Annotated in this window: 102 protein-coding genes, 1 pseudogene and 2 riboswitches (1 of these 105 cut by a window edge); of the genes and pseudogenes, 33 read left to right on the top strand and 70 right to left on the bottom strand. The window is 72.4% G+C overall.

Going from position 1 to position 113,907, the window contains the following annotated elements; genetic code table 11:
- Positions 1-592: 592 nt before the first annotated feature.
- From ACIBBD_RS00345 to rsmH, 16 genes are all read right to left on the bottom strand, one after another.
- A complete protein-coding gene (locus ACIBBD_RS00345; protein WP_399416997.1) occupies positions 593-1,744 on the bottom strand; it encodes a DivIVA domain-containing protein in 1,152 nt (383 codons plus the stop codon).
- A gap of 53 nt (positions 1,745-1,797) precedes the next feature.
- Positions 1,798-2,082, bottom strand: a complete 285-nt coding sequence (locus ACIBBD_RS00350) for a YggT family protein (protein WP_020129925.1) — start codon at positions 2,080-2,082, stop codon at positions 1,798-1,800.
- Positions 2,083-2,144: 62 nt separating this feature from the next.
- Complete coding sequence (locus tag ACIBBD_RS00355; protein ID WP_399416998.1) at positions 2,145-2,786, bottom strand: cell division protein SepF; 642 nt, start codon at positions 2,784-2,786, stop codon at positions 2,145-2,147.
- 128 nt (positions 2,787-2,914) lie between these two features.
- The gene (locus ACIBBD_RS00360) at positions 2,915-3,634 is read right to left on the bottom strand and encodes a YggS family pyridoxal phosphate-dependent enzyme (RefSeq protein WP_399416999.1); all 720 of its coding nucleotides are present in this window, start codon (positions 3,632-3,634) and stop codon (positions 2,915-2,917) included.
- 6 nt (positions 3,635-3,640) lie between these two features.
- Complete coding sequence (gene pgeF, locus ACIBBD_RS00365) at positions 3,641-4,369, bottom strand: peptidoglycan editing factor PgeF (RefSeq protein WP_399417000.1); 729 nt, start codon at positions 4,367-4,369, stop codon at positions 3,641-3,643.
- On the bottom strand, positions 4,366-5,562 hold the full coding sequence (gene ftsZ / locus ACIBBD_RS00370) for a cell division protein FtsZ (RefSeq protein ID WP_399417001.1): 1,197 nt from the start codon (positions 5,560-5,562) through the stop codon (positions 4,366-4,368). Before ftsZ ends, pgeF begins: the two co-directional genes overlap by 4 nt.
- A gap of 278 nt (positions 5,563-5,840) precedes the next feature.
- Positions 5,841-6,635: a cell division protein FtsQ/DivIB gene (locus ACIBBD_RS00375; protein ID WP_399417002.1), complete on the bottom strand. Its 795-nt coding sequence runs from the start codon at positions 6,633-6,635 to the stop codon at positions 5,841-5,843.
- A gap of 170 nt (positions 6,636-6,805) precedes the next feature.
- Positions 6,806-7,891 carry an undecaprenyldiphospho-muramoylpentapeptide beta-N-acetylglucosaminyltransferase gene (gene murG / locus ACIBBD_RS00380; RefSeq protein WP_399417003.1) on the bottom strand — a complete coding sequence of 362 codons (1,086 nt, stop codon included), beginning with the start codon at positions 7,889-7,891 and terminating at the stop codon, positions 6,806-6,808.
- Positions 7,892-7,897: 6 nt separating this feature from the next.
- Complete coding sequence (ftsW, locus tag ACIBBD_RS00385) at positions 7,898-9,259, bottom strand: putative lipid II flippase FtsW (RefSeq protein ID WP_399417004.1); 1,362 nt, start codon at positions 9,257-9,259, stop codon at positions 7,898-7,900.
- Between the two features lie 76 nt (positions 9,260-9,335).
- Positions 9,336-10,754 carry a UDP-N-acetylmuramoyl-L-alanine--D-glutamate ligase gene (gene murD / locus ACIBBD_RS00390; RefSeq protein WP_399417005.1) on the bottom strand — a complete coding sequence of 473 codons (1,419 nt, stop codon included), beginning with the start codon at positions 10,752-10,754 and terminating at the stop codon, positions 9,336-9,338.
- Positions 10,736-11,809, bottom strand: a complete 1,074-nt coding sequence (gene mraY / locus ACIBBD_RS00395) for a phospho-N-acetylmuramoyl-pentapeptide-transferase (protein ID WP_399417006.1) — start codon at positions 11,807-11,809, stop codon at positions 10,736-10,738. The genes murD and mraY overlap by 19 nt, the downstream gene beginning before the upstream one ends.
- Positions 11,806-13,221 carry a UDP-N-acetylmuramoyl-tripeptide--D-alanyl-D-alanine ligase gene (murF, locus tag ACIBBD_RS00400; RefSeq protein WP_399417007.1) on the bottom strand — a complete coding sequence of 472 codons (1,416 nt, stop codon included), beginning with the start codon at positions 13,219-13,221 and terminating at the stop codon, positions 11,806-11,808. Before murF ends, mraY begins: the two co-directional genes overlap by 4 nt.
- 4 nt (positions 13,222-13,225) lie before the next feature.
- On the bottom strand, positions 13,226-14,746 hold the full coding sequence (locus ACIBBD_RS00405) for a UDP-N-acetylmuramoyl-L-alanyl-D-glutamate--2,6-diaminopimelate ligase (RefSeq protein ID WP_399417561.1): 1,521 nt from the start codon (positions 14,744-14,746) through the stop codon (positions 13,226-13,228).
- A gap of 196 nt (positions 14,747-14,942) precedes the next feature.
- Complete coding sequence (locus tag ACIBBD_RS00410; RefSeq protein ID WP_399417008.1) at positions 14,943-16,904, bottom strand: penicillin-binding transpeptidase domain-containing protein; 1,962 nt, start codon at positions 16,902-16,904, stop codon at positions 14,943-14,945.
- A gap of 5 nt (positions 16,905-16,909) precedes the next feature.
- Positions 16,910-17,455 carry a septum formation initiator family protein gene (locus ACIBBD_RS00415; protein WP_399417009.1) on the bottom strand — a complete coding sequence of 182 codons (546 nt, stop codon included), beginning with the start codon at positions 17,453-17,455 and terminating at the stop codon, positions 16,910-16,912.
- A gap of 72 nt (positions 17,456-17,527) precedes the next feature.
- The gene (gene rsmH / locus ACIBBD_RS00420) at positions 17,528-18,484 is read right to left on the bottom strand and encodes a 16S rRNA (cytosine(1402)-N(4))-methyltransferase RsmH (protein WP_399417010.1); all 957 of its coding nucleotides are present in this window, start codon (positions 18,482-18,484) and stop codon (positions 17,528-17,530) included.
- A 384-nt stretch (positions 18,485-18,868) separates the two neighbouring features.
- On the opposite strand from rsmH, the gene ACIBBD_RS00425 reads away from it, so the two are divergent.
- From ACIBBD_RS00425 to ACIBBD_RS00440, 4 genes are all read left to right on the top strand, one after another.
- The gene (locus tag ACIBBD_RS00425) at positions 18,869-19,477 is read left to right on the top strand and encodes a beta-class carbonic anhydrase (RefSeq protein ID WP_399417011.1); all 609 of its coding nucleotides are present in this window, start codon (positions 18,869-18,871) and stop codon (positions 19,475-19,477) included.
- 181 nt (positions 19,478-19,658) lie between these two features.
- On the top strand, positions 19,659-20,696 hold the full coding sequence (locus ACIBBD_RS00430; protein ID WP_399417012.1) for an AAA family ATPase: 1,038 nt from the start codon (positions 19,659-19,661) through the stop codon (positions 20,694-20,696).
- Positions 20,696-22,069 carry a DUF58 domain-containing protein gene (locus ACIBBD_RS00435; RefSeq protein WP_399417013.1) on the top strand — a complete coding sequence of 458 codons (1,374 nt, stop codon included), beginning with the start codon at positions 20,696-20,698 and terminating at the stop codon, positions 22,067-22,069. The genes ACIBBD_RS00430 and ACIBBD_RS00435 overlap by 1 nt, the downstream gene beginning before the upstream one ends.
- Complete coding sequence (locus ACIBBD_RS00440; protein WP_399417014.1) at positions 22,066-24,570, top strand: DUF3488 and DUF4129 domain-containing transglutaminase family protein; 2,505 nt, start codon at positions 22,066-22,068, stop codon at positions 24,568-24,570. The genes ACIBBD_RS00435 and ACIBBD_RS00440 overlap by 4 nt, the downstream gene beginning before the upstream one ends.
- Before the next feature lie 243 nt (positions 24,571-24,813).
- On the opposite strand, the gene ACIBBD_RS00445 is transcribed toward ACIBBD_RS00440, so the two are convergent.
- The 3 genes from ACIBBD_RS00445 to ACIBBD_RS00455 form a co-directional block, all read right to left on the bottom strand.
- Positions 24,814-25,212 (bottom strand): DUF3040 domain-containing protein, encoded by a 399-nt coding sequence (locus ACIBBD_RS00445; RefSeq protein WP_365461182.1) that lies wholly within the window; start codon positions 25,210-25,212, stop codon positions 24,814-24,816.
- Between the two features lie 277 nt (positions 25,213-25,489).
- Positions 25,490-26,260 carry a methyltransferase gene (locus ACIBBD_RS00450; protein ID WP_399417015.1) on the bottom strand — a complete coding sequence of 257 codons (771 nt, stop codon included), beginning with the start codon at positions 26,258-26,260 and terminating at the stop codon, positions 25,490-25,492.
- 447 nt (positions 26,261-26,707) lie between these two features.
- The gene (locus ACIBBD_RS00455; RefSeq protein ID WP_399417016.1) at positions 26,708-27,274 is read right to left on the bottom strand and encodes an SAV_6107 family HEPN domain-containing protein; all 567 of its coding nucleotides are present in this window, start codon (positions 27,272-27,274) and stop codon (positions 26,708-26,710) included.
- Between the two features lie 173 nt (positions 27,275-27,447).
- On the opposite strand from ACIBBD_RS00455, the gene ACIBBD_RS00460 reads away from it, so the two are divergent.
- From ACIBBD_RS00460 to ACIBBD_RS00470, 3 genes are read left to right on the top strand one after another with little or no spacing between them, the layout of a single operon-like run.
- Entirely contained in the window at positions 27,448-28,281 is an 834-nt protein-coding gene (locus ACIBBD_RS00460; protein ID WP_399417017.1) for an ATP-binding cassette domain-containing protein, read from the top strand.
- On the top strand, positions 28,253-30,337 hold the full coding sequence (locus ACIBBD_RS00465) for a YhgE/Pip family protein (protein WP_399417018.1): 2,085 nt from the start codon (positions 28,253-28,255) through the stop codon (positions 30,335-30,337). The genes ACIBBD_RS00460 and ACIBBD_RS00465 overlap by 29 nt, the downstream gene beginning before the upstream one ends.
- A 50-nt stretch (positions 30,338-30,387) precedes the next feature.
- Positions 30,388-31,017, top strand: a complete 630-nt coding sequence (locus ACIBBD_RS00470) for a TetR/AcrR family transcriptional regulator (protein WP_399417019.1) — start codon at positions 30,388-30,390, stop codon at positions 31,015-31,017.
- A gap of 292 nt (positions 31,018-31,309) precedes the next feature.
- Here the strand turns inward: ACIBBD_RS00470 and ACIBBD_RS00475 are convergent, their stop codons facing one another.
- Positions 31,310-31,471 carry a hypothetical protein gene (locus ACIBBD_RS00475; RefSeq protein ID WP_399417020.1) on the bottom strand — a complete coding sequence of 54 codons (162 nt, stop codon included), beginning with the start codon at positions 31,469-31,471 and terminating at the stop codon, positions 31,310-31,312.
- Here ACIBBD_RS00475 and ACIBBD_RS00480 point away from each other — a divergent pair.
- Positions 31,470-32,954 (top strand): phytoene desaturase family protein, encoded by a 1,485-nt coding sequence (locus ACIBBD_RS00480; protein WP_399417021.1) that lies wholly within the window; start codon positions 31,470-31,472, stop codon positions 32,952-32,954. The two genes, ACIBBD_RS00475 and ACIBBD_RS00480, sit on opposite strands and share 2 nt — an antisense overlap.
- 81 nt (positions 32,955-33,035) lie before the next feature.
- Here ACIBBD_RS00480 and ACIBBD_RS00485 read toward each other — a convergent pair whose 3' ends face one another.
- From ACIBBD_RS00485 to ACIBBD_RS00510, 6 genes and pseudogenes are all read right to left on the bottom strand, one after another.
- Positions 33,036-34,019, bottom strand: a complete 984-nt coding sequence (locus ACIBBD_RS00485; protein ID WP_399417022.1) for a hypothetical protein — start codon at positions 34,017-34,019, stop codon at positions 33,036-33,038.
- A gap of 56 nt (positions 34,020-34,075) precedes the next feature.
- Complete coding sequence (gene metF, locus ACIBBD_RS00490; RefSeq protein WP_399417023.1) at positions 34,076-34,999, bottom strand: methylenetetrahydrofolate reductase [NAD(P)H]; 924 nt, start codon at positions 34,997-34,999, stop codon at positions 34,076-34,078.
- 277 nt (positions 35,000-35,276) lie between these two features.
- Positions 35,277-35,924, bottom strand: a complete 648-nt coding sequence (gene thiE / locus ACIBBD_RS00495; RefSeq protein WP_399417024.1) for a thiamine phosphate synthase — start codon at positions 35,922-35,924, stop codon at positions 35,277-35,279.
- A gap of 86 nt (positions 35,925-36,010) precedes the next feature.
- Positions 36,011-36,376: an Rv2175c family DNA-binding protein gene (locus ACIBBD_RS00500; RefSeq protein WP_399417025.1), complete on the bottom strand. Its 366-nt coding sequence runs from the start codon at positions 36,374-36,376 to the stop codon at positions 36,011-36,013.
- A gap of 131 nt (positions 36,377-36,507) precedes the next feature.
- Positions 36,508-37,749 carry an NAD(P)/FAD-dependent oxidoreductase gene (locus ACIBBD_RS00505; protein ID WP_399417026.1) on the bottom strand — a complete coding sequence of 414 codons (1,242 nt, stop codon included), beginning with the start codon at positions 37,747-37,749 and terminating at the stop codon, positions 36,508-36,510.
- A 116-nt stretch (positions 37,750-37,865) separates the two neighbouring features.
- Positions 37,866-38,258, bottom strand: a pseudogene (locus ACIBBD_RS00510) (hypothetical protein); the annotation flags it as partial.
- Positions 38,259-38,310: 52 nt separating this feature from the next.
- Positions 38,311-38,422: riboswitch (TPP riboswitch) on the top strand.
- Between ACIBBD_RS00510 and thiO the strand changes: the two are divergent.
- The 5 genes from thiO to ACIBBD_RS00535 all read left to right on the top strand — a co-directional run bounded on the left by thiO (position 38,420) and on the right by ACIBBD_RS00535 (position 43,808).
- On the top strand, positions 38,420-39,583 hold the full coding sequence (gene thiO, locus ACIBBD_RS00515; RefSeq protein WP_399417027.1) for a glycine oxidase ThiO: 1,164 nt from the start codon (positions 38,420-38,422) through the stop codon (positions 39,581-39,583). (Overlaps the previous riboswitch by 3 nt.)
- Positions 39,580-39,780: a sulfur carrier protein ThiS gene (gene thiS / locus ACIBBD_RS00520; RefSeq protein ID WP_399417028.1), complete on the top strand. Its 201-nt coding sequence runs from the start codon at positions 39,580-39,582 to the stop codon at positions 39,778-39,780. The genes thiO and thiS overlap by 4 nt, the downstream gene beginning before the upstream one ends.
- A 3-nt stretch (positions 39,781-39,783) precedes the next feature.
- On the top strand, positions 39,784-40,578 hold the full coding sequence (locus ACIBBD_RS00525) for a thiazole synthase (protein WP_399417029.1): 795 nt from the start codon (positions 39,784-39,786) through the stop codon (positions 40,576-40,578).
- Positions 40,579-40,957: 379 nt separating this feature from the next.
- Complete coding sequence (gene pknB / locus ACIBBD_RS00530) at positions 40,958-42,895, top strand: Stk1 family PASTA domain-containing Ser/Thr kinase (protein WP_399417030.1); 1,938 nt, start codon at positions 40,958-40,960, stop codon at positions 42,893-42,895.
- A gap of 34 nt (positions 42,896-42,929) precedes the next feature.
- A complete protein-coding gene (locus ACIBBD_RS00535; RefSeq protein WP_399417031.1) occupies positions 42,930-43,808 on the top strand; it encodes a deoxyribonuclease IV in 879 nt (292 codons plus the stop codon).
- Positions 43,809-43,833: 25 nt separating this feature from the next.
- On the opposite strand, the gene ACIBBD_RS00540 is transcribed toward ACIBBD_RS00535, so the two are convergent.
- Positions 43,834-44,466 carry a sulfite oxidase-like oxidoreductase gene (locus ACIBBD_RS00540; RefSeq protein ID WP_399417032.1) on the bottom strand — a complete coding sequence of 211 codons (633 nt, stop codon included), beginning with the start codon at positions 44,464-44,466 and terminating at the stop codon, positions 43,834-43,836.
- Positions 44,467-44,642: 176 nt separating this feature from the next.
- Here ACIBBD_RS00540 and bfr point away from each other — a divergent pair, with 176 nt between their 5' ends.
- Complete coding sequence (gene bfr, locus ACIBBD_RS00545; protein WP_399417033.1) at positions 44,643-45,122, top strand: bacterioferritin; 480 nt, start codon at positions 44,643-44,645, stop codon at positions 45,120-45,122.
- Between the two features lies 1 nt (position 45,123).
- Here the strand turns inward: bfr and ACIBBD_RS00550 are convergent, their stop codons facing one another.
- Together ACIBBD_RS00550 and ACIBBD_RS00555 are read right to left on the bottom strand one after the other, a co-directional pair.
- Positions 45,124-45,375, bottom strand: a complete 252-nt coding sequence (locus tag ACIBBD_RS00550) for a bacterioferritin-associated ferredoxin (RefSeq protein ID WP_399417034.1) — start codon at positions 45,373-45,375, stop codon at positions 45,124-45,126.
- 158 nt (positions 45,376-45,533) lie between these two features.
- Positions 45,534-46,886 (bottom strand): class II 3-deoxy-7-phosphoheptulonate synthase, encoded by a 1,353-nt coding sequence (locus ACIBBD_RS00555; RefSeq protein ID WP_399417035.1) that lies wholly within the window; start codon positions 46,884-46,886, stop codon positions 45,534-45,536.
- A gap of 108 nt (positions 46,887-46,994) precedes the next feature.
- Between ACIBBD_RS00555 and ACIBBD_RS00560 the strand changes: the two genes are divergently transcribed.
- Both ACIBBD_RS00560 and ACIBBD_RS00565 read left to right on the top strand, forming a co-directional pair.
- Positions 46,995-47,051, top strand: a complete 57-nt coding sequence (locus tag ACIBBD_RS00560) for a trp operon leader peptide (RefSeq protein WP_078912442.1) — start codon at positions 46,995-46,997, stop codon at positions 47,049-47,051.
- A 97-nt stretch (positions 47,052-47,148) separates the two neighbouring features.
- Positions 47,149-49,026: an anthranilate synthase family protein gene (locus tag ACIBBD_RS00565; protein WP_399417036.1), complete on the top strand. Its 1,878-nt coding sequence runs from the start codon at positions 47,149-47,151 to the stop codon at positions 49,024-49,026.
- Positions 49,027-49,085: 59 nt separating this feature from the next.
- Here the strand turns inward: ACIBBD_RS00565 and ACIBBD_RS00570 are convergent, their stop codons facing one another.
- From ACIBBD_RS00570 to ACIBBD_RS00600, 7 genes are read right to left on the bottom strand one after another with little or no spacing between them, the layout of a single operon-like run.
- Entirely contained in the window at positions 49,086-50,033 is a 948-nt protein-coding gene (locus ACIBBD_RS00570) for a hypothetical protein (protein WP_399417037.1), read from the bottom strand.
- A gap of 11 nt (positions 50,034-50,044) precedes the next feature.
- Positions 50,045-50,383 (bottom strand): hypothetical protein, encoded by a 339-nt coding sequence (locus tag ACIBBD_RS00575; RefSeq protein ID WP_399417039.1) that lies wholly within the window; start codon positions 50,381-50,383, stop codon positions 50,045-50,047.
- A gap of 29 nt (positions 50,384-50,412) precedes the next feature.
- Positions 50,413-54,099, bottom strand: a complete 3,687-nt coding sequence (locus tag ACIBBD_RS00580; RefSeq protein ID WP_399417040.1) for a CHAT domain-containing protein — start codon at positions 54,097-54,099, stop codon at positions 50,413-50,415.
- A 34-nt stretch (positions 54,100-54,133) separates the two neighbouring features.
- Positions 54,134-54,460: a 6-phosphofructokinase gene (locus tag ACIBBD_RS00585; RefSeq protein ID WP_399417041.1), complete on the bottom strand. Its 327-nt coding sequence runs from the start codon at positions 54,458-54,460 to the stop codon at positions 54,134-54,136.
- Positions 54,457-55,155, bottom strand: coding sequence for a response regulator (locus ACIBBD_RS00590; RefSeq protein WP_399417042.1), 699 nt, complete (start codon positions 55,153-55,155; stop codon positions 54,457-54,459). The genes ACIBBD_RS00585 and ACIBBD_RS00590 overlap by 4 nt, the downstream gene beginning before the upstream one ends.
- On the bottom strand, positions 55,152-56,387 hold the full coding sequence (macS, locus tag ACIBBD_RS00595; protein WP_399417043.1) for a MacS family sensor histidine kinase: 1,236 nt from the start codon (positions 56,385-56,387) through the stop codon (positions 55,152-55,154). Before macS ends, ACIBBD_RS00590 begins: the two co-directional genes overlap by 4 nt.
- A 54-nt stretch (positions 56,388-56,441) precedes the next feature.
- The gene (locus tag ACIBBD_RS00600) at positions 56,442-57,224 is read right to left on the bottom strand and encodes a lysophospholipid acyltransferase family protein (RefSeq protein ID WP_399417044.1); all 783 of its coding nucleotides are present in this window, start codon (positions 57,222-57,224) and stop codon (positions 56,442-56,444) included.
- 159 nt (positions 57,225-57,383) lie between these two features.
- Here ACIBBD_RS00600 and ACIBBD_RS00605 point away from each other — a divergent pair, with 159 nt between their 5' ends.
- Both ACIBBD_RS00605 and ACIBBD_RS00610 read left to right on the top strand, forming a co-directional pair.
- The gene (locus ACIBBD_RS00605; protein WP_399417045.1) at positions 57,384-58,163 is read left to right on the top strand and encodes an alpha/beta hydrolase; all 780 of its coding nucleotides are present in this window, start codon (positions 57,384-57,386) and stop codon (positions 58,161-58,163) included.
- Positions 58,156-58,824 (top strand): hypothetical protein, encoded by a 669-nt coding sequence (locus tag ACIBBD_RS00610; protein ID WP_399417046.1) that lies wholly within the window; start codon positions 58,156-58,158, stop codon positions 58,822-58,824. Before ACIBBD_RS00605 ends, ACIBBD_RS00610 begins: the two co-directional genes overlap by 8 nt.
- Here the strand turns inward: ACIBBD_RS00610 and ACIBBD_RS00615 are convergent.
- The 6 genes from ACIBBD_RS00615 to ACIBBD_RS00640 form a co-directional block, all read right to left on the bottom strand.
- Positions 58,821-59,564, bottom strand: a complete 744-nt coding sequence (locus ACIBBD_RS00615; protein WP_399417047.1) for an endonuclease/exonuclease/phosphatase family protein — start codon at positions 59,562-59,564, stop codon at positions 58,821-58,823. The genes ACIBBD_RS00610 and ACIBBD_RS00615 overlap by 4 nt on opposite strands.
- A 126-nt stretch (positions 59,565-59,690) precedes the next feature.
- Positions 59,691-60,644, bottom strand: a complete 954-nt coding sequence (locus tag ACIBBD_RS00620; RefSeq protein WP_399417048.1) for an ROK family glucokinase — start codon at positions 60,642-60,644, stop codon at positions 59,691-59,693.
- A 167-nt stretch (positions 60,645-60,811) separates the two neighbouring features.
- Positions 60,812-61,312, bottom strand: coding sequence for a DUF5304 domain-containing protein (locus ACIBBD_RS00625; protein ID WP_399417049.1), 501 nt, complete (start codon positions 61,310-61,312; stop codon positions 60,812-60,814).
- A gap of 57 nt (positions 61,313-61,369) precedes the next feature.
- A complete protein-coding gene (locus ACIBBD_RS00630; protein WP_399417050.1) occupies positions 61,370-62,533 on the bottom strand; it encodes an ArsA family ATPase in 1,164 nt (387 codons plus the stop codon).
- A gap of 225 nt (positions 62,534-62,758) precedes the next feature.
- Positions 62,759-63,199 carry an SRPBCC family protein gene (locus ACIBBD_RS00635; protein ID WP_399417051.1) on the bottom strand — a complete coding sequence of 147 codons (441 nt, stop codon included), beginning with the start codon at positions 63,197-63,199 and terminating at the stop codon, positions 62,759-62,761.
- 129 nt (positions 63,200-63,328) lie between these two features.
- Positions 63,329-64,084, bottom strand: a complete 756-nt coding sequence (locus ACIBBD_RS00640; RefSeq protein ID WP_399417562.1) for a metallophosphoesterase — start codon at positions 64,082-64,084, stop codon at positions 63,329-63,331.
- Positions 64,085-64,439: 355 nt separating this feature from the next.
- Here ACIBBD_RS00640 and ACIBBD_RS00645 point away from each other — a divergent pair, with 355 nt between their 5' ends.
- Positions 64,440-66,236 carry an AMP-dependent synthetase/ligase gene (locus ACIBBD_RS00645; protein ID WP_399417052.1) on the top strand — a complete coding sequence of 599 codons (1,797 nt, stop codon included), beginning with the start codon at positions 64,440-64,442 and terminating at the stop codon, positions 66,234-66,236.
- A gap of 28 nt (positions 66,237-66,264) precedes the next feature.
- Here ACIBBD_RS00645 and ACIBBD_RS00650 read toward each other — a convergent pair whose 3' ends face one another.
- Together ACIBBD_RS00650 and ACIBBD_RS00655 are read right to left on the bottom strand one after the other, a co-directional pair.
- Positions 66,265-67,851: a GMC oxidoreductase gene (locus tag ACIBBD_RS00650; RefSeq protein WP_399417053.1), complete on the bottom strand. Its 1,587-nt coding sequence runs from the start codon at positions 67,849-67,851 to the stop codon at positions 66,265-66,267.
- A gap of 252 nt (positions 67,852-68,103) precedes the next feature.
- A complete protein-coding gene (locus tag ACIBBD_RS00655) occupies positions 68,104-69,246 on the bottom strand; it encodes a glycosyltransferase family 4 protein (RefSeq protein ID WP_399417054.1) in 1,143 nt (380 codons plus the stop codon).
- Positions 69,247-69,378: 132 nt separating this feature from the next.
- Here ACIBBD_RS00655 and ACIBBD_RS00660 point away from each other — a divergent pair, with 132 nt between their 5' ends.
- A complete protein-coding gene (locus tag ACIBBD_RS00660) occupies positions 69,379-70,617 on the top strand; it encodes a glycosyltransferase 87 family protein (RefSeq protein WP_399417563.1) in 1,239 nt (412 codons plus the stop codon).
- Positions 70,618-70,686: 69 nt separating this feature from the next.
- Here ACIBBD_RS00660 and ACIBBD_RS00665 read toward each other — a convergent pair whose 3' ends face one another.
- Positions 70,687-72,000, bottom strand: a complete 1,314-nt coding sequence (locus ACIBBD_RS00665; RefSeq protein WP_399417055.1) for an MATE family efflux transporter — start codon at positions 71,998-72,000, stop codon at positions 70,687-70,689.
- A gap of 111 nt (positions 72,001-72,111) precedes the next feature.
- Here ACIBBD_RS00665 and ACIBBD_RS00670 point away from each other — a divergent pair, with 111 nt between their 5' ends.
- Positions 72,112-72,642 carry a PadR family transcriptional regulator gene (locus tag ACIBBD_RS00670; RefSeq protein ID WP_399417056.1) on the top strand — a complete coding sequence of 177 codons (531 nt, stop codon included), beginning with the start codon at positions 72,112-72,114 and terminating at the stop codon, positions 72,640-72,642.
- Positions 72,643-72,670: 28 nt separating this feature from the next.
- Here the strand turns inward: ACIBBD_RS00670 and ACIBBD_RS00675 are convergent, their stop codons facing one another.
- The 5 genes from ACIBBD_RS00675 to ACIBBD_RS00695 form a co-directional block, all read right to left on the bottom strand.
- Positions 72,671-73,882, bottom strand: coding sequence for a hypothetical protein (locus ACIBBD_RS00675; protein ID WP_399417057.1), 1,212 nt, complete (start codon positions 73,880-73,882; stop codon positions 72,671-72,673).
- Between the two features lie 64 nt (positions 73,883-73,946).
- A complete protein-coding gene (locus ACIBBD_RS00680; protein WP_399417058.1) occupies positions 73,947-74,963 on the bottom strand; it encodes an NlpC/P60 family protein in 1,017 nt (338 codons plus the stop codon).
- Positions 74,964-75,189: 226 nt separating this feature from the next.
- Complete coding sequence (locus tag ACIBBD_RS00685; RefSeq protein ID WP_399417059.1) at positions 75,190-76,224, bottom strand: NlpC/P60 family protein; 1,035 nt, start codon at positions 76,222-76,224, stop codon at positions 75,190-75,192.
- Between the two features lie 211 nt (positions 76,225-76,435).
- Positions 76,436-77,779 (bottom strand): NYN domain-containing protein, encoded by a 1,344-nt coding sequence (locus ACIBBD_RS00690; RefSeq protein WP_399417060.1) that lies wholly within the window; start codon positions 77,777-77,779, stop codon positions 76,436-76,438.
- A gap of 71 nt (positions 77,780-77,850) precedes the next feature.
- Positions 77,851-78,090 (bottom strand): hypothetical protein, encoded by a 240-nt coding sequence (locus ACIBBD_RS00695; RefSeq protein WP_399417061.1) that lies wholly within the window; start codon positions 78,088-78,090, stop codon positions 77,851-77,853.
- 172 nt (positions 78,091-78,262) lie between these two features.
- Here ACIBBD_RS00695 and ACIBBD_RS00700 point away from each other — a divergent pair, with 172 nt between their 5' ends.
- Positions 78,263-78,997: a rhomboid family intramembrane serine protease gene (locus ACIBBD_RS00700; RefSeq protein WP_399417062.1), complete on the top strand. Its 735-nt coding sequence runs from the start codon at positions 78,263-78,265 to the stop codon at positions 78,995-78,997.
- Complete coding sequence (locus ACIBBD_RS00705; RefSeq protein WP_391644476.1) at positions 78,994-79,275, top strand: Lrp/AsnC family transcriptional regulator; 282 nt, start codon at positions 78,994-78,996, stop codon at positions 79,273-79,275. The genes ACIBBD_RS00700 and ACIBBD_RS00705 overlap by 4 nt, the downstream gene beginning before the upstream one ends.
- A 32-nt stretch (positions 79,276-79,307) precedes the next feature.
- Here ACIBBD_RS00705 and ACIBBD_RS00710 read toward each other — a convergent pair whose 3' ends face one another.
- The 6 genes from ACIBBD_RS00710 to ACIBBD_RS00735 form a co-directional block, all read right to left on the bottom strand.
- Entirely contained in the window at positions 79,308-80,669 is a 1,362-nt protein-coding gene (locus tag ACIBBD_RS00710) for an aminotransferase class V-fold PLP-dependent enzyme (RefSeq protein WP_399417063.1), read from the bottom strand.
- 171 nt (positions 80,670-80,840) lie between these two features.
- Positions 80,841-80,957, bottom strand: a riboswitch (SAM riboswitch).
- A gap of 76 nt (positions 80,958-81,033) precedes the next feature.
- Positions 81,034-82,098 (bottom strand): anthranilate phosphoribosyltransferase, encoded by a 1,065-nt coding sequence (gene trpD, locus ACIBBD_RS00715; protein ID WP_399417064.1) that lies wholly within the window; start codon positions 82,096-82,098, stop codon positions 81,034-81,036.
- A 141-nt stretch (positions 82,099-82,239) separates the two neighbouring features.
- Positions 82,240-83,862 (bottom strand): cytochrome bc complex cytochrome b subunit, encoded by a 1,623-nt coding sequence (locus ACIBBD_RS00720; protein ID WP_399417065.1) that lies wholly within the window; start codon positions 83,860-83,862, stop codon positions 82,240-82,242.
- The gene (locus ACIBBD_RS00725; RefSeq protein ID WP_399417066.1) at positions 83,859-84,914 is read right to left on the bottom strand and encodes a Rieske 2Fe-2S domain-containing protein; all 1,056 of its coding nucleotides are present in this window, start codon (positions 84,912-84,914) and stop codon (positions 83,859-83,861) included. Before ACIBBD_RS00725 ends, ACIBBD_RS00720 begins: the two co-directional genes overlap by 4 nt.
- Positions 84,911-85,723, bottom strand: a complete 813-nt coding sequence (locus tag ACIBBD_RS00730; RefSeq protein ID WP_399417067.1) for a c-type cytochrome — start codon at positions 85,721-85,723, stop codon at positions 84,911-84,913. Before ACIBBD_RS00730 ends, ACIBBD_RS00725 begins: the two co-directional genes overlap by 4 nt.
- 63 nt (positions 85,724-85,786) lie before the next feature.
- The gene (locus tag ACIBBD_RS00735) at positions 85,787-86,407 is read right to left on the bottom strand and encodes a heme-copper oxidase subunit III (RefSeq protein WP_385072490.1); all 621 of its coding nucleotides are present in this window, start codon (positions 86,405-86,407) and stop codon (positions 85,787-85,789) included.
- A 169-nt stretch (positions 86,408-86,576) separates the two neighbouring features.
- Here ACIBBD_RS00735 and ACIBBD_RS00740 point away from each other — a divergent pair, with 169 nt between their 5' ends.
- Complete coding sequence (locus tag ACIBBD_RS00740; RefSeq protein WP_399417068.1) at positions 86,577-86,978, top strand: hypothetical protein; 402 nt, start codon at positions 86,577-86,579, stop codon at positions 86,976-86,978.
- Positions 86,979-86,985: 7 nt separating this feature from the next.
- On the opposite strand, the gene ACIBBD_RS00745 is transcribed toward ACIBBD_RS00740, so the two are convergent.
- The 4 genes from ACIBBD_RS00745 to coxB all read right to left on the bottom strand — a co-directional run bounded on the left by ACIBBD_RS00745 (position 86,986) and on the right by coxB (position 91,464).
- Positions 86,986-88,245, bottom strand: a complete 1,260-nt coding sequence (locus ACIBBD_RS00745) for an Ig-like domain-containing protein (RefSeq protein ID WP_399417069.1) — start codon at positions 88,243-88,245, stop codon at positions 86,986-86,988.
- A 131-nt stretch (positions 88,246-88,376) separates the two neighbouring features.
- Positions 88,377-88,775 (bottom strand): cytochrome c oxidase subunit 4, encoded by a 399-nt coding sequence (locus ACIBBD_RS00750; protein ID WP_399417070.1) that lies wholly within the window; start codon positions 88,773-88,775, stop codon positions 88,377-88,379.
- Positions 88,772-90,508: a cytochrome c oxidase subunit I gene (gene ctaD, locus ACIBBD_RS00755; protein WP_399417071.1), complete on the bottom strand. Its 1,737-nt coding sequence runs from the start codon at positions 90,506-90,508 to the stop codon at positions 88,772-88,774. The genes ACIBBD_RS00750 and ctaD overlap by 4 nt, the downstream gene beginning before the upstream one ends.
- On the bottom strand, positions 90,505-91,464 hold the full coding sequence (coxB, locus tag ACIBBD_RS00760; protein ID WP_399417072.1) for a cytochrome c oxidase subunit II: 960 nt from the start codon (positions 91,462-91,464) through the stop codon (positions 90,505-90,507). The genes ctaD and coxB overlap by 4 nt, the downstream gene beginning before the upstream one ends.
- A 309-nt stretch (positions 91,465-91,773) precedes the next feature.
- On the opposite strand from coxB, the gene ACIBBD_RS00765 reads away from it, so the two are divergent.
- Positions 91,774-93,159: a cysteine desulfurase/sulfurtransferase TusA family protein gene (locus ACIBBD_RS00765; RefSeq protein ID WP_399417073.1), complete on the top strand. Its 1,386-nt coding sequence runs from the start codon at positions 91,774-91,776 to the stop codon at positions 93,157-93,159.
- 111 nt (positions 93,160-93,270) lie between these two features.
- Here ACIBBD_RS00765 and ACIBBD_RS00770 read toward each other — a convergent pair whose 3' ends face one another.
- Positions 93,271-94,245 carry a carbohydrate kinase family protein gene (locus ACIBBD_RS00770; protein ID WP_399417074.1) on the bottom strand — a complete coding sequence of 325 codons (975 nt, stop codon included), beginning with the start codon at positions 94,243-94,245 and terminating at the stop codon, positions 93,271-93,273.
- 129 nt (positions 94,246-94,374) lie between these two features.
- Between ACIBBD_RS00770 and ACIBBD_RS00775 the strand changes: the two genes are divergently transcribed.
- A complete protein-coding gene (locus tag ACIBBD_RS00775; protein ID WP_399417075.1) occupies positions 94,375-94,584 on the top strand; it encodes a hypothetical protein in 210 nt (69 codons plus the stop codon).
- A gap of 188 nt (positions 94,585-94,772) precedes the next feature.
- Positions 94,773-96,551, top strand: coding sequence for a hypothetical protein (locus ACIBBD_RS00780; RefSeq protein ID WP_399417076.1), 1,779 nt, complete (start codon positions 94,773-94,775; stop codon positions 96,549-96,551).
- An 89-nt stretch (positions 96,552-96,640) separates the two neighbouring features.
- On the opposite strand, the gene erpA is transcribed toward ACIBBD_RS00780, so the two are convergent.
- Positions 96,641-96,997 (bottom strand): iron-sulfur cluster insertion protein ErpA, encoded by a 357-nt coding sequence (gene erpA, locus ACIBBD_RS00785; protein WP_130437147.1) that lies wholly within the window; start codon positions 96,995-96,997, stop codon positions 96,641-96,643.
- A gap of 278 nt (positions 96,998-97,275) precedes the next feature.
- On the opposite strand from erpA, the gene nadA reads away from it, so the two are divergent.
- On the top strand, positions 97,276-98,460 hold the full coding sequence (gene nadA / locus ACIBBD_RS00790; protein WP_399417077.1) for a quinolinate synthase NadA: 1,185 nt from the start codon (positions 97,276-97,278) through the stop codon (positions 98,458-98,460).
- Positions 98,461-98,482: 22 nt separating this feature from the next.
- On the opposite strand, the gene ACIBBD_RS00795 is transcribed toward nadA, so the two are convergent.
- The 6 genes from ACIBBD_RS00795 to ACIBBD_RS00820 all read right to left on the bottom strand — a co-directional run bounded on the left by ACIBBD_RS00795 (position 98,483) and on the right by ACIBBD_RS00820 (position 107,431).
- The gene (locus tag ACIBBD_RS00795; RefSeq protein WP_399417078.1) at positions 98,483-100,708 is read right to left on the bottom strand and encodes a serine/threonine-protein kinase; all 2,226 of its coding nucleotides are present in this window, start codon (positions 100,706-100,708) and stop codon (positions 98,483-98,485) included.
- 95 nt (positions 100,709-100,803) lie between these two features.
- Positions 100,804-103,905, bottom strand: coding sequence for an efflux RND transporter permease subunit (locus ACIBBD_RS00800; protein ID WP_399417079.1), 3,102 nt, complete (start codon positions 103,903-103,905; stop codon positions 100,804-100,806).
- Between the two features lie 275 nt (positions 103,906-104,180).
- Positions 104,181-104,861 carry a response regulator gene (locus ACIBBD_RS00805; protein WP_399417080.1) on the bottom strand — a complete coding sequence of 227 codons (681 nt, stop codon included), beginning with the start codon at positions 104,859-104,861 and terminating at the stop codon, positions 104,181-104,183.
- Positions 104,858-106,087, bottom strand: coding sequence for a sensor histidine kinase (locus ACIBBD_RS00810; protein WP_399417081.1), 1,230 nt, complete (start codon positions 106,085-106,087; stop codon positions 104,858-104,860). Before ACIBBD_RS00810 ends, ACIBBD_RS00805 begins: the two co-directional genes overlap by 4 nt.
- A gap of 254 nt (positions 106,088-106,341) precedes the next feature.
- Complete coding sequence (locus ACIBBD_RS00815) at positions 106,342-106,620, bottom strand: hypothetical protein (protein ID WP_399417082.1); 279 nt, start codon at positions 106,618-106,620, stop codon at positions 106,342-106,344.
- Positions 106,621-106,654: 34 nt separating this feature from the next.
- Complete coding sequence (locus tag ACIBBD_RS00820; protein ID WP_399417564.1) at positions 106,655-107,431, bottom strand: PspA/IM30 family protein; 777 nt, start codon at positions 107,429-107,431, stop codon at positions 106,655-106,657.
- A 292-nt stretch (positions 107,432-107,723) separates the two neighbouring features.
- Between ACIBBD_RS00820 and ACIBBD_RS00825 the strand changes: the two genes are divergently transcribed.
- The 3 genes from ACIBBD_RS00825 (at position 107,724) to ACIBBD_RS00835 (ending at position 110,337) form a co-directional block, all read left to right on the top strand.
- Complete coding sequence (locus tag ACIBBD_RS00825; protein ID WP_399417083.1) at positions 107,724-108,350, top strand: DUF3043 domain-containing protein; 627 nt, start codon at positions 107,724-107,726, stop codon at positions 108,348-108,350.
- An 83-nt stretch (positions 108,351-108,433) separates the two neighbouring features.
- Positions 108,434-109,135: a methyltransferase domain-containing protein gene (locus ACIBBD_RS00830; RefSeq protein WP_399417084.1), complete on the top strand. Its 702-nt coding sequence runs from the start codon at positions 108,434-108,436 to the stop codon at positions 109,133-109,135.
- 101 nt (positions 109,136-109,236) lie between these two features.
- A complete protein-coding gene (locus ACIBBD_RS00835; RefSeq protein ID WP_399417085.1) occupies positions 109,237-110,337 on the top strand; it encodes a S1C family serine protease in 1,101 nt (366 codons plus the stop codon).
- Between the two features lie 100 nt (positions 110,338-110,437).
- On the opposite strand, the gene ACIBBD_RS00840 is transcribed toward ACIBBD_RS00835, so the two are convergent.
- Complete coding sequence (locus ACIBBD_RS00840; RefSeq protein ID WP_391644526.1) at positions 110,438-110,650, bottom strand: hypothetical protein; 213 nt, start codon at positions 110,648-110,650, stop codon at positions 110,438-110,440.
- A 163-nt stretch (positions 110,651-110,813) separates the two neighbouring features.
- Between ACIBBD_RS00840 and ACIBBD_RS00845 the strand changes: the two genes are divergently transcribed.
- Positions 110,814-112,022 (top strand): bifunctional adenosylcobinamide kinase/adenosylcobinamide-phosphate guanylyltransferase, encoded by a 1,209-nt coding sequence (locus ACIBBD_RS00845; RefSeq protein ID WP_399417087.1) that lies wholly within the window; start codon positions 110,814-110,816, stop codon positions 112,020-112,022.
- Positions 112,023-112,079: 57 nt separating this feature from the next.
- Here the strand turns inward: ACIBBD_RS00845 and ACIBBD_RS00850 are convergent, their stop codons facing one another.
- Positions 112,080-113,036, bottom strand: coding sequence for a class I SAM-dependent methyltransferase (locus ACIBBD_RS00850; protein ID WP_399417088.1), 957 nt, complete (start codon positions 113,034-113,036; stop codon positions 112,080-112,082).
- A 161-nt stretch (positions 113,037-113,197) separates the two neighbouring features.
- Between ACIBBD_RS00850 and cobT the strand changes: the two genes are divergently transcribed.
- Positions 113,198-113,907, top strand: partial view of a nicotinate-nucleotide--dimethylbenzimidazole phosphoribosyltransferase gene (gene cobT, locus ACIBBD_RS00855; RefSeq protein WP_399417089.1) — the 5' portion only. 421 nt of this gene lie beyond the right edge of the window; the window shows 710 of its 1,131 coding nt (coding positions 1-710); the start codon lies at positions 113,198-113,200; the stop codon falls past the right edge of the window.

The following is a 113,907-nucleotide window of genomic DNA, read 5'->3' on the forward strand; positions in this document are numbered from 1 at the left end:
GCCTCGCCCCCTCCCTGCCCCGCCCTCCCGCCCCCCCCCCCCCCCCCCCCCCCCCCCCCCCCCCCCCCCCCCCCCCCCCCCCCCCCCCCCCCCCCCCCCCGCGTCGTTCGTCGCCCCGGATTCGGGCCGAGCCGATCCGTTCGCGGCGGAGGCCACGGGCGCGAGGGCCCCGGGCGCGAGGGCGGCGGGCGCGGGCCGGCCGGTCCGTTCGGCTGCGGGCCGCCGGTGGCCCGCCGCGCAGTTCCCCGCGCCCCTTCCTACGCCGGCCCACTCCCGTCGGCCCGTCGAACAACCCACCCCGCTGCCACCCGCTCACCGGCGCCACCTTCGGCCGCGGGCCGCCGGTGGACCGCCGCGCAACTCCCCGCGCCCCCTCTCACGCCGGCGCGCTCCCGTGTCGGTCAACCGACCCGCCACGCGGCCCCCGCCGTGCAGAACCCCCGCGTGCCTCCTCACGTCGTAACCCTCCCGTCGGCCGTCCCCGCCCGGGCGTGGGCGGGTGTCAACGCGTGTAAAAAGGGCGGGGCCCCGGATCGGAATCCGGGGCCCCGCCCTTTGAACGCTGCCGACGCCTAAGGCGTACTACTGGCCGTCAGTTGTCGTCCTCGTCGATGAGGAAGCCGCGCATCGGCGAGGGGGCCTGACCCATCGGCGACGGGCCCTGCGGCCGCACCGGAGCCATCGGCTGGGTCATCGCCGGGGACATCTGCTGCTGACCGCCGTAGGACGGAGCAGCCGGGCTCGGCGCGCCCATGCCCTGGTTGCCGCCGTAGGACGGGGCGCTCGCGCCGGCCGGGGCCATGGAGGGCGCCGGGGACGGCGGGAGGGAGGCCGTGGCCGGGGTGCGCGGCGGGGCGAGGGAGTCGTCGGCCTGGGTCTCCAGCTGGCGCAGCTGCGACTCCAGGTAGGACTTCAGGCGCGTGCGGTACTCGCGCTCGAAGCCGCGCAGGTCCTCGACCTTGCGCTCCAGCGTGGCGCGGGCGGACTCCAGGGAGCCCATCGCGACGCGGTGCTTCTCCTGCGCGTCCCGCTCCAGGGCGTCGGCCTTGGCACGGGCGTCACGCTCGAGACCCTCGGCGCGCGAACGCGCCTCACCGACGATCTTGTTGGCCTCGGAACGGGCCTCGGCGATCGCCTGGTCGGCGGTCTGCTGGGCCAGCGAGAGGACACGCGCGGCGCTGTCGCCACCGGGACCCTGACCGGGGCCGCCCATCGGACCGCCCATGGGGCCGCCCATCGGGCCACCCATCTGCTGCTGCATGGGGGGCTGACCATGCTGACCACCCATCGGACCCTGCCCCATGGGACCCTGCCCCATCGGACCGGGGCCCTGCGGACCCTGGCCGCCGGGGCCGGCAGGCAGCTGCGGGGCACCGCTCGGCAGCTGGGGCGGACCACCCATGGGGCCACCCATCTGCTGCTGCGGCGGGCCCGATATGCCGGCGGGCACCGGGGCGCCCGGGCCTCGCATGCCCTGCTGGGGCATGCCCTGCTGCTGCGGCGGCATACCCTGCTGCTGCTGGTCCTGGGGCTCCGGAGGCTTGCGCATGTTCTGCTGGTTCTGGGCAGCGGCACGCGTGGCCGCGGCCAGTTTGGCGCGCAGGTCCTCGTTCTCGCGGAGCAGTCGGGTCAGCTCGGCTTCGACCTCGTCGAGGAAGGCATCGACCTCGTCCTCGTCATAGCCTTCTCGGAGGCGGACGGTCGTGAACTGCTTGTTCCGCACGTCCTCGGGGGTCAACGGCATCTCTTCACCTCAACGTAGTCGTCGGCATTCGGCAAGACGGTAGTTCACATCGCTCACAGCCGGCTCACGATCGAGATCAGGATGTAGACGATGATCATCAGTACGAAGAAGGACAGGTCGAGCGCCACGCCCCCGAGACGCAGCGGCGGGATGACCCGCCGCAGAAGCTTGAGCGGTGGATCGGTGACAGTGTAGGTGGCCTCCAGAACGACCACCATCGCCTTGCCGGGCTGCCATGAGCGGGCGAACTGGAAGACGTAGTCCATGACCAACCGGAAGATGAGCACGATGAGGAAGACCATCAGCGCGATGTAGACGACATCAAGGACCACGCTCATGTTCGGTGCTTCCCTCTCCCCTGCTACGTGCTCTCTCTGTACTGCAGTTCCGGTCGTGCGTCTCAGCTCTGGTTGAAGAACCCGCCCTCTGCGATGCGGGCCTTGTCCTCCGCCGTGACATCGACGTTAGCAGGCGACAACAGGAACACCTTCTGCGTCACCCGCTCGATGCTGCCGTGAAGACCAAACACCAAACCGGCCGCAAAGTCGACAAGTCGCTTCGCGTCTGTGTCATCCATCTCAGTCAGATTCATGATCACCGGGGTGCCCTCACGGAAGTGTTCCCCGATGGTACGGGCCTCGTTGTAGGTCCGGGGGTGGAGCGTGGTGATCCGGTACGGCTCTCGTTCCGACACGACCTTGGGCATGATCACCGGTGCGTTCTTCTCCAGGGACTGACGTTCTTGTGTGATGGACGCCACGGGCGCGATACGCGCCGGGCGCCCGGATTCCGCGGCGAGCGAAGTGGATCGGGCCACCGGTTCGCGCGGCGCGGGCGGCTGCACGATACGCACCTCTTCGTCCCTTTGGGACTGATGTGCGCCGTGTGCCTGATGTGACGGCTCGTGCCGCCGGTGGTCACGTTCGGGCTCCGGGTCGAGCTCGGGTTCGAAGTCGTCATCGGGGTCGAAACCCCGGCCGTCGTACCCATCGTCCTCCACGAGGCCGAGGTAGACCGCCATCTTGCGCATCGCGCCGGCCATTCTCTGAGTCCTCCGCTCTGTGGTGGATCGGCTGACGACTGCCAAGTCCCGCGATCCACGTGGTCCTTACGCCCGCCTAGCGACGGTAATGACCATATTTTCTGCTGTGGTCCGACTTCCTGGCGACGTTACCCGAGCCTGGGGCGGACTCCGAGTACCGCAGTGCCGACGCGCACATGTGTCGCCCCGGCCGCCACGGCCTCCTCGAGGTCCGCACTCATCCCTGCGGAGACCATGTTCGCAGCCGGATGGGCTCGGCGCAGGTCAGTCGACAAATCCATCAACCGATCGAAGGCCGCCCGTTGGCGCCCCGCGTACTCCCCGGTCAGGGGTGCGACGGTCATCAGTCCGTCAAGCCGGAGACCCGGGGACCGCGCGACGAGATCGGCCAACTCCTCGATGCCGCCGGGTGCGACACCGCCCCGCTCCCCCCGCGCGCTCTCGCCGGCGTCGAGCGCCACCTGGATCAGGCATCCCAGCTCGCGCCCGGCCCGTACCGCCTCCTTCGACAGGGCCGTCACCAGCCTGGAACGGTCGACCGACTGCACGACATCCGCGTAACCGACCACGGAACGCACTTTGTTGGTCTGCAACTGACCCACGAAATGCCAGGAAAGAGGCAGATCCGAGCAAGCCGCTGCCTTCGGCGCCGCGTCCTGGTCACGGTTCTCGGCGACGTGGCGCACACCGAGTTCCGACAGGATCCGCACATCGCTCGCCGGGTAGGTCTTGGTGACCACGATCAGGGTCACCTCCTCCCGCTTGCGCCCGGCCGCCACACACGCGGCGGTGATGCGCTCCTCCACCTTCGCCAGATTTCCGGCGAGTTCGCCCTTACGGTCCGTCATGCCCCATCAGTCCAGCCAGACATATCCCGCGAGTCGCCCCGTGGCGCGGTCGCGGCGGTACGAGAAGTGGTCCTGCGACTCCCGGGTGCACACCGGCGACAGCTCCCGGTCGCGCACCCCGAGGCGCTCGAGCTGCGCGTGCACCCCGGCGGTGACGTCGACCGCCGGCGTGCCCCAACTCGTCTCGGCGTACGCCGCCGGCTCGACGGCGGCCACCTCGGCGCGCATCGCCTCCGGCACCTCGTAGCACCGGCCGCAGACGGCGGGTCCGGTGCGGGCGACGATCCGCGCCGGTTCGGCTCCGAGCTCGACCATCGCCCGTACGGCGGCCGGGACGACCCCGGCGACCATGCCGGGCCGGCCGGCGTGGGCCGCGGCGGCGATCCCGGCGACGGGGTCGGCGAGCAGGACGGGCGTGCAGTCGGCGGTCAGGACGGCGAGGGCGAGACCGCGCCGGGCCGTGACGATCGCGTCGACCTCGGGCACGGGACGCTCGCCCCACGGCCCGTCCACCTCGGCCACGTCCGTGCCGTGCACCTGGTTCATCCAGACGACGCGGGCGGGATCGAGGCCGAGCGACTTCGCGGCCAGTTCGCGGTTGGTCCGTACGGCCTCGGGGTCGTCGCCGACCGCGCCGCCGAGGTTGAGCTCCTCATACGGAGCGGCGCTCACCCCGCCCCACCGGTCGGTGAAGGCGAAGTGCGCGCCGCTCACGTGTCCGCGCTGCCCTATCACTTCAGGAAGTCCGGCACGTCCAGTTCCTCGGCCGCGCTGTCCGAGTAGGTCCGCGACGGCGGCACCGGCGGGGCGACCGGGATCTCGGCCACCGGCTCTGGCGCCGGCTCCGGCTCCTCCTTCGGCGTGACGCTGCCGAGCGAGCCGAAGGTCGGGCGGCTCTCGGCCGGCCGTGCCGGGGCCGGCTCCTCGCGGCGGGGCGAGGACGAGGTCGAACCGAGGACGTTGTCCCGGCGGGCGGGCGGCTGACCGCCGTCGAAGCCGGCCGCGATCACGGTGACGCGGACCTCGTCGCCGAGGGCGTCGTCGATGACCGCGCCGAAGATGATGTTGGCCTCGGGGTGGGCGGCCTCGCTGACCAGCTGGGCGGCCTCGTTGATCTCGAACAGGCCGAGGTCGGAGCCGCCGGAGATGGAGAGCAGCACACCGCGGGCGCCGTCGATGGAGGCCTCGAGCAGGGGCGAGGAGATCGCCATCTCGGCGGCGGCCACCGCGCGGTCGTCGCCGCGGGCCGAGCCGATGCCCATGAGGGCCGAGCCGGCCTCGGACATGACCGACTTGACGTCGGCGAAGTCGAGGTTGATGAGACCGGGGGTGGTGATCAGGTCGGTGATGCCCTGGACACCGGAGAGGAGGACCTGGTCGGCCGACTTGAAGGCGTCCAGGACGGAGACCTGGCGGTCGGAGATGGACAGCAGCCGGTCGTTGGGGATGACGATGAGGGTGTCGACCTCTTCGCGGAGCTCGGCGATGCCGTCCTCGGCCTGGTTCGCGCGGCGCCGTCCCTCGAAGGTGAACGGGCGCGTGACCACGCCGATGGTGAGGGCGCCCAGGGAGCGTGCGATGTTGGCCACGACGGGCGCGCCGCCGGTGCCGGTGCCGCCGCCTTCACCGGCCGTCACGAAGACCATGTCGGCCCCCTTGAGGACCTCCTCGATCTCCTCGCGGTGGTCCTCGGCGGCCTTGCGGCCGACGGCCGGGTTGGCTCCGGCGCCGAGTCCGCGGGTGAGTTCGCGGCCGACGTCGAGCTTGACGTCGGCGTCGCTCATCAACAGCGCCTGCGCGTCGGTGTTGATGGCGATGAACTCGACGCCCTTGAGACCGACCTCGATCATCCGGTTGATGGCATTGACACCACCGCCGCCGACACCGATGACTTTGATGACTGCGAGGTAGTTCTGCGGTGCTGCCACGTCGAAGGCCTCTCGCCTCGAGTTACGTGTCGTCGTCTCGCGGTGATCCGCGATCCGGCGACTGATGCCGAATGGGACGGTCCGTTTCGCCGACCCGAACCCTAACCCTGAAGTTTAGGGTTACCAGTGTGTCTGTTCCTTGGAGTCTTCTGAACAGGACACTAAGTCGACAAGTGGCGCCCGTTCAACGAACACGCCGAACCTCCCGTTTTTCTTTTCACCCTATGTGATCAGCCATGTCGCTGCCCAACCAGGGTGCTGGCCTGCGCGGATGTGCGTCAACTCCCCGATGACGCAGGGGCGGTGGGAGCGCTGACGTCGAAGTGCCGTGCATCCGGGGAGGCTTTCATCAGAGCGGTGATGGTACGGGCCTTCGCGGCGCCCTTCTCGGCACTCCCCCAGGCGACCGTTCGGCCGCCGCTCAACTCCAGCGTGATGTCGTCGTAGGACCGGACCTTGACGACCCGGGTGTCCCGCGCGACGGGGGCCGGGAGGGCGCCGGCGACCTTCACCGCCTCGCGCACCAGCCGGTCCGCGCCGAAGCGGCGCAGGCTCGCGGAGGCCGAACTCGAGGAGGCGGTCTCCAGCGCGAGGAGCGGAACGCCCCGAGGAGCCGCGGAGACCGTTGCGAAACGGACGCCGCCGTCGTCCACTTCCACGAATCTCCGCCCCTTCTGGATCAGCAGGACCGGCTTGCGCTCCGTCACTTTCAGGCCGATTCCGTCGGGCCAGGAACGGATGACGTCGACCGAGTCGATGCGGGGCAGCTCCGAGCGCAGACGCGACTCGATCGCGTCGGTGTCGACGGACACCAGCGGTGACCCCACGGGGACGTCGGCGACCTCCCGCACCTGTTGAGGCGTCAGAACCCGCGTGCCGGAGACGGAGACGCGTTCCACGCGCAGCCACTGAGAGCCGTACAGCACCCAGAGGGTGCCCACCCCGAGGAGGACGATCGCCAGCGCGAGAATGATGATCGTACGAAGTCGGCGTGGGCCCAGCCTCCGGGCGAGGGGCGGGCCGGACGACTCCTGCAGGCGTGCACCGCGCTCGGCGGTGGTGGGTCCGGCCACGCGCGCTCCTTTCGTGGCTCGTTCGCCTCCGGGACGCGATGCCACCGGTGCGGCTGCCGCCGCGTGGCGGTGTCGAGCGCCCGGTCGCGCTCAGCCCCTCGGGCCTGCGCGCACCCGGCCTCTCGACACCGACGCGTCCCTTCGGCTCACTCGCCGATGCGTTACTGGCGTCAGCGCGAGGCGATCGCCTCGTACACCATGCGGACGAGCAGGTCGTCCGCGTCCCGGCGGCCGAACTCACCGGCGGCGCGGGACATCTCGTACAGCCGGTGCGGGTCGGCGAGCACGGGCAGGACGTTCTCCCGGACCCACTCCGGGGTCAGTTCCGCGTCGTCGACCAGGAGACCGCCGCCGGCCTTGACCACCGGCTGGGCGTTCAGCCGCTGTTCGCCGTTGCCGATGGGCAGCGGGACGTAGGCGGCCGGGAGTCCGACGGCGGAGAGTTCGGCGACGGTCATCGCGCCCGCGCGGCAGAGCATCATGTCGGCCGCGGCGTACGCGAGGTCCATCCGGTCCACGTACGGTACCGGGATGTACGGGGGCATTCCCGGCATCTGCTGGACCTGCGGCAGTTCGTTCTTGGGACCGACCGCGTGCAGGATCTGGATTCCGGCCTGCTGGAGCCAGGGAGCGACCTGCTGGACCACCTCGTTGAGGCGGCGGGCGCCCTGCGAACCGCCGGAGACCAGCAGCGTCGGCAGGTTCGGGTCGAGGCCGAACATCGCACGGGCCTCGGGGCGCGCGGCGGCTCGGTCCAGGGTGGCGATGGAGCGGCGCAGCGGGATGCCGATGTAACGCGCGTTGCGGAGCTTGCTGTCCGGGGTGGAGACGGCGACCTGGGCGGCGTACCGGGAGCCGATCTTGTTGGCCAGGCCGGGGCGGGCGTTGGCCTCGTGGATGACGATCGGCACGCCCAGGCGCTTGGCGGCGAGATAACCGGGCAGGGCCACGTAGCCGCCGAAGCCGACGACGACGTCGGCCTTGGTGCGCTCCAGGATCTGCTCGGTCGCCTTGATCGTGCCGCGCAGCCGACCCGGGACGGTGATCAGCTCGGGCGTGGGCTTGCGCGGCAGCGGCACCGCCGGAATGAGCGCGAGCTCGTAGCCCCGCTGGGGAACGAGCGTGGTCTCCAGGCCGCGCTCGGTGCCCAGGGCCGTGATTCCCACGGTCGGGTCCTGCCTGCGCAGGGCGTCCGCGAGGGCGAGCGCGGGCTCGATGTGGCCGGCGGTCCCTCCACCAGCGAGTACGACATGCACCGAAATTCACCGCTCTCCGGACGAGCGCGCCGCTGAGGCACGTCGTCGCATCGTGTTCCATCTCCGGGGCTCTCTCCGGGAAGCAGAGCCCCCAGCCCCCCGCTTTCTACCAAAGCGGGGGTGCCGCATCGCAAGCGCCGCCCGCGCAGCGGGCTCGTCGCGCGCGAAGGCGATCAGCAGCCCGATGGCGAACATGGTCGGCAGCAGGGCGGAGCCCCCGTAGGAGAACAGCGGGAGGGGGACTCCGGCGATCGGCAGCAGGCCGAGCACCGCACCCATGTTGATCACGGCCTGGGCCGTGATCCAGGTGGTCACACCTCCCGCGGCGTACCTCACGAAGGGGTCCTCCGTGCGTCCGGCCACGCGGATACCCGCATAGCCTAGAGCCGCGAACAGGGCGAGCACCGACAGCGTCCCCGCGAGGCCCAGTTCCTCACCGGTGACGGCGAAGATGAAGTCGGTGTGCGCTTCGGGGAGTTGCCCCCATTTCTCCACACTCGCGCCGAGCCCTGAACCGAAGATCCCGCCGGAGGCGAGGGCGTAGATCCCGTGCACGGCCTGCCAGCAGGCGTCACCCGGGCCGGGGTCGGTGGCGCCGATGCACTGGAGGCGGGCCATCCGGTTCGGGCTGGTCTTGATGAGTACCACGCCGATCGCGGCCGCGACCGAGAGCACGCCGACGAAGAGGCGGGTGGGCGCGCCCGCCAGCCACAGCAGGCCGAACAGGATCGCCGTGAGGATGATCGCCGTACCCATGTCGCCGCCGAGCATGATCAGCCCGAGCAGCATGAAGGCCACCGGTACGAGCGGCACCAGCATGTGCTTCCACTGGGCCAGCAGCTTCTTGTCCTGCTTGCGGGCGAGCAGGTCGGCGCCCCACAGCACCAGCGCGAGCTTGCCGAACTCGCTGGGCTGGATCTGGAAGGAGCCGCCGAGCGAGATCCAGTTCTGGTTGCCGTTGACGGCCATCCCTATCCCGGGCACCTGCACCAGGGCCATCAGACAGACGGCGCCGGCGAGGATCGGGTAGGCCAGCGCCCGGTGCAGCCTCACCGGCATCCGCGAGGCGACCAGCAGCAGCACCCCGCCGATCACGGCCGCCAGGAACTGCTTGCGGAAGAAGAACGACCCCGGCAGCGACATCTGCAGCGCGGTGATCTGCGAGGCCGAGTAGACCATCACCAGGCCCAGCACGGTGATCAGCAGGCTGCCGCCGAGGATCAGGTAGTAGGCGGTCAGCGGCCGGTCCCAGGCCTTGCGGGCACGCGTGTAGAGCCGTAGCACGGCGTTCTCGCGCATCGGCCGGGAGGCGGCCGGACGCCGGACCGTCCGCTGGACGGGCGGCCGGCCGGTACTGCTACCGGGCATCGCCGGCTCCGGTGCTGAACGTCGACCTCGACGGTCCCACGCGTCCCTCCCAAGGTCCGCCCGGCAGGCGGCCGGGTCAGGCGCCGAGTTCGCGAACGGCTTCCGCGAACGCGTCACCGCGCTGGTTGTAGTTGGCGAACATGTCCATGGAGGCGCAGGCCGGGGCCAGCAGCACCGTGTCGCCGGGCCGGGCGAGCCGCCGGGCCTCCTGGACGGCCTGGAGCATCGCCCCAGTGTCGGTCCGGTCGAGGTCGACGACGGGTACTTCCGGGGCGTGTCGCGCAAGGGCGTCCCGGATCAGCGCCCGATCAGCACCGATGAGGACGGCCCCGCGAAGTCGCTTCCCGGACCTGGCGACCAGCTCGTCGAAGGTGGCGCCCTTCGCGAGTCCGCCCGCGATCCACACGATCGACTCGTAGGCGGCCAACGAGGCTTCAGCGGCGTGGGTGTTGGTGGCCTTGGAGTCGTCGACGTACGTGACGCCGTCCAGGTCCGCCACGTGGGCGATGCGGTGGGCGTCCGGGGTGAAGGCCCGCAGGCCGTCCCGTACGGCCTTGGCGGGCACCCCGAAGGCACGCGCGAGGGCCGCCGCGGCGAGGGCGTTGGCGATGTTGTGCGGGGCGGGCGGGTTGACGTCGGAGACCTCGGCGAGCTCCTGGGCGTTCTTCTGCCGGTTCTCGACGAAGGCGCGGTCGACCAGGATGCCGTCGACGACGCCGAGTTGGGACGGGCCGGGCGTGCCGAGGGTGAACCCGACGGCCCGGCAGCCCTCCTCGACGTCCGCCTCGCGCACCAGGTCCTCGGTGGCCTTGTCGGCGACGTTGTAGACGCAGGCGACCCGGTTGCCCTCGTAGACGCGGCCCTTGTCCTTGGCGTACGCCTCCATGGAGCCGTGCCAGTCGAGGTGGTCCGGCGCCAGGTTGAGCACGACGGCCGAGTGGGCGCGCACGGAGGGCGCCCAGTGCAGCTGGTAGCTGGAGAGCTCCACGGCGAGGACGTCGTACCGCTCCTCGCCGAGGACCGCGTCCAGCAGCGAGACGCCGATGTTGCCGACGGCCGCCGTGCGCAGACCGGCCGCCTCGAGGATGGAGGCGAGCATCTGGACGGTGGTGGTCTTGCCGTTGGTGCCGGTGACGGCGAGCCAGGGGGCCGCGTCGGGGCCCCTGAGGCGCCAGGCGAGCTCGACGTCGCCCCAGACCGGTACGCCCGCCGCGTGAGCGGCCGCGAACAGCGGCTTGTCCGGCTTCCAGCCGGGCGCGGTGACGATCAGCTCGGTGCCCTCGGGCAGGGTCGCCCCGTCACCGAGGCGCACGGTGATGCCGAGCGCCTCCAGTCCGGCCGCCTGGGCACGCGCGCGTGCGTCGTCGCCGTCGTTGACGACGGTGACCCGCGCGCCGAGCCCGTGCAGGACCTTGGCCGCCGGGATGCCGGAGACGCCGAGCCCGGCGACGGTGACGTTCTTCCCCTGCCAGTCGGTCACTTTTCTGCTGCCCATCCCGCGTAGAAGAGACCCAGTCCGACGATGACGCAGATGCCCTGGATGATCCAGAAGCGGACCACGACAAGGACCTCGGACCAGCCCTTGAGTTCGAAGTGGTGCTGGAGTGGCGCCATGCGGAAGACGCGCTTGCCGGTCAGGCGGAACGAGCCGACCTGGATGACCACCGACATGGTGATGAGGACGAACAGGCCGCCCAGGATGGCCAGCAGCAGCTCGGTGCGGGAGCAGATCGCGAGACCCGCGAGCACACCGCCGAGCGCCAGCGAACCGGTGTCACCCATGAAGATCTTGGCCGGCGAGGTGTTCCACCACAGGAAGCCCAGGCAGGCACCCATCAGCGCGGAGGCGACGACCGCGAGGTCCAGCGGGTCGCGCACCTCGTAACAGGCGTTGGGGTTGGTCAGCGTCTCACCGTTGGCGCAGGACTCCTGGAACTGCCAGACGCCGATGAAGGTGTAGGCGCCGAAGACGAGCACGGAGGCGCCGGTGGCGAGACCGTCCAGACCGTCCGTCAGGTTCACGCCGTTCGACATGGCGAGGATCATGAACAGCGCCCAGACGACGAACAGCACCGGGCCGATCGTCCAGCCGAAGTCCGTGATGAACGACAGCTTGGTGGAGGCCGGGGTGATGTCACGGGCGTCGGCGAACTGCAGGGAGAGCACCGCGAAGGCGATGCCCACGATCAGCTGGCCCGCCATCTTCGCCTTGGCCCGCAGACCCAGCGAACGCCGCTTGACGATCTTGATGTAGTCGTCGAGGAAGCCGACCAGGCCCATGCCGACCATGAGGCCCAGCACCAGCAGACCCGAGTAGGTCGGGGTGTAGCCGGTGATCAGCTTGGACAGGAAGTAGGCGGCCACCGTCGCCAGGATGAAGGCGATACCGCCCATCGTCGGCGTACCGCGCTTGCTGGCGTGCTCGCGCGGGCCGTCGTCGCGGATGTACTGGCCGTATCCCTTGCGCGCGAGCAGCTTGATCAGCAGCGGGGTGCCGACCAAGGTCAGGAAGAGACCAATGACGCCCGAGAACAGGATCTGCTTCATCATCGGGCGGCGACCTCACCCTCGGCACCGGTCGCGAGCAGCGCCTTCGCGACGCTCTCGAGGCCGACCGAACGGGACGCCTTCACGAGTACGACGTCTCCCGGGCGCAACTCGCTGCGCAACAGGTCGACCGCCGCCTGTGCGTCGGACACGTGCACCGACTCCTCACCCCACGAACCCTCGTTATATGCGCCCAGTTGCAGCCAGGCGGCTTCCCTGCCCCCGACCGCGACGAGCTTGCTGACGTTGAGCCGGACGGCGAGCCGTCCGACCGCGTCGTGCTCGGCGAGCGCCTCGTCCCCGAGCTCGGCCATCTTGCCGAGCACCGCCCAGGTCCGCCGCCCCTTGCCCATCGCCGCGAGCGCGCGCAGGGCGGCTCGCATGGACTCGGGGTTCGCGTTGTAGGCGTCGTTGACGATCGTCACGCCGTCCGGGCGCTCGGTGACCTCCATCCGCCAGCGGGAGAGGGAGCCCGCCTCGGAGAGCGCGGTGGCGATCTCTTCCGCGGACATGCCCAGCTCATGGGCGACGGCGGCCGCGGCGAGCGCGTTCGACACGTGGTGCTCACCGTACAGGCGCATGGTCACATCGCTTGCACCGGAGGGTGTGCGAAGCCTGAAGGAGGGCTGTCCGCTGTCCGTGAGTCTCACGTTCTCGGCGCGTACGTCCGCTTCGTCGGACTCTCCGAAAAGGAGCACCTTCGCCGTCGTACGGGAGGACATGGCCCGCACCAGGGGGTCGTCGGCGTTGAGGACGGCGACGCCGCCCTCGGCCGCCGGGGGGAGGGACTCGACCAGCTCGCCCTTCGCCTGCGCGATCTGCTCGCGGCCGCCGAACTCGCCGATGTGGGCGGAGCCGACGTTGAGGACGAGACCGATCCTCGGGGGCGTCAGCTCGGTGAGGTAGCGGATGTGGCCGATGCCGCGGGCGCCCATCTCCAGCACGAGGAACTTCGTCTCCTCGGTGGCGGACAGGGCGGTCAGCGGCAGTCCGATCTCGTTGTTGAGCGAGCCGGGCGTCCACACCGTCGGCGCCTTGCGCCGGAGCACCTGGGCGATGAGGTCCTTGGTGCTGGTCTTGCCGGCCGAGCCGGTGAGGGCGACGAGGGTCGCGCCGAGCTTGCGCACGACGTGCCGGGCGAGGGCGCCCAGCGCCGCCTGGACGTCGTCCACGACGATCGCGGGCACGCCGACGGGGCGCGACCCCAGTACGGCCGCCGCGCCCGCCTCCACGACCGCCTGTGCGAAGTCGTGGCCGTCGACGCGCTCGCCGGCGAAGGCGACGAAGAGGCTGCCGGGCTCCACCTCGCGGGAGTCCCGGACGACCGGCCCGGTGACCTGCGCGGTCGGATCCGGTATGTCGTGCGTCTGCCCGCCGACGACTGCTGCGATCTCGGCGAGGGAGAGGGCGATCACAAGTTCATCCCTGGGTCTTCTGGATAGCTTCGCGAAGCACCTGGCGGTCGTCGAAGGGACGGACCACACCGGCGATGTCCTGGCCCTGCTCGTGGCCCTTGCCCGCGACCAGCACGGTGTCCCCGGGCTGCGCGCGGCCGACGGCGGCGGCGATCGCGGCGGCCCGGTCCTCGAAGAGCTGGACCTCGCCGCGCTCGTGGGCCGGCACGGACGCGGCGCCCTGGAGCATGGTCGCGAGGATGGCGAGGGGGTCCTCGGAGCGGGGGTTGTCGGAGGTCAGTACGGCGGTGTCGGCGAGCCGCGCCACGGCGGCGCCCATCGGCGCGCGCTTGGTGGTGTCGCGGTCGCCGCCGCAGCCGAGCACCACGTGCAGCCGGCCCTTGGTGACCTTGCGCAGCGCCTTGAGCACCGACTCGACGGCGTCCGTCTTGTGCGCGTAGTCGACCACGGCGAGGTAGGGCTGCCCGGCGTCCACCCGCTCCAGCCGGCCCGGCACGCCCGGTACGGCGGCGACACCGTCGGCGGCGGCCTGCGGGTCGAGGCCGGCCACGGCGAGGGCCACGATCGCGGCGAGGGTGTTGGCCACGTTGAACGGACCCGGCAGCGGCGACTTGGCCGCGACGCGCTCGCCCTGGGGGCCGACCACGGTGAACGTGGAGTCCATCGGACCGACCTGGACGTCGACCGCGCGCCAGTCGGCGTCGGGGTGGCCCTCGGCGGAGAAGGTGACGACCGGGACCTCGGCCTCACGGACCAGCCGTCGGCCGTACTCGTCGTCGCGGTTGACCACGCCGAGCCTGCTGCGTTTGCGCGTGAAGAGCTGCGCCTTGGCCCGGAAGTAGTCCTCCATGTCGGAGTGGAACTCCATGTGTTCCGGGCTGAGGTTGTTGAAGACGGCGATGTCGAAGACGCAGCCGTCGACCCGGCCGAGGACCAGGGCGTGGCTGGAGACCTCCATGGCGACCGCCTCGACGCCGCGTTCGCGCATGACGGCGAAGAGGGCCTGGAGGTCGGTGGCCTCGGGGGTGGTGCGCTCGGACTTGATGCGCTCGTCGCCGATGCGCATCTCGACGGTGCCGATGAGGCCCGTGCTGCGGGTGGTCTTCAGGCCGCCCTCGACGAGGTACGCGGTCGTGGTCTTGCCGGAGGTGCCGGTGATGCCGATCTGCAGCAGGTCGCGGCCGGGGTGGCCGTAGATCGTGGCCGCCAGTTCGCCCATCCGCGCGCGCGGGTCGTCGACGACCAGGACCGGCAGGCCGGTCGCGGCGGCGCGCTCGGCGCCGGTCGGGTCGGTCAGGACGGCGACCGCCCCCAGGCCCGCGGCCTGGGTGACGAAGTCGGCGCCGTGCAGGCGGGCGCCCGGGAGGGCGGCGTACAGGTCGCCGGGGCGGACGGCACGCGAGTCGTGGGTGATGCCCGTGACCTCGGCGGCTCCTTCCGGCGCGGCGGCACCCAGCTGATCGGCGAGCTCCGCGAGGGGTGCGGCGGAGACCTGAACCGGTCGCGGCGGTCCCGGATATGTCACGGAAGCGCCCTTCTGGGTGATGTGGGACTGATCAGCGTGTGGCACGGCGGTGAGCGTACCGGGCACAGCGGCCCGGGGGCGAAGCGAGGGCCGGGGCGGGGACCCTGGCGGGGCGTGGTTCCCGGGATCGGGGGTGATCATGGTCACGGGCTGGTTTCCTGGCTGGTTCGGCGCTGAACACGGGCGGGCTGGTGGCTCAGGGGGTGAAGGAGACCGGGAGGTTCGCGGCCTTCGCCCCGGTCGGGGGGACCTGGAGGGTCTTCAGGGCGAACTCCATCACCTGCTTGAAGATGGGGCCGCAGATCTGGCCGCCGAAGTAGCTGCCCTTGGTGGCGTTCTGGATCGCGCAGTAGACGGTGACGCGGGGGTTGTCGGCGGGCGCGAACCCGGCGAACGAGGAGGTGTAGCCGTTGTACTTGCCGGTGGCCGGATCCACGCGGTTCGCGGTACCCGTCTTGCCCGCCACGCGGTAGCCGGGGATGCGCGCCTTGGTGCCGGTGCCCTCCTCGTCGTCCACGACCGACTCCAGCATCTGGGCGAGGGTCTTGGCCGTCTTCTGGCTGACCACGCGGGTCTTCTGGGGGGCCGGCGCCGGTGTGAAGCGTCCGTCCGGCCCCTCGGTGCCGCGCACCAGGGTCGGCTCGACGCGGACGCCGCCGTTGGCGATCGTCGAGTAGACGGAGGCCGCCTGGAGCGCGTTGACGGACACACCTTGGCCGAAAGGAATCGTGTACTGCTGCGAGGTGGACCACGTGGCGGGCGGGGCGAGGATGCCCTTGGTCTCGCCGGGGAAGCCGAGCCCGGTGGAGCTGCCGATGCCGAACTTGCGCAGGTAGGAGTAGAGGACCTGGTTGGCCTCGGACTGGGTCTTGCCGAGCTGGCCGGTCGCCAGGATGGTGCCGATGTTGCTGGACTTGGCGAGCACGCCGTTGAGCGTGAGGTACCAGGTCGGATGGTCGATGTCGTCCTGGAAGAGCCGGTCGCCGCGGTGCAGCCGGTTGGGCACGGTGACGTGCGTCAGCGGTGTGGCGACGTTCTCCTCCAGGACGGCGGCCATCGACATGACCTTGGCGGTGGAGCCGGGCTCGTAGGCGTCCTGGAGGGCCGCGTTGCCCAGCGCCGCGGGGTCCGCGTCCGCCAGGTTGTTCGGGTCGAAGCCGGGTGAGTTGGCCATGGCGAGGATCTCGCCGGTGCGGGTGTCCTGGACGATGACGTAGCCGCGGTCCGCCCTGGACTTCTCCACCTGCTCGGTGATGGCGTTCTGCGCGGCCCACTGGATGTCGCGGTCGATCGTCAGCTCGACGTCGGAGCCGGGCACGGCGGGCGTCTCGGTGAAGCCCGCGGTGGGCACCTGGCGGCCGCCGGACTGGGCGTAGCGGATCTTGCCGTCCTTGCCGGTCAGCGTCGAGTTCAGCTGCTGCTCGATGCCGCCGCCGCCCTTGCCCTCGGCGTTGACCCAGCCCAGTATCCCGGCGGCGATGTCACCGTTGGGGTACACGCGCTTGCTGCTGGGGACGGAGAAGACGCCGGCGAGGACGTTGACCGTGGTGCGGTCCGTCCCGGACTTGGTGGCGAGCGCGGACTTCAGGTCCTTGATCTGCTTCCAGACCTGCGGGGTCTGCCGGCTGGCCAGCTTCACGTAGCGCGTGTTCGGGTCCTCCGGGCGCAGCTTCCCGACGAGGTCGGCCTGCTCCTGGCCGAGGATCGGCGCGAGGAGGGCGGCCGCCTGCTCGGGACCGTCGTCGATCTTCAGCTGCCCGGGCGCGAACATCGTCGGGTCGGCCGTGATGTCGTAGGCGTCCTCGCTGGTCGCGAGGGCCACGCCGGTGCGGTCGGTGATCTCGCCGCGCTCGGCGGCCAGGATCTGGCCGACGTACCGGTTCTCCTCGGCCTTGGCGGCGTACGTGCTCGCGTCGACGGCCTGGACCTGGAGCAGGCGGACGACGAAGGCGGCCAGGACCAGGGTCAGCGCGAGGCCGACCATGCGCAGCCGGGGGCGGGGGCTGCCGAGCCGGATGACGCGGGGGGCCGCGGGGCGGGGCGCGGACGGACGCCGGGCCGGACGGGCGCCGGGGCCCGGGCGCCGCTGGGCGGCCGCGGGGCGGGAGGGCCGGGCGGGGCCGGGCACGCGACGGCGCGGCGGTTGCCTGTCGGACACTTCCGTCACCTGCCGGGAGTCGTGGGGAGGGCTGCGGTCGGGCCGGCTGCCGTCGGGGCGGCGCCCGGGACGGTCGCCGTCGGGTACGGGTCGGCCGGGGAGGCGCTCGGGACGGGTGTCGCCGGGGGCAGCTCGGTCGCCATGGCCTCGGGCGGCCGTACGGCCACGGAGGTGTCCGCGGACCGCCGGGCGGCGGCCGAGGGGACGCCCTTCACGGTGCCGTCGGGGTCGAGGAAGGCCGGGTCGCCCCCGGGGACCATGCCGAGTTCGCGGGCGCGGCGCTGGAGGGCATCCGGGGCCGAGTAGGAGTCGATGTCCCGCTGGAGCGCCTGCTCCTCGTCGGTGAGGTTCTTGGTCTCCCTCTGGAGGTCGTCCTTCTTGAAGGAGCCTTCGCTGAGCGCCGAGTTCAGCACGAGCAGGCCGATCAGGCCGCCGCCGAGGAGGAGGACGACGAGGAGGACGAACGGGGTGCGGGCGGCCTGGCGCGGGCCCGCCGGGAACAGACGCGCGAGCCGGGCGGCCCTCCCCTTCAGTTCGGGTTTCCTACTCACTCGCCCTCCCCCGGGTCGCGGTCACGAACCCACTGGGCCGGGGTGTCCCCCGGCGCGCCCGCCTCACGCCCCTCACTCGACGTCCTCCCTGATGCGCTCGGCCCCGCGCAACCGCGCCGGAGCGGCCCGCCGGTTCTCGGCGATCTCTTCCTCGGTGGGAAGTTCGGCACCGCGGGTGAGCAGCTTGAGCCGCGGCTGGTAACGCTCGGGGACGACCGGCAGCCCCGGCGGGGCGGTGGAGGTGGCGCCGGCCGCGAACACCTGCTTGACCAGCCGGTCCTCCAGCGAGTGGTACGACAGCACGGCGATCCGCCCACCCACGTCGAGCGCCTTGACCGCGGCCGGGATCGCCCGCTCCAGGACGGCGAGTTCACCGTTGACCTCGATGCGCAGGGCCTGGAAGGTGCGCTTGGCCGGGTTCCCGCCGGTCCGCTTGGCGGCCTGCGGCAGCGCGCTGCGGATGAGGTCGACGAGCCGGGCGCTGTGGGTGAACGGCTCCTTCTCCCGCTCGCGCACGATCGCGGAGACGATCCGCTTGGCCTGCTTCTCCTCGCCGTACGCCCGCAGGATGCGCACCAGTTCGCCCGGCGGGTAGGTGTTGAGGACCTCGGCGGCGCTGATGCCGGCCGTCTGGTCCATGCGCATGTCCAGCGGGGCGTCCTGGGCGTAGGCGAACCCGCGCTCCGCCTCGTCGAGTTGCATGGAGGAGACGCCCAGGTCGAACAGGACGCCCTGCACGCGCGGGACGCCGAGACGCCGCAGCACCTCGGGGAGTTCGTCGTACACGGCGTGCACCAGGGTGGCGCGGTCCTTGTACGGCGCGAGGCGCTCGCCGGACAGGCGCAGGGCCTCGGTGTCGCGGTCGAGGGCGACGAGCCGGGCCTCGGGGAACCGGGTGAGCAGGGCCTCGCTGTGCCCGCCGAGGCCGAGGGTGCAGTCGACGACGACCGCTCCGGGCCGCTGGAGGGCGGGGGCCAACAGGTCCAGGCACCGCTGGAGCATCACCGGGACGTGTCGACTCTGGCTCAAGGGGCCCTCTCAGATCCGGCGGGCTACGTCCGCACCGCCGGGTCCCCGCCCTGTCCCGGCTGACGCCGGGGGTGTCCCCGGCGAACGGGGAGGGCCGCCGGCGCCGGAAGCGTCAGCCGACCGGAGCGGGAGAGGCCGAGCCGTACGTACGCGCCGCGCACGCGGGGAGATCTCCGGCTGCCGCGCCGGGGTCTCACGGGGAATTCAGTCCAGCAGGAAGATCGGCGCCTCCCGCTTCGCGCCACTTTAGTCCACCCTGTCTCGCGGTCAATCAACCGGCCTGCGCGTCGCGGTCCCGCGCGGGCACGAAGCGGGAAACCTGCGGAATTCACCCGTTGGACGGCCCGCTCTCCCTCCTGTGGCTTACCTCACAAGCGCGACGTGATGACGCTCTTTTTCCCATCTCACAACAGGACCGCGACGCCGGTGACCAGTAATGTCATGGTTATGACGACTTCCACATCCGTACCCACCGACTCCGAAGACGCCATGAAGGCCGGCACCGTGACCGACCGGCTCGTCGAGGCGAACCAGCGATACGCCGCCACGTTCACGGATCCGGGCATGGACGCCCGCCCCGTCCTGCGCGTGGCGGTCGTGGCCTGCATGGACGCGCGTCTCGACCTGCACGCCGCGCTCGGCCTGGAACTCGGCGACTGCCACACGATCCGCAACGCGGGCGGGGTGGTCACCGACGACGTGATCCGTTCCCTCACCATCAGCCAGCGCAAGCTGGGCACGCGCAGCGTCGTCCTCATCCACCACACCGGCTGTGGCCTTGAGACGATCACCGAGGATTTCCGTACCGATCTGGAGATGGAGGTCGGCCAGCGTCCCGCCTGGGCAGTGGAGGCGTTCCGCGACGTCGACCAGGACGTACGGCAGTCGATGCAGCGGGTGCGGACCTCACCGTTCCTGCTGCACACCGACGACGTGCGCGGTTTCGTCTTCGACGTGAAGACGGGCCTGTTGCGCGAGATCGACGCGGGGTAACCGTCTTAAGACCTGACATATCGCTGTCAGTTGTCCACAGGCGAGTGACACGAATCGGTAACGGCGGCAAGAATGCGGGAGTGGCGTCACGCGGAACTTTCCTCGCGTGGTGTCCGTGTTTCGGGGTGGGCCGTCCGCACTGCAGAGCGCCGGCCCGGATGAACGGGCCGAGGAGGGCCGGGTGACGACCTATGACGATCGAGCGAGCCTCACAGATCTGACCGCCACTGTGGAGCGTGTCCGCAGTTCGGTGGAAGGAGTGATCGAGGGCAAGCCCGAGGTCGTTCGGCTTTCGCTGACCGTGCTGCTCGCCGAGGGGCATCTCCTGATCGAGGATGTCCCCGGCGTCGGCAAGACGATGCTGGCGAAGGCGCTGGCGCGGTCCATCGACTGTTCGGTGCGGCGCATCCAGTTCACGCCCGACCTGCTGCCGTCGGACATCACCGGTGTGTCGATCTGGGACCAGCAGCGCCGTGACTTCGAGTTCAAGCCGGGAGCGATCTTCGCGCAGATCGTGATCGGCGACGAGATCAACCGCGCCTCGCCCAAGACGCAGTCCGCGCTGCTGGAGTCCATGGAGGAGCGCCAGGTCACCATCGACGGGCAGTCCTACGAGCTGCCCAGTCCCTTCATGGTGGTGGCCACGCAGAACCCGGTCGAGATGGAGGGCACCTACCCGCTGCCCGAGGCCCAGCGCGACCGCTTCATGGCCCGTGTCTCCATCGGCTACCCCAGCCCCGAGGCCGAGCTGCAGATGCTCGACGTCCACGGCGGGGTGAACCCCCTGGACGACCTCCAGCCGGTGGCGCACGCGCACGAGATAGTCAAGCTGGTCGACGCCGTCCGCGGAGTCCACGTCGCCGAGGCGGTCCGCCGGTACGCGGTCGACCTGGTCGCCGCCACACGCACCCACCCCGACCTCAGACTCGGCGCCTCCCCGCGCGCGACGCTGCATCTGCTGCGCGCCGCGAAGGCGTCCGCCGCCCTCGGCGGCCGGGACTACGCGCTCCCGGACGACGTGCAGAACCTCGCCGTGGCCGTCCTGGCCCACCGGCTGCTGCCCACCGCACAGGCCCAGCTCAACCGCCGTACCTCGGAGCAGGTCGTCGAGGAGATCCTCCAGCGCACGCCGGTGCCCGCGACCCCCCGGCAGCAGCGCGCCTACGGCCTGGGTGACGGTACGCAGGTCTTCGGCCAGCAGCCGCCGCGGAGGCTGTGATGACCTCCGGGGCCGGCGGGCAGGCGGACACGGGCCGCGGTGACAAGGGCGGCGTACGCACCGCCCTGGCCGGCCTCACCACCCGTGGCCGCTCCTTCCTGGCCGCCGGCATCGCGGCCGCGATCTGCGCGTACGTCCTCGGACAGCCCGACCTGCTGCGCGTCGGACTGCTGCTGGCCGCGCTCCCCCTGGTGTGCGCGGCCGTCGTCTACCGCACCCGCTACCGGGTCGCCGGCAGCCGCCGGCTCTCCCCCGCGCGCGTGCCCGCCGGCAGCGAGGCCCGCGTCCACCTGCGCATGGACAACGTCTCCCGGCTGCCCACGGGCCTGCTGATGCTCCAGGACCGGGTGCCGTACGTGCTCGGCCCGCGTCCCCGCTTCGTCCTGGACCGGGTGGAGGCGGGCGGCCGCCGCGAGGTGTCCTACCGGGTCCACTCCGACCTGCGCGGCCGCTACCCGCTGGGCCCGCTCCAGCTCCGGCTGAACGACCCGTTCGGCATGTGCGAGCTGACCCGCTCCTTCTCCACGTACGACACGCTGACGGTCATCCCGCGCGTGGAGCCGCTGCCGCCGGTCCGGCTGACCGGCGAGGCCAAGGGGTACGGCGACGGACGACAGCGTTCGCTGGCGCTGGCCGGCGAGGACGACGTGATCCCGCGCGGCTACCGCTACGGCGACGACCTGCGCCGCGTGCACTGGCGCTCCACGGCCCGCTACGGCGAGCTGATGGTGCGCCGCGAGGAGCAGCCCCAGCGCTCGCGCTGCACGGTGCTCCTGGACACCCGCGGCCTGGCCTTCCGGGGCGCGGGCCCCGACTCGGCCTTCGAATGGGCGGTCTCGGCCGCCGCCTCCGTGCTGGTGCACATGCTGGAGCGGGGTTTCTCCGTGCGGCTGCTGACCGACACGGGCAACTCGGTGCCCGGTGAGGGCGCCGACGGCTTCGCCGGGGCGAACCAGGAGTCGGCGGACGCGGCCGGGCTGATGATGGACACCCTCGCGGTGATCGACCACTCCGACGGCACCGGCCTGTCGCGGGCCTACGACGTGCTGCGCGGGGGCAACGAGGGGCTGCTGGTGGCCTTCCTCGGCGACCTCGACGAGGAGCAGGCCGCGGTGGCCGCGAAGATGCGCCAGCGCAGCGGGGGCGCCGTCGCGTTCCTGGTGGACGGTGACAGCCGGGGGCGTGAACCGAACGACGTGTCCGATCCGATGAACAGGACGGAGGAGCGGCTGCGGATGCTGCGCGAGGCGGGCTGGACGGCCCTGAGCGTGCCGCGGGGCGCTCCGCTGACCGAGCTGTGGCGCCAGGCGGACCGGGAGCGCTCCGGCGTGGTGACGGCGGGCGGGACGAGCGCGGGGGAGGCGGGATCATGAGCGGGCGGGCGCGACTCACGCTGTGCTCGGCGGCGGCCACGCTGATGGCCTCGTGCGCCCTGCTGCCCCTGGTCGATCCGGCGACCTGGATCCTCCAGGCGGCGTTCCTGCTGGCGGTCCAGTCCGGGGTGGGCGCGGCGGCCCGGCGGGTTCCGCTGGCCCGGCCGCTGACCGCGCTGGCCCAGACCCTGGCCACGCTGGTGCTGCTCACCCTGGTCTTCGCCCGCGAGCACGCCCTCGCCGGGCTGGTCCCCGGCCCGGAGGCCTTCCAGCACTTCGCCGGCCTGCTCCGGGCCGGCGCGGACGACGTCGGGCGGTACGCGATCCCGGCCCCGCTCTCCGACGGCATCCGGCTGATGGTGGTCGGCGGTGTGCTGGTGATCGGCCTGGCGGTGGACACCCTCGCGGTGACCTTCCGCAACGCGGCCCCGGCCGGCCTGCCGCTGCTCGCGCTGTACTCGATCGCCGCGGGCCTGTCGGACGGGGCGGCCGACTGGCTGTGGTTCCTGGTCGCCGCCGCCGGGTATCTGATGCTGCTCCTCGCCGAGGGCCGGGAGCGGCTCTCGCAGTGGGGCCGTGTCTTCGGCGGCGCGCCGCGCGCACCGGGCGGGCCGACCGGCCCGGTGGCCCCGGTCCGCACCGGACGGCGCATCGGCGCGGTCGCCCTGGGCGTGGCCCTGGTGGTGCCGCTGCTGCCGCTGCCCTCGATCGACGGCGGCCTGCTGGACGGCGCCGGCACCGGGGTGGGCGCGGGCACCGGCAGCGGTGGCACGATCTCCGCGGTCAACCCGCTGGTCTCCCTGCGCGACAGCCTGAACGTGGACGAGGACCGCACGGTCCTGACCCTGCGCACCAGCTCCGGCGACCTCTCGGACCTGTATCTGCGGATCGTCTCGCTGGACGACTTCGACGGCACCACGTGGAAGCCGTCGAAGCGGAACATCATCGCCGTGCCGGACGAGCTGCCCACACCTCCCGGCCTGCGCCCGGACGTGCAGCGCTCGAAGATCACGACCCGTGTCTCGGCCGCCGACTGGTACGCCCAGGACTGGCTGCCGATGCCGTACCCGCCGAGCCGTGTCGAGGTCAGCGGCAACTGGCGGTACGAGCCGGTCGGCATGACCCTGGTCGGCGACCACGACCAGACCACGCGCGGCGAGACGTACGAGGTCGACAGCCTCGAGGTGCGGCCCACGGCTCGGCAGCTGGCCGCGGCCACGGAGGCGCCCGACTCGCTGCGGCGGGAGTACACCGAGGTGCCGGACTCCCTGCCGGCGGTGGTGGCGCGCACCGCCCGCGAGGTGAGCGAGGGCTCGACGAACGACTACGAGCGGGCGGTCAAGCTCCAGGACTACTTCGCGGTGACGGGTGGCTTCGAGTACGACACCGAGGTCGAGGTCGGCAGCGGCTCCGACGCGATAGCCCGCTTCCTGCGGGACAAGCAGGGCTTCTGCGTCCACTTCTCGTTCGCGATGGCGGCGATGGCCCGCACGCTGGGCATACCGGCCCGGGTCGCGGTGGGCTTCGCACCCGGCTCGCCGCAGGCGAACGGTTCGGTGGCGGTGGGCCTGAAGGATGCCCATGCCTGGCCGGAGCTGTACTTCGAGGGAGTGGGCTGGACCCGCTTCGAGCCGACCCCGACCCGGGGCACGACCCCCACGTACACCCTCCCGGACACCTCGGGCATCACCGTGCCGGAGCTGCCCGAGGCCACGCGTTCGGCGGACGCGGCGCCGTCGGCCGAGCCGTCGGCGAGCACGAGCTGCTCGGCGGACGACAAGAAGCTCGACGGCTGCAGCAGCGCGCTTCCACTGGACCAGGGGGAGCAGGGCGGCGGTGGCACACCGTGGTACAGGATCGCCGGGTGGTCGCTGCTGGGGGCGGCGGCGCTGCTCCTGCCGCTGCTGCCGATGCTGTGGCGGCTGAGACGGCGCTCGGTGCGGCTGGCGTGGGGCCGGCACGCCCAGTCCGCGGCGCCCGGGGCGAGCCCGGGACCGCGTGAGGACGGTGGCGGGCAGCCGGACGTCGACGCGGGTCCGGTGGTGCTGCTGGACGTGCCGTCGCACGAGGCCGCGGAGGCGGTCGTCCTGCATGTCCTGGCGGTCTGGCGCGAGCTCACCGACACGGCCTGGGACTACGGCATCGCCCCGGACGACGCGCTGACGCCCCGGCGGGCGGCGGAGCGGATCGTGCGGCTCGGTGAGCTGGACGAGGCGGTGGCCCGCTCGGTGCACCGCGTGGCCGGTGCCGTGGAGCAGGTGCTGTACGCCCCGCAGCCGCGGCCCGAGGCGGGCCTGGCGGACGATGTGCGCAGGGTGCGGGTGGCCCTGCGGGAGCGGGTCAGCCGGCGCACCCGGCTGCGGGCGGTCGTCGCACCGCGTTCGGCCGTCCGTGCGGTCTGGGACCTGACCGACCGCTGGACGGCCGTGAAGGCGGCCTGGAGGGCCCGGCTGATGACGCTGGCGCGCCGCCCGTCGCCGTCGGGGCACGAGGGCGGCTGAGCAGCCGGCCGACAGGACGGGAGCACGGCGTTCGGCCCCCGTCCCGGGGATCACTCCCCGGGACGGGGGCCGAACGCTGTCTGCTGTGCGGGGCGGAGCCGCACCCGCGCGGGGTGGCGCCGCGCGGGTGCGGGCGGGCAGGCCCGGCGGCACGAGCGCATACGTGAGGGGGTGGCCACCCGGCCGGGTGGCCACCCCCTCACGAACGTCGGTGTACGAGTCTGTCAGGTGCCGGTGACGAGGTCAGTGGCCGTGGCCACCCTGTTCGTCACGGCGGCGCTGCCAGCGCTGTTCGATACGGTCCATCATGGAGCGCTTCGGCCGTCCCTGACCACGAGCGTGCGGGGCACCCGCCGGCTGTTCACCCGGCTTGGGGGCCTTGCGCCAGCCGGTCACGGCGAGAACCGCGCACCCCAGCATGACGAGGAAGCCCACCACGCTGAGCCAGACCTGCTTGGCGACCATACCGGCCATGAGGAGCGCGATACCCACGAGGAAGCCCGCGACTGCCTGGTAGACCCGCCGCCGGGTGTACGTACGCAGCCCGCTTCCCTCAAGCGCCGACGCGAACTTGGGATCTTCGGCGTACAGCGCTCGCTCCATCTGCTCGAGCATGCGCTGCTCGTGCTCCGAGAGCGGCACGGAGTCCTCCTCATCGTGCAGTCGCCGGGGCGACCCGGGGGGTCCCTTCAGGATAGGCAGGGAATCGCCCCCGTGAAACCCGCCCCTCTACGCCAATTGGCCAACCGGAGCCCGTCATGGGCGTGCCGGTCCGCTGACTTCTCCATTCCCCAGCGGCCGACCCGTCATGCCGGGCGGTCTCCCTCGATCATACGGCGCACAACGCCCGAACGGAGGGCCTGTGGCGTACTCCATGTGCAGTCAAGTCGCTGATCAGCGGCGCGCCCCGGGAGGCGGCTCAGGCCCCGTCGGCTCCTCCGGTCTCACCGAGCACATGGATCTGGGTGGCGACGGAGTGGAAGGCGGGCAGTTCGGCCGCCGCCTCCTCGAGCTTCAGCAGGGCGTCCAGGGCGCCGGGCTCGGTGTCCACGAGCACCCCGGGGACGAGGTCGGCGAAGACGCGTACGCCGTGCACGGCGGCGACCCGCAGGCCGGCCTGCTCGACCAGCGTGGTGAGCTGCTCGGCGGTGAAGCGGTGGGGCACGGGGTCGCCCTCGCCCCAGCGGCCGTCCGGGTCGGTGAGGGCCTGGCGGGCCTCCTTGAAGTGGCCGGCGAGGGCGCGGGCGAGCACCGCTCCGCCGAGGCCGGCGGCGAGCAGGCTCAGGACGCCTTCGGGGCGCAGCGCGGCCACCGCGTTGCGGACGCCTTCGGACGGGTCGTCGACGTACTCGAGGACGCCGTGGCACAGCACGGCGTCGTAGCCGCCGGGCTCGACGACGTCGAAGAGGCCGTGGGCGTCCCCCTGGACGCCCTGCACGCGGTCGGCGACGCCGGCCTCGGCGGCCCGGCGCTCCAGGGCGAACAGCGCGTTGGGGCTGGGGTCGACGACGGTGACCCGGTGCCCGAGGCGGGCGACGGGCACCGCGAAGTTGCCGCTGCCGCCCCCGGTGTCGAGGACGTCCAGCGACTCACGACCCGTGGCCTTGACCCGGCGGTCGAGGGCGTCCTGGAGGACCTCCCAGACCACGGCGGTACGGAGGGAGGCGCGGGGGCGCATCGGGTCCGACACGGCAGTTGACTCCTCGGCGCGGCACCGCCTCTGGCACGGCGGAGCGAACGGGGCGCCTCCCCGGTCCCGGCCAGCGGGAGGTGGGAAGGCTTCAGGCGCCCTCCACCCTATTGCCTCGACCACCGCACCTGGTCACTGCGGTGCGCACGGGGCGTGGAGCCCCGAACCCGCCCCGGCGGACCCTGGCGCGACCAGGCTCACCCGGGACGTCCGCTCGGACCGCCGGACCACTCCCCGCAAGCCGGTCACCCGCGCCGCCGAACCGCATCCCTGCGGGCCGGCCGGCGCCGTGGAACCGCATCCCCGCAGGCGGTCACTCACGCCACCGAACCGCATCCCGCAGGCCGGCCCGCGCCGCCGAGCCACATCCCCGCACGTCGCACGTCGGTCGCCCGCACCTCCGTACCGCGACCGCGTCCCCCGGTCGCGGCGTCGCGGGGTCGCCGCTCACCCCGCGTCCGGCATGTTCCGCTCCCCGGTCGGCGGGGCCGCGGCCTCGTCCTCCTGGGGGCGGGGCTGGGGCAGGACCGGCTGGAGGACCAGCATGCGCTCCACGAGACGGATGAACATCGCCACGTCGCGTATCAGGTCGTCGGCGTCCCGGCGGCTGGCCGCGCCCTGGATGCCGGCCTCGGCCCGGGCGCGGCGCCGGGCCCCGGAGGCGAACAGCGCGCTCCACTCGGTGAGCTCGGGGGCGATTTCGGGGAGCACTTCCCAGGCGCTCCTGATCCGGGCCCGGCGCCGGGGCGTGGGTTCGGGCCGTCCGCGCGCGGCGAGCACGGCGGCGGCGGTGCGCAGGGCGGCGAGGTGGGCGGTGGCGTACCGCTCGTTGGGGGTGTCGAGGACGGTCGCCTCGTCGAGTCCGGCGCGGGCCTGGGCGAGCAGGTCCAGGGCGGCGGGCGGGGCGGTGGTCCGGCGCAGCACGGGGTGCACGTCGCTGGCCGGACCGGTCAGTGAGGGGGCAGGGCCGGAGGCGCGGCGCCGACGGGCGGCTGCTGCGTGGAAGCTGGCCATGACGAACCTCCTGTCGTCTGGGTGACGGCACGCCCTTCGCGGGATGCCGTATGTGCCCATCGTCGGGTATGCCACTGACAATCCGTTCTGACCTGGGCTTTTGCTTCGATGGAAGGTTCGGGCTACTTTTTGCACTGACCAGTCAGTTCAAATCGCGGCCCACAGGGGGAACTGTGGAGGGAGTCGGTGTCACAGCCGAGGGATTCGGGCTCCGTGGCCCCCGCGGGTGGGCGTTCCGGGGCGTCACGCTCGACGCGGAGCCGGGCTCGCTGATCGTGATCGGAGGGCCGTCCGGATCCGGCCGGACGAGCCTGCTGCTCGCGCTCACCGGACGGATGAAGGCCACGGAGGGCACGGCGACCGTGGGCGGCGCCCGGCTGCCGAAGCGGATGGCGGGGGTCCGCCGGATCAGCGCCCTGGCCCACGTGGCCGGAGTCACCGACCTCGACCCGGCCCTGACCGTCGACGAGCACCTGCGCGAGCGGGCGCTGCTGGAGCGGCGGTACGGCGGCTCCGTACGGGAGCTGCTGAGCCCGCGCGCGGAGAAGGCCGGCGGGACCAAGCCGCGCGTCGAGGCCGCGCTGGCCGCTGCGGGGCTCGACCCGGAGGCCCTGCCCAAGGGCGCGCGGACCGCCGTACGCGATCTGGAGCGGATCGAGGCGCTGCGGCTGTCCGTGGCGCTGGCCCTCGTGGGCCGGCCGCGGCTGCTCGGCGTCGACGACGCCGATCTGAAGCTGTCCGAGACCGAACGCGCCGAGGTCCTGGCCCTGTTCGCTTCCCTCACCGAGACCGGGACCACGGTCGTCGCGGTGTGCGGCGAGGCCCCCGAGGGCGCCGTCACGGTCTCCACCCACGCCGCCGACGCGGAACCGCCGCAGGGGCCGGACGCCCCGCAGCCGGCGGAGAGCGCCGACGAGACCACGGACGAGACGACGAACGAGACCACGGACGAGAAGATCGACAAGGAGGACACGGCGGATGCGCTCCCCGAGACTGGCCGCGCTTGAGCTGCGCCGCTTCGGCCGGGGGAAGCTCCCCCGGGCCGCCCTGGTGGCCCTCCTGCTGCTGCCCCTGCTCTACGGCGCGCTGTACCTGTGGTCCTTCTGGGACCCGTACGGCCGTCTCGACCGCATCCCCGTGGCGCTGGTGAACGACGACAAGGGCGCGACCGCGGACGGCGGGAGGATCACCGCCGGGGACGACATCACCGCAGGGCTGCGCGACAGCGAGGTCTTCGACTGGCACGAGGTGAGCGCCGCGCAGGCACGCGCGGGCGTGGAGGACGGGACGTACTACCTGTCGCTGACCATGCCCGCCGACTTCAGCAGGCGGATCGCCTCCAGCTCGGGCGACTTCCCCGAGACGAGCGCCCTCCAGGTCCGCACGAACGACGCGAACAACTACATCGTCGGGCAGATCTCGCGGACCGTCTTCAGCGAGGTGCGCACGGCCGCGTCGACGAAGGCGTCGCGCTCCTTCCTGGACCGGATCTTCATCTCCTTCTCCGACATCCACGGCAAGACGGTGAAGGCCGCCGACGGGGCCGACGAGCTCAAGGGCGGCATCGGGAAGGCCGAGAAGGGCTCCCAGGACCTCGCCGACGGCCTGAAGGACGCCAGTACGGGCAGCGGCAAGCTGTCCAAGGGCCTGGAGAAGCTCAACAAGGGCGCCGGCGGCCTGGAGACCGGCTCGCAGAAGGTCGCGGACGGCACCCAGGCCCTCGCCGACAAGGTCAACGGCGTCTCCGACAAGGTGGGGCCCTTCCTGAAGGACAACGAGAAGACCATCGGGGACACGGCCCAACTGGTCGCCGACTCCGCCAAGGTGATCCGCGGTCACCTCGCCACCCTGGTGAAGACCGCGCCGGTCGCCGCCGAGGGCGCCCACACGGCCTCCGACACGCTGGCCGGCGTCTACACGGCGCGCTGCGAGACCCCGGTGCTGCCCGACGCCGCCTGCGCCGACCTCAAGAAGGCCAGGGACGCGGCCGCCGACGTGGCGACGATCGCCGACGACGTCAACACGATCGTCGCCGACCAGGACGGCGACCTGACGACGCTCCGCACCCACCTGGGCACGCTGCAGAAGCAGGCCCAGGCGCTCGCCGACCGGGCCCCGCACCTCTCCGAGGACCTCAACGACGCCGTGTCCAGGATCAACGCGCTGAACAAGGGCGCGGCCAAGGTCGCCGCGGGCGCCAAGAAACTCCACACCGGCCTCGGCACCGCCAAGACCGGCGCCGAGAACCTCGACGAGGGCGTCGGCAAGCTCAAGACCGGCGCCGACGACCTCAACGGCGGCATCTACAAGCTGGTCGACGGCTCCGTGAAGCTCGCCGGCGGTCTGCGCGACGGCGCCGGGCAGATCCCCGACTACGACGAGCGGGACCGCGACGCGCGCACCGCCGTCATGGCCGACCCGGTGCGGCTCGCCACCCAGGACCTGCACAAGGCGCCCAACTACGGCACCGGGTTCGCCCCCTACTTCATCCCGCTGTCGCTGTGGGTGGGCGCGATGGTGGCCTACATGCTGATCCCGCCGATGAACCGGCGCGCGCTCGCCGCGGGCGCCTCCGCGTGGCGGATCGCGCTGGCCGGATGGCTGCCGGTGGTGGCGATCGGGGTGCTGCAGACGACGGCCCTGATGGCGGTGCTGCACTGGGCGGTCGGCCTGGAGATGGCGCGGGCGGCCGGGACGGTGGGCTTCCTGTTCCTGGTGACGGCCTGCTTCGCGGCCGTGGTGCAGTGGCTCAACGCGCGCTTCGGCGCGGCGGGCCGGATCCTCGTCCTCGCCCTGCTGATGCTCCAGCTGACGTCCGCGGGCGGCACCTACCCGGTGCAGACGAGCCCCGCCTTCTTCAACGCACTGCACCCCTTCCTGCCGATGAGTCACGTCGTCGACGCGCTGCGCCGCCTCATCACGGGCGGCGGTCTGGAACCGGTGTGGCACGCCTGCGGGGTGCTGACCGCCTTCACGGCGGGCGCCCTGGCGCTGACCGCCCTGGCCGCGCGCCGCCGCCAGGTGTGGACCCTGGACCGGCTGCACCCGGAGCTGACCCTGTGACCACTCGGTCACGGCCTCCGGGGAGCCGGGTTCCTGTGACAATCAAGGGCATGGAAAGCACCACCACGCCGGGCGGCCGCACCCGCCGCGAGGCCACCCGGCAGAAGCTCTACGAGGCGGCCGTCACCCTCATCGCCGAGCAGGGTTTCTCCGCCACCACCGTGGACGAGATCGCCGAGCGGGCGGGCGTCGCGAAGGGCACGGTCTACTACAACTTCGCCAGCAAGTCGGTCCTCTTCGAGGAACTGCTGCGTCACGGAGTGGGCCTCCTGACGGCCTCCCTGAGGGAGGCGGCCGAGCGCACGGCGCGCGAGGGCGGCAGCCGGGTCGACGCCCTGGACGCGATGATCCGCGCGGGTCTCGTCTTCATCGACCGCTACCCGGCCTTCACTCAGCTGTACGTGGCTGAGCTGTGGCGCACCAACCGGGCCTGGCAGTCCACCCTCCTCGTGGTGCGGCAGGAGGCGGTCGCCGTCGTCGAGGGCGTGCTGCGGGAGGGCATCGAGAGCGGCGAGTTCAGCGACGAGATCGACGTGCAGCTGACGGCGGCCGCGCTGGTCGGCATGGTGCTGGTGGCCGCCCTGGACTGGCAGGCGTTCCAGCCGGAACGCTCCCTGGACGACGTCCACGCGGCGCTGTCCCGGCTGTTGCAGGGGCGGGTGAGCGGTCACCGCCGGTGACACGAAAGCGCCGGTCCGCCGTGGCCGCGTCCCCCGCGGGCCACCACGAACCGGCGCTTCCTCCTGCTCCCCCGTTTCCCCGTTCCCCTCCCCGTCGGTCGTTCCCCCGGTCCCCCCGTGCCTCGCTTCCGCCGACCTGGCCGGCGGAAGGAGCGGGCGAGGGCCGGCGCCGTTCCGCCGCCCCGTGTCGGCGGTGCCGGAGCCGCGCCCCTTCCCGTGCCTCCACTCTCTCGTCCGCGCAGGTCGCCACCCATCCGCGCGCGTACTCATCTCGCCGCCTAGGTACCCGTACTCAGCCCTGCGCACGGGCGCCCACCGCGCCGCGCCGGCCGCTGGGGACGATCGCGTCCGCGCCCGTACTCGCCTCGCTGCTCCCCTCGGCCGGGAGACGGGGAGTTTGGTCCACCGGGCTGACGACGTCACTGTCGGTGGCGGCCGTTAAAGTCGCAGGCATGGCACGGATTGCGATGATCGGCGCCGGGATGGGCGCGCTGGCGGCCGCCGCCCGGCTGGCCGTCGCGGGCCACCGGGTGGCGGTGTACGAACGTACGGAGACGTACGGCGGTGCGGTGCGCCGCTTCGAGCGGGACGGCTTCTCCTTCGACACCGGGCCCGGTCTGCTGCGCCTGCCCGCGGTCTGGCGCGACCTGTTCGTCAAGACCGGCAAGGAGCCGCTGGAGGCGTGCGTCGAGCTGGTCCAGGTCGACCCGTCCGCGCGGCACGTCTTCGCGGACGGCAGCGAGGTCTCCCTGCCGAACGCCTCGCGCGCGGGAGTCGTCTCGGCCCTGGACGAGGCGCTGGGAGCGGGCGCCGGACAGCGCTGGGGCGACGTCCTGGTACGGGCCCGCGAGGCCTGGGACCGCACCCGCCGGCCGCTCCTGGAGGAGCCCCTGTGGCCGAACTGGTCGGTGCTGGCCGAGCGCGAGCCCTACCCGTCGGTTCCGCACAAGCGTCTGCTGCGCACCCGCCGGGCCCGCACGCTCGCCGAGGTCGGCGCCTGGGAGCTGCGCGACGCCCGGCTCGCCGCGCTCCTGGAGAGCCACGCGCTCGCGTACGGCCTCGACCCCCGGGTCGCCCCGGCGAGCGCGACCGTGCTGCCGTACATGGAGCACGCCTTCGGCATGTGGTACGTGCGCGGTGGGATGCGGGAGCTGGCCCGCGCGCTGTACGAGCGGTGCCTGGCCCGCCGGGTCGAGTTCCTCTTCGGCGCCGAGGTCACCCGGGTCCTGGAGAAGGACGGCCGGGCGGCGGGCGTGGAGCTGTCCGACGGGGAGGTGGCCGAGGCGGACGTCGTGGTCGCCCCCGGCACCCTGCGCGGTGCCGCGGCGGGTGTTCCGCCGCGCGGGGACGGCGAGGTGGCGCCCCAGCAGGGCCTGCCCAGCCGGGTGACCGTGCTGCTCGCCCTGCGTGGCGGGCGTCCGGAAGGCGCCGCGCACCGGACGGTGGTGCACACCGACGACCGTGACGGCGAGCTGGAGAGCCTCTTCGGTACGGCACCGGGGGTGCCGTCGCGCCCGACGGTGAGCGTCCTGCGGCCCGACGACCCGGCGCTGGTGCCGGACGCCGACCGCGAGGCGGTCGTCGTCAGCTCGGTGGTCCCCGCAGGGGCGGACCTCTCCGTCGGCGCTGTGGAGGCCCTGGTCACGGCCGCCGAGCGGGCCCTCCCGGGCCTGCGGGACCGGATCCTGTGGCGCGAGGTGCGCACTCCCGCCGACATCGCGGCGGAGACCGGCGCGGCAGGCGGATCCGTGCCGGCGCCGGCGCTGGCCGCGGGCGACGGCCGGCTGCTGCACCCCGCCAACTCCACAGGGCTGCAAGGCCTGTTCACCGTGGGCGGCTGGGCACATCCGGGCGGCGGTCTCCCGCACGCCGGCATGTCGGGCGCGCTGGTGTCCGGGCTGATCGTGGAGGGACCCGGGTTCCGGGGCTCGCAGTGAGCCCCGGCCACACCGCGTGACCGACGGGCGGCTGCCCGGGAACCGATCCCGCGGGCAGGGACAACCGATCCTGCGGCGCGGTCAGAACCGGTACTGCTGCTCGTCGTACCCGTTCCCCTGCTCCTGCTGCTGCCCGTCGCCCTGGTAGGGGTACGGCTGCTCGGGCGGGAGTTCGCCGCCGAAGGGGTCGTCGGTGGTGCGCTGCTGCGGGACCCAGACGCCGCCGGCCGGGGTCTCCCCGTAGCCGCCGGTGCCGTACTGGTCCTGTCCGTAGCCCTGCTGCCCGTACTGCTGCTGGCCGTAGCCCGCGCCGTAGGAGCCCCCGCCGTAGGTCTGGGTGCCGATGTACGGGTCGGAGTAGGCGGCGTACTGCTGCTCGCCGGAGGTGTCGTAGCCGTACTGCTGCTGGCCGTAGCCCGCGTAGCCGTCGTAGCCGTAAGCCTGGTCGGCGCCCTGGGCGGCCGCCGCGTACTGGTCCTGGGGCTGGTCGGCGGACGCGTAGGCGGAGTCGCCGTATATGCCGTAGGAGCCGGTGTCGTCGGGCATGGGCTGCGGCTCGTAGACGGCGGTGGTCTCGGCGGCCGTGGGGTCGGTGGTGCGGGCCGCGGGGGTGAAGACGTCGTCGCGGTCGTCGTCGTAGGCGTCCCCGTCCCGGCCGTACGACACGCTGTCGACACCGAACGGGGCCGCGCCGTCGCGGGCGAGGTCGTCGGCCGCGTAGCCGGCCTCGGTCGCCTCCAGGTCGGAGACCTCCAGGGTCGGGTCCTTGCGCTCGCCCTTGCCGCGGCGGCGCTTGGTGCCGTCGGTGCCGGGGCGGCTGACGGCCCAGCCCTCCGCGAAGCCCCGGCGGAACGACAGCGTCACGTAGGTCTGGCCGACCGCGAAGGCGGCCGCGCCGAGACCGATGACGATGACGGACGGGATCAGCACGCCCAGCACGACACCGAGGAAGCCCCCGAACGCCAGCAGCCGCCAGCGCAGCCGCGCCTTGTACTGCAGCAGCACCTCGCCGAGCAGCCACAGCGCGACAATGCCGAACGCGATGTAGAGGACCGTCCAGCCCATGTACGCCCCTCTCCCAGTGGCCGCTCCGCAGTGTGTCGTACGGACGTGCGACCGGTCTAGGCCTGCGGCGGGTGGTGCAGGCCCAGGTTCTCGTAGATTTCCAGCGTCGCCGTGGAGTTGTTCAGCGTGATGAAGTGCAGTCCGGGCACTCCCTCGGACAGCAGCCGTGCGCAGAACTCCGTGGCGAAGTCGATGCCAATGGAGCGTACAGCGGCCGGATCATCTTTGGCTGTGAGGATCCGCTCTTTCAGGGCGGCCGGGAAGTGGGCGTTGCTGAGCTTGGGCAGCCGCTCCAGCATCTTCACGCTCGTCACCGGCAGGATCTCGGGGATGACCGGGGTCTCGCAGCCGGCCGCCGCCACCCGGTCACGCAGACGCAGGTAGGACTCGGGCTGGAAGAACATCTGTGTGATGGCGTAGTCGGCGCCGGCCCGGCACTTGTCGACGAAGTGCCGCACGTCCGTGTCCCAGTCCTCGGAGCGCGGGTGCATCTCGGGGAAGGCGGCGACGCCGACGCAGAAGTCGCCCGACTCCTTGATGAGCCGGACGAGCTCGGCGGCGTAGGTGAGGCCTCGGGGGTGCGGCACCCACTGGCCCATGGGGTCGCCGGGCGGGTCGCCGCGCACGGCGAGCATGTTGCGGATCCCGGCGTCGGCGTACTGACCGATGATGTTGCGCAGTTCGGCGATGGAATGGTCGACGGCCGTGAGGTGCGCGACCGGGGTGAGGGTGGTGTCGACGACGATCTGCTGCGTCTCCTTGACCGTGGTCGCCCGGGTGGAACCACCCGCGCCGTAGGTCACGGAGACGAAGTCCGGGGACACCGCCTCGACCCGGCGGAGGGCGTTCCACAGGCTCCGCTCACCCTTGGGGGTCTTCGGCGCGTAGAACTCGAACGAGTACGTCGTCTTGCCGGTGGCCAGGATGTCGCGCACGGTGCGGGCGCGGTCGGTCCTGGTGGATGCGGTTCCGAGGGCCATACCCGCAGGTTAGCCAGGGGGAGGCGGTCACCCAACCGGATCTCGGGCATTTGCCCGATTTGTCGATTTGTTGTCCACCCCTTGGACACCATGCGGGGTCCGGGGAACCTCCGGACTCAGGCCTGACGCGAGTCCGGCTCGGGCCCGGCTCGAATACGGGCTCGAACGTGGATCGAAGCCCACTCACGCCCTGCCCCGGACCGGCTCGGGCCCCGGCCCTGCTCAGGACCGGCTCAGGCCCTGCTCCGGACCCGGTCGAACCCGGCTGGGCCCCGTATCAGGCCTGGCTCAGCCGCTTGGCGAACTCCTCCGCCGCGGCACCCGGGTCGTCCGCCTCCGTGATCGCCCGGACCACCACGACCCGGCGGGCGCCCGCCTCCAGCACCTCGTCGAGGCGGGTGAGGTCGATGCCGCCGATGGCGAACCAGGGACGGTCGGTGCCGAGGGACGCCGTGTAGCGGACCAGGTCGAGGCCGGGGGCGTGGCGGCCGGGTTTGGTGGGGGTCGGCCAGCAGGGACCGGTGCAGAAGTAGTCCACGCCCTCCTGGACGGCGGCGGCCTCGGCCTCCGCCTCGGCATGCGTGGAACGGCCTATGAGGACGTCGGCGCCGAGCACGGCCCGGGCCGCGGGGACCGGCAGGTCGCCCTGGCCGAGGTGGAGGACGTCGGAGCCGGCGGCGTGGGCCACGTCCGCGCGGTCGTTGACCGCGAGCAGCTTGCCGTGGCGGGCGCAGGCGTCGGCGAACACCTCCAGGTGTTCCAGCTCCTCGGCCGCCTCCATGCCCTTGTCGCGCAGCTGGACGATGTCGACGCCGCCCGCGAGGACCGCGTCCAGGAACTCCGGGAGGTCGCCCTGGCGCTTCCGGGCGTCCGTGCAGAGGTAGAGGCGCGCCTCGGCGAGGCGGGTGCGGGCGGTGTCGGGCATGCGTGGGTCCCCCGGGGGCGGTGGGTACGGCCGCGGCGGCGCGCGCCGCCGCGGCCGTACACCAGGCGGTTGTTCGGATCAGCGGGTCAGACGGCCAGCGCCTGGGCGCGGCGCTTCACCTCCGTGCCGCGATTCTCGCTCAGGGCCTGCGCCGGGGTGCCGGGCAGGCTCGGGTCGGGGGTGAAGAGCCACTCGATCATCTCTTCGACCGTGAAGCCGTCGTCCCGCAGCAGCGTCAAGGTGCCGGCCAGGCCCTTGACGACCTTGTCCCCGTCGATGAAGGCGGCGGGGACGTGCAGCGCGCGGTTCTCGCCACGGCGCACGGCGACGAGCTGGCCCTCCTTGACCAGCTGCCGGACGCGCGTCACCTCGACGCCGAGCTTCTCGGCGATGTCGGGCAGGGTGAGCCAGGCGGGGACGAGAGCATCGATCTTTGCGTCAATCTCGGTCACGGGAACAAGCCTGCCATCTGCCACTGACAGTCGGAAGCCGGGTCACCCCGGCAGGCCCGATCGGCAAGGCGTTCGGATCGGGCCGTCACCGCGGTCTTCCCTCCAGGCGGGCCCCGGCGCCTCCCCTCGGATCAGGCCGTCGCCGCCTTCAGCGGTCTCGCCGGGTCCACGAGCAGCCGCGGGTCCATCGGGGTGCCGGCCTCGATCAGCCTGCGCCCCTGGGCGAGGTCGCGCGGGCGGCCCACCGCGAGGAGGGCGACCAGCCGGTCCTCACGCAGCCAGCACACCGTCCAGGCCGGTCCGGACGGGTCGCCGCGCCACAGGGTGGCGTCGGCACCGGTGTGGTGGCCGGCGTACTGGACGAAGCGGTCGAACTGCTCCGACCAGAAGTACGGGACCGGGTCGTAGACCGCCGGGGGCTCGCCGGTGGCCTCGGCGAGGATGTTCGCGGCGACCGTGCGCGGGCCCTGGAGGGCGTTGTCCCAGTGGTGGACGAGGAGCCGCTCGCCGTACCTCCCCGACGGGAAGGAGGCGCAGTCGCCGACCGCGTACACGTCCGGCGCGGAGGTGCGGAGGTGGACGTCGGCCACGACCTCGCCCTGCGGGCCGAGTTCGATGCCGGAGCCGGCCAGCCAGGCCGTGGCGGGGCGGGCCCCGATACCGACCACGACGGCGTCGGCGGGCAGCCGCGAGCCGTCGTCGAGGACGACCGCGCCGGGCTCGACGCGCTCCACGCGCGCGTGGGTGCGCAGTTCGGTGCCGCTGTCGGCGTACCAGGCGGCCATCGGGGCGGCGACCTCGGCGGGCAGGGCGCCGGCCAGCGGCCGGTCGGCGGCCTCGACCACGGTGACCGCGCAGCCCGCCTCGCGCGCGGCCGTGGCGAACTCGGCGCCGATCCAGCCGGCGCCGACGACCACGATGTCGCGCTGCCGGGCGAGCACGGGCCGCAGCCGTTCGGCGTCGTCGAGGGTGCGCAGCAGGTGGACGCCGGGCACGCCCTCGGCACCGGGCAGCCGGATCGGTTCGGCGCCGGTGGCGAGGACGAGGACGTCGTACGGGACGGGGCCGGTCTCGGTGTCCAGTTCGTGGTCGGCGGTGCGTACGCCGAAAGCCTCGCTGCCCAGTCGGAGCCCGATGGCGAGGCTCTCGAAGTCGACGTCGAAGGCGGAGCCCTCCGCCTTGCCGAGCAGGACGGCCTTGGACAGCGGGGGCCGGTCGTAGGGCTGGTGGGGTTCGGCGCCGATCAGGGTCACCGGGCCGGTGAAGCCCTGTTCGCGCAGGGCGACCGCGGTCTGCACCCCCGCCATGCCCGCGCCGACGACGACCACGCGCCGCACCGGCGGCCTGCTCTCTTCCTGCGTCTGCTCGCTCACCTGATCACCTTAGACACCTGACGATTCGTCAGTCATCCGTCGTGCTCCGTGACCTGCTCCACAACGCCCGCGTCGGCATGCTCAGCGCCGCGCTCCCCCGCGCCCGCGCCGGCACGCTCGTCGACCTGCTCCACCACGCTCGTCCCGCTGCCCGGCTGCGACTCCCACTCCCACGCCTCGTCGAGGCGCAGCCGGCCGTCGGGCAGCTCCACGACCGTCGAGACGCAGTGCCCGGAGGACGTCGTCCCGTCGTGCTTGAGCTGGACGTACCGGAAGTCGAGCCGGTCCCCCTCCCGCGTACCCACCAGATGCCCGCGCACGACGTCCCCTCCCGCGTAGTCGGCCCAGATCACATGGTCCCGCTCGTGGTACGCGAAACGGGTGCGGGTGCCGACCTGGCCGGGGGCCTGGTCGGCGACGGGGGCGAGGACGAGACCGTCGAGGGACCTGTGGGACGGGGCGTGGTCCCCCGTTCGGGAGTGGTGAGGGGAGACGGGCGGGCGGGGCACAGGCGGAGGCTCCCTTACTGAGTCGTGCGGGGTCGGGCTAGGGTGGCCAACGTAGAGCACTCGCGGGAGCCCGGACGCACCGGGCTGAGAGGGAGGCTGGCGGCCTCCGACCGTACGAACCTGATCCGGGTCATGCCGGCGAAGGGAGGGGCTGGACGCCCATGTCCTCACGTACGTCAGACGTCCTCGTCGTCGGGGGCGGCATCATCGGGCTCGTCACGGCGTGGCGGGCCGCGCAGCGCGGGTTCGCCACGGCGGTGGTGGACCCGGAACCGGGCGGCGGGGCCGCGCAGGTGGCGGCGGGGATGCTGGCCGCCGTCACCGAACTGCACTACGGCGAGCAGACACTGCTCGGCCTGAACCTCGCGTCGGCCCGCCGCTACCCGGACTTCGCGGCCGAACTCACCGAACTGACCGGCCACGACCTCGGCTACCGCCGCTCGGGCACGCTCGCGGTGGCGATGGACGCCGACGACCGCGCCCATCTGCGCGAACTGCACGCCCTGCAACGGCAGTCGGGGCTGGAGTCAGAGTGGCTGTCCGGGCGGGAGTGCCGGCGCCTGGAGCCGATGCTCGCGCCGGGGGTGCGCGGTGGGCTGCGGGTGGACGGCGACCACCAGATCGATCCGCGGCGGCTGGCGGGGGCGCTGGTGGCGGCGTGCGAGCGGGCGGGCGTGGTCTTCCACCGGACCTGGGCCGACCGGCTGTCCGTGGTGGCCGGCCGGGCCGCCGGGGTCCTCACGCGCGCGGGTGCGGCGTTGGGCGCGGGGCAGGTGGTGCTCGCGGCCGGCAGTCTCAGCGGGCGGCTCGCCGGGGTGCCGGACGAGGTGCTGCCACCGGTGCGGCCGGTGAAGGGGCAGGTGCTGCGGCTGACCGTGCCCCAGCGGTACGCGCCGTTCCTGACCCGGACGGTGCGGGCCGTGGTGCGCGGCAGCCAGGTGTACCTGGTGCCGCGGGAGGACGGCGAGCTGGTCGTCGGGGCGACCAGCGAGGAGCTGGGCTGGGACACGACGGTGACGGCGGGCGGCGTGTACGAGCTGCTGCGGGACGCGCACGAGCTGGTGCCCGGGATCACCGAGCTGCCGCTGACGGAGACCCGCGCGGGACTGCGTCCGGGGTCGCCGGACAACGCGCCGCTGCTCGGGCCGACCGAGCTGGACGGGTTGCTGCTGGCGACCGGGCACTACCGCAACGGCGTCCTGCTCACGCCCGTGACCGGTGACGCGATGGCGCATGTCCTGGCCACCGGTGAACTCCCCGACGAGGCCCGTCCGTTCACACCCCGGCGCTTCGGCGCCGCCGCACTCTCGGAGCAGCGCGCATGAACATCTCCGTCAACGGGGAAGCCCGGGAGGTCGCTCCCGGCACCGCCCTCGACGCCGTCGTACGGTCCCTGACCGCGGCGCCCTCCGGGGTGGCCGCCGCGCTCAACGAGACCGTCGTCCCGCGCGCGCGATGGTCCGCCACGGCCCTCACCGAAGGGGACCGTGTGGAAGTCCTCACGGCCGTCCAGGGAGGCTGAGCCATGGCCGACGATCCCTTCGTCCTCGGCGGTACGACCTTCTCGTCCCGTCTGATCATGGGTACGGGCGGTGCGCCCAGCCTGGAGGTGCTGGAGCGGGCGCTGGTCGCCTCCGGGACCGAGCTGACGACCGTCGCGATGCGGCGGGTGGACCCCTCGGTGCACGGCTCGGTGCTGTCGGTGCTGGAGCGGCTCGGGATCCGGGTGCTGCCGAACACGGCGGGCTGCTTCACCGCCGGGGAGGCCGTCCTGACGGCGCGCCTCGCGCGGGAGGCGCTGGGGACCGACCTGATCAAGCTGGAGGTCATCGCCGACGAGCGGACCCTGCTGCCGGACCCGGTCGAGCTGCTCGACGCGGCCGAGACGCTGGTCGACGACGGGTTCACGGTGCTGCCGTACACCAACGACGATCCCGTGCTGGCGCGGAAGCTGGAGGACGTGGGGTGCGCGGCGGTGATGCCGCTGGGATCGCCCATCGGGTCGGGGCTCGGGATCCGCAACCCGCACAACTTCCAGCTGATCGTCGAGCAGGCGCGCGTGCCGGTGATCCTGGACGCGGGGGCCGGTACGGCGTCGGATGCGGCGCTGGCGATGGAGCTGGGGTGCGCGGGGGTGATGCTGGCGTCGGCGGTGACGCGGGCGCAGGATCCCGAGCGGATGGCTCTGGCCATGCGGGCGGGGGTGGAGGCGGGCAGGCTGGCCCGGCTGGCGGGGCGGATCCCGCGGCGTCACTTCGCCGAGGCGTCGTCTCCCGCGGAGGGCTTGGCCGTGCTGGACCCCGAGCGACCTGCGTTCTGACCGCGGCTCCGGTCCCGCCCCGACTCCCGCCCACGCACCACCGCTCCCCATCGAACCAGAGGTGACCGTCGCCCGGGGCCCCGAGCCCCGTCGGCGGCGGTCGCGCCGTGCGGCGCCGGAGCCCGAGCACCCCGCAAGCGTGACCGCGGCTCCGGTCCCGCCCCGACTCCCGCCCACGCACACCACCCGATTCCCGTCGGACAAGAGGTGACCGTCGCCCGGGCGCCCGAGCCCCGTCGGCCACGGTCGCGCCGTCGGCCGCTGCCGCCCCGTCGGCGGTTGCCGCCCCGTCCGGCGCCGGTCACAGCTCCGCTTCAGTCATGCCCCGATCAGGGCGGAAGAGGGGGGAGTGTCCGTGGGGGCTCGTACACTCGCGTGCGTGGACACGACCCTTCAGGACCCTCTGGTCGGGCAGGTGCTCGACGGGCGTTATCGCGTGGACGCGCGGATCGCGGTCGGCGGGATGGCCACGGTCTACCGGGCCGTGGACACCCGCCTCGACCGGGTCCTCGCGCTCAAGGTGATGCACCCGACGCTCGCCACGGACGCCTCGTTCGTGGACCGCTTCATCCGCGAGGCGAAGTCCGTCGCGCGCCTGGCGCACCCGAATGTCGTCCAGGTGTTCGACCAGGGGACCGACGGATCGTACGTCTACCTCGCCATGGAGTACGTCGCCGGCTGCACCCTGCGGGACGTGCTGCGGGAGCGCGGGGCGCTGCAGCCGCGGGCCGCGCTGGACATCCTCGAACCGGTGCTCGCCGCGCTCGGTGCCGCGCACCGGGCCGGGTTCGTGCACCGGGACATGAAGCCCGAGAACGTGTTGATAGGGGACGACGGGCGGGTCAAGGTCGCCGACTTCGGGCTCGTACGGTCCGTGGACACCGTCACCAGTACCACCGGTGCCGTCCTCGGCACCGTCGCGTACCTCGCGCCCGAGCAGATCGAGCAGGGCACCGCGGACGCGCGCGTGGACGTGTACGCGTGCGGGGTCGTGCTCTACGAGATGCTCACCGGTGACAAGCCGCACGACGGGGACTCCCCCGCCATCGTGCTGTACAAGCACCTGCACGAGGACGTGCCCCCGCCCTCGGCCGCCGTGCCCGGCCTGCCGTACGAGCTGGACGACCTGGTCGCCTCGGCCACCGCCCGCACCCCGGACGTCCGGCCGTACGACGCCGTGGCGCTGCTCGCGCGGGCGCGGGAGGCACGCGCCGCGCTCGGCGCCGAGCAGCTGGACGCGCTGCCGCCGCAGGCCCGCTCCGCCGAGCACGACAACGCCGAGGACCGGACGAGCGTGATCCCGCGCTCACTGACCGTGCCCCGGCCGCTGCCGGTCGACGAGGACGCGGACCGCGCGGGCGAGGACGCGATGAACCGGACGTCCCGGTTCGGGGCGGAGCCTCCCCTGCCTCCCCGGCGCCGTTCCGGGCCGCCCCGGCGCGGGCTGCTCGCGATCGTCACCGCCGTCCTGCTGGTGCTCGGCGTCGGCGCGGGCGTCTGGTACATCAACTCCGGCCAGTTCACCAAGGTGCCGGCGGTCCTGACACAGACCCAGGCGCGGGCCGAGCAGCGGCTGGAGGCGGCCGGGCTCGAGGTCGGCGCGGTCAAGCACGAGTACAGCGACACCGTCAGGCGCGGCACGGTGATCAGTACCGACCCTGAGCCGGGCAGCCGCATCCGCAAGAACGACGCCGTGACCCTCGTCGTCTCCGACGGCCCCGAGACGGTGAAGGTGCCGTACCTGAAGGGCACCCGGCTGGCCAAGGCCAAGGCACGGCTGAAGGAGGACGGTCTGGAGCCGGGCATGGTCAGGGAGGCGTTCAGCGAGGACGTCGCCAAGGGCGCCGTGATCAGCAGCGACCCCGAGGCGGGCACCGAGCGGCGTGCGGGCTCGGCGGTCGCCCTCGTCGTCAGCAAGGGCAGCCCGGTCGACGTCCCGGACGTCACCGGCGACGACCTGGACGACGCCAGGGCCGAGCTGGAGGAGGCCGGCCTCAAGGTGAAGGTCTCCGCCGAGAGGATCAACTCCGAGCACGACAAGGGCCAGGTCGCCGCCCAGTCGCCGGGCCCGGAGAAGCAGGCCGCCGAGGGTGACACGGTCACGCTGACGCTGTCCAAGGGTCCGGAGATGGTCGAGGTCCCGGACGTGGTGGGCGCGAGCGTCGACGACGCGAAGAAGCTGCTTCAGGGCTCCGGCTTCGCGGTCAAGGAGGACCGGGGCCTGCTGGGGCTGTTCGGGGACACCGTGAAGAGCCAGTCCGTGGAGGGCGGCGAGACCGCGCCCAAGGGGTCGACGATCACGATCACCATCCGGTGACCGGCCGCTCGGCGCGGCATGACACCCTGAACGGGTGAGTCCCCAGCACCCCTTCCCCTCCCGCAACCCCGTCGGCGGCCATGTCCCGGTGGCCGGCGGTCTGCACTCGGTGGGCCTGTCGTACGCCCACGACCTCAAGGCCGAGACGGTCCAGGTCTTCGTCGCCAACCCGCGCGGCTGGGCCACCCCGGCCGGGAACCCTCGGCAGGACGAGGCGTTCCGGCAGGCGTGCGCGCAGGCGTCGATCCCGGCGTACGTGCACGCGCCGTACCTGATCAACTTCGGCTCGCACACCGAGGCCACGGTCGAGAGGTCGGTGGAGTCGCTGCGGCACTCGCTGCGCCGCGGGCGGGAGATCGGCGCGCTGGGCGTGGTGGTGCACACCGGGAGCGCGACGGGCGGGCGGGAGCGGTCCGTGGCGCTGAAGCAGGTCCGCGAGCACCTGCTGCCGCTGCTGGACGAGCTGACCCACGACGACGATCCGTTCCTGCTGCTGGAGTCCACCGCCGGCCAGGGCGCCTCGCTCTGCTCGCGGACCTGGGACTTCGGGCCGTACTTCGAAGCGCTGGACGCCCATCCGAAGCTCGGGGTGTGTCTCGACACCTGTCACATCTTCGCGGCCGGGCACGACCTGACCGGACCGGCCGGCATGCACCAGACCCTCGATCTGCTGGTGGACACGGTCGGCGAGGGCCGGCTGAAGCTGATCCACGCCAATGACTCCAAGGACGTGGTCGGCGCCCACAAGGACCGGCACGAGAACATCGGCGCGGGCCACATCGGCGAGGACCCGTTCCGTGCCCTGATGACCCACCCGGCGACCGCGGGCGTCCCGCTGGTGATCGAGACGCCCGGTGGCAAGGAGGGGCACGCCGCGGACGTGGAGCGGCTGAAGAAACTCCGGGACGGCTGAGGGACCGGGCCCCCGCCCCACGGCGTCAGAGCTCGGGGCCCTCGCCGGGTTTCTCCTGGTAGGAGTACCGCTGTTCCTTCCAGGGGTCGCCGATGTTGTGGTAGCCGCGCTCCTCCCAGAAGCCGCGGCGGTCCGTCGTCATGTACTCGACGCCGCGGACCCATTTCGGGCCCTTCCAGGCGTAGAGGTGGGGGACGACCAGGCGGAGGGGGAAGCCGTGTTCCGCCGTGAGCAGTTCGCCGTCCTTGTGGGTGGCGAAGATGGTGCGGTCGGAGGCGAAGTCCGACAGACGCAGGTTGGAGCTGAAGCCGTACTCCGCCCACACCATCACATGGGTGACATCGTCCGCGGGCGGCGCGATCTCCAGGATGGTGCGGGCCGGGATCCCGCCCCACTCGGCGCCGAGCATGCTGAACTTCGTCACGCAGTGCAGATCGGCCACGACGGTGGTGTGAGGAAGGCTGGTGAATTCCTCGTGGGTCCAGCAGTGCTTCTCGCCGTCGGCGGTGGCGCCGAATACCCTGAACTCCCAGCGTTCGGCCCGGAACTTGGGTACCGGACCGTAGTGTGTGACGGGCCAGCCCCGCTGCAGTCGCTGCCCCGGCGGAAGCTCGGACGCTGCTGCTTCTCCTGGTTCTCGCTCCACCGGATGACCCATGACTCCATCCTGACAGACCCGGGGCGATGCGGATGACCAGGCATGTCCAGAATCGGACAACTCCCACTAAGCCTGGTCTAACTTACTAAGTACGCACTTACTGGACGATCTTCGACACCCGGTGCAATCATGCGGCGGCAACCTCCTTTTTTTCCCACGTGGAAGGAGCCTCTGCGATGCAGGGCGACCCCGAGGTCATCGAGTTCCTCAACGAGCAGCTCACCGCCGAGCTCACCGCCATCAACCAGTACTTCCTCCACGCCAAGATGCAGGAGAACTTCGGCTGGACGAAGCTCGCGAAGTACACGCGGCACGAGTCCTTCGACGAGATGAAGCACGCCGAGATCCTCACCGACCGGATCCTGTTCCTGGAGGGCCTGCCGAACTACCAGCGCCTGTTCCATGTGCGGGTGGGCCAGACGGTCAAGGAGATGTTCGAGGCGGACCGGCAGATCGAGGTCGAGGCCATCGACCGCCTCCGGCGCGGGATCAAGGTGATGCGCGAGAAGGGCGACATCACGTCCGCGAACATCTTCGAGTCGATCCTCGAGGACGAGGAGCACCACATCGACTACCTGGACACCCAGCTGGAACTGCTGGAGAAGCTCGGCGAGGCGCTCTACCTCGCACAGCTGATCGAGCAGCCGGAGAGCTGAGCTACGCCGCTTCCTCGAGGTCCTCGTACTCCTCGAGCCCGGCGACGACCGGCTTGCCCTGGTCGGCGAGCTCGCGGCGCGGACACGCGCCCCGGCCGAGGATCGCCTGGATCCGGCGGACGCAGGAACCGCAGTCCGTGCCGGCCTTGCAGGCGGAGGCGATCTGGCGGGGTGTACAGGCTCCGTTGTCCGCGTGCTGTCGGACCTGCGCTTCGGTCACACCGAAGCAGCTGCAGACGTACACGCGGTTCACCTCCCGCCGAGATCGATAAGGCAAACCTAACCTTACCCGGCGCTCCATGGCCGCAAAAGAGGAGTGGGGCGCGGATCGCATGTGATCCACGCCCCACTTCACGCCCCTGTAACAGGTGACCCCGTCACCGGCCCCTGTACATCACCGGCCCCGGCACCTCACTGGTCCCGGTACATCTCCGCGACCAGGAAGGCCAGGTCGAGCGACTGGCTGCGGTTCAGCCGCGGGTCGCAGGCCGTCTCGTAGCGCTGGTGCAGGTCGTCGACGAAGATCTCGTCGCCGCCACCCACGCACTCGGTGACGTCGTCACCGGTCAGCTCGACGTGGATGCCGCCCGGGTGGGTGCCGAGGGCCTTGTGGACCTCGAAGAAGCCCTTGACCTCGTCCAGCACGTCGTCGAAACGGCGAGTCTTGTGACCGGAGGCCGCCTCGAAGGTGTTGCCGTGCATCGGGTCGGTCACCCAGGCCACGGTCGCGCCCGAGGCGGTGACCTTCTCGACCAGCTCGGGCAGCTTGTCGCGGACCTTGTCGGCGCCCATGCGGACGATGAAGGTCAGCCGTCCCGGCTCGCGGTCCGGGTCGAGACGCTCGATGTACTGCAGCGCCTCCTCGGCCGTCGTCGTCGGGCCGAGCTTGATGCCGATCGGGTTGCGGATCTTCGAGGCGAACTCGACGTGCGCGTGGTCCAGCTGCCGGGTGCGCTCACCGATCCACACCATGTGCGCCGACACGTCGTACAGCTGCCCGGTGCGGGAGTCGACGCGGGTGAGCGCCGACTCGTAGTCGAGCAGCAGAGCCTCGTGCGAGGAGTAGAACTCGACGGTCTTGAACTCCTCCGGGTCCGTCCCGCAGGCGTGCATGAAGTTCAGCGCGTTGTCGATCTCGCGGGCGAGCTGCTCGTAGCGCTGGCCGGAGGGGGACGACTTCACGAAGTCCTGGTTCCAGGCGTGCACCTGGCGCAGGTCGGCGTAGCCGCCGGTGGTGAAGGCGCGCACCAGGTTCAGCGTGGAGGCGGAGGCGTGGTACATCCGCTTCAGCCGCTCGGGATCCGGGACGCGGGCGGCCTCGGTGAAGTCGAAGCCGTTGACGGAGTCGCCCCGGTAGGTCGGCAGGGTCACGCCGTCGCGGGTCTCGGTCGGCTTGGAGCGCGGCTTGGAGTACTGGCCGGCGATCCTGCCGACCTTCACCACGGGCACGGACGCCGCGTACGTCAGGACGGCGCCCATCTGGAGCAGGGTCTTGAGCTTGTTGCGGATGTGGTCGGCGGACACCGCGTCGAAGGCCTCCGCGCAGTCGCCACCCTGGAGGAGGAACGCCTCTCCCTTGGCGACGGCCGCCATCCGGGCGCGCAGCTGGTCGCACTCGCCCGCGAAGACGAGCGGCGGATACGACTCGAGGTCCGCGATCACTGCGCGCAGAGCCTCGGCGTCGGGGTACTCGGGCTGCTGCGCCGCGGGCAGGTTTCGCCAGGTGTTGCCAGCGCTCGCGCTGGTCTTAGCGTTCACGGTCACGCCCCCAACATTACGGGGTCGTGTCGCGTGATCTTCCTACGGCTCGACAGGTGAGACAGGCCCGCGCTCACCTGTGGAGGGCGGCACGCATGGGGTAGGGTGCGTCGCATGTTCGCGCTTTCGACCCAGAACTGGTGGTGGACCGCTCATCCGGCGGCCCACTGACAGCGCGTACGCACGACTTCGCGAAGGCCGCCCGAGGGGCGGCCTTCGGTGTTTTCCGGACCGGGCCGTCTCCTCCCAGCGAGAAGGACACGGACCCATGCACCTGCTCGACCTTCTGCACGATCCCCGCCCGTTCGCCCTGCTGCGCCGCCGCACGCCGGGCCATGACGAGAACACCGTCGAACTGCTCCTCGGCCCGGTCGCCGACTGCGACCGCCTCGCCGACCTCCCCGACGAGGGCCTCGCCCTGGTCCCCTTCCGCCAGATCCGCGAGCGCGGCTTCGACGTCCGCGACGACGGCACCCCGCTCACCGTCCTGACTCCCGAGGAGCGGTACGGAATCCCGCTCGCCGAGGCGCTGGAGCAGCTCCCCGCACACGAGGTGCGCGTCGAGGGCGGTGGCTTCGACGTCGGTGACGAGGAGTACGCGCGGATCGTCGGCCGTGTGCTGCGGGAGGAGATCGGGCGGGGCGAGGGCGCCAACTTCGTCATCCGGCGGACGTACGAGGGGGAGATCGCCGGCTTCTCCAGGGCGGACGCTCTCGCCCTGTTCCGGCGCCTGCTGGAGGGCGAGCGGGGCGCGTACTGGACGTTCCTCGTGCACACCGGGGACCGCACGCTGGTGGGCGCCAGCCCCGAGGTGCATGTGCGGATGTCCGGCGGGACCGTCGTGATGAACCCGATCAGCGGGACCTACCGCTATCCGGCCGAGGGCCCGACGCCCGGACACCTGCTGGACTTCCTCGCCGACGGCAAGGAGATCGAGGAGCTGTCGATGGTCGTCGACGAGGAACTCAAGATGATGTGCACCGTCGGCGACATGGGCGGGGTGGTGATCGGACCGCGGCTGAAGGAGATGGCCCACCTCGCGCACACCGAGTACGAGCTGCGCGGGAAGTCCTCGCTGGACGTGCGGGAGGTCCTGCGGGAGACCATGTTCGCCGCGACCGTGACCGGCTCGCCGGTGCAGAACGCCTGCCGGGTGATCGAGCGGCACGAGGTCGGGGGGCGCGGCTACTACGCCGGTGCGCTGGCGCTCCTCGGAACGGACTCGGGCGGCGCCCAGACCCTCGACTCCCCCATCCTCATCCGCACCGCCGACATCGACGCGGCCGGGCGGCTGCGGGTGCCGGTGGGGGCCACCCTGGTGCGCGGCTCGGACCCGGCCGGCGAGGTCGCGGAGACGCACGCGAAGGCGGCGGGCGTGCTGGCCGCGCTGGGGGTGCGGCCGGGAAGGCCGCGGGAGGAGGGCACCCGCCCCCGGCTGGCCGACGACCCCCGGGTGCGGGCCGCGCTGGACGGGCGGCGGGCCTCGCTGGCGCCGTTCTGGCTGCGGATGCAGGAGCGGTCCGAGGAGCTGAGCGGGCACGCGCTCGTGGTCGACGGCGAGGACACCTTCACGGCGATGCTGGCGCATGTGCTGCGGTCGAGCGGGCTGGAGGTGTCGGTCCGCCGGTACGACGAGCCGGGGCTGCGGGAGGCGGTGCTCGCGCACGGGGGTCCGGTGGTCCTGGGCCCCGGCCCCGGTGACCCGTCCGACCTGGGCGATCCGAAGATGTCGTTCCTGCGGGACCTGACCGCGCGGGTGATCAGGGAGCACCGGCACGGGGTGCTGGGCGTCTGCCTCGGACACGAGCTGATCGCGGCGGAGCTGGGGCTGGACATCGTGCGGAAGGAGGTGCCGTACCAGGGGGCGCAGACGGTGATCGACCTGTTCGGGCGGCCGGAGACCGTCGGCTTCTACAACAGCTTCGTGGCGCGGTGCGACGACGACACCCTGGCGGAGCTGGCGGCGCACGGGGTCGAGGTGAGCCGGGCCGCGAACGGGGAGGTGCACGCGGTGCGCGGGCCCGGGTTCGCGGGCGTGCAGTTCCATCCGGAGTCGGTGCTCACGCTGGACGGGGCGGCCGTCGTGCGGGAGCTGGTCGGCCGGCTGGGCAGCGGCGCCGTCTCCGAGCGGGGATCCGCGCTGTAGGCAAGGACGCGCGGCGAGGGCCACTCGTCGGGACGTACGTCTCGCCGGGCTCCGCGCGACTACAGCCCCCGGCGCAGGCGCTCCGTCAGCGCCCTGCCCTGTTGGGGGGCCGGGCGGGGCTCGGCCAGGCGGGTCAGCAGGCGGTCGAGATGCAGGTCCACGGCGGACTCGACCAGCTCCGCGTAGGCCTCGGCGGCGAGGGAGGCCCTGCGGCGGGCCACTGCCGCGGCGGTGAGGGCGATCGCCGCGGCCGGCCACCACCGTGCGGCGAGCGCGAGATAGAGGACCGCCCAGCCGCCCAGCGCGAACGCGGCGTCGAGGCGGGCGCGGGCCGCGGTGAGGATGTCACGGGTGGGGGTCGGCAGCACCAGCCAGAGGCGGGGCCACACCGTGGCCAGGTCGATGCCGTACTCCCGGCCGAGGCGCACGGCGGGGGCGCGGAGTCGGTCGCCGAGCCAGGTGGGCCGCTCGGGAGGGATGAGCGAGAGGGCGTTGCGGCGGGCCGCGTGGGCGGCGGCGTCGGCCTGCCCTTGCGCGGCGTCGGGCCGCCCCTGCCCGGCCTCGGACCGTCCCCGCCCGGCGTCGGGCAGTCCGAGGGCCGGCGCGGCCACGCTGTCGTGGTACGCCGTGTCGGCCTCCCGCCAGGCGGCGGCCCGGCGGGTGGTCAGGCGGGCGGCCAGGGCGGTGAACGGGCGCGGCCAGTCGCCGCACAGGGCACGCTCGACGGGTGTGGCGAGCGCCTGGGCGAGCAGGCCGAGCCCGGCCGACACGGGGACGGCGGCGAGGACGAACAGCACGGCACGGACGGCGAGGGCGCTCTGGCGCTCGGGCTCGCCCTCGGTGAGCGCGGTGAAGCCGTCCCACAGGGCGTGCCAGTCGCCCCAGCCGGTGTGCCCGAGGCGGACGGCGGCCGCCGCGACCAGCAGGTAGGCCAGGCCCGGCAGGACGAGCAGGGTGAACCAGCGTTCGGCCAGTCTGCGGCCGAGCTCGGCGAGGAGTCCCGTCACCCCGCGCGCCCTCAGCCGTCCGCCACGAAGCTCAGGACGCGTTCGTGGACCAGGCACTCCGGTGGCCCCTGCCCGGGCCGGCGCCGCTCGACGCGCCGGCAGGCACCGACCGGGCAGATGTAGCTGCCGCGCACGGGCGGGCCGGGGACGCCGACGGCCGTGGGGCCGCGGACCGCCAGCGGGGCGGTGAGCGTGACGTCGAGCGCGGCGAGCACCTCGCCGATGGCCGCGCCCTCGCGCAGCCGCCGCACCGCCTGTTCGAGTGCCGCTCGCCGGGGTCCGCTCAGCAGCCGCAGGGTCGCCAGCTCCCGGCAGAACTCGGCCTGCAGATCGTCGTCGGCTGTGTCCACGGCGACGATCGTAGAGCCGGGCACCCCGCTCACGCCCCGGAATGCATGTGCGCGGCCCAGCTCAGCGGGCGGTCCGGGTGGCGGGCGCGCAGACGGCCCACCGCGAGGTGGAGGGCGAGGGCGGCGGGCGGGACGCCCGGGCCCGCGTCCCCCAGCGCCCCGTACACCCCTTGTGCGATCTCCGCCGACGACGCGTCGTCCACCCGCCACAGCGTGCCGATCACCTGGGAGAAACCGGCGAGTTGGAGCCATCCGGCCAGGTGCAGCGCCTCGTCGGGCAGGCGGGCGCCGCCCACGGCGGTCTCGCACGCCGAGAGGTAGGCGAAGGCGGCGCCGGGCAGGTGGAGCCGGGAGACGTCCAGTACGGACAGGTGTCCGTCGGGCAGCAACAGCCGTCCGCGGGAGGGCTGTTCGGGGTCCTGGACGCCGTGGCAGGCGAAGTGCGCCCAGGAGTGTGCGGCCAGTGCGGTCCGTACGGCGCCGACCCGGGCCGCGTCCCCGGTGAGCAGGGTGCCGCCGACCGCCGCGTGGGCCAGATCCGCCTCGCGCAGGGCGCCGGGCAGCGGTGCCCGGCCGTCGAGTTCGGGGACGGCGACGATCAGGGGGCGCGCCGCGGCCGGCGTGCCGCTCCGGGCCCGGAGCAGGGCGCCGACGCCCGGCGTGTAGGAGGACACCACCCGGTCCGGTACCTCGCCCGCCGCGTGCAGCGGCAGGAAGGACAGCGCTCCGGAGGGGCACCACCACAGGCGGGGCGGGTCCTCGCCGGGCGCCGGAGGGCCGGTGATGCCGAGGGCGTCGAGGACGGGTGCGGCGACCGTGCGCCAGAGCCAGTCGAGGATGTCCCCGACGGCCTGTTCGGCGAAGGCGCGGGCCAGGCCGGAGCGGGCGGCGGCGGCCACCGCCCGGAAGAGCGTCTCGCCGCGTTCCCTGGCCTCGGCCTCGGAGAAGCCCGGCAGGGGCAGGGCCTTGAGGTCGGGGCCGTCGAGCAGCAGGGCGTATCCGCCGCCGGCCGGACCGCCGGTGAGCACGACGACCGGGCCGTGCTCACCGGCCCGCAGCAACTGTTCCGCCCGGGGCGGGCGCAGGAAGTCCTGGAAGCCGTCGCGGGCGCGGATCTCGTCCAGGGTCTCCTGCCACTCGCGGGCGAGCCGGTGGCGCCGGTCCGCCTCCTCGCCCGCCATGCCGTCGACGGCGACCCGGTCCAGCTCCCGGCGCAGCGCGTCGAGCCGGGCGGCCGACTCGGGCTGGGACGCGGCCAGTTCGTCGGTCTCGGTGCGCAGTTCGAGGGCCTGGGCGGCGAGCACGCCGCGCCCCGCCTCCATCAGTTCGAGCGCCTCGGCGGGCCGTCCGGCGGCCAGCGCGATCAGCCCGGCGAAGGCGCCGGCCCGTGCCATGCCGCCGAGCGTCTCCTCCTGGTCGGACCGGTCGGCACCGCGCCAGGCGGCCAGCGGCAGCGTCTCCATGGCGGCGCGGGCCGCGGCCACGGACCGCTCCGTGTCACCGGACGCCCGTGCCACGGTGGCGAGTTCGAGCGCGGCACCGGTACGCACGAGCGCGGACTGCGCCGGGTCGGCGGCGAGTTCGGCGTTGACGGCGAGCGCCTCGTCGCGTACGGCGTCGTGGCCGCCGTCGGCGCGGGCGGTGGTGAGGATCCGGGAGAGCACGGTGAGGGCGGCGCCGCGGCGCGGCTCGCCGGGCGGCAGCAGGCGTACGGCCCTCCGCGCCGCCTCCAGCGCCCGGTCCAGGTCGGTGCGGCCGCCGCCGTGCCGGTGCCGAGCCCACAGCGCGTGCGCCAGGTTGGCGTACAGGACGGGGGCGCCGCGCCGCGGGTCCTGGGGCAGGTCCCGCACGGCCGCTTCGTAGTGCCGTACGGCGGTGTCGGCGGCCTCGGTTCCGGCGCCTGGCAGCCTGGTGCGGGCGAGCAGGATGCCGCCGAGGGCGTCCAGCAGGTGGCCGCGCCAGAAGTGGCCGGGTGCGGTGGTGGCCAGGGCGTGCTCCACGAGCCGCTGTCCCCGGTCGAGTTCGCCGGGGTCCCCGGTCTGCTGGGCGTACTCGACGATCAGGCCGACCAGGTTGCCGAGGATCACGGGGTGTTCGGAGCCGAAGTCGGGGGTCTCCCTCTCCAGCCGTTCCGCCGCGTCGACGGCCTCGCGCAGGGAGGCGAGGTGCCGGGTCCGGGCGTGCCGTTCGACCAGCACCATGACGAGGGCGCCCGGCAGCTGCGGGGGCATCTCGGCGTCCGGCGGCAGTACGGCGCAGCCCTCGCGGCAGCAGGCGACCGCCTCGTCGAGCAGGGCCAGGTCGGGGGTGGTCCGGTAGCGGTGCACGAGCAGCTGGGCGAGCCGGGCCAGCGCACGGGCCCTGTGCTCCGGGGTGCCGGCGCGGGCCACGGAGCGGCGGGCGGCGGCCTCGGCGGGGCCGTACTGCGGTGGGCGGGCCCGTTCGCCGGTGACGAGCAGCAGGTCGGCGAGGGTGCCGAGGACCCGGCTGTCGTCGGCGTGGGCGGCTCCGGGGGCGGTGAGCCGGGCCACCGTGTCCAGGGCCCGCCGGACCGCCTCCGTGCCGCCCGACTCGCGGTGCTCGTGCAGCACGGCGGTCCCGTAGGACATGACCGCCTCGGGGTCGGCCGGTCCGGCGGACAGTGCCTCGGCCATGAGCTCCAGGGCGCGGTGCCGGTCGGCGGTGTCGCCGCGCATCTGGTGGCGGTACTGCAGGTGCCGGCCGAGATCGGCGGCGTGCGTTGTCGGATCGAGGGCGTACAGCTCCTCGTAGGCCGCGATGGTCTCGTCGAGGATGTCCGGGTCGCGGCGCCGGGCGAAGCGCTGGGCGAGCAGGCCCGCGTGCGCGGTGAGGTACCCGTCCTGGACGCGGTGGTACTGCGGATGGCGCCGTATCGCCCGCTCCAGGTCCAGGGCCTCGTCGAAGAGCGCGACGTCCTTGGTGTCCTGGACGGTGGCGGCGAGGAGCGTGCTCACCGTCATCGCCGCCTGGGCCAGCCACGCGAAGCCTGCCGGGTCCAGCGGGGCGAGCGCGGACCGGGCCAGCTGGGGGGCGTCGCCGATGAGGGAGGGGTCCCGCAGCCGCACCGAGCGGCTGGTCAGCAACCGGGCGAGGCGGGAGGCGCGGCCGGGGCGTTCCGGCCCGCCGGCCAGGTCGAGGGCGGCACGGGCATGGGTGATCGCGACGTCCTCGTCGGCCGGGTCGCCGACCGTCCCGAAGCGTTGCCCGGCGATGACCGCGAGGAGTTCGTGCACCTTGCCGCGCGCCTCGTCGCCGGGGGCCGGCCCGTGCAGGCAGCGGCTGCCGCACAGCAGGGCCGCCTCCAGGCACCAGCGGCGCAGCCACGGCGGGGTGCGGTCCGAGCCCGCCCGGCCGGCGAACCCGGCGGCCGCCCCGGCGGCGACGGCGGCCGACCGGGCGTCGACGTCCGCCGCCGGGTCGACGAGCGGGAGCAGCGCCGGGGGCACGCCCACCGGAGTCACGCGGTGCAGCACGGCGCCGGCCAGCAGGGCGACCGCGAGCTCCGGCGCGTCGTCTCCCCCGCCGGCGGCCGCCTTGGACGCCGCCCGGGACAGTGCGGCGAGCGCGCGCGTCCGCTCGGGCTCCGGGGCCGGCGGGACCGTGCCGTCCCGCACGGCGGGCCAGACGCAGGCGAGTGTCTCCGCCTGGACCTCCAGCAGCGCGCGCAGGCTCAGCGACTTCCACCATCCGACCATGACTCCCCCGTCGCTCCAGCGGATCGTCGGTCCGTCAGCCGAAGAACACTCCGGCCCCCGCGTCCAGTCTGGGTCCACCGTCCTCAGCCGTGCCGACGCTTCCCGGATCGGTACGCGGACGTTGTCCGTGCCCCGCGGGGCGACCGTAGTGACCAGGACCCGCAGGGCGGACCGTGGTGTGCGGGCGGTCGACGGCCTCCGCGGCGAGGCCGGCCGCCGGGTCGGAGCCGAGGGTGCGGTCCGTGGCGGACAAGTCGTCGCCGACCGTCTTCGGTACGCCGGCGCAGGTCACGTCGTACTCGCCGGAAAGGCGTGCGGCGACGCCGAGCGTGTCCTCGCCGTCGAACCGCAGGGGTGTCACTCGTCGTCGAGGCCGCGCTCGATCGCGTACCGGACGAGTTCCACGCGGTTGTGCAGCTGGAGCTTGCCGAGGGTGTTCTGGACGTGGTTCTGGACCGTGCGGTGGGAGATGACGAGGCGTTCGGCGATCTGCTTGTAGCTCAGCCCCTTGGCGACCAGGCGCAGCACCTCGGTCTCGCGGTCGGTCAGCCGGGGCGCGTTCGGCTCGTCGGCGCCGGCGGTGGGCGCGGGCTCGGAGGCGAGGCGGCGGTACTCGCCGAGGACCAGGCCCGCGAGACCGGGGGTGAACACCGGGTCGCCGACGGCCGTGCGGCGCACCGCGTCCAGCAGCTCCTCCGTGGACGCCGACTTCAGCAGGTAGCCGGTCGCGCCGGACTTCACCGCCTCCAGCACGTCGGCGTGCTCACCGCTCGCGGAGAGGACGAGGACGCGCAGGGCGGGGTTGGCCGCGACGACCTCCTTGCAGACCTGGACGCCCGGCTTGGCGGGCAGGTTCAGGTCCAGTACGAGCACGTCGGGCGTGGTGGCCTTGGCGCGGCGCACGGCCTGCTCGCCGTCACCGGCGGTGGCGACCACCTCGAAGCCGGATTCGGCGAGGTCCCGGGCGACGGCGTCGCGCCACATCGGGTGGTCGTCGACCACCATGACCTTCAGGGGGCCCCGTGCTCCGGCCCGCCCGTCCTGCTCTGCGCTCATCGTGTGCCCGCCTTCCCCCGTGGGTCGTTCATGTCGTTCTTCGGCACGGTCAGTTCGACCTCCGTGCCCTGCCCCGGCATCGAGATCAGCTCCGCGCTGCCGCCGAGGTCGCGCAGCCGGCCCCGGATCGACAGCGCGACCCCGAGCCTTCCCTCGCCCTCGGCCTGCGCGAGCCGCCCCTCCGGGATGCCCGGCCCGTCGTCGCGTACGGAGACGATCACCGCGTCGGGCTCGTCCTCGACCAGGATCCAGGCCCTGGCGTCCTCGCCCGCGTGCCGGCGTACGTTGTCCAGCGCGGCACCGACGGCCGCGGCCAGCTCCCGGGCGGCGGCCGGCGGGAGCAGCACCGGGGCCCCGGGCTCCGCGAGGCTGACGCGGGCGGCGGCGAAGGGGGCGAGCAGCGAGCGCAGGTCCACGGGGCCGCCGTCGTCCTCGTCGTCGGGCACCTCCACGGCGCGCACGACGGCCCCCTCGGCCTCGTCCTCCGACACCCGGGAGACCGGCACCAGGCCGCCGGAGACCAGCGTGCGCAGCGCCACCTCCTGCTCGCCGGCCATCCGGCCCAGCTCGGCCGCCTCACCGCCGATGACGGCGCCCCGCCGCTGCACCATGGCCAGCACCTGCAGGACGCTGTCGTGGATGTCCCGGGCGAGCCGCTCCCGTTCCCGGGTCGCGGCCTCGATCTCCAGGGCGCGGGCGAGGGTGCGCTCGGAGGCGCGGGCGACCTCGACGACGTAGCCGATGGCGATGGAGGCGACCCAGACGAGGATCACGTTGTGGACCGTGTCACGGGCCGGGTGGCCGCGTTCGATGAGGTTGGCGACGGCGACCGGCGTGGAGGCGAACGCGGCCCAGCGCCAGCCTCCCTTGATGGCGTACGCGAGGACCGAGCCGGCGGTCCATATCGACGGCAGGGTGGGGCCGCCGTCCAGGATGTGCTGGTCGTCGACGACCAGCGGGGTGAGGACGATGCCGATGAGCGCGACGGCGAGGTCGGCGGCGAGGAAGCGCTTGGTGCAGGTGGCCGCGTTCTGCACGCGGGGCAGGGTGGCGAGCGTCCAGACGCACAGGACGGCGAAGTAGGCGATCGCGATGCCCGGCCGGTCGTAGTCGTCGTGGGCGGAGACGAACAGGCCGACCGCGTACAGCATGGTCAGCACCCGGTAGAAGGTCAGGGCGCGCCACAGCGGCAGCTCGACCGACATCCGCATGACTCTCTCGCGCCTGGCCATGTCCCCACCCCCGTCGTCCCGCCCCCGTCGTCCCGCCCCCGCGTCCCGGACAGCCTAGGACTCGGACTTCTCCTTCTTCGCCTGGTCCTTCTCGGCCTGCGCGAGGGCCGCCTGCGCGGCCTTCTCGGCTTCCCTGGCGGCCTTGCCCGCTTCCTTCTCGGCCTTCGCCGCCTCCGCGATCTGCCGCTTGGCGGCGGTGGCGTACATGTCGACGTACTCCTGGCCGGAGAGCTTCATGATCTCGTACATGACCTCGTCGGTGACCGCGCGGAGCACGAAGCGGTCGTGCTCCATGCCGTGGTAGCGGCTGAAGTCCAGCGGCTTGCCGATGCGGATGCCGGGGCGCATCACCTTCGGCATCACCTTGCCGGGCGGCTGGATCTTCTCGGTGTCGATCATGGCGACCGGGATCACCGGCGCGCCGGTGGCGAGCGCCACGCGCGCGAGACCGCCCGGTTTGCCGCGGTAGAGGCGGCCGTCGGGCGAACGGGTGCCCTCCGGGTAGATGCCGAACAGCTCGCCGCGCTCCAGCACCTCCATACCGCTCCTGATGGCGGCCTCCCCCGCGCCGCGCGCGCCGGAACGGTCGACCGGGAGCTGGCCCACGCCCTTGAAAAAGGCCGCGGTCAGCCGGCCCTTCACACCGGGCGTGGTGAAGTACTCGGCCTTCGCGATGAAGGTGACCTTGCGGTCGAGGACCGCGGGCAGGAAGAACGAGTCCGAGAAGGACAGGTGGTTGCTCGCCAGGATCGCGGGGCCCTCGGCGGGAACGTTCTCGAGGCCTTCCACCCAGGGCCTGAAGATCATCTTCAGCGGCCCCCCGACGGAAACCTTCATCGCGCCGTACAACAACCGAGTGCCTCCTGTATGTGTCGTTCAGACCTTAACCCGGCGCGGCGCCAAAGGCTCCGACGGCCCTGGTCGGTGTCAGTGCGGTCGCGTACGGTGAACCACACGTCCCTCCCATGTAGACAAGACGAAGACAGGAGACCGAAGGTGCCGGTCCTTCCTGGAGCCGAGCCGTATCGCCACGAGGGCGGTGAGGTCGGGGTCCTCCTCTGCCACGGCTTCACCGGCTCCCCACAGTCGCTGCGCCCCTGGGCCCGGTATCTGGCCGGGCACGGTCTGACCGTCGGCCTGCCCCTGCTGCCGGGGCACGGGACGCGCTGGGAGGACATGGCGCTCACCGGCTGGCCCGACTGGTACGCGCAGGTCGACCGTGATCTGCGCATCCTGCGCGAGCGCTGCGCGCGGGTCTTCGTGGCCGGCCTGTCCATGGGCGGTGCCCTGGCGCTGCGGCTCGCCGCGAAGCACGGCGAGGGGGTCGAGGGCGTCATGGTCGTCAACCCGGCGAACAAGGTGCACGGACTGTCCGCGTACGCCCTTCCGGTGGCCCGCCATCTCGTGCGGACGACGAAGGGGATCCGGAGCGACATCGCGAAGGCGGGGGTCCTGGAGACCGGGTACGACCGGGTGCCGCTGCACGCGGCGCACTCCCTGCGGACCTTCCTGCGGCTGGCCGACGGGGAGCTGCCGCAGGTCACCCAGCCGCTGCTGCTCCTGCGCAGTGTGCGGGACCATGTCGTGCCGGCCGCCGACTCGGCCCGGATCCTGGGCCGGGTGTCGTCGACGGACGTGACCGAGATCCTGCTGGAACAGAGTTACCACGTGGCGACGTTGGACCACGACGCGGACCGGATCTTCGAGGAGAGTCTCGCGTTCATCGGCCGGCTCGCTCCCAGTGTCGGCAAGGAAGGGACGACGGCAGGTGGCTGAGCACGACTCCGACCGCGAGGACCGTGAGGATCGCGAGGGCCGTGAGGACCTCGAGCACCGCGACGACCGCGAGGGCGGCCGCGACCGCGAGCCGGCGGGGCAGGGCGTGCCCCTCGACGAGGAAGCCGCGTGGGCGGCGATCGTCGCGGGGTACGGCGAGGAGCCGGCGGATCCGCCGGGTGCCAAGCCGTTCAAGTCGGTCGAGGACCTGGCGCTGCTCGAGGCCGAGACGAACGACGACGGCTCCGACACCGCGCCCGGCACGGGCTCCGGCTCCGGCTCCGGCGAGGAGCCGGGTGACGACAGGAAGCCGGCCAAGCCGCTGGGCAGCTCCGTCTCCTTCGCGCCCGGCGTCGGTCCGCGCGACTACACGCCGGCCGAGCCGTCCGAGGCGGACTTCGGCGAGGACGACGAGGGCCACTTCGTACCGCCCGAGCCGCCGCCCCTGCCCGCCGCCGACACGACGGCCAAGTTCGCCTGGCTGGGGGTGATCGGCGGCCCCGTCCTGCTGCTGCTGTCGGTCCTGCTCGGCTGGGACATGACGTGGTGGCTGGCGACGGTCGGCATCGGCGGCTTCCTCGGCGGCTTCGCCACGCTGGTGATGCGGATGCGGCCGGACGACGAGGACGACGGGGATCCGGGGCGCGGAGCGGTCGTCTAGGCCCCGATCCTGAGGGCGGCCAGGACCGGGAGATGGTCGGTGGCCGCCCTCAGGTCCGCCCGGGAGACTCCGGGAAGCCCCAGGGGCACCCCGCAGCCGAGCACCTCGACGTCCCCGGTCGCGAAGATCGCGTCGATGCGGCGGTCGGGGCCGACGGCCGGGAAGGTCTGCTCGGCGCCCCAGGGGGCGACCGCGCGGCAGTCCTGGAGAGCGCCGGCGAGACGGGTGAAGGCGGGCCCGGCGGGTCCCTCGTTGAGGTCGCCGCCCGCCACCGCGTGCTCCACCCCCATCCCGGCCAGCCGGTCGAGGAGCATGCCGCTCTGCTCGTACCGCTCGTCCCCGGTCAGGCCGAGATGGCAGCTGAGGACGCCGAGGCGGACGCCCGCGAAGCGGACGACGGCGGTGGCGAGACCACGCCGGTGCTGTCCGGGCGTGAGGGGCAGGAGCACGTCCTCGGTGCGCTCGACGGTCGCCCGCAGCGAGCAGAGGACGGCCGGGCCCGCGGCGGTGCCTCCACCGGTGAGGATCACCAGCCCGGACGCGGCCGCGAGCCGGGCGAGCTTCTTGCGCCAGCGGAAGAAGCGGGGGGCCTCCTGGACCAGGACCAGGTCGGGGGCGCAGGCCCCTATGACGCGGGCGAGGGCGGTGGTGTCGTCGCGCATCGAGCGGATGTTGTAGCTCAGGACGCGGATGAGGGCTGAACCGTCGGGTTCCGTACGGGAGTTGGGGAGCAGCTCCATGTGGATCAATGTACGCCCGATGAGTCGGGGCGCGAGGTTCGTGCGCGACTGCCGGTCGTGCGTGGCTTGTCGCGACGTCCCCGCGCCCCTGGGGCCGGTGCGGTCACCGGGTCCGAGAAGTGACCGTCACATGATCGGGTCGGGCTCTCTCGCCAGGTCGGCCGCGCCCACGAGACCCGCCTTGTTGCCGAGCTGGGCGGCGATCACGTCGGCGACCGGGCGCCAGTTGCCGCCGACCAGCCAGCGCTTGTACGACTTGCGGATCGGGTCCAGGACAAGGTCGCCCTCGTCGGAGAGGCCGCCGCCGACGATGAAGGCGGAGGGGTCGAAGAGGGAGGCCAGGTCGGCGAGACCGGCGCCGGCCCAGCGGGCGAGCTCGCGGTAGGAGTCGACCGCGACGGGGTCGCCCTGGCGGGCGGCCATGGAGATGTGCTTGCCCTCGATGCCGTCGGGGGTGCCGTCACCGAGCGACAGCAGCAGTTCGGCGCGCTCGGGGGTGGCGTTGGCACGCTGGCGGGCGTACCGGACGAGGGCACGGCCGGAGGCGTACTGCTCCCAGCAGCCCTGCGAGCCGCAGCCGCACAGCAGGCCGTCCGGGACCATGCGGATGTGGCCGAACTCGGCGGCCACCCCGAAGTGACCGCGGCGCAGCTTGTTGCCGATGATGATGCCGCCGCCGAGGCCGGTGCCGAGGGTGATGCAGATGACGTTGCGGTGGCCCTTGCCGGCACCGAACTTGTACTCGCCCCAGGCCGCGGCGTTGGCGTCGTTCTCCACGACGACCGGGAGGCCCACGCGGGCCTCGACCTTGTCCTTCAGCGGCTCGTTGCGCCAGTCGATGTTGGGCGCGAAGTAGACCTCGGAACGCTGGCGGTTGACGTAGCCGGCGGCGCCGATGCCCACACCCACGATGTCGTGCCCGGCACGCGCGCCCTCCACCGCCGAGGCGATGGCGTCCACGATGGCCTCGGGCGTGGTGGGGGTCGGCACCTTGAAGGTCGAGAGGATGTTGCCTTCCTCGTCGACCACGCCGGCCGCGATCTTCGTGCCGCCGATGTCGACGCCGATGGTGAGTCCCATGAATCCCTCAGTTTCGGTCGAGCCCCGCTACGGCCAACCGTACCCGAGGCCCTGCCGTCCGGGGCCCGTCGTCCGCCCGGTGGGCAGCCCGACGGGCGGGCCGGCGGGCTGGCCCGACGGAGGCCGGCGGCCCCGCGCGGGCGCGGCCGAGGCTGAGGGAGGGGCCGTCAGTCCAGGTCGATGCGCTGACCGGGACCGGTTCCCTCGTCGCCGTCGTGGTGCTCGTCCAGGTCCTTGCGCGGGTCGCCGGCGCGGGCCGTCCAGCGCCGCTCCTGCTGCTGGACGGCGGAGCGGTACGCGGCGAGCAGTTCGTTGCCGGCGGCGGCCAGGTGGTCGAAGACGTCCGGGTTGCGTTCGATGACGGGTTCGACGGCGGCCTTGGCCTGCTCGACGACCTGGCGCACCACCTGCTGGGCGGCGGGCCCGGCGACCGCCCCGAGCAGCGGGGACTGCAGGCCGGACAGCTTGTCGGCGACGCTGTCGACGAGCTTGCGCAGTTCCTCGGCGGCGGAGCCGGGCGGCGGGCCGTGCCGGTCGCGGCGGCGGGCCTTCTCGGCCTCCAGGTCCTCGGCGCAGGCGGTGGCCCAGGCGTCGGCGTCGCTGGCGCGCGGCCCCTCGACGACAGTCTCGTGCTCACCGGCGTCGGACGGGGGGAGCTCTTCGCTCATGACGGACTCCTGACTACGGCTCGTCTCTACGACGTTACCCGAACGGCGGTACGTCGTTCACCGTGTCCGCGGCCAGAGCGCGGCGTCCGGCGCGAACCGGACGCGCAGCCGGCCGTCGCGCAGGGCGGCGCCGTCCACGGTGCAGCGGCGCAGCGCGGAGGGCAGCGGGACGATCCGCCGGAAGGGGCCGGCGGTGACGACGAGTTCGTCACCGCGCCGGATCAGGTCGAGGTCGTCGCGTATGGCGCCGGGCAGGGGGATGTCCCAGACGAGCACGCCGTCGTCGGCCAGCCGGTCGGTCACGGGCCACTCGATGGGGGAGGCCGCCGGGTTGACGCCGGGGGCGGCGAGTGCGGCGAGGTCGTCGTCGCCGCGGGGGTCGCGCCCGAGGTGGGCGACGGTGTGCGCGTCGCCCCACTCCCCCAGGAACTTGCGCTGCTGGGCCACGAGCCCGGAGAGCGGACCGCCGTCGGCGGCCTCCTCCGGCAGGACGCGGTTGGCGACCAGCGACTCGACGGGCAGGCCGCGCAGCGCCAGGCCGAGGCGTGCGTCGCGCACGGCGTCGTCACCGGCCGGTCCCGGCTCGGCGACGAGACGTACGGAGGTCTGCCGGTCGGCGAGGACCGCCTCCACGGCGGCCAGCTCCATGTCCCAGCGGGCGGTCGTCTCGTACAGCCACTCGGCGGGCATGGGGACGCCGGCGAGGCGCCCGAGGACGGGGCGCAGGGCGCGGGCGGCCTGCCGCTCCGGGGGGAGGAGACGGCGCAGGTAGCGGCGGAGTTCCTCCGGCAGGGCGAGCAGGGCGAGGGCCTGCGGGGTGGGCGGCAGGTCGACCACGAGCAGGTCGTGGGCCTCGGCGAGGGCGGCGTCGCGCAGCGCGCGCAGCAGGGTCAGCTCCTCCGCGCCGGGGAGCGGGGTGACCTCCTCCGGGTCCAGCCGGGAGGCGCCGAGCAGGTCGAGGACGGTGGAGGCGCGGTCCTGGAAGCCGGCGAGGTCGTCGCGGAATCCGGCGGCGGCGTCGGGACGCCAGGCCGTCAGGCACGGGGCGACCCGGGTCGGGCCGGCCCCGGTCCTCACCCCCAGCGCGGCCCCCAGGGTGTCGGCGCGGTCGGCGCTGAGCACGAGGGTCTTGACGCCGGCGCCGGCTGCCCCGAGGGCGGTGGCCGCGGCGATGGTCGTACGGCCACCGCCGCCTGGGCCGGTGATCAGGAGGGTGCGCATGAGGGTGAACGGTAACGGAAGTCGACGTTCTGGCTCGGTGGCCGGGTCACGTCGGCGGCGGCTTCGCCCGGTGCGGGCCCGGGCGGCTCAGCCTGTCCGGCGATGGAGGACGAGGCCCGTTCAGGGCCGGTGCGGGGGTCGGGGGCGGCAGCCCCCGGCGAGGCAACGCACCGGCGCCCGGTCGGTGGTGGCTCCCGGCGAACGCCCGGGCACCGTGCCGCCGAACTACCGGTCCGACTCCACCCGCTTCTTCAGCCCCGCCAGCGCCCGGTCGATGATGACCTTCTCGGCCTTGCGCTTGATCATGCCGAGCATCGGGATCTTGACGTCCACCGTCAGCTGGTAGGTGACCTCCGTGGCGCCGGCGCCCGCCGGCTTCAGGAGGTAGGAGCCGTCCAGCGAGCGCAGCATCTGGGACTTCACCAGCGTCCAGGACACCTTGTGCTCCCCGCTCCAGGTGTACGCCAGGGTCTGGTCGTCCTTGATCGCGCCCGCGTCCATGACGAGGCGCACCTGCTCGGCGCGGCCGGCCGCGTCGGTCGCGAGGACCTCGGCCTCCTTCACCTCGCCGGTCCAGTCCGGGTAGCGGGCGAAGTCGGCGATGACCGCCATGACGTCGGCCGGTGCCGCCTCGATCGTGATGCTCGAGCTGGTGTGTTCCGCCATCGCCGTGGCTCCTCCAGATGCGGGCCGGTAGAGAGAGGTCACCGTGCGCCACCGTGCGCACGTGTGTGCAGCGTGAAGGCTACCGCGCGCCCGACCAGCCGAGTTCACCCGCGCCGCCCGCCGTCTCCTTCACCACTCCAGCGCCCACGGCCTCCCCGTGCCCGCGAAGTGCCCCACGTTCACACATTCGGTCGCCCCGATCCGCATCCGTCGCGCCAGCGGCTGGTGGACGTGGCCGAAGAGCGCGTAGCGGGGCCGGGTGCGGCGGATCGCGTCCAGCAGCGCCCGGCTGCCCCGCTCGAAGCGGCGCGCGACGGTGTCGTAGACGAGTTCCGGCACCTCGGGCGGGATGTGGGTGCACAGCACGTCCACCTCGCCGACGGCCTCGATCTTCGCCGCGTACTCCTCGTCGCTGATCTCGTACGGCGTGCGCATCGGGGTGCGCAGGCCTCCGCCGACGAAGCCGAAGACCCACCCGCCGATCTCCACCCGTTCCCCGTCCAGCACGGTCGTCCCGGGCCCGGCGTACTCCGGCCACAGGGGCGGCATGTCGACATTGCCGTAGGTGGCGTACGTCGGTGTCGGGAACGCCGCGAACATCTCGGCGTACTGCTTGCGCACCGCCTGCTCGATCACCGCCGCCCGGTCCTCACCGATGCCCGCCCACAGCCGCGCGCCGAGCTCCCGCGCCTCCTCGAAGCGGCGGGCGGTGCGCAGTTCCACGATCCGGTCCGCGTTCTCCACGCCGAAGAGGTCGGGGAAGATGCCGCGGGAGTGGTCGGCGTAGTCGAGGAAGAGGACGAGGTCCCCCAGGCAGATCAGGGCGTCCGCGCCCTCGCCGGCGCGGGCCAGGTCGCGCGCGTTGCCGTGCACGTCGCTGACCACGTGGATGCGTGTCCTGCGGTTACCGGAGGGTGTGGATGCCATGGCGATCAAGCGTAGGCCTGTGCCGCAGACGTGAACAGTGGCGGCCGGACCTGCGGTTACTGGCCAGTCAGTAAGCGGATGAACTACTGTGCGTCAGGAAAAGCAATCTGTGTGACGCAGCGAACATCTCGCCGGGACCCCCTGTCGAAGAAGCCATACCGGCGGGTAACGTCCGGGCAGTCCAGTCGTGCTCAGGTTTTCAACCAGCGGGCCCTCAACCCGCCGGTGACCCCCGAGCACCAGCCCGAGCCTTGGACCGCACCGTCGCATCACACAACGTCGTGGCGCCGGCGCCCTATGAGGAGCAGCAGTCTTGCGCGAGTTCAGCCTTCCGGCTTTGTACGAGGTCCCTGCGGACGGCAATCTGACCGACATCGTCCGCAGAAACGCCGCGCAGCACCCGGACGTCGCCGTCATCGCCCGCAAGGTGGCAGGCACCTGGCAGGACGTGACCGCCACGGCCTTCCTGACCGAGGTGCACGCCGCCGCCAAGGGTCTCATCGCCTCCGGTGTCCAGCCGGGCGACCGGGTCGGCCTGATGTCGCGCACCCGCTACGAGTGGACCCTGCTCGACTTCGCGATCTGGTGCGCGGGCGCCGTCACCGTGCCGGTGTACGAGACCAGCTCGCCGGAGCAGGTGCAGTGGATCCTCTCCGACTCGGGCGCGACCGCCTGCGTCGTCGAGCTGGACAACCACGCGGCCGCCGTCGAGTCGGTGCGCGACAGCCTGCCCGCCCTGAAGCACGTCTGGCAGATCGAGGCCGGCGGCGTCGAGGAGCTCGGGCGGCTCGGCCAGGACGTCTCGGACCAGACCCTCGAGGAGCGCGGCTCGTTGGCGAAGGCCGACGACCCGGCGACCATCGTCTACACCTCCGGTACGACCGGCCGGCCCAAGGGCTGTGTCCTCACCCACCGCAGCTTCTTCGCCGAGTGCGGGAACGTGGTGGAGCGCCTGCGGCCGCTGTTCCGCACCGGCGAGTGCAGCGTCCTGCTCTTCCTGCCCCTCGCGCACGTCTTCGGCCGCATGGTGCAGATCGCCCCGATGGTGGCGCCGATCAAGCTGGGCACGGTCCCGGACATCAAGAACCTCACCGACGAACTGGCCTCCTTCCGGCCGACGCTGATCCTGGGTGTGCCGCGCGTCTTCGAGAAGGTCTACAACTCGGCGCGTGCCAAGGCGCAGGCGGACGGCAAGGGCGCGATCTTCGACAAGGCGGCGGACACCGCGATCGCGTACAGCAAGGCGCTGGACACCCCGTCGGGGCCGTCGATCGGGCTGCGGATCAAGCACAAGGTCTTCGACCGGCTGGTCTACGGCAAGCTGCGCGCGGTGCTGGGCGGTCGCGGCGAGTACGCGATCTCCGGCGGCGCCCCGCTGGGCGAGCGCCTGGGCCACTTCTTCCGCGGCATCGGCTTCACGGTCCTGGAGGGCTACGGCCTGACGGAGTCCTGTGCGGCGACCGCCTTCAACCCCTGGGACCGGCAGAAGATCGGCACGGTCGGTCAGCCGCTGCCGGGCTCGGTGGTCCGCATCGCGGACGACGGGGAGGTGCTGCTGCACGGCGAGCACCTGTTCAAGGAGTACTGGAACAACCCCGGCGCGACCGCCGAGGCGCTGGCCGACGGCTGGTTCCACACCGGTGACATCGGCACCCTCGACGAGGACGGCTACCTGAGGATCACCGGCCGCAAGAAGGAGATCATCGTCACCGCGGGTGGCAAGAACGTCGCTCCGGCCGTGATCGAGGACCGCATCCGCGCGCACGCCCTGGTCGCGGAGTGCATGGTGGTGGGCGACGGGCGGCCGTTCGTGGGCGCGCTGGTCACCATCGACGAGGACTTCCTGGGCCGCTGGGCCTCCGACCACGGCAAGCCGGCCGGCTCCACCGCGGCGTCGCTGCGCGAGGACCCGGATCTGCTCGCGGCGATCCAGGCGGCGGTCGACGACGGCAACGCCGCGGTGTCGAAGGCGGAATCGGTGCGGAAGTTCCGCATTCTCTCCTCCCAGTTCACGGAGGACTCGGGCCATCTCACGCCGTCGCTGAAGCTCAAGCGCAACGTCGTGGCGAGGGACTTCGCGGCGGAGATCGAGGCGATCTACACCAAGTAGCGGGGTTCGGCCACCTCCTGGCGGTGTCTCATGGCGCGGTGTCCTCGGCGAGGACCCGCGCCATCGTGCGTTCGGCGAGCGCGGTGATGGTGACGAACGGGTTCACCCCGATCGAGCCGGGCACGAGCGAGCCGTCGGTGACGTACAGCCTCGGGTAGCCCTTCACCCGGCCGTAGTCGTCGGTCGCCCTGCCCAGCACACAGCCGCCGAGCGGGTGGTAGGTGAAGTCGTCGGCGAAGACCTTGCCGGACGAGCCGAACAGGTCGTACCGGTAGATCGTCGAGTTCGCCGAGTTGATCCGGTCGAAGAGCTTCTTGGCCATGGCGACGGAGACGGCGCTCTGCGCGGCCGTCCAGCCGAGCCCGACCCCGTCCGTGGCGCTGTCGTACGTGAAGGACGCCCGCTGCGGGTTCTTGGTGATCGCCAGGTAGAGGCTGACCCAGTGCTCCAGTCCCGTGGGCAGCGGGGCGATCTCCGCGAAGACGGGGTTGGCGGTGTTGGCCCAGTCGTCGATGCCCATGACCGGCATGGTCGACTGGTGGGCGCCGACGGTGTCCCACAGGTGGTTGGCCCGCCCCAGCATCACGTTGCCGTTGGTCCCCCAGCCGGTCCCGACGCTCGCGTCGAGCGCGGGCAGGGTGCCCGTCTCCCGAGCGCGGACGAGGAGTTCGCTGGTGCCGACGCTGCCGCCGCCGAGGAAGAGGTAGGTGCAGCCGTACTGCTTGGTCTCGACGACCTTCCCGGTGACGTCGATGCGGTCGGCGGTCAGGACGTATGTGCCGTCGGCGGCCCGGGCGATCGTGCGCACCTGCTCCAGGGTGTGGACCGTGACGTTGCCCGTGCCGAGCGCGGAGGCGAGGTACGTCTTGTCGAGGCTGCGCTTGCCGTGGTTGTTGCCGTAGATCACCTCGCCGGCGAGCGCCGACCTCGTCGCCGTACCGGCCGCCTCGCGCCGCATGTGGCCGAAGTCGTAGACGTTGGGCACGAAGGTGGTCCTCAGGCCGGCCTTCTGCGCGTGCGCCCGGGAGACCCGCGAGAACCGGTACCACTCCGTCGACTCGAACCAGGCGGGGTCGACGGTGTTGACGCCGAGCATCGAACGGGCGCGCGGGAAGTACGTGGTGTACATCTCGGTGACGTCGACGGTCGGGAACTGCTCGGCGAAGTAGGACGGGAGCGGGGTGACGGCCATCCCGCCGTTGACGAGGGAGCCGCCGCCCACCCCGCGCCCGACGTACACGGACATGTTCGCGAAGTGCACGCGGTCCAGGACGCCGGGGTAGGGGCTGATGTCCCTGTTGACGACGTCCAGCCAGAGGAAGGTGGCCAGCGGCGCCTCGGTGCGGGTGCGGAACCACATGGAGCGGTGGTCGGGGGCGGCGGTGGAGCAGAAGACCTTGCCGTCGGGTCCGGCCGTGTTCCACAGCCCGCCCATCTCCAGGACGAGGGTGCGGATGCCGGCCTGCCCGAGGCGCAGGGCGGCCACGGCACCGCCGTAGCCGGAGCCGACGACGATGGCGGGGGCGGAGTCGGCCGCGTCGGGCTCGGCCTCGCGGGCGGACTGGAGACCGACGCGGGTGAAGCCGAGGGTGGCCGCCGTCCGGAGGGCTGCCATACCGAGGATGTGACGTCTCGTCAGCTGACGCTGCATCAATTTTGCTGTCATGTGCCGCAGCATGGGCGGATTTTCCGGTTCCGCCAAGGGTTCCGCCGCGCTGCGGCGCCATCGGGGGCGCCCGGCCCCCGTCCCGCACGGCCCCGGACGGCGCCCTCCGGGGCGCCGACGGCTCGTCCCGCACGCCGCGGGTCCGCCTACCTCGTCGCGCGGTTCCCCGCGCCCCGCGGGGCGGCGCCCCGCGGCGGGCGCCTACAGCAGCTCCCTCAACCGCTCCGCCAGCAGATCCCAGCGCCACTTCTCCTCCACCCACTGCCGGCCCCGCTCCCCCATCCGACGGCGCAGCTCGGCGTCGCCGAGGAGGGCGACGATCCGCTCGGCGGCCTCCTGGGGGGAGCCGCCCCGCACGACCCAGCCGGTCTCACCGTCGAGCACGGCGTCGGGGGCGCCGCCGGAGTCGCCGGCGACGACGGGCAGCCCGGTGGCGGAGGCCTCCAGGTAGACGATGCCGAGCCCCTCGACGTCGAGCCCGCCCCGGCGGGTGCGGCACGGCATCGCGAAGACGTCTCCGGCGCCGTAGTGGGCGGGCAGCTCCGACCAGGGCACCGACCCGGTGAAGCGCACGGAGTCCGCGACCCCGGTCTCGCGCGCCAGCCGGCGCAGGTCCCGCTCGTACGGCCCGCCGCCGACGATCAGCAGCACGGCCTCCGGCTCGGCCGCCAGGATGCGGGGCATGGCGAGGATCAGCGTGTCCTGGCCCTTGCGTGGCACGAGCCGCGAGACGCACACCACCACCGGCCGGTCGGTGAGCCCGAGCCGGGCCCGGACCTCGTCCCCGCCGGAGCCCGGATGGAACGTCTTCTCGTCGACGCCCGGCGGCAGCTGCACCATGCGCCCGGCCGCCTCGGCGCTCAGCGCGGTCGCGATCCGCGAGCGCGTGTACTCCCCGAGGTAGGTGATCGTGTCCGTGGCCTCGCCGATCCGCCCCAGCAGCTGCCGGGCGGCGGGCAGCTGCGCCCATCCGGCCTCGTGCCCGTGCGTGGTGGCCACCAGCCGCTCGGCGCCGGCCTTCCTGAGCGCGGGCGCCATCAGTCCGAGCGGCGCCGCCGCCCCGAACCACACCGAGGTGCAGCCGTGCTCCCGCAGCAGCCCGGTCGCTCGCCGGGTCGCCGCCGGCGTGGGCAGCAGCATCGTCGTCCGGTCGCGGACGACGGTGAAGGGCTGCTCGGCGTCGAAGGCGGCCGTCGCCTCGGCGCCCTCGCGGCCGCGCTTCCAGGTGGACGCGTAGACGACGAGCCGGTCGGGGTCGAGCCGCAGGGCCATGTTGTGCAGGAACGCCTGGATGCCGCCGGGACGGGGCGGGAAGTCGTTCGTCACGATCAGGGTCTTGTGCATCGCCGCCGACCTTATCCAATCCGTGTTCACGGGCGCCCTCGGCCGCGTTGCGGGGCCCTCGCACAGCCGGGCGCGGAATCATGTGGCCCCATACCCCGCACAAGCGGATGAACAGGGGCGGACGTGGAGTTCATGGACGGCGAGCGGGCCCGGACCAGCCCGACCGGGCCGCTGGTCACCTGGGGCGTGACCCGGCTCGCGCTGCTGCTCTGCGTCTTCAGGGTGGTCGTCCTCCCCGGCCCGGACGTCACCACCGACGTGTCCGTCATCTACCAGGGCTGGTACGACGTCCTGCGGACCGGAACGTTCCCGCGGGGCGACGTCACCTGGCAGTACCCGCCCGCCGCCGCCCTCGCGATCCTCTCCCCCGCCCTCCTGCCCTTCCTCGACTACGCGTCGGCCTTCTTCGTCCTGGCCCTCCTCGCCGACCTGGCGGTCCTGCTCCTGCTGCGGGGCGCCGGCCGGCGCCCCGGCAGGTCGTCGCGGGGCGCGTGGGTCTGGGTGGCGGGCCTTCCCCTGCTCGGCCCGACGGTCTACGCCCGCTACGACGTGACGGTGACCGCGGTCGCGGTGGCCGCGTTGCTCGCCGGGGCCCGGCGCCCGGGGCTGATGGGAGCGCTGGCCGGCATCGGAGCGCTGCTGAAGGTGTGGCCGGCGCTGCTGCTGGCCGGCGCGGTGGGACGGCGGGCCCCGGGTGCGGCCGTGGTGACCGCGGGCGCGCTGTCCGGTCTGTTCGCGCTGGCGATGCCGGGCGCCTTCGACTTCCTCGCCTTCCAGCGCGACCGGGGCACCGAGGTGGAGTCGCTGGGTGCCCTCGCCCTCCATGTGGCCCGGCACCTCGGCTGGCGGGGCGAGGTGCTGCTGCACTACGGCTCGGTGGAGTTCCTCGGCCCGTGGGTGGACGTGGTGAGTGACGCGGCCGTCGGGCTGACCGCGGCCGCGTTCGGCTGGCTGCTGCTGTGGCGGCTGCGGGCGGGACGGTTCGCGCCGCACACGCTCGCGGACTCCGCCCTCACCGCCGTCCTGCTGTTCACCACCACCAGCCGGGTGATCAGCCCGCAGTACCTGGTGTGGCTGGTCGGTCTGGCGGCCGTGTGCCTGTGCTTCCGGTCCTCCCGGATGGGTCCGCCCGCCGTGCTGGTGCTGGCCGCGTCCCTGGTGACGGTGCTGGAGTTCCCGCTCTTCTTCCGGCACGTCGTCGCGAGCGACCCCCTCGGCGTGTCCCTGCTGTTCCTGCGCAACGGCCTGCTGGTGGCGGCCACGGTCACCGCGGCCGTACGGCTGTGGCGCTCCACCGTGCCCGGACCCGGCCCCGCGGCTGCCCTCCCCGGCCGGACCCCCCGGGCCCAGGAGAGGTCCGTCTCCCCCTGACCCCCCTCCCGCGCGGTTGGCTCCCCGCCACGCCCGCCGACGCGCGCCGACGCACCGCCCGCCGCGCCATCAGGCCGCCCGCGCCCACGGCACCCCCGTCTCCTCCCGCCCCCACGTCCGGCGCAGCAGTACGCCCACCACCGCGCACTGCACCGCCATCGCGAGCGCCAGCGCCAGGCACACCCCCGGCAGCCCGAGCCCCGACAGGCCGTGGGCGAGCGGGAGCTGGACGGCGGTTCCGAGGACGGTCACCCGCAACAGCGCCGGCGCTCCCCCGCCGCCCTCGAAGACCCCGCCGAGCGCGATGAAACCCGCCATCAGCAGCAGGTAGGGCCCGACGCAGCGCAGGAACAGCACGCCCTCGCGGGCCACGGCGGGCCCCGCTCCGAACGCGGCCATGATCCAGGGGGCCGCGGCCGCCACCAGCAGGGCCGCCACCAGCCCGACCGCGCCGGACACGAGCAACGCCTGCCGACCGATCGCCCCCCGCTCGTCCCGCCCCGCGCCCCGGGTGTGCGCGGTGTGGATGGAGGCGGCCTGGCGCACGGCGTAGAAGGCCATGGTCGCGACGTACAGGACCTTGTACGCGATCGCGTACGCGGCCACGGCCGTCACCCCTAGGCGCGCCACGACGGCGACCAGCCCGAGCGCGCCGGCCTGCCGCACGGTGAAGTCGAGGGACATTGGCAGTCCGGTCGTCAGCGTCCGCCGCAGCGGGGTTCCGGTGTGCGGGGCGCGCCCGGCCGAGCGCAGCAGGGCGTTGCGGCGCAGCGCGAGCAGCCCCGCGCCGAGGGCGACGCCGCGGCACAGCACGGTGGAGGCGGCGGCGCCCGGGACGCCGTAGAGGTGGATGAAGAGCGGGTCGAGGGCGAGGATCAGGCCGTTGGCGAGCAGGGCGAGCCGCATCGGGGTCCTGGTGTCGCCGGTGCCCTTGAGGATGCCGTCGACGAGGTTCTGCGCGAAGAAGACGGCCATGCCCGGCATCGATATCGCGAAGTAGGCGACGGTCAGGGGCAGGGCGGGGCCGTCGTCGCCGCCGAGCACCAGCCGGGCCAGCGGCTCGCGCAGCAGGAATCCGCCCACGGCGACCACGGGCGTCACCACCGCGCACAGCGCCCAGCCTCCCCGTACGGCCGCGCGCACGGCCCCCGGATCGCGTGCGCCGCGCGCGTGGGCGATCAGCACGGTCGTCCCGGAGGCGAAGACCAGGGCGACGCCGAGCAGCACGTTCTCGGTGTTGGTGGCGACCGCCACGGCGGCGACCGCGGGGCCGCCCAGCCGGGACACCCAGACGGTGTTGATGAGCCCGGCGGCGACGGAGGCGAGGAGGGAGAAGTAGACGGGACGGGCGAGAGCGACGAGCTGTTTGCGGTGACTGTTCACGACCGGGACTCTCCAGGGGGCTAAAGGACCTCTTATCGAGCTATCTCGAATCGAGGTAGCTCGATAAGAGGTAACATGGCGGCACGGTCACCGCAAGGAGGAGCCCGCGCGATGCTGGAACTGTCGATCCTCGGCTTCCTCGCCGAGCAACCCCTGCACGGCTACGAACTGAAGGAGCGCATCAGGGCACTGAGCGGGCACGTCCGACCGGTGAGCGACGGCGCGCTCTACCCGGCGATCACCCGGCTGGTCACGGCCGGCAAGCTCGACCAGCACACCGAGGAGGGCGCGGGCGCGGCCCCGCGCCGGGTGCTGTCCCTGACGGACGCCGGCCGCGCGGACCTGCTGGAACGGCTGCGCCACCCGAAACAGACCGAGATCAGCGACCAGGTCCGCTTCAACACCCTGCTCGCCTTCCTGCGCCATCTGCCCGACCGGCACGAGCAGGCGGCGGTGCTGCGCCGCCGCCTGGACTTCCTTCAGGCACCGTCGAGCTTCTTCTACCGGGAGGGCGAACCCGTACGGGCGGAGGAGGCCGAGGACCTGTTCCGGCAGGGCATGCTGCGGGTGGCGCGGGCGACGGGCCAGGCCGAGCGGGCCTGGCTGCACGAGGCGATCGCACACCTGGAGCGGACCGGCTGACCGGCACGGCCCGCGCCCGGCCGGCCGGTCATGCCAGCTGGTCGCGCAGGTACTGCCGCCACTCGGCGGTGAAGTCCGTCACCGTCGTCCCCAGCACGCCCCGCATCGCGCCCTCGACCGCCCCGTCCCGTTTCCCGTGCTCTTCGACGGCCCGGTAGAACGCCTCCAGCCGCTCCTCGCCCCACTGCTCGGCGATCATCCGGCAGGCCAGCCAGCCGCCCTCGTACGCCCGTGCCAGCCGGTCCGCGTCGCCGGCGAAGCCGAAGTCGCCGTCGGCGGGCAGCTCCCCGGGGACCTCCCCCCGGGTGACGGCGCTCTCGAGGTCGGGGGCGGCCTGCTTCGGGGTGCGCCCGGTGCCGCGGTAGCCGACCCAGTCGGCGTAGCCCTCGGACAGCCACAGCGGGGTGGCGGCGTTGGTGTGGGCGCGGGTGGCGACGTGGGTGGTCTCGTGGGTGAGCACGACCTGCTGCCCGACCGGGCCGAGCACGCCGTACGCGTCCGGGTTGACGATGACCCGGTCCGCGGGCGTCCGGTCCGCACCGCTCGTCTCGCCCGTGGTGACCGCCGCGATCCCCCGGTAGGAGGAGGCGGGCGAGCCGAGCAGCGCCGCCATGCCGTCCAGCGACTTCGGTACGAGCAGGACGACGTGCCGTGCCCAGTCCGTCCCCCAGGCCCGCGAGACCGCCGGGACCGCGCGGTCGGCCAGGTCCGCGAAGGTCCGCAGCCGTGCGCCGCTCTGCCCGACGCCCAGGACGAGACTGTGCGCGCCCCGGACCACGGCCACCGTGCCCTGGTCCCACAGCTGTCCCCCGGCCTTCTGCGCCGGCTGCTCGGAGAGCACGGTCCACCGCCCGTCCGCGTCACGGCTCAGACGCACCGTGCGGGAAACGGTCACCGGGGCCCGGTCGTGCTCCTCGATGCGGTAGCTGAGCTCCGCGTCGGCGGTGGCGGTGTCGCCGGCGCGGTGGACGGCGGTCACCCGGTACGACCAGGCGGCCAGCGGCACGGCCCGCAGGCGGGCGTATCCGGCGCGTTCACCGGTGGCGGCGTAGGCGTCCGCGTCGTGGGCCAGCACGGCGGCGGCCCGCCGGTCGAGCACCCGCTGCACATCCGCCCGCACGCTGTCCGTCGCGGACCGTCCCCCGCACCCCACCAGCAGGGCGAGCAGCAGCACCGGGAGGACGAACGGCCACCCCAGCCCCACGCCCCGGGATCCGCACGCCCACCCTCGACCAGCCATCCTCCCGATCGTACGGCGCCCCACCCGGACCGGACCCCGCCCGCCCGACGGCCGGCGGGCACCGTCAGGGCCGGGTCACCGCCGAGACCGGCATCATCCCGACCGGGTCGTAGCGCACGGGCGCGCCCGGATAGGGGGCGTGGATGACCTGCCCGTTGCCGGCGTACATACCGACGTGGCCGGCGTCGGAGCGGTACGTGACGAGGTCACCGGGCCGGGCCTGGGAGAGCGGGACCCGCCGCCCGGCGTGCGCCTGGGCCTGCGAGGTCCGCGGGAGGGAGACGCCCGCCTGGGCGTACGACCACTGCATCAGGCCCGAACAGTCGAAGCCGGAGGGGCCGTTGGCGCCCCAGACGTACGGCTTGCCGAGTGCGGAGCGGGCGGCGGCCAGGGCGGCTGCCGCGCGACCCGAGGCCGGTACGGCGGCCCCGGAGCCGGGCACGCCGGAGCGGCCGGAGCGGGAGGCGCGGTCGTAGGCGGCGCGCTCCGCGGACGGCAGGGAGTCGAGCAGCTGCCGGGCTCTGGCGAGCTTCTGCTCGACGGTCCTCTTGTGCCGTGCGACGGCCCTGCGGCTCTTCTCCAGCTGGCCGAGCCTGCGGGTGGCCTCGGCGCGCTCCTGGGCGAGCTCGCGCAGCGCGTCCTGGAGGTCCTTCAGCTCCCCGGCCTGGTGGGTGGTGATCCGGTCGAGGACGGAGGCCTTGTCGAGGTAGTCGTCCGGGTCGTCGGAGAACAGCAGCGCCAGGGACGGGTCGAGACCGCCGGAACGGTACTGCGCGCCGGCCAGCGCGCCGAGCTGCGCGCGCAGGTCGTTGATGCGGTCCTGCCGGCGGGCGATCCGGTCCTGGGAGTCGCCGACCTGCCGGCGCAGCGCGCCGGCCTTCTCCCCGGCCTCGTTGAAGGCCTCGGTGGCCTTCTCGGCCTCCTCGTACAGCCGGTCCACCGCGGCGCGGGTGTCGTCGTGCGGCGCGGCCGGGGCCGGTACGGCGGCGGACACGGTGCCGAGGGCGGCTGCCGCGACGGACAGGACGCACAGGGCGCCCCGGTCGAACCCGGACGGTGCAAGGCGGCGATAGGACCCCACGGGAAGCCGCGCTCCTTCCACTGGCGGACAGAGACCGTCTCCCGCGGCGCGCGGCCGGGGGAAACGCGGCAGACAGTAGCCCCGCGACGGGGAGCCCACCAAAGATGTCCGGTGACCACGCAACGTGACGCCCCGCCTCTGACGCAGGTCATGGGCGGGGCGTGGGGTCAGTTCACGTCGTCGTGATTCGCCCGTTCGGGCGGTGCGGTGCCGTGATCCCGAGGGCTCAGATCCGGACGCCGAACTGGAACGGCATGTTGTTGATCGACTCGTAGCGCACGACGGTGCCGGTGCGCGGGGCGTGCAGCACCTGGCCGTTGCCGGCGTAGAAGCCGACGTGGTGCAGGTCGCCGTAGAAGATCACCAGGTCACCGACCTTGAGGTCGGCCTGGGAGTAGATGCGCGTACCGGCGTTGGCCTGGGCCTGGGAGGTGCGCGGGATGCCGACGCCGGCCTGGGCGTAGGCCCAGGAGGTCAGGCCCGAGCAGTCGAAGGAGGAGGGGCCGGAGGCGCCGTAGACGTAGGGCGAGCCGATCTTGCTCTGGGCGGCCTGGAAGGCGGCGAGGGCGCGGCCGGAGGCGGAGCCGGTGTTGCCGAGGTCGACGCGCTCACCGGCGTCCCGGCTGGCGCGGGCGTCGGCGGCGGCGAGCTCGGCCTTCTCCTCGGCCGTCAGCGTGTTGAGGAGCTTCTGCGCCTCGGCCAGCTTGGCCTGGACTTCCTTCTTCTTCTTGCCCAGCTCGGTCCGGGTGGAGGCGAGGTCCTTGAGCTTGTCGGACGCCTCGGAGCGGTCCTGGGCGAGCTCGCGCTGCTTCTCCTGGATCTTCTTCAGCGCCTCGACCTGCTGGGCGCTGAGCTGGTCGGCGGTGGACGCCTTGTCCAGGTAGTCGTCCGGGTTCGACGACAGGAAGAGCTGGAGGGAGGAGTCGATGGTGCCGGTGCGGTACTGGGCGGCGGCCGCGAGACCGATGCCGTCGCGCAGCTCGTTGAGCTCTTCCTGACCGCGGGCGACGTTGTCCTGGATGGTGGAGATCTCCTTCTGGAGCGTCTCCTGCTTCTCCTTGGCCCCGTTGTACTTCTCGGTGGCCTGCTCGGCCTCTTCGTAGAGCTTGTCGACCTTGGCCTTGACCTCGTCCTTGGTGGGCTTCTCACTCGGGGCGGCGTTGGCCGCCTGCGAGCTCAGGGCGACAGCTGCTGCGGCCGCGGTGGTCAGCACGGTCACACGTGCCCGACTCGGCTGCTTGGGTCGACGGTGGGACGCCACGGAGGACGAGCTCCTTCTTGTGAGTGATCACTCGTGCGGAGGTTCGATGGCAGACCCTAGTGACCATCCTGTGATCACTTCAAATCCTGTCACCAAAAAAGTCGGCGACGCAACGCATTCTTTACGCCCAACCCACATGGGGTGACGGCAGGTTGACACTACGTTGCGTGACGATCCCGCCAATTCGGGCAATGAGCTTTTACGTTGAACTTCAGGTCAGTCGCTTGAGGAGTACCGCAGAAGCGACAGGACGCGCCCCCGCCCTGGCGACCCCGTCGGCCACCTCACGGTCGGTCGAGGCGACGATGACCGGCCGGCCGGGCGGCTCGGCCCGCACCAGCTGACGGATCAGCTCGTCGGCGGTGACGCCCGCCTTGGAGAACAGCACCCGCACCCCGCGCGGCGGCGCGAGCAGCACCGGCGCGGCCAGTTCGGCCCCGTCGAAGACACAGGTGACCTCGGCCCCGGTCTGCGCGGCGAGCTGCGAGAGCTGGCCCAGCAGCCGCAGCCGCTGCTTCTCGAGCGGCATCTGCGGATAGCCGGTCTTGGTGACGTTGTAGCCGTCGACGACGAGATGCGCCTGGGGCAGGGCGAGCAACTGGTCCAGGATCGCGGGGTCGTTCTCGGACAGAGCCCGCGCCGCGATGTCCTTCGGGGTCATTCGTCCCGGTTCGACCGCGTCCACGGTCTCCGCGGGACGGACGGACACCGGCGGCAACGCCAGTTCGCGCCGCAGCCCTTGGGCCGCGTCCAGCACGGTGTCGAGCAGCAGCCGCAGCCGCATGTCCTCGACGCTGCGCCCCTCGCGCGCCGCCCGCCGCGCCGCCTCCAGGGCGGCCTCCGCCTCCCCCAGCCGCGCCTTCAGCCGTCGTGTCTCGCTCTCCGCGGCGGACACCTGCGCCTGCCCCTCGGCGCGTACGGCCTCGATCTCGCCCTGCACCTTGCGCAGCGCGGCCTCACCGCGCTTGACGTCACTGAGGGCCGAACGCAGCTTGCGGTGAAGCGAGTCCGCTTCCTTCTTCGCGGCCTCCAGCTCGGCCCGCAGCCGTTCGGTCTCGGCGCGGGTCTGCTCGCGGGCCTGGGAGAGCTGCTCGCGCAGCCGCTCCAGCTCCGCGCGGCTCTCCTCGTCGGCGCGCTCGGCGTCGGCCCGCTGCGCCTCCTCACCGGCCGCGGTCACCAACTTCACCCAGCCGGTGGGCCTCAGCACGTAGGCCGCGGCCGCCACATCGAGCGGATCCGCGGCCGGGGGCGGCGAGCCGGAGTCGAGGGCGCCGGCCAGCTCCGGCTGGGCCTCTCTGAACTTCTCGGCGATGCGCTGCCGGAAGAGCGGATCCGTCTCCAGCGCGGCCGCCATCGCGTTGCCCGCGAACTTGGTGCGCCGGTTCGGGGCGAAGCGGGCGTACTGCCGCAACTGGGCGGGCAGTTCCCCGACGGTCAGCCCGCCGAAGCCGTCCGAGACGATCTGGACGACCCGGCGGCGCACGCCGTCGGGCAGCGGACGGTCGAGCACCTCAGCGGCGCCGTCGCCCGGCCCCCCGCCTGCGCTCTCCACCATCCGTCACACCCCAATTTCTCGCGGGGCCCTCCCCCGCTCTCGACGTCGCGCGAGCGGGGGGACCCCCGTCGTCAGGAACCGGCGCCCGGCCTGTCCACGAGTTCCACCTGGTCCACGGCGTTGCACCAACGGCACCGCACCGACTCGATGGTCTCACTGACCACCTGGCGCTCCTCGACGTTCGGTTCACCGGCGAGATCGAGGTGGACGTACTCGACGACCTTCGACGAGCGCGTCACGTCGAACCGGGTGAGGTTGCCGCAGAGCGTGCAGCGCCACCGCGTCGAGGCGGTCGGCAGGGGAACCGTCATCGTGACTGTCCGCTTCCTTCTAGTGTCGGTCTTCCGGCGCCGGGGCGCGCCCAAGGGCTCCCCGGTCCATATGGCTCGTAACCCTACGGCCTGGCGGGTAGTCGTCGCCCGTCCGTCCACGGCGGCGAGGCGGTCCGGGCTGGTGCGTCCCGTTACGTCATGCTCTGTGTGCATGATCGGGAACTGGAGCGGGACCGTGAGCAGAGCGATCCGGCGGCCGTCGGCCCCGGTGACGTACGGACTGATCGCCCTGTGCTGCCTGATCTTCGCGATCGGCCCCGCGTCGGGCCTGAATCCGGCGTACGGCACCGGTGAGGAGCTGCTCGCCGCCCAGCGCGCCTACTTCCGCCGGTGGGGCGTGATCCCCGCCGACCTCTTCCAGGGCTCGGCGCGCTCCGTCCTCACCCCCGCGACGGCGCTGTTCCTCCACGGCAGCTGGGTCCACCTGCTGGGCAACATGCTCTTCCTCTACGTCTTCGGGGCGATGACCGAGCACCGGATGGGCCGCGTCCGGTTCACGCTCTTCTACCTCGCCTGCGGCTACCTGGCCCTGCTGGGCTACGCCGCCGCCCACGCCGACTCCGAGCAGTCCCTGGTCGGCGCCTCGGGGGCGATCTCGGCGGTCCTCGGCGCGTTCCTCTCCCTGTTTCCCCGGGCGCGGGTGACCAGTCTCCTGCCGTTCCTCTTCTTCCTGCCGCTGCGCTTCCCGGCCTGGCTCGTGCTGCCGTTCTGGGCGGCCCTGCAGTGGGTGGCGGCACGGCAGACCGCACCGGGGCCGCGGGTGGCGTACCTGGCGCACCTGGTGGGCTTCGCGCTGGGCCTCGTCGTCGCACGGGCCCTGTTCTGCGGGACGACTAGAGTGAAGCCCGCCCCAGCTCCGGCCCCCGAGGGAGAGAACCAGCCGTGATCACCGCGATCGTCCTCATCAAGACCAGCGTGGACCGGATTCCCGAGATCGCGGAGTCGATCGCCGGGCTGGAGAGCGTCAGCGAGGTCTTCTCGGTCACGGGCACCTACGACCTGATCGCGATGGTCCGCGTCAAGCGGCACGAGGACCTGGCCGAGGTCATCCCGGGACGGATCAGCAAGATCCCCGGTGTCGAGGCCACCGACACGCACGTGGCGTTCCGGACGTACTCGCAGCACGACCTGGAGGCGGCGTTCGCGATCGGCCTGGACTCCTGACCGTCTGAACACCGCCTCCGGGGAGGAGCCCCTCACACCGCCGGGACGCAGCGGCCTTCCTGCGTGCGGTACCGCCACTTGGCACCGTCCCGGACGAGCTCCCTGACCGCGCCCACGAAACGCTCGACGTGCTCGTCGGGGGTGCCCGCGCCGAAGCTCACGCGGATGGCGTTGAGGGACTTCTCGCCGGGGGCCGCCTCGGGGGCGCCGCACTCGCCCTGGGTCTGCGGGTCGCTGCCGAGCAGGGTGCGCACCAGCGGGTGGGCGCAGAAGAGGCCGTCGCGGACGCCGATGCCGTACTCGGCGGAGAGGGCGGCGGCGAAGTGGGAGCTGTTCCACCCCTCGACGACGAAGGAGAGGACGCCCACGCGGGGGGCGTCGTCGCCGAAGAGGGACAGGACGCGCACCTCGGGGACCTCGGCCAGGCCCGCCCGCACCTTCTCGATCAGGTACCGCTCCCGGGCGACGAGGGTGTCGAAGCCCGCCTCCGTCAGCGCCTTGCAGGCGGAGGCGATGGAGTAGGCGCCGATGACGTTCGGGGAGCCGGCCTCGTGCCGGGCGGCGCTGTCGTGCCACTCGACGTCCACTCCCCCGTCCTCGCGCCGGGTGACCTTGCGGCTGGCGCCGCCTCCGGCGAGGTAGGGGTCGGCCTCCCGCAGCCAGTCCGCGCGGCCGGCCAGGACGCCGGAGCCGAACGGGGCGTACAGCTTGTGCCCGGAGAAGGCGACCCAGTCGACGTCGAGGTCCTGGACCGACACCGGGTGGTGCGGGGCCAGCTGGGCCGCGTCCAGGACGATCCGGGCGCCGTGGGCGTGGGCGGCGGCGGCCAGCTCGCGTACCGGCCACAGCTCACCGGTGACGTTCGAGGCGCCGGTCACGCAGACCAGGGCCGGGCCGTGCGGGTCACGGTCGGCCAGGGCCCGCTGAAGGGTCTCGACCGCCTGGCGCGGGGTGCGCGGGGCGTCGAGGTAGGTGACCCGGGCGTCCTTCCAGGGCAGCAGCGAGGCGTGGTGCTCGGTCTCGAAGACGAAGACCTGGCAGCCGGCGGGGAGGGCGGCGGCGAGGAGGTTGAGGGAGTCGGTGGTGGAGCGGGTGAAGACCAGCTGGTCGTCGGCGCGGCAGTCGAGGAACTCGGCGACCGTCCGGCGGGCGTTCTCGAAGAGGTCGGTCGACAGCTGGGAGAGGTAGCCGGCACCGCGGTGGACGCTGCCGTAGTAGGGGGCGTAGGCCGCCACGTCGTCCCAGACGCGCTGGAGGGCGGGGGCGCTGGCCGCGTAGTCGAGCGCGGCGTAGGTGACTTCGCCGCCGGTGACGAGCGGGACGGTGACATCCCGGCCCAGAACGGGCAGCGGGGCACAAACGGACTGGGCGAGGGCAGCGGTGGAGACGGACATGGCTGAACTCCCGTGAAAGCAGGCGGAATCACCGTGCCGGACAACGCGTCGACGGCACAGGAAACGGCGGAGAAGAGGAAAAAGGGATGCGGAGGCGGGGCTCTGCGGCCCTATCGCATTCGCTTGCTCACGGAAGGCTCCTCGACGACCAGGACCCCTGGTTTCTCGAGGGGTCCGCGCTTGCCGTGGACCTCGCTGCCCACGACCTGGTCTTCACCCGGGGCACCCCGCCACGGACGGAGGGTTGCCGGACAGTCGGCCGGGGCCTCATGACTGTCACTCATGACCTGGAGAGGAACGTACGTGAAGTGATCGCGGTCCCGCAACTCGTGTCCGGATCGCGGGACCGCGGATCGCCGGTCGGTCACGCGTTGCTGGCGGCGACCCAGCGCTCCAGCGCCCGTCTGGCCGCCCCGGAGTCGATGGAGTGCGCCGCCTTCTCCATGCCGGCGCGGATCTGCTCGGTGAGCGGTGCCTGCGTCGGGTCGAGGGCGACCAGGGCGGCCGCCGAGTTCAGCAGCACCGCGTCCCGTACCGGACCCGTCTCACCGTCGAGGAGACGGCGGGCGACCTCGGCGTTGTGGGACGGGTCGCCGCCGCGCAGCGCCTCCACCGGCACCAGCTCGATGCCCACGTCCCGCGGGTCGAAGGCCTCCTCGGTGACCTTGCCGTCCCGGACCACCCAGACGTGGGAGGTGGACGTCGTCGTCAGCTCGTCGAGGCCGTCGTCGCCGCGGAACACCAGGGAGGAGTTGCCGCGTTCGGCGAAGACGCCGGCGATGATCGGGGCCATGCGCGGGTCGGCCACCCCGACGGCCTGGGCCCGCACCTTGGCCGGGTTGGTCAGCGGGCCGAGGGCGTTGAACACCGTACGGATGCCCAGCTGGCCGCGCGCGGCGCCCGCGTGACGCAGCGCCGGGTGGAACTTGACGGCGAAGCAGAAGGTGATGCCGGCCTCCTCGGCGACCTCGGCCACCCGCTGCGGGGCCAGGTCGAGGTTGACGCCGAGCTTCTCCAGGACGTCCGAGGAACCCGACGCCGACGAGGCCGCGCGGTTACCGTGCTTGACGACCTTCGCGCCCGTGCCGGCCACCACGAGCGCCGACATCGTGGAGATGTTCACCGTCTTCGCGCCGTCGCCGCCGGTACCGACGATGTCGACCGTGCGGCCCGACACCTCGATCACGTTCGCGTGCTCGTACATCGCCCGCACGAGACCGTTGATCTCCTCGACGGTCTCGCCCTTGGCGCGCAGGGCGACCACGAACCCGGCGATCTGGGCGTCGGTGGCCTCGCCGCGCATGATCCGGTCCATCGCCCAGGCCGTCGCGTCGGCGCTCTGGTCGCGGCCGTACAGCAGGGCGTTCAGCACCTCGGGCCAGGAACGGCCCGCCGCGGTGTCGCCTCCAGCGGGGGTCACAGCGCTCATAAGCCGCTCCTGGGTCACTCCGGTCCCGCTCTACGGGACACGCGTCTCAACGGGTCCACCCTATCCAGGCGCGGAGCACGGCGAAGGGCCCCGTCCGAACACCGGACGGGGCCCTTCGTCAGTTGCGTGGCGACGCAGTGATCAGTGGTGGCCGTGGCCGCTCGTGATCTCCTTGTACTCCTCGACGGTCGGCTTGGCGATCTGGCTCTCCTCGCCGTAGTACGCCTTGCTCAGCTTGGCGCGGACCTTCTCGGAGCGCTTGACCTTGCGCTCGACGCCGTTCTCGTCGACCGTGGGGCCGATCTCGGCCGGCGCGTACTGCTCGTGCGCGGTGAGCGTGTACAGAGCCTCCTGGCTGAGCGGCTCGTGGACCTCGATGTACTCACCGTGCGGCAGGCGCTTGATGGTGCCGGTCTCGCGGCCGTGCAGCACCTTGTCCCGGTCGCGGCGCTGGAGGCCGAGGCAGATCCGCTTGGTGACCACGAAGGCGATGACCGGTCCGGCGAAGAACCCGATCCGGACGAACCAGGTGACCGCGTTGATCGACAGGTGGAAGTGGGTGGCGACGATGTCGTTGCCACCACCGATCAGCATGATCATGTAGCCGGTGACCCAGGCGACACCGAAGGCCGTACGGGTCGGGGCGTTGCGCGGACGGTCCAGGATGTGGTGCTCGCGCTTGTCCCCGGTGATCCAGGACTCGATGAACGGGTAGAGCGCGATCACACCGAGGAACAGACCGAAGAGCACCAGCGGGACGAACACGCCCAGGACCAGCGTGTGACCCCAGAAGTTGATCTCCCAGCCCGGCATGGCGCGGACCAGACCCTCGGCGAAGCCCATGTACCAGTCGGGCTGGGCACCGGTGGACACCTGGTCCGGACGGTAGGGGCCCATCACCCAGATCGGGTTGATGGACGCGATGCCGGCGAGGAGCGCGATGAACCCGAAGACCAGGAAGAAGAAGCCTCCGGCCTTGGCCATGTAGACCGGCAGCAGCGGCATGCCGACGACGTTCTTGTTGGTGCGTCCGGGACCCGCGAACTGGGTGTGCTTGTGGTAGAAGACCAGGATCAGGTGGCCGACCACGAGCCCGAGCATGATGCCCGGCAGCAGCAGGATGTGGATCGAGTAGAACCGCGCGACGAAGTCGCCGCCCGGGAACTCCCCGCCGAACAGGAACATCGAGATGTACGTGCCGACGATCGGCACGGACAGGATCGCGCCCTGGGTGAAGCGGACACCGGTGCCGGAGAGCAGGTCGTCCGGGAGCGAGTAGCCGGTGAAACCGGTGAACATGCCCAGGACGAACAGCAGGAAGCCGAACAGCCAGTTGATCTCACGCGGCTTGCGGAAGGCGCCGGTGAAGAAGACGCGCATCATGTGCACGAACATGCCGGCGAGGAAGATCACCGCGGCCCAGTGGTGGATCTGCCGGATGAGCAGACCACCGCGCACATCGAAGGAGATGTGCATGGTCGAGTTGAACGCCTCGGACATCAGCTGGCCCTGCAGCGGGACGTAGCTGCCGTGGTACTCCACCTCGTTCATCGACGGGTGGAAGAACAGCGTCAGGTACACACCCGTGAGGATGATGATGATGAAGCTGTAGAGGCAGATCTCACCCAGCATGAAGGACCAGTGGTCCGGGAAGATCTTGCGCATGTTGGCCTTGGCCAGGGAGTAGATCCCCAGCCGGCCGTCGGCCCAGTCGGCTACCCGCTCGCCTGCGGGTGCCTTGCGGCGGTCGTCGTTGTTACTCATCCGCGCTCCCAGAAGGCAGGACCGACGGGCTCTTCGAAGTCGCCAAGCGCCTCAAGGTAGCCCTCGTCGTTCACGCCGATGCGCAGCTGCGGCAGGGCGTGACCGGCGGGGCCGAAGATCACTCGGGCACCGTCGGACAGGTCGAAGGTGGACTGGTGGCAGGGGCACAGCACGTGGTGCGTCTGCTGCTCGTACAGCGAGATCGGGCAACCGACGTGGGTGCAGATCTTCGAGTACGCCACGATGCCCTCGTGCGACCACTCGAGCTCGCGCTTGTCCTTGATGTTCTCCGGCTGGATCCGGACGATCATCAGGGCGGCCTTGGCGATCTCGGTCTGGAAGTCGTGGTCGTGCTCCTCCAGGCCCTCCGGCTTGGCGAAGGTGAGGGAGCCGACCGCGACGTCCGAGGGACGCAGCGGCTCGTTGGTGTTCATGTTGACCAGCAGCTTGCCCTTGGACCACCGCGTGTGGCGCAGCTTGTCCTCGGGCAGCGGACCGAGGTCGCGCAGCAGCACGACACCGGAGAGAGGGAACAGGGCCAGCGCACCGAACATCGTGTTGCGGATCAGCTTGCGGCGGCCCAGCGCGGACTCCGTGGCGCCGGCCTGGAAGTCGGCCATGACCTTGGCCTTGACCTCGGGCGCCGCCTCGATCGGGTGCCGCTCGTCGGCGATCTCCACGTCGGACATCAGCGTGCGGGCCCAGTGGACCGCGGCCGCGCCGATGCTGAACAGGGACAGACCCAGGGTCAGGCCGAGCGCGAAGTTGAGCGCGCTGACGTGGCCGAGCGGGAAGAGGTAGACCGTCTTGTCGTGCGGGATCGCCACGTACGAGGCGATGAAGGCGACGGTGGCCAGCATCGACACCGTGAACAGGAAGGCGACCGCACGCTCGGACCGCTTGGCGGCCCGCTCGTCGACGTCCTGCATCCGGTGCTCGTGGGGCGGCAGCCCCGGGTCGGCGAACGGGTTCTTCTCGTCCGCGACGCTTACGGCACCGTGGGCGTGGTCCTGCTCAGCGGGCAGGTTCTCTGGAATGTCTTGGCTACTCATGACTTCTTGGCCTTTGCGGTCCGAGCGGCAACCCATACGGCGACGGCGATGAGACCACCCAGACCGAAGATCCAGCCGAACAGGCCCTCGGCGACCGGGCCGATGCCGCCCAGCTCAAGACCACCGTAGCTGGCCGTTTCCTTGCCGTTGACCGCGTTCAGGTACGCGATGATGTCCTTCTTGTTCTGCTCCGACAGCGTCGTGTCGGGGAAGGAGGGCATGTTCTGCGGGCCGGTCTGCATGGCCTCGTAGATGTGCTTCGGGTCCACGTCCTCGAGGGTCGGCGCGTACTTGCCCTTGGTCAGGGCGCCGCCCTTGCCGGTGAAGTTGTGGCACTGCGCGCAGTTGGTGCGGAACAGGTCACCGCCCTTGGCGATGTCCGCGCCCTCCGGACCGTATTCGGCCTCGGTCGGAATGGACGGGCCGGCGCCGAGCGAGGCGATGTACGCGGCGAGCTGGTCGATCTCGGCCTGCGTGTAGAGGACCTTCTTCCGCGGCACCTGGGCGCCCTGGGAGGTCGCCGCGGGCATACGGCCGGTGCCGACCTGGAAGTCGACGGCCGCGGCGCCCACGCCCACGAGGCTCGGACCGTCGGAGGTGCCCTGACCGCCGGTGCCGTGGCAGCTGGCGCAGCCTACGGCGTAGAGCTTCTTGCCCTCGTCGATGGCCAGGGACTGGGCGGTTTCATCTGCCTGCGCCTTGCTCGCGGGTGCGAACGCGGCGTACAGCCCCCCGGTGCATGCCAGCGCGAGGAGTAGGACGACGAGCGCCGCCAGCGGATGGCGTCGTCGTGCGGAGAGCTTTTTCACGGATTACCCCGGTGTCAGGATCTTCTGCGTCGATGCTTCTGGGATGTGCGGGTGCGGGCCCGGCTACTTGATCATGTAGATCGTGGCGAAGAGGCCGATCCAGACGACATCGACGAAGTGCCAGTAGTAGGACACGACGATCGCGGCGGTCGCCTGCTCGTGAGTGAACCTCCTGGCCGCGTAGGTGCGCCCGAGGACCAGCAGGAAGGCGATGAGGCCGCCCGTCACGTGCAGGCCGTGGAAGCCGGTGGTCAGGTAGAAGACCGAGCCGTACGGGTCGGACGAGAGCGAGAGCCCGTCCTTCTTGACCAGCTCGGTGTACTCGTACACCTGACCGCCGATGAAGATCGCACCCATGATGAAGGTGACGATGAACCAGCCCCGGAGCTTCTTGACGTCACCGCGCTCGGCGGCGAACACGCCGAGCTGGCAGGTGAGGGAGGAGAGCACCAGGATGGTGGTGTTGGTCGCCGAGAACGGGAAGTTCAGGGCGTGCGCCATTTCCTTCCAGTGCTCAGGACCCGTCACCGATCGCAGGGTGAAGTACATCGCGAAGAGGGCCGCGAAGAACATCAGCTCGGAACTCAGCCAGATGATCGTTCCGACACTGGTGAGGTTCGGCCGATTGACCGACGGGTGCGCGTGCCCGGTTTCTACTGTCGTTGCTGTCGCCACGACCGACATTATGTCGGTCGCTTATCTCGCCCTCACTCCGGGGGGTGCTGTTCGGAGTGTTCGTACCGTGTGTAGTGCCCGTATGGCCCAGCGCGGGCGGGTGCCGACAGCTGTTGACGCGGTGTCGGGGGGAGTAGCATCCGCCCCATCGGTATCCGAGCAATGACGCGGAGGAACGATGCAGGCGACCGCCACGGTGCTGGTCTACAGCGATGACGCCACCACGCGCGAGCAGGTGCGGCTGGCCTCCGGCCGGCGGCCGGCCCCGGACGCGCCCCTGGTCGAGTTCGTGGAGTGCGCGACGCCTCCGGCGGTGCTGCGGCAGCTGGACGAGGGCGGCATCGACGTCGTCGTCCTGGACGGCGAGGCCGTGCCCATGGGCGGGATGGGGCTGTGCCGTCAGATCAAGGACGAGGTGTTCCGGTGCCCGCCGGTGCTGCTGCTGATCGGGCGGCCCCAGGACGCGTGGCTCGCCACGTGGAGCCGGGCCGACGCGGCCGTGACGCTTCCTGTGGAGCCCGTGGAGTTCGCGGGGGCACTTGCCTCTCTGCTGCGGGGGAAGAGCGCTCTGAGCGCCTAGGAACACGTCACACGGCCGTCGGCCGGAGCCGTGCGGGGTTCTGGGCGGGCTTGTGCTCGCCGCCGGTGGTCAGCGCGCTGCCGGCGCGCCACTTCGTCCAGTCGATGTTCCAGTCGCCGAAGCCGTTGCCGAAGGTCTCCATCGTGTGGCCGTAGCTGTTGACGACCTGGACGACGTCGCCCTCGCGGACGTTGGCGAAGAACCACGAGGCGTTCGCGGTGCTCATGCCGGTGCAGCCGTGCGAGACGTTGGCGTAGCCCTGGGAGCCGACGGACCAGGGGGCGGCGTGCACGTACTCGCCGCTCCAGGTGACGCGGGTGGCGTAGTAGACGGGCAGGTCGTAGGACTCCGCGGAGCCCTCGGCTATGCCGATGCTGGTACCGCGCATGCGGACGAAGTACTCCTTGCCCAGGACGACCTTGACCCCGTTGCGGGTCTCGAAGCCGGGCTTGCCGGTGGTGACGGGGATCTGCTTGATCTGGTCGCCGTTCTTGAAGACGGTCAGGGAGTGCGCCGAGGCGTCGGTGACGGCGATGACGCGGTCGCCGATGGTGAGGGTGAGGTCCTTCGTCGGTCCGCCCCAGAGGCGGTCGCCGACTTTTATGCCGTCCAGGGTGCTGTGGACGCGGATCTCCGCGTGGGCGGGCCAGTAGTCCTTCGGGCGGTAGTGGAGCTTCTTGTCGTCCACCCAGTGCCAGGCGCCCTCCACGGAGGGCCTGGAGTCGACCCTGAGGGCCCGTTCGACGACGGCGCGCTGGGCGGCGTCCTTGATCGGCTGGCTCAGCTCTGCGGTGATGGGCTGGCCGACGCCGTAGGTGCCCGTCCTGGGGCCGAACGTCACGGTCAGGAGCTTCTTGGTGGTGGGCCTGCCCGTGTCGAAGGTGAGGACCCGGCGACCGGGCGCGCCGTCCTTGTCCTCGGTGGACACGCGGACCGTGTAGTGGGCGTTGGCGGCGAGTGGCTCGGTGCTGTGCCAGCGGCTGCCGTCGGCGGCGAGCTCCCCGGCCACGTAGCGGCCCGAGGCGTCGACGGCTGTGACGTCGGTGAGGCGGTGGTCGGAGTCCTCGGCGGTGATCTCCAGGGGCTTGTCGGGGTCGACCTTCCTGCCGTCGCCCATGGGGCCGTTGAAGGAGATCCGCTCGCTCGCGTCGTAGGGGCGCGAGGCGAGGGGGTTGCCGTCCGAGCCGCAGGCGGTCGCGCCCTCGGCCAGGGCGAGCACCAGCAGCGTGCAGCTGACGACGGTGCGGGGGCGGGGTGTCTGGCTCATGGGGCTCACGCTAGGAAGCCGTGTCAACCATGGCGCGCTGGGTGACACGAACGGGGGACATCGATTGCGGCAAAAGCAGGAGCCCGGACGCTCCTGGCGGAGTGTCCGGGCTCGTGCCCCGTTCGCGCGTGTTACTGGGTGCGGTTCTCACCGCGGTAGTACTCGAAGACCCAGCCCCAGACACCGATCAGGATCAGCGGGGCGGAGAAGTACAGCAGCCACCAGCCGACCGCGACCCCCAGGAAGGAGAGGGCGCCGCCGATGGCCAGGGACAGCGGCTGCCAGCTGTGCGGGCTGAAGAAACCCAGCTCGCCGGCGTCGTCCGCGACGTCCGCCTCCTTGTTGTCCTGGGCACCGGTGTCGACCCGCCGGGCGGTGAAGCCCAGGTAGAAGCCGACCATGATGCACAGGCCGAAGGCCAGGAAGAGGGCCGTGGTACCGGCCGGCTCCTTCGACCACACGCCATAGACGACCGCCATGGCGAGGACGAAGACGCTCAGCCAGATGAACATCTTGCCCTGGATCTTCACTTGCCGGCCTCCTTGCTGCCCGAGATGGCGCTGGCGCCGTGACCGGCGTGCTCCAGCTGCTCCAGAGCGGCGATCTCAGGGTGGTGCAGGTCGAACGCCGGGGATTCGCTGCGGATCCGCGGCAGGGTGAGGAAGTTGTGCCGCGGCGGCGGGCAGGAGGTCGCCCACTCCAGGGAGCGGCCGTAGCCCCACGGGTCGTCGACGCCGACCGGCTTGCCGTACTTGGCCGTCTTCCACACGTTGTAGAGGAACGGCAGGATCGACAGACCGAGGACGAACGAGCTGATCGTCGAGATCGTGTTCAGGGCGGTGAAGCCGTCGGCCGCGAGGTAGTCCGCGTAACGACGCGGCATGCCCTCGGCACCCAGCCAGTGCTGGACCAGGAAGGTGCCGTGGAAGCCGACGAACAGCGTCCAGAAGGTGATCTTGCCGAGGCGCTCGTCGAGCATCTTGCCGGTCATCTTCGGCCACCAGAAGTGGAAGCCGGAGAACATCGCGAAGACGACGGTGCCGAAGACGACGTAGTGGAAGTGCGCCACCACGAAGTACGAGTCGGAGACGTGGAAGTCCATCGGCGGCGAGGCCAGGATGACGCCGGTCAGACCACCGAAGGTGAAGGTGATCAGGAAGCCGGTCGCCCACAGCATCGGCGTCTCGAAGGACAGGCTGCCCTTCCACATCGTGCCGATCCAGTTGAAGAACTTCACGCCGGTCGGGACGGCGATGAGGAACGTCATGAAGGAGAAGAACGGCAGCAACACCCCGCCGGTGACGTACATGTGGTGCGCCCACACCGTCACGGACAGACCCGCGATCGCGATCGTCGCGCCGATCAGGCCCATGTAGCCGAACATCGGCTTGCGCGAGAAGACCGGGATGACCTCGGAGATGATGCCGAAGAACGGCAGGGCGATGATGTACACCTCTGGGTGTCCGAAGAACCAGAAGAGGTGCTGCCACAGCAACGCGCCGCCGTTGGCCGCGTCGAAGATGTGGGCGCCGAACTTGCGGTCCGCCTCCAGGGCGAACAGCGCGGCCGCGAGGACCGGGAAGGCCAGCAGGACCAGGACACCGGTCAGCAGGACGTTCCAGGTGAAGATCGGCATGCGGAACATGGTCATGCCCGGTGCGCGCATGCAGATGATCGTGGTGATGAAGTTGACCGAGCCGAGGATCGTGCCGAAGCCGGAGAAGGCCAGACCCATGATCCACATGTCGGCGCCGAGGCCCGGGCTGCGGACCGCGTCCGACAGCGGGGAGTAGGCGAACCAGCCGAAGTCGGCCGCACCGTTCGGGGTGAGGAAGCCGGCGACGGCGATGAGCGAGCCGAACAGGTACAGCCAGTAGGCGAACATGTTCAGCCGCGGGAAGGCCACGTCCGGCGCGCCGATCTGCAGCGGCATGATCCAGTTCGCGAAACCGGCGAACAGCGGCGTCGCGAACATCAGCAGCATGATCGTGCCGTGCATCGTGAACGCCTGGTTGAACTGCTCGTTCGACATGATCTGCAGGCCCGGACGGGCCAGCTCGGCGCGCATGAAGAGCGCCATCACGCCACCGATGACGAAGAACACGAACGACGTGACGAGGTACAGCGTGCCGATCGTCTTGTGGTCAGTCGTGGTCAGCCACTTGACGACGACTTCGCCGCGGCGCTGGCGCCGGACCGGCAGCTCGTCCTCGTAGTGGGACCCTGCTGCCGCGGCACCCTGGGGTTCGTTGAGGATGCTCACAGGTTTGTCGTCTCCCGGTTCTTCTCGTGGCTCGTCTGCTCGATGCCCGCGGGAACGTAACCGGTCTGCCCCTTCTTGGCGAGGTCCTTGAGGTGCTGCTCGTAACGCTCGGGGGAGACGACCTTCACGTTGAACAGCATCCGGGAGTGGTCGACGCCGCAGAGCTCGGCGCACTTGCCCAGGAAGGTGCCCTCCTTGTTGGGGGTCACCTGGAAGGCATTGGTGTGGCCCGGGATGACGTCCTGCTTCATCAGGAACGGCACCACCCAGAAGGAGTGGATGACGTCACGCGAGGTGAGGACGAAGCGGACCGTCTTGCCCTTGGGGAGCCAGAGGGTCGGGCCGGGGTTGTTGGTCTGCGGGTTCCGCTCACCGGGGGTGCCGCAGGTGTAGACGCCGCCCGCGTTGTCCGGGAACTCGTCCTTGTAACGGTCCGGGATCGCGGCCAGCGTCTCGTCCGTCTTCGCGTTCCCGGTGGAACCGTCGACGTTCTCGATGTAGTTGAAGCACCAGCTCCACTGGAAGCCGACCACGTTGACCGTGACGTCGGGCTTCTTCTCCAGGTCGAGGAGCTTCGACTCGTCGCGGGCCGTGAAGTAGAACAGCACCGAGACGATGATGAGCGGGACCACGGTGTACAGGGCCTCGATGGGCATGTTGTACCGGGTCTGCGGAGGAACCTCGACCTTGGTGCGGCTGCGCCGGTGGAAGATCGCACTCCACAGGATCAGGCCCCACACCAGCACGCCGACGGCGAGCGCGGCAGCCCAGGATCCCTGCCACAGGGAGAGGATCCGCGGAGCCTCTTCCGTGGTGGGGGTGGGCATACCAAGGCGGGGGAAGTCCTCGTATGTGCAACCGGTTGCGGTCGCAAGGACCAGGCCCGCGGTCAGTGCCTGCAGCAGCTTCCGCCGCATCGGGCGCCGCGGCGAGCGGTCGGAGCCGTTGGGACTCACGTAGCGCCTTCCCGAGAGTCTCGCCCGCGCGGTCGGCTGCGGCCTTCTCGCTGGTCGGTCGCCGCCCTGCGTCGGGCAGGGGTTTGGATGTTTATGCGGACCAAACCCTAGCCGACGCCTTCCGGGGGTTCGCGGGGAGGGTGGCATACGCGCCGCGGGTCACCCCGAAGGGGTGGGAAAGGGGGGCCGGGGGCGCCCGATAGCTCGGGCGTGCGGCTTGTGTGGCGGGTGCGGGCGGTTTGTGGCGGGTCGCGCAGTTGTCCGCGCCCTCCGCTCGGTTGCCTCCGCCCTGCGTTCTAACGTTGCTGTGTGGCCTACTTCGACGCTGCTTCCGCATCCCCGCTCCATCCCGTCGCCCGCCAGGCGCTGTTGGCCTCGCTCGACGAGGGGTGGGCGGACCCCGCACGTCTGTACAGGGAGGGGCGGCGGGCGCGGATGTTGCTCGACGCGGCGCGGGAGGCCGCCGCGGAGGTGGTGGGGTGCCGGCCGGACGAGTTGGTCTTCACGCCGTCCGGGACGCGGGCCGTGCACAGCGGGATCGCGGGGGCGCTGGCGGGGCGGCGCCGCGCCGGACGCCACCTGATCGTGTCAGCGGTCGAACATTCCTCGGTGCTTCATTCGGCGGAGGTGTTCGAGGCGGACGGCGGGGCAGTGTCGCGGGTGCCGGTGGAGCGGACGGGTGCGGTGACGGTGGAGGCGTACGAGGGGGCGCTGCGGCCGGACACCGCGCTGGCCTGCCTCCAGTCGGCCAACCACGAGGTGGGGACCGAGCAGCCGGTGGCGGCGGTGGCCGAGGTGTGCCGGGAGGCGGGGGTGCCGCTGCTGGTGGACGCCGCCCAGTCGCTGGGGTGGGGGCCGGTGGAGGGGCCCTGGTCCCTGCTGACGGCGAGTGCGCACAAGTGGGGCGGGCCGTCGGGGGTGGGGCTGCTGGTGGTCCGCAAGGGGGTGCGGTTCGCCGCCCGGGGGCCCGCCGACGAGCGGGAGTCGGGGCGCGCGGCCGGCTTCGAGAACCTCCCGGCGATCGTGGCGGCGGCGGCCTCGCTGCGGGCGGTGCGGGCGGAGGCGGCGGCCGAGGCGGTACGGCTGCGGGAACTGACGGAACGGATCCGGGCGCGGGTGCCGCGGCTGGTGCCGGACGTGGAGGTGGTCGGGGATCCGGAACGCCGGCTGCCCGGGCTCGTCACCTTCTCGTGTCTCTATGTCGACGGCGAGACACTGCTGCACGAGCTGGACCGGGAGGGTTTCTCGGTCTCGTCCGGGTCGTCGTGCACGAGCAGCACGCTGACGCCGAGCCATGTGCTGAGGGCGATGGGGGTGCTGAGCGAGGGCAACGTGCGGGTGTCGCTGCCGCCGGGGACGGCGGCGGAGGACGTGGAGCGGTTCCTCGCGGTGCTGCCCGGGGCGGTGGCCGGGGTGCGGGAGAAGCTGGGGGCGCCGGCTCCGGTGGCGCTGGTGCGGGACTCCGACGAGCAGGTGCGCGTCGTGGACGCCCTCGGCAGGCGCTGCCCGATCCCCGTCATCGAACTGGCGAAGGTCATCGGGGACGTGCCGGTGGGCGGCACGGTCCGGGTGCTGTCCGACGACGAGGCGGCGCGGCTCGACATCCCCGCCTGGTGTGCGATGCGGGGCCAGGAGTACGTGGGTGAGGAGCCGGCGGACCGGGGCTCGGCCTATCTGGTCCGCCGGCTCGGCTAGGGCCGGTCCGGCGGATCGCGTCGCGGGATACGGCGGTCACGCGTCCCCGCGCCTGCGGCGTGACCCGTAGGACACGCCCCGGCGCGTGTCCTACCGGACCGGCGCGCCGGCTCAGCTCAGGTGCTTCTTGACCTCGGCTGCGGCCTCGTCGCCGTAGGCCTGGGTGAAGCGGTCCATGAAGTGGGCGCGCCGGAGCTGGTACTCCTGGGTGCCGACCGTCTCGATGACGAGCGTGGCGAGCATGCAGCCGATCTGGGCGGCGCGCTCGAGGGAGACGCCCCAGGCCAGGCCGGAGAGGAAACCGGCGCGGAAGGCGTCGCCGACGCCGGTCGGCTCGGCCTTGCGCTCCTCCTGGGGGCAGCCGACCTCGATCGGGTCCTCGCCGGCCCGCTCGATGCGGACGCCGCGCGAGCCCAGGGTGGTGACGCGGTGGCCGACCTTGGAGAGGATCTCCTCGTCGCTCCAGCCGGTCTTGGACTCGATGAGGCCCTTCTCGTACTCGTTGGAGAAGAGGTAGGTCGCCCCGTCCATCAGGATGCGGATCTCCTCGCCGTCCATCCGGGCGATCTGCTGGGAGAAGTCGGCGGCGAACGGGATGTTCCGGGAGCGGCACTCCTCCGTGTGGCGGAGCATCGCCTCCGGGTCGTCGGCGCCGATCAGGACCAGGTCGAGACCGCCGACGCGGTCGGCGACCGTCTTCAGCTCGATCAGGCGGGCCTCGCTCATCGCGCCGGTGTAGAAGGAGCCGATCTGGTTGTGGTCGGCGTCCGTCGTGCACACGAAGCGGGCGGTGTGCAGCGTCTCGGAGATGCGGACGGACTCGGTGTCCACGCCGTGCCGGTCGAGCCAGGCGCGGTACTCGTCGAAGTCGGCGCCCGCGGCACCGACCAGGACGGGACGGGTGCCGAGCTGGCCCATGCCGAAGGCGATGTTCGCGCCGACCCCTCCGCGCCGTACGTCCAGCTTGTCGACCAGGAAGGACAGCGAGACCGTGTGGAGCTGGTCCGCGACGAGCTGGTCGGCGAAGCGGCCGGGGAACGTCATGAGGTGGTCGGTCGCGATGGAGCCGGTGACTGCGATGCGCACGGCGTGGACTCTCCTGTGGGAGGGGGATTGACAGTTCACGCTACCCGGTCGACCCACGCCACTGAAGCAGACGAAACTACCCGATAGTAGACCCTTCTTCGCGGGCTCGACCCTGCGTACGGTGCCGCTATGACGAACCTCAAGGTCCACGCCCCCGCTCCGGCCGACCTCGACGGCGACCTGGCGTCGCTGCGCGGTGACTGCGCCCGGATGGCTCCCCACTGGACGGCCCCCCGGAAGCACACCTCCCGTCCCGTGCCGCCGTCCCTGATTCACGGCGTGAGCGTCCCGGCGTCCTCGGCGCGGATGCTGGAGGCGATGCCTGACTACGGCAACTGAGTCGCCCCGTCTCTTCGGGCGTCCCGGGGCTTCTTCCGGCTCTCCCCGGGTTTTCTTCAGCTTTCTTCGGCTTTCTCCGGCGGGGCGGCGCCCGTAGGGGAACCGTGCGCTCCCCCGCTGCGTCCCATCGCTGTCCCCCGTCGGGGGGATGTGACGTACGACAGCAGGGCAGCCGAAGGAGCGATGCGGTGAACACCGAGCGACCCGACAACGACGACACCGCGCGCGGGCCTGAGGACCGGGGTACGCCGGAGGACCGGGGTACGCCTGACGAGAAGCGTTCGGAGGAGACACGTCCGGAGGCGACGTCCTCGAAGCCCGCGGCGGAGCCCTCCCCGGAGTCCGCGGAACCGGTGTCCCAGCCCGCGGCGGAGTCCGCGGAACCGGTGTCCGATCCCGCGGCGGACAAGACCCCCGCCGACGACGCCCACGGCGACGCGCCCTCCGGTGACCGCCGGCCCGTCGGCGACGAACCCTCCGGCGACGACCCCTCCGGCAACGAGCTCTCCGGCGACGACGTCTCCCCTGACGAGTCCTCTGCGGGGCCCCGGCGCCGGTCCGCGGTACTCGTGGCCTCCGTCGCCGCCGCCGTACTGCTCGTGGGCGGCGGGGGTGCCTACCTCGCCAGTACGGCGGGGGGTTCGGGCGGCGGATCGGGGCCGGGTACGCCGGACGGGGACGGCACTCCCCCGGCGCTCGTCCTCGACGACCACGTCGGCAGCCCCTTTGCGGGTGCCGCGAGCGGCGGCGCCACGAACGGCATCGCGCCCGGCGAGCCGAACCCCTACGGGGTCACCTACCGGGCCGACGGCACCCTCCCGGACGGCCCCGGCTCCGCGCCGGTGTACTGGGCGAAGGGCGACGTCACCGAGGCCGAGGTGACCCGGCTGGCGGCGGCGCTGGGTGTCGGGGGGACGCCGGTGGCCGAGGGGCAGGACTGGACGGTCGGGTCCGGGAAGGACGGCTCGGGCCCGGCCCTGCGGGTGACCCGGCAGGCGCCCGGCCTGTGGACGTTCAGCCGGTACGCGCCCGGCACCGACGCCTGCGAGAGCGCCACCGTCTGCACCAAGGAGCCCGCCGCCCCGGCCGGCGACCCGGTGAGCGAGGCGGCCGCGAAGAAGGCGGTGGCCCCGGTCCTGAAGGCCCTCGGCCAGGACGACGCCAAGATCGACGCGAGCCAGGTGATGGGCGCCCAGCGGGTCGTGAACGCCGACCCCGAGGTCGGCGGCCTGCCCACCCGGGGGTGGACGACCGGCGTCTTCGTCAACGCCCAGGGCGAGGTCGTCGGCGGGAACGGCCAGCTGAAGGCGCCGGTGAAGGGTGACACGTATCCGGTGCTGAGCGCGGAAGAGACGCTCGACCGGATGAACGCGGCGCCGGGGACCGATCACCGGACGGGCATCGGGGGCTGCGCCGACCCGGTGCCGTTGGAGGACCGGTCGGCGAGCCCGTGCGCCGGGTCGACGGACGGACCGCGCAAGCAGTCGCTCACGGTGCGGGACGCGGTGTTCGGACTCGCCCCGCACACCTCGGGCGGACGGCAGGTGCTGGTGCCGTCCTGGCTGTTCGAGGTGGAGGGGACCGCGGACGACTACACGGTGACGTATCCGGCCGTCGAGCCGGAACACCTGAGCGCACCCACGGCCTCGACGCCGTCCGGGGAGCCGTCCTCGGGCGCGCGGACCACTGACGTGAAGGTCGACGGCTACACGGCCGAGGGCACGGAGCTGACCGTGGCGTTCACGGGCGGGGTGTGCTCCGAGTACAAGGCGACGGCGGTGGAGACCGACGACGAGGTGAAGGTCACCGTGACGGCGACCTCCGAGCCGGACCGGGTCTGCATCATGATCGCCAAGGTCTTCCACCAGACCGTCCGGCTGGACGAGCCGCTGGGCGGGCGGACCGTGGTCGGGTCGGACGGCAGGGACGTCCCGCTGGAGAAGCCCGGGGCGCGGCTGCCCCGGTAGACCGAGCCGCAGCGGGCCGCTTCCCGAACGCGTGAAGGCGGCGGCCCCCCGGGGAGGGGGCCGCCGCCTTCACCGCGTCGCGGGACGGCTCAGCTGAAGGAGTCGCCGCAGGCGCAGGAGCCGGTCGCGTTCGGGTTGTCGATCGTGAAGCCCTGCTTCTCGATCGTGTCCACGAAGTCGATCGTGGCGCCGCCCAGGTAGGGGGCGCTCATGCGGTCGGTGACGACCTTGACCCCGTCGAAGTCCTTCTCCACGTCGCCGTCGAGCGAGCGCTCGTCGAAGAAGAGCTGGTAGCGCAGGCCGGAGCAGCCGCCGGGCTGGACGGCCACGCGCAGGGCGAGGTCGTCACGGCCTTCCTGGTCGAGCAGGGCCTTGACCTTGGACGCGGCGGCGTCGGTCAGGATGATGCCGTCGGTGACGGTGCTGGTCTCGTCCGATACGGACATCTACATCTCTCCAAGGGTGTGCGGAGACTGCTTGCCGACGGTTGCAACCGGCGGGGCCTCGGATTCATTCCGGGCCGGGCAACTTCTCTTTTCGCCTGTTCCTTCATGCTCGCACATGCGCGCAGAAGCCGACAGCAGCCCATTCGGCCGTCGGAAACGAGTCGGCGGGGCGGCACCGGGATTCATGTCACATCGACGCAATGACCATCGTCAAAGTGACATGAAGCGGGTTATGATAAATAGCGTCAGTTCGACGAAAAGCAGAAAGGGTGCGTGTAGTGACCACCGCCCAGACCACGGAGCTCGACGTACAGCCGACTCCGCTCGCCCTGTTGCTGCTCGGCCGTGAGGCCGACCCCAGGAGCGAGCGGGGCGTCGAGTGTCCCGGCGACCTGCCCTCCCCGTCCGACCCGGACCTGGTGGAGCGGGCCCGCGCGGCCAAGGAGAAGCTCGGTGACAAGGTCTTCGTCCTCGGTCACCACTACCAGCGCGACGAGGTCATCCAGTTCGCCGACGTCACGGGCGACTCCTTCAAGCTGGCCCGGGACGCGGCCGCGCGCCCGGAGGCCGAGTACATCGTGTTCTGCGGTGTGCACTTCATGGCCGAGTCCGCGGACATCCTGACCTCCGACGACCAGAAGGTCGTCCTGCCCGACCTCGCCGCCGGCTGCTCCATGGCCGACATGGCGACGGCCGAGCAGGTCGCCGAGTGCTGGGACGTGCTGACCGAGGCCGGCGTCGCCGAGCGGGTCGTACCCGTCTCGTACATGAACTCCTCCGCGGACATCAAGGCCTTCACCGGCAAGCACGGCGGCACCATCTGCACCTCGTCGAACGCCAAGCGGGCGCTGGAGTGGGCCTTCGAGCAGGGCGAGAAGGTGCTCTTCCTGCCCGACCAGCACCTCGGCCGGAACACCGCGGTGCGGGACATGGGCATGTCCCTCGAGGACTGCGTCGTCTACAACCCGCACAAGCCGAACGGCGGGCTGACCGCCGAGCAGCTGCGCGACGCGAAGATGATCCTGTGGCGCGGCCACTGCTCGGTGCACGGCCGCTTCAACCTGCAGTCGGTGGAGGACGTGCGCGCCCGCATCCCCGGCGTGAACGTGCTGGTCCACCCGGAGTGCCGGCACGAGGTCGTGGCCGCGGCGGACTACGTCGGGTCGACCGAGTACATCATCAAGGCCCTGGAGGCCGCCCCGGCCGGCTCGAAGTGGGCGATCGGCACCGAGCTGAACCTGGTGCGCCGGCTGGCGAACCGTTTCGCGCCCGAGGGCAAGGAGATCGTGTTCCTCGACCGCACGGTCTGCTTCTGCTCGACCATGAACCGCATCGACCTGCCCCACCTGGTGTGGACCCTGGAGTCCCTCGCCGAGGGCAAGCTGGTCAACCGCATCGAGGTCGACGAGGAGACCGAGGCGTTCGCGAAGCTGGCGCTGGAGCGGATGCTGGCGCTTCCGTAAGCGGGTCCACGACGACCACGGCTCACCCCGACGCCGGTTCACGGCCGGGGTGAGCCGGGTCGAGGCTGAACACCGTGCCGTCGGGGCTCAGCACCACCAGGGCACCCTCGTCGAGGAACACCTTCGACGCGTAGGGAACGCCGACGACCTGCCCGGCGCGCGGCGAGGACTCCCACAGCAGCGTGCCCTCACGGACGTCCAGGGCCGCGACGCGCCCGCTGGCGCTGGACACGTACACCGTGCGGCCCCGGCCGTCGGGCACCGGCGTGCCGGGCTGCTGCAGGGTCGTCGACGTCTGCCACAGCCGCTCGCCCGTCTCGGGCGAGACGGCGGCCACCCGGCCGCTGGAGGAGGAGAAGCAGAGCACGCCGTGCACCAGGGCCGCCTCCCCGCGCGGGCTGCCCGCCAGCTTCCTCCTCCGCACCGTCCCCGTGTCCGGGTCCATCAGCAGGACGTGGGTGTACACCGCCTCCGCGGAGCTCATGGAGTCCTGGTCGCCGTACTCCAGGAAGACCAGCCGGCCGTCGAGGGTGCCGAGGTGGACGCCGTTGATGTCCGGGGCCGCCACCCGCCGTGTCGTGCCGTCGGCCGGGTCGATGGCGGTGAGCACGTTGTCGACGGTGCCCTGCCCCAGGTCGGTGCAGCCCGCGTACGGGCGCCCGTCGGCGTCGTAGAACTCGCAGCCGTAACCGGACGGAAGGGTCACGGTCCAGCGTGCCGTGCCGTCGCGCGGTGACCTGGCGGTCATCCGGCTGCCGCCGTCCGGCGTCAGGAGCAGGTCGCCGACGAGCGTGGCCTCGGAGCTGTCCCCGCTCACCGTGCGCGACCACAGCCTCCTGCCGCTCCCGGCGTCGAGGGCGACGACACTGGTCGTCTGGTCGTCCCGCTGGGCGTTCAGGACCGACCGCCTCAGCAGCAGCACACCGTCCCGCACCCCGAGGACGAGGCTCCCGTACTCCTCCCGGTCCACCCCGGACGGCTGGGAGTCCCCCCGCCAGGCGATCCGGCCCGTCGGCCCGTCCACGCGGACGGGGAGCGTGCCGTCACCCCCGCAGTAGAGGGCGCCCTCCGCCATGGCACAGGACAGGGACCCGCCGTAGGCCACCCCGCCGGGACCGCCGTCCAGCGCCTTCACACCGCTCGCGGCGGTGCCGTACACCGTCGTCTGCCAGGGCTTCCAGCCGTCGGGGAGGGACCCCCAGCGGGAGGCCGCGGACGCCCGGCCCCCCTGCTCCCCCGCGCTGTCGTCCTTCAGCGGGCCGACGACGAGGTAGCCGGTGAGCGCCAGGGCCAGCACGCCCGCCACGCCGGCCAGGACCGGCAGCCTGCGCAGGCGGGAGCGGCGGCCGGAGGGCGGCGGCGAGGGGGTGCGGGAGGCCGGCCCCGGACCCGCCGACAGCGGCGGGCGCAGCGTCACGGTGGGCGGGTCGCCCGCCTCCGGTTCGGGCAGGACGCGGCCGAACTCCCGCGCCAGGTCGTCGAGTCCGGGCCGGTCCGCGGCGCTCTTGGCCAGGCAGCGGGCCAGGACCGCGCGCAGCGGCTCGCCCACCCCGTCCAGCACGGGCTCGTCGTGGACCACGCGGTACGCGGTGAGGTAGGGGCTGTCGGCGTCGAACGGGCCCCGGCCGGTGGTGGCGTACACCAGCAGGGCGCCGAGCGAGAACACGTCCGAGGCGGGACCGACCGTGCGGGCGTCGGTGAGCTGCTCCGGGGACATGAACGGCGGGGTGCCGATCATCTGGCCGGTCTCGGTCAGGGTGTGGTTCTCCGCCGCGCGGGAGATGCCGAAGTCGATGACGCGGGGGCCGTCCCCGGCCATCAGGACGTTGGCCGGCTTCAGGTCGCGGTGCACGACGCCGGCCCGGTGGATGTCCCGCAGCGCTTCCACCAGCCCCAGGGCCAGCTGCCGCAGCTCGGCGCCGCGCAGGGCGCCCCGGTCGCGGATCCGCTGGGCGAGCGAGCACCCCGGCACGTACTGGGTGGCCATCCAGGGCCGCGCCGCCTCCGGGTCGGCGTCCACGACCGGTGCGGTGAAGGCGCCGCTCACCCTGCGGACGGCCTCGATCTCCTGGTGGAACCGGGTGCGGAAGACGGGGTCCTCGGCGTACTGGGCGTGGACCACCTTGACGGCGACCTCACGCCCGGATCTCGCCCTGCCCCGGTAGACGACCCCCATGCCGCCGGCCCCCAGCCGGTCGACGATCCGGTATCCGCCGACCGACCTCGGGTCGTCCCTGTGCAGTGGCACCGCCCCGATCCCCTTCCCCCGCAGAGCAGTTCGAGCTCACAGGATAGGAACATCCCGCGGGGGAAGAGGGGTCGGCCGGGCCGTTCCCTCAGGTCCTACACGCCGGCGGGCTCCGGCACCTGCTCCGGCTCGGACTGCCGCTTCGCCGCCCGCTTCCCCGCCCGCCGCTCCTTGCGGAGCTCGACCATCGCGTAGAGGGTCGGGACGAGGAGCAGGGTGAGCAGGGTCGAGGTGACCAGACCGCCGATGACGACCACCGCCAGCGGCTGCGCGATGAAGCCGCCCTCGCCGGTGACGCCCAGGGCCATCGGCAGCAGGGCGAAGATGGTCGCCAGGGCCGTCATGAGGATGGGGCGCAGCCGGTGCCGGCCGCCTTCCACCACGGCCTCGACGACGCCGTGGCCCTGGCGGCGGTACTGGTTGATGAGGTCGATCAGCACGATCGCGTTGGTCACCACGATGCCGATCAGCATCAGCATGCCGATCATCGCGGGGACGCCCATCGGGGTGCCGGTGGCCACCAGCAGGCCGATCGCGCCGGTCGCCGCGAACGGGATGGAGACCAACAGGATCAGCGGCTGGACGAGCGAACGGAAGGTCGCCACCAGCAGCATGAAGACGATCGCGATCGCCGCGAGCATCGCCAGGCCCAGGTTCTTGAACGCGTCGTCCTGGTCCTGCGAGACACCGCCGATCTCGGCCGTCGCGCCCGCCGGGAGCTTCAGCGCGTTCAGCTTGGACGTCAGGTCCGCGCTCACCGCGCCCGTGTTGTCGCCGGTCGGCCGCGCGGTGATGGTGGCCGCGCGCTGACCGTCGATGCGGGTCATCGAGACCGGGCCGTCGACGAGCCGCACGGTCGCGATGTCATCGAGCTTCACCGGGCCCAGCTTCAGGGCCTTCAGCTGCGCCAGCGTCGTGGCCGGCGTCGCCGAGGTGATGACGACGTCGCGCTCGGTGTCGTCCAGGACCGCCTTGGCGGCCGTCGTCCCGCGCACCGCCTGCGCGACCGCCGCGCCCAGCGTCTGCTGGTCGAAGCCGGCCGCCGCGGCCCCGGCGTCGGCCTCGACCGAGATGCGCGGCACGCTCTGCGACAGGTCGCTGGTGACGTCCGTGACGTCGTCCAGTCCGGCCACGGCCGCGCGGACCTGCTCGGCCGCCGTGCGCAGCACACCGGCGTCGGCCGCCTTCACGACGACACTGAGGTCCTGGCTGCCGAAGCCGTCACCGGCGGCGACGGTGGTCGTGCCGATGCCGTCGAGCTTCTCCAGCCCGTCCTCGATGCGCTCCTGCACGTCCTCGTACGACGCGGAGTCCTCCAGCATCACCTGGTACGACGCCTGGTTGGTGTCGGTACCGCCGCCGAAGGCCGCCATGAAGCCGGAGGAGCCGACGGTGACCTGGTAGTCCTTCACGCCCTCGGTGTCGGCGAGCAGGCGCTCGACCTTCTTCGCCTGGGCGTCGGTGGCGGCGAGGCTGGTGCCCGGCCTCAGCCTCTGCTTGACCGTCAGGACCTGCTGCTCCCCCTGGTCGAAGAAGTTCGTCTTCAGCAGGGGCGCCATGCCGAAGGTGCCGAGCAGCACGACGACCGCGATCGCCACGCTCGTCAGACGGCGCCGGGTCGCGAAGCGCAGGACGGGGACGTAGAAGCGCTGGAGGCGGCTCCTCGCCTCCTTCTCCTCGGCCGCCCGGCGCGCCTCCTCGGCGTCCTCGGGGGTGCCCTTGGGGGCGCGCAGGAACCAGTACGACAGGACCGGCACGACCGTCAGCGAGACGAGCAGGGAGGCCAGCAGGGCCGCCGTCACCGTCAGGCTGAACGCGCCGAACAGCGCGCCCACCATCCCGCCGACCAGGCCGATCGGCAGGAACACGGCGACCGTGGTGAGGGTGGAGGAGGTGACCGCGCCGGCCACCTCGCGCACCGCGGTGAGGATGGCTGTCTGCCGCTCCTCGCCGTAGCCGAGGTGGCGCTTGATGTTCTCCAGGACGACGATCGAGTCGTCGACGACCCGGCCGACGGCGATGGTCAGGGCGCCGAGCGTCAGCATGTTCAGCGACAGGTCGCGCGTCCACAGCACGATCAGGGCGAGGACGACGGACAGCGGGATCGACACCGCCGTCACCAGCGTGGAGCGGAGCGAGGCCAGGAAGACCAGGATGACGAGGACCGCGAAGAGCAGACCGAGCGCGCCCTCCGTCGTCAGGCCCTCGATGGACTTCGACACCGCCGGGCCCTGGTCGCTGACGACCGTGATCGACGCGCCGGAGCCGAGGTCCTCGCGCAGCCCGGGCAGCTTCTCCTCGACGGCGTCCGAGATCGCGACGGCGCTGCCGTCGTGGTCCATGGTGACGGCGACGGCGAGGCTGGGCCGGCCGTCGGTGCGGGTGAGGGAGTCGGCCGGGGCCTCCTCCTGCCGCACGGTGGCCACGTCACCGAGCCGGACCGGCTTCTTGCCGGCCGTACCCGCGATCATCAGGTCCTGGATCTGCTCCAGCGAGGTGAAGCCGCCGCCGACCTGGACGGTGCGGTTGGCGCCGGCCTCGTCGAAGGAACCCGCCGGGACGGTCGCACCGCCCGCCTGCAGGGCCTGGGCGAGGGCCTGCGGGGTCAGTCCGGCCCGCGTCAGCTTCGCGTCGTCGGGGGTGACGGTGACCTGGAGGTCGCGCACCCCGTCGACGGTGACCTGGCCGACGCCGTCGATGTCCTTCAGCGCCGGGACGACGGTCCGGTCGAGCCGGTCGGCGAGGGCCTGCTGGTCCTGGTCGGAGGTGACGGCGAGGACCACGGTCGGCATGTCGTCCGTGGAACCGGCGACGACCTGCGGGTCCACGGAGTCCGGGAGCTGGACGCGGGCCCGGTTGACGGCCTGCTGGACGTCGGCGACGAGCTGCTTGGTGTCGTTGCCGTAGTCGAAGGACGCCATGATCAGGGCGTTGCCCTCGCTCGCCGTGGAGGTGACGCCGGTGATGCCGTCGACGGCCTCGAGGTTGTCCTCGATGGGCTCGACGACCTGCTTCTCGACGACGTCCGGGGAGGCGCCCTGGTACGGCGCCAGCACGGACACCATCGGCAGTTCGATGGTCGGCAGCAGCTGCTGCTTGAGCTGGGGGATCGCGATCGCGCCGAACACGATCGCGATGATGGACATCAGGCCTATCAGGGCCCGTTGGGCGAGGCTGAATCTCGACAGCCAGGACATCGGTTCTGGGTCTCTCTTCTGTGAGCGGCAGAAGCGGCATAGGGGCAGGAAGGAAGCGCGGACGGCACAGACGGCGCACGGCACGGATGGCGTACGACAGGTACGGCGTACGCCACGAACGGCGTACGACAGCTATGGCGCACGACACGGATGGCGCACGGCACATATGAGCGCCCGCCCCTACACCCTGAGCCATCGGGAACGGCCGATCCGTAAGCCCCAGGTCGATTTCCTTATCCGGCGCCTACTCCGGGCGCAGTACGGCCGGGTGGCGTTCAGTCCACCCTCGGACGGACCAGGCCGGACTCGTACGCGATCACCACGAGCTGGGCCCGGTCGCGGGCGCCCAGCTTGGCCATGGCCCGGTTGACGTGCGTCTTCACGGTCAGCGGGCTGACCTCCAGGCGGTCGGCGATCTCGTCGTTGGAGTGGCCGCCGGCGACCTGGACGAGGACCTCGCGCTCGCGCACGGTGAGCGCGTCCAGCCGTTCCGCGCGGCCCGGGTCACGGTCGTCGTCGGTGTCGCCCTGGGCGAGGAAGCGGGCGATCAGGCCCTTGGTGGCGGCCGGGGACAGCAGGGCCTCGCCGCCCGCGGCCACCCGGATGGCGTTGAGGAGTTCCTCGGGCTCGCTGCCCTTGCCGAGGAAGCCGGAGGCACCCGCCCGCAGCGACCGCACGACGTAGTCGTCGACCTCGAAGGTCGTCAGGATCACCACGCGCACCTGTGCGAGGGCGGGGTCGGCGCTGATCAGCCGGGTGGCGGCGAGGCCGTCGGTGCCCGGCATGCGGATGTCCATGAGGACGACGTCCGCCTGCTGCTCCTTGGCCAGCCGGACCGCCTCCGCGCCGTCGGACGCCTCGCCGACGACCTCCATGTCGGGCTCGGAGTCGACGAGCACGCGGAAGGCGCTGCGCAGCAGTGCCTGGTCGTCGGCGAGCAGGACACGGATGGTCATGCGGGCTCCCCCGGTTCTCCCGTGGCGGCGGCACGGGTCTTGACCGGCAGGATGGCATGGACGCGGAAGCCGCCTCCGTAGCGGGGCCCGGTGGTGAGGGTGCCGCGCAGGGCGGTGACGCGTTCCCGCATGCCGAGCAGCCCGTGGCCGCCGCCCTCCCGCGGGCCCGTCGCGTCGCCCGCGCCGTCGTCGAGGACGGTCACTTCGATGTGGGGTCCCACGCGCACGACGCTGACCTCGGCCTTGGCGTCCGGTCCCGCGTGCTTCTGCACGTTGGTCAGGGCCTCCTGGATGACCCGGTAGGCGGCCAGGTCGACGGCGGCCGGGAGCGCGGTGCCGTGGTCGGCGCGGGCGACCTCGACCTGGAGGCCGGCGCTGCGGAAGGTGCCGGCGAGTTCGTCGAGGCGGTCCAGGCCGGGGGCCGGTTCGGTCGGGGCCTCGGGGTCGCCGGACTGGCGCAGCAGGCCGACGGTGGCGCGCAGCTCGTTGAGGGCGGAGCGGCTGGCCTCCCGGACGTGCGCGAGGGCCTCCTTGGCCTGGTCGGGGCGCTTGTCCATGACGTGGGCGGCGACTCCGGCCTGCACGTTGACCAGGGCGATGTGGTGGGCGACGACGTCGTGCAGGTCGCGGGCGATCCGCAGGCGCTCCTCGGCGACCCGGCGGCGGGCCTCCTCCTCGCGGGTGCGTTCGGCCCGCTCGGCGCGCTCCCGGATGGCCTGTACGACGGCCCTGCGGCTGCGGACGGCGTCTCCGGCGGTGGCGCCGATGCCGGTCCAGGCGAGGATCGCGAGGTTGTCCTGGGCGTACCAGGGCAGCGGGCCGGCGAGCATCGCGGCAGTGGTCAGGACCGTCATGGTGAGCAGGCCCGCCCGCAGGGTCGTGGGGCGGTCGGTGGTGGCGGCGACGGTGTAGAGGGCGACGACGGCGGACATCGCGACCGGGGCCCGGGGGTCGCCGGTGACGCTCTCGACGACGGAGAGGGTGCCGGTGAGGGCGAGGACCGTCATGGGGGCGCGGCGGCGGAAGACGAGCGTGACGGCGCCGAGGGCCATCAGCAGCAGGCTGAGCGGGTCCGGGGTGCGGATGCCCCAGCTGACGCGGTGCTCGCCGTGCGGGTCCACGAAGGATCCGGCCAGCATGCACAGCAGGACGGCGGCGGCGAGGAAGGCGTCGAGGGCGAGGGGATGTGCGCGCAGCTCGCGCCGGGCTCGGGCCAGAGGGGTCAAGGGTGCCGTACCTTCTCGAGTGGCCGTGGCGGGATGGGACGTCATCGGGGGCCGTCGCCCCGGTCCCGCTCCCGGCCTGAACGGGCCTCGTCCTCGGACCCCCCGAGGGGGGTGCCACCGGACGGGGCGATGCCACCGGCCCCCGCTCGCGGGCCGCCGTGAGGCCTTGCTGCACCGGCCCGGCTCGGAACTCCACCGGCCCCGCCTCGGACGGCGCCGCCGGTGGCCGGCCCGCGCCGGGAAGTCGCCCGCCGTCAGCCCGGGATCAACCCGTCGTCGCTGAGCATCTCCCGGACCTCCTCCAGGCTCGCGCCGGGAGCCGGGAGGATCAGTTCCGACGGTTCCAGTGCCTCGTCCGGCAGGGGGGTGCCGAGGACGCGGACGGCGTCCAGGAGAGCGTTGAGGGTGCGCCGGAAGCCGGCCTCGTCGCCGCCCTCCATCTCCTCCAGCAGCTCGTCGTCGAGCTTGGTCAGCTCGGCGAGGTGGGAGTCGGCCAGCTTCCACTGGCCCTCCCCCATGATCCGCACGATCATGTCGCCCTCCTCGGCTCCGGTCCCCGGCGCCGGGCTACTGCTTGTCGAAGCGCGGGGTGTCCTGTGGCTGCTGCTGGGTCTGCGAGGGGTCCGCGCCCCCTTCGATGGCCTGCTGCCCGGCGGAGGTGCCTCCGGCGAGCTCGGCCTTCATGCGCTGCAGCTCCAGCTCTACATCCGTACCACCGGAGAGCCGGTCCAGCTCGGCCTGGATGTCGTCCTTGGCCATGCCCGTGGGGTCGTCGAGGGCCCCGGAGGCGAGGAGTTCGTCGAGGGCGCCGGCGCGGGCCTGGAGCTGGGCGGTCTTGTCCTCGGCGCGCTGGATGGCCAGGCCGACGTCGCCCATCTCCTCGGAGATGCCGGAGAAGGCCTCGCCGATGCGGGTCTGGGCCTGGGCCGCGGTGTAGGTGGCCTTGATGGTCTCCTTCTTGGTGCGGAAGGCGTCGACCTTGGCCTGGAGACGCTGGGCCGCGAGGGTGAGCTTCTCCTCCTCGCCCTGGAGCGTCGCGTGCTGCGTCTCGAGGTCGGTGACCTGCTGCTGGAGGGCGGCGCGGCGGGAGAGCGCCTCCCGGGCCAGGTCCTCGCGGCCGAGCGCGAGCGCCTTGCGGCCCTGGTCCTCCAGCTTGGAGGACTGCGATTGCAGCTGGGTCAGCTGGAGTTCCAGGCGCTTGCGCGAGGTGGCCACGTCCGCGACGCCGCGGCGGACCTTCTGGAGCAGTTCCAGCTGCTTCTGGTACGAGTAATCGAGGGTTTCGCGCGGGTCCTCGGCCCGGTCAAGGGCCTTGTTCGCCTTCGCGCGGAAGATCATCCCCATACGCTTCATGACACCGCTCATGGGCTTCGCGCGCCCCCTTCTGACGGACTCCGGCTCCAGCTCTGCGACAGAACCCACAGTACGGGCCCTGCTTCCATTGACGCACTGTTCGGGGGCGGATGCGCTCCTCCCCAAGGACGACTGACCAAGGCATCGCTCCGGCGTGAGGAGTAGGTGACCTTCAGGGTGAGCGCTCGGTCACCGGGTGTCCCCTCTTCCCCGGTCTGTCCCGGGTCTGTCCTCACTTCAGACGACTGGTGTTGCCGGATCGTTCCCCACCGGGCTGGGGTCCATGCCCGGGGAGCGCTTACCCTTGGGTTTTGTGTTCCGTAGCCGTGTCAAGGAAGAGAAGGCGCCCGCCGACAAGGCCGTGGTGACCGACTCCAAGCAGCCCCGCCACCCGCAGGCCCCCAAGGGCCGGCCCACACCCAAGCGCAGTGAGGCCCAGTCCCAGCGCCGCAGCGTCGCCAACACGTCGATGACGCGCAAGGACGCCGCCAAGCGCCAGCGCGAGGAGCGCCGCGCCCAGTTGGAGCGTCAGCGCCAGGCGCTGGCCGGCGGCGACGAGCGGTACCTGCCGGCCCGTGACAAGGGTCCGGTGCGCAAGTTCGCGCGCGACTTCGTCGACTCGCGGTTCAACGTGGCGGAGTTCTTCCTGCCCATGGCCGTGATCATCCTCGTGCTGAGCATGATCCGGGTGGCGTCGCTGCAGAACGTCGCGCTGCTGCTGTGGCTCGTGGTGATCGTGCTCATCGTGCTGGACTCGGTCGTCACCGGGTTCCGCCTGAAGAAGCGGCTGGCGGAGCGCTTCCCCGAGCAGAACCGGCGGGGCGCGGTGGCCTACGCGCTGATGCGCTCCCTCCAGATGCGTCGGCTCCGGCTGCCCAAGCCCCAGGTCAAGCGCGGAGAGCGGCCCTGAGCACTGCTGCTTTCTCCGGGGGTGCGGCGAAGGCCTGGCTGGACAAGCTGGGCGGGCTGCGTGACGTCGTACGGCAGGAACTGGTGGCCCGGCAGCTCGACGAGCAGATAGCCGGGCGGTATCCGGTCGGGCAGCGGCTGCGGGTGCTCGACGTGGGGATGGGCCAGGGCACGCAGGCGCTGCGGCTGGCCCGGCTCGGTCACCAGGTGACCGGCCTGGAGCAGGACACGACGATGATCGCCGCGGCCCGCGAGGCCCTGTCCGGGGAACCGGAGGGCATCCGGGAGCGGATGCGGATCATCGAGGGCGACGGCCGGGACACGGGCGTGCACTTCCTGCCCGGCAGCTTCGACGTGGTGCTCTGCCACGGCGTGCTCATGTACGTGCAGGAGCCGGACCCCCTGCTGGCGGGCATCGCGCGCGTGCTCGCCCAGGGCGGGCTGCTGTCGCTGCTCGTGCGCAACGCGGACGCGCTGGCCATGCGGCCCGGTCTGTCCGGCGACTGGGCGGGCGCCCTGGCCTCCTTCGACACCGTCGCCTACCGCAACCGGCTGGGCCTCGACGTCCGCGCCGACCGGCTGGAGACCCTGACCGCGACGCTCGCCGGCATCGGGGCGCCCCTGCAGGCCTGGTACGGGGTGCGGGTGTTCACGGACACGGCGGCCGACGCGGCGCAGATCCCGGAGGACGTGGAGACGCTGCTGGCCGCGGAGGAGCGGGCGGGGCGGACGGATCCCTACCGGGGCGTGGCGGCGCTGCTGCATCTGTGCGGGGTGCGGGGCTGAGACTCGGGCGGTGCGGGCGAGGTCCGTACCGGTACCGTCCCTGGCGCTCGTTCGGGTGAGCAGGACGGGCCGGAGGTGCACCCCGCGGAGAGACTCGGGGCATGGACGCTTCCCGTTCCCGTACGCGTACGCATGCCCGTCGGCCGGTCGTGTCGGGGTGGGCGTGCTGGGTGTCCCCGGTGTGCTCCCTCGGGCTGGTCGCCGGATGTTCCGCCTCCGGGTCCTCGGGCGGGGAGGCGGCGACCCGGCAGGCCGCGCAGCCCGCGGCCGTCGCCCAGGCGGACGATCTGGAGAACGCCTACCAGCGGGTGATCAAGGACGTCCTGCCGTCGGTCGTGCAGATCCAGACCGGCAGCGAGCTGGGCTCGGGGGTGGTGTACGACGACAAGGGGCACATCGTCACCAACGCGCACGTCGTCGGTGACACGAGGACCTTCCAGGTCACGACGGCCAACAGCCGCGACGCGCTCGCCGCGACCCTCGTCTACTCGTATCCCGAGCAGGACCTCGCCGTCATCAGGCTGGACCGGCCCCCGAGCGGGCTGAGGCCGGCGACCTTCGGGGACTCCGCCAAGGTCGAGGTCGGGCAGATCGTGCTCGCGATGGGCTCGCCGCTGGGGCTGTCGTCGAGCGTGACGCAGGGCATCGTCTCGGCGACCGGACGGACCGTCAGCGAGGGGAGTGAGGGCGGGGGCACGGGGGCGACGATCGCCAACATGGTGCAGACGTCCGCCGCCATCAACCCCGGCAACAGCGGAGGCGCGCTGGTGAACCTCGACGGGCAGGTCATCGGTATCCCCACGCTCGCCGCGACCGACCCGGGGCTCGGCGACAGCGCGGCGCCCGGCATCGGGTTCGCGATCCCGGCCTCGATGGTACGGACGGTCGCCGACCAGATCGTCAAGGACGGCAGGGTCACCGACTCCGGCCGGGCGGCCCTGGGCATCACCGGGCGGACGTACGCCGACGCCGAGTTCCGGCCGGCCGGGGTCGCCGTCGTCGAGGTGCGCGACGGGGGCGCGGCCGACAAGGCCGGCATCGAGGTCGGTGACGTCATCACCGGACTGGGTGACACCGTCATCACCACGATGACGTCCCTGGCGGAAGCACTGGCCGAGGCCCGCCCCGGAGAACGCACCACCGTGACCCTCACCCGCGACGGCGGGCAGCAGACCGTGGAGGTGACGCTGGGCGAGCAGTAGGCCGTCGGCCCGGCCCGGGGCCCGGCGGGCCCGGGACCGCGCGGGCCCCGGGTCCGGTGAGCCCGGGGGACCGTCGGTGGACGCCCCGGGCCCCCGGCCGCTAGGACTCTTCGGCGTGCAGGTTCATCGGGCCGTAGATCTCGGTGGAGTCCTCGAAGAGCCGTACCTGGTCCGCGCCGCCTTCGAGCAGGGCCTTCCAGTGCTCCCCGATCCAGGACTCGGCGTCCCCCTGTGTGGTGAACTCCTCGGGCTGCACCGCGGGCTCGACCTCCGTCCCGTCGGCCTTCTCGAAACGCCACGTCCATGCCGCCATGTACGCCTCCAACGTGTCGGCACCTGCAGAGCAGAAGCCGGATCTCGGTCCGGCTCCTGATCAGAGCCTATGCGCTCGGCCGGGTGCGCCGTCAGGAGACGGGGTCGTCGGTGATCGGGGGTATGGGCGCGCGGGCCGGGGGGCGACCGGTGAAAATCGGGGGGTGGAAGTGACTCTGCTTGGTACCGGCGCCCCCCTCGGACTCCCCCGCCCCGACTGTCCCTGTGCCGTCTGCGCGACCTCGCTCGGCGTGGACGCGCGGGCGGCGACCGCGTTGCTCGTGGACGGGGCGCTGCTGCTCGACCTGACGCCGGGTGCGGCCCTCGCCGCGGCGCGGACGGGGCACTCGCTGAGCGGCGTACGGCAGGTGCTGTTGTCGCATCCGCACGACGGGCCGCCCGTCGAGGTGCCGGCCGGGGTGCCGCAGCCCGGGCGGGTGCCGGACGGTCGGGAGCTGTCGCTGCTGACGGGGCACCGGGTGCGGGCGGTGGCGCTGGACGCGCCGGGTACCGGATACGAGGTGACGGGTCCCGCGGGGCAGCGGCTGCTGTACCTGCCGCCGGGGGGCGCGGCGGCCGGGCTGGAGGACGGGACGGAGCCGGCCGAGCGGTACGACATGGTCCTCGCCGACGTCGTGGGGAGGCCGGACGCGCTGGCGAGGCTGCGGGCGGTGGGGGCGGTGGGGCCGACGACGGATGTCGTCGCCGTTCACCTGGACCACGACGTGCCGCCGGGGGCGGAGTTGCGGCGGCGGCTCGCGGCGGCGGGGGCCCGGCCGGTGCCGGACGGGTCGACGCTGGTGGTGGGGGCGTACGAGGACGTGCCGGACGTGCCGCGGCGGACGCTGGTGCTGGGCGGGGCGAGGTCCGGCAAGTCGGTGGAGGCGGAGCGCCGGCTGGAGTCCTTCCCCGAGGTGCTGTACGTCGCGACGGGCGGTTCTCGGGGCGGGGACACCGAGTGGGCGGCGCGGGTGTCCGCGCACCGGGAGCGGCGGCCGGGTTCGTGGCGGACGGCGGAGACGTGCGACCTGGTGCCGTTGCTGGCGGTCGGCGGGGCCCCGCTGCTGATCGACTGCCTCTCCCTGTGGCTGACGGACGCGATGGACTCCGCCGGGGCGTGGGACGACGCGGTGTGGGCGGACGGGGGCGAGCGGGAACTGCGGGCGCGGGTGGCGGAGCTGGCGGCCGCCGTGCGCGCGTCCCGGCGGACGGTGGTGCTGGTGTCCAACGAGGTCGGCTCCGGCATCGTCCCGGCCACGGCCTCCGGCCGGCGGTACCGGGACGAGTTGGGGCGGCTGAACGCGGCGATCGCGGCCGAGTGCGAGCAGGTGGTGCTGGTGGTGGCGGGGCAGGCGGTGGTGCTCCGGGGGTGAGCCGGGCGGGGCGGGCTCGGCGGGGCGGGGACGGTCCGCCGGGTCAGTGCTTCCGGGTCAGTGCTTCCGGGCGATGATCCGGTACGCGTTCGAGAAACGGGTGTGCCGGAGGACGGGGGCCAGGGTGTGGTCCAGGGCCCTCGCCGCCGCGAGCAGGGGGCTGGTGGCCCGTCGCAGGGTCGGGTGGGTCGGCGGGACGGCCTGGTTCAGGCAGAGGGAGAGGGCCGCCGACAGGTCGCAGGGGACATGAGGGGCGCGGCGGTCCGCGGTGAGGACGGTGCAGCCCTGGGCCTCCAGTTCCGCACGGAGGTTGGGCAGGGGGACGAGGTGGAGATGGCGGGGCTGCCCGTGCGGGAGCCACCACTTGCCGAGGAGGGTGGCGAACGCGCTGCGCGGGTCGGGGACCTCGACGAGGAGGTGCCCGCCGGAGCGGAGGGTGATGAGGGCGGCGCGGAGTTCCTCGCGGGGGTCGGGGGTGTGCTCCAGGTGGTGGAGCATGCTGACGACGTCGTAGCGGGCGCGCAGGCGGGTGGTGATGCCGGGGGTGGTGAGGCGGCCGATGTGGGCCTCCTCGACGCGCCCCGCCAGCCGCGCCCGTTCCACCCTGGGGGTGGGGTCCAGGCCGTCGAACGCCGTGTACCTGAACACCTCCTTCGCCGCCTCCGGGAAGAGCGCGTGGCCCGTGCCCACGTCCAGCCAGCTCTCCGGCTCGGGGAACCGCAGCATCGCCCGGGCGGTGGCCCGCAGGCGGCGACGGCTGGTGCGGGTCGCCAGGACCCGGTCGGTGAGGCCCGTCGCGTGGTCCACGTCCGGGTCGCGCTGGTAGAGGGCGAGCCCCTCCGCGGTCAGGCGCGGGTTCTGGAAGGCGTGGGCGCAGTCCCGGCACTCGTCGACGACGAACGTGCCCGGTCTGTGGTGCAGGAGGTCGGGGGCGCGCAGTCGGGTGCGCAGGCGTTTCGAGCCGCACCAGGGGCAGTCGTCGCGGCGCGGCTCGTGGATGGGCCTGGGGGGCATGAGCGGCTCCGGTGGGAGAGCGTGCGGGGCAATGCGAGGCAGGCGGCAATTCGTGGTAAAGCGGAACGTATGGGATCGCGATCTTGGGTGCAAAGACGTCGTGGGGGTGTGGTGGCGATGTGGCGCGGAACCGTTCGATCGGTGCCGGTACTGTTCGGCGAATGAGCTCGCTTAATCTCGACGACTTCACCGATCTGATCGAGCGCCCCGACGGTGGGGTGCGCCGCGACGCGGAGGCGCGCCGGGAACGTCAGATCGTGCCGCCCGGATCGCTGGGGCGCCTCGACGACCTGGGTGAGTGGCTCGCGGCGGCGCAGGGCGCGGTGCCCGTCCGGCCGATCCGGCAGCCGCGGGTGGTGCTGTTCGCCGGTGATCACGGGATCGCCGAGCTGGGCGTCTCGGTCCGGCCCGCGGGCAGCGCCGCGGAGCTGGTGCGGGAGGTGCTGGAGGGCGGCCGTCCGTCGGCGGTGCTGGCCCGTCAGCTCGGGGTTCCGCTGCGGGTCGTGGACATGGCGCTGGACTGCGAGCCGGACGCGTTCCCGGAGGATGTCGTACGCCATCGGGTACGGCGCGGCAGCGGCCGTATCGACATCGAGGACGCGCTGACCCCCGAGGAGGCGGAAGCCGCCTTCCGGGCCGGGGTCGCCGTCGCCGACGAGGAGGCCGACTCCGGTACGGACCTGGTCGTCCTCGGCGATGTGAGCGTGGGCGGGACGACGGTGGCGGGCGTGCTGGTCGCCGCGTTGTGCGGGACCGACGCGTCCGTGGTGACCGGGCGGGGCGGGGAGCGGATCGACGACCTGGCGTGGATGCGCAAGTGCGCCGCGATCCGTGACGCGCTGCGGCGGGCCCGGCCGGTGCTCGGCGACCA

Origin of the sequence: Streptomyces sp. NPDC051315 (assembly GCF_044455165.1) — a bacterium.
In the GTDB taxonomy this organism is placed as follows: Bacteria; Actinomycetota; Actinomycetes; order Streptomycetales; family Streptomycetaceae; genus Streptomyces.

Coding starts and splice junctions, on each gene's coding strand:
- ACIBBD_RS00820 (WP_399417564.1), bottom strand. CDS start 107,431: ATGGGGATGATCTTCCGCGCGAAGGCGAACAAGGCCCTTGACCGGGCC.
- ACIBBD_RS00630 (WP_399417050.1), bottom strand. CDS start 62,533: ATGCGCACCCTCCTGATCACCGGCCCAGGCGGCGGTGGCCGTACGACC.
- ACIBBD_RS00675 (WP_399417057.1), bottom strand. CDS start 73,882: ATGGCTGGTCGAGGGTGGGCGTGCGGATCCCGGGGCGTGGGGCTGGGG.
- ACIBBD_RS00470 (WP_399417019.1), top strand. CDS start 30,388: ATGGAAAGCACCACCACGCCGGGCGGCCGCACCCGCCGCGAGGCCACC.
- ACIBBD_RS00425 (WP_399417011.1), top strand. CDS start 18,869: ATGACGCTCTTTTTCCCATCTCACAACAGGACCGCGACGCCGGTGACC.
- thiO (WP_399417027.1), top strand. CDS start 38,420: ATGTCCTCACGTACGTCAGACGTCCTCGTCGTCGGGGGCGGCATCATC.
- ACIBBD_RS00620 (WP_399417048.1), bottom strand. CDS start 60,644: ATGGGACTCACCATCGGCGTCGACATCGGCGGCACGAAGATCGCGGCC.
- thiE (WP_399417024.1), bottom strand. CDS start 35,924: ATGCCCGACACCGCCCGCACCCGCCTCGCCGAGGCGCGCCTCTACCTC.
- ACIBBD_RS00590 (WP_399417042.1), bottom strand. CDS start 55,155: ATGAGCGCAGAGCAGGACGGGCGGGCCGGAGCACGGGGCCCCCTGAAG.
- ACIBBD_RS00435 (WP_399417013.1), top strand. CDS start 20,696: ATGACCTCCGGGGCCGGCGGGCAGGCGGACACGGGCCGCGGTGACAAG.
- murD (WP_399417005.1), bottom strand. CDS start 10,754: ATGGGCAGCAGAAAAGTGACCGACTGGCAGGGGAAGAACGTCACCGTC.
- ACIBBD_RS00700 (WP_399417062.1), top strand. CDS start 78,263: ATGATCGGGAACTGGAGCGGGACCGTGAGCAGAGCGATCCGGCGGCCG.
- ACIBBD_RS00835 (WP_399417085.1), top strand. CDS start 109,237: ATGGACGCTTCCCGTTCCCGTACGCGTACGCATGCCCGTCGGCCGGTC.
- ACIBBD_RS00840 (WP_391644526.1), bottom strand. CDS start 110,650: ATGGCGGCATGGACGTGGCGTTTCGAGAAGGCCGACGGGACGGAGGTC.
- ACIBBD_RS00525 (WP_399417029.1), top strand. CDS start 39,784: ATGGCCGACGATCCCTTCGTCCTCGGCGGTACGACCTTCTCGTCCCGT.
- ACIBBD_RS00345 (WP_399416997.1), bottom strand. CDS start 1,744: ATGCCGTTGACCCCCGAGGACGTGCGGAACAAGCAGTTCACGACCGTC.
- ACIBBD_RS00475 (WP_399417020.1), bottom strand. CDS start 31,471: ATGCCTGCGACTTTAACGGCCGCCACCGACAGTGACGTCGTCAGCCCG.
- ACIBBD_RS00540 (WP_399417032.1), bottom strand. CDS start 44,466: ATGGGTCATCCGGTGGAGCGAGAACCAGGAGAAGCAGCAGCGTCCGAG.
- ACIBBD_RS00355 (WP_399416998.1), bottom strand. CDS start 2,786: ATGGCCGGCGCGATGCGCAAGATGGCGGTCTACCTCGGCCTCGTGGAG.
- ACIBBD_RS00740 (WP_399417068.1), top strand. CDS start 86,577: ATGCAGGCGACCGCCACGGTGCTGGTCTACAGCGATGACGCCACCACG.
- ACIBBD_RS00600 (WP_399417044.1), bottom strand. CDS start 57,224: ATGAAGGTTTCCGTCGGGGGGCCGCTGAAGATGATCTTCAGGCCCTGG.
- metF (WP_399417023.1), bottom strand. CDS start 34,999: ATGGCCCTCGGAACCGCATCCACCAGGACCGACCGCGCCCGCACCGTG.
- macS (WP_399417043.1), bottom strand. CDS start 56,387: ATGGCCAGGCGCGAGAGAGTCATGCGGATGTCGGTCGAGCTGCCGCTG.
- ACIBBD_RS00440 (WP_399417014.1), top strand. CDS start 22,066: ATGAGCGGGCGGGCGCGACTCACGCTGTGCTCGGCGGCGGCCACGCTG.
- ACIBBD_RS00480 (WP_399417021.1), top strand. CDS start 31,470: ATGGCACGGATTGCGATGATCGGCGCCGGGATGGGCGCGCTGGCGGCC.
- ACIBBD_RS00710 (WP_399417063.1), bottom strand. CDS start 80,669: ATGTCCGTCTCCACCGCTGCCCTCGCCCAGTCCGTTTGTGCCCCGCTG.
- ACIBBD_RS00725 (WP_399417066.1), bottom strand. CDS start 84,914: ATGAGTAGCCAAGACATTCCAGAGAACCTGCCCGCTGAGCAGGACCAC.
- ACIBBD_RS00655 (WP_399417054.1), bottom strand. CDS start 69,246: ATGCACAAGACCCTGATCGTGACGAACGACTTCCCGCCCCGTCCCGGC.
- ACIBBD_RS00360 (WP_399416999.1), bottom strand. CDS start 3,634: ATGACGGACCGTAAGGGCGAACTCGCCGGAAATCTGGCGAAGGTGGAG.
- ACIBBD_RS00745 (WP_399417069.1), bottom strand. CDS start 88,245: ATGAGCCAGACACCCCGCCCCCGCACCGTCGTCAGCTGCACGCTGCTG.
- ACIBBD_RS00815 (WP_399417082.1), bottom strand. CDS start 106,620: ATGATCGTGCGGATCATGGGGGAGGGCCAGTGGAAGCTGGCCGACTCC.
- ACIBBD_RS00565 (WP_399417036.1), top strand. CDS start 47,149: ATGCACCTGCTCGACCTTCTGCACGATCCCCGCCCGTTCGCCCTGCTG.
- thiS (WP_399417028.1), top strand. CDS start 39,580: ATGAACATCTCCGTCAACGGGGAAGCCCGGGAGGTCGCTCCCGGCACC.
- ACIBBD_RS00455 (WP_399417016.1), bottom strand. CDS start 27,274: ATGGCCAGCTTCCACGCAGCAGCCGCCCGTCGGCGCCGCGCCTCCGGC.
- ACIBBD_RS00580 (WP_399417040.1), bottom strand. CDS start 54,099: ATGGTCGGATGGTGGAAGTCGCTGAGCCTGCGCGCGCTGCTGGAGGTC.
- ACIBBD_RS00660 (WP_399417563.1), top strand. CDS start 69,379: ATGGACGGCGAGCGGGCCCGGACCAGCCCGACCGGGCCGCTGGTCACC.
- erpA (WP_130437147.1), bottom strand. CDS start 96,997: ATGTCCGTATCGGACGAGACCAGCACCGTCACCGACGGCATCATCCTG.
- mraY (WP_399417006.1), bottom strand. CDS start 11,809: ATGATGAAGCAGATCCTGTTCTCGGGCGTCATTGGTCTCTTCCTGACC.
- ACIBBD_RS00805 (WP_399417080.1), bottom strand. CDS start 104,861: ATGACCATCCGTGTCCTGCTCGCCGACGACCAGGCACTGCTGCGCAGC.
- ACIBBD_RS00735 (WP_385072490.1), bottom strand. CDS start 86,407: ATGTCGGTCGTGGCGACAGCAACGACAGTAGAAACCGGGCACGCGCAC.
- ACIBBD_RS00635 (WP_399417051.1), bottom strand. CDS start 63,199: ATGGCGGAACACACCAGCTCGAGCATCACGATCGAGGCGGCACCGGCC.
- ACIBBD_RS00465 (WP_399417018.1), top strand. CDS start 28,253: ATGCGCTCCCCGAGACTGGCCGCGCTTGAGCTGCGCCGCTTCGGCCGG.
- ACIBBD_RS00670 (WP_399417056.1), top strand. CDS start 72,112: ATGCTGGAACTGTCGATCCTCGGCTTCCTCGCCGAGCAACCCCTGCAC.
- ACIBBD_RS00800 (WP_399417079.1), bottom strand. CDS start 103,905: ATGTCCTGGCTGTCGAGATTCAGCCTCGCCCAACGGGCCCTGATAGGC.
- ACIBBD_RS00485 (WP_399417022.1), bottom strand. CDS start 34,019: ATGGGCTGGACGGTCCTCTACATCGCGTTCGGCATTGTCGCGCTGTGG.
- trpD (WP_399417064.1), bottom strand. CDS start 82,098: ATGAGCGCTGTGACCCCCGCTGGAGGCGACACCGCGGCGGGCCGTTCC.
- ACIBBD_RS00650 (WP_399417053.1), bottom strand. CDS start 67,851: ATGGCAGCCCTCCGGACGGCGGCCACCCTCGGCTTCACCCGCGTCGGT.
- ACIBBD_RS00615 (WP_399417047.1), bottom strand. CDS start 59,564: ATGGAGCTGCTCCCCAACTCCCGTACGGAACCCGACGGTTCAGCCCTC.
- bfr (WP_399417033.1), top strand. CDS start 44,643: ATGCAGGGCGACCCCGAGGTCATCGAGTTCCTCAACGAGCAGCTCACC.
- ACIBBD_RS00825 (WP_399417083.1), top strand. CDS start 107,724: ATGCCCGGGGAGCGCTTACCCTTGGGTTTTGTGTTCCGTAGCCGTGTC.
- ACIBBD_RS00625 (WP_399417049.1), bottom strand. CDS start 61,312: ATGAGCGAAGAGCTCCCCCCGTCCGACGCCGGTGAGCACGAGACTGTC.
- ftsW (WP_399417004.1), bottom strand. CDS start 9,259: ATGCCCGGTAGCAGTACCGGCCGGCCGCCCGTCCAGCGGACGGTCCGG.
- ACIBBD_RS00775 (WP_399417075.1), top strand. CDS start 94,375: ATGACGAACCTCAAGGTCCACGCCCCCGCTCCGGCCGACCTCGACGGC.
- ACIBBD_RS00690 (WP_399417060.1), bottom strand. CDS start 77,779: ATGGTGGAGAGCGCAGGCGGGGGGCCGGGCGACGGCGCCGCTGAGGTG.
- ACIBBD_RS00850 (WP_399417088.1), bottom strand. CDS start 113,036: ATGCCCCCCAGGCCCATCCACGAGCCGCGCCGCGACGACTGCCCCTGG.
- ACIBBD_RS00350 (WP_020129925.1), bottom strand. CDS start 2,082: ATGAGCGTGGTCCTTGATGTCGTCTACATCGCGCTGATGGTCTTCCTC.
- ACIBBD_RS00720 (WP_399417065.1), bottom strand. CDS start 83,862: ATGAGTAACAACGACGACCGCCGCAAGGCACCCGCAGGCGAGCGGGTA.
- ACIBBD_RS00695 (WP_399417061.1), bottom strand. CDS start 78,090: ATGACGGTTCCCCTGCCGACCGCCTCGACGCGGTGGCGCTGCACGCTC.